The 112,662-nt window shown below is 65.8% G+C and carries 104 protein-coding genes (2 of these 104 only partly in view); 39 read left to right on the plus strand and 65 right to left on the minus strand.

Annotation, left to right across the window (positions count from 1 at the left end; translation table 11 throughout):
- The 4 genes in view from ABCN56_RS02110 to ABCN56_RS02125 are tightly spaced (at most 12 nt apart) and all read right to left on the minus strand, a layout consistent with a single transcriptional unit that may run on beyond the window.
- Positions 1–196, minus strand: the beginning of a protein-coding gene (locus ABCN56_RS02110; RefSeq protein ID WP_343079114.1) for a sarcosine oxidase subunit gamma. Its footprint begins 380 nt before the window's first position; only the first 196 of its 576 coding nucleotides appear in the window; it begins with the start codon at positions 194–196; its stop codon lies off the left edge, out of view.
- Positions 189–3,137, minus strand: coding sequence for a sarcosine oxidase subunit alpha family protein (locus tag ABCN56_RS02115; RefSeq protein ID WP_343079115.1), 2,949 nt, complete (start codon positions 3,135–3,137; stop codon positions 189–191). Before ABCN56_RS02115 ends, ABCN56_RS02110 begins: the two co-directional genes overlap by 8 nt.
- Positions 3,134–3,421: a sarcosine oxidase subunit delta gene (locus ABCN56_RS02120; RefSeq protein WP_343079116.1), complete on the minus strand. Its 288-nt coding sequence runs from the start codon at positions 3,419–3,421 to the stop codon at positions 3,134–3,136. Before ABCN56_RS02120 ends, ABCN56_RS02115 begins: the two co-directional genes overlap by 4 nt.
- Positions 3,422–3,433: 12 nt before the next feature.
- The gene (locus ABCN56_RS02125; protein ID WP_343079117.1) at positions 3,434–4,684 is read right to left on the minus strand and encodes a sarcosine oxidase subunit beta family protein; all 1,251 of its coding nucleotides are present in this window, start codon (positions 4,682–4,684) and stop codon (positions 3,434–3,436) included.
- Positions 4,685–4,767: 83 nt separating this feature from the next.
- Between ABCN56_RS02125 and ABCN56_RS02130 the strand changes: the two genes are divergently transcribed.
- Entirely contained in the window at positions 4,768–5,730 is a 963-nt protein-coding gene (locus ABCN56_RS02130) for a GlxA family transcriptional regulator (RefSeq protein ID WP_343079118.1), read from the plus strand.
- Here the strand turns inward: ABCN56_RS02130 and ABCN56_RS02135 are convergent.
- Entirely contained in the window at positions 5,717–6,706 is a 990-nt protein-coding gene (locus tag ABCN56_RS02135; protein WP_343079119.1) for a LysR family transcriptional regulator, read from the minus strand. The genes ABCN56_RS02130 and ABCN56_RS02135 overlap by 14 nt on opposite strands.
- Positions 6,707–6,808: 102 nt before the next feature.
- On the opposite strand from ABCN56_RS02135, the gene ABCN56_RS02140 reads away from it, so the two are divergent.
- From ABCN56_RS02140 to ABCN56_RS02165, 6 genes are all read left to right on the plus strand, one after another.
- Positions 6,809–9,229 carry a GcvT family protein gene (locus ABCN56_RS02140; protein ID WP_343079120.1) on the plus strand — a complete coding sequence of 807 codons (2,421 nt, stop codon included), beginning with the start codon at positions 6,809–6,811 and terminating at the stop codon, positions 9,227–9,229.
- Positions 9,230–9,540: 311 nt separating this feature from the next.
- Positions 9,541–10,350 carry a transporter substrate-binding domain-containing protein gene (locus ABCN56_RS02145; protein ID WP_343079121.1) on the plus strand — a complete coding sequence of 270 codons (810 nt, stop codon included), beginning with the start codon at positions 9,541–9,543 and terminating at the stop codon, positions 10,348–10,350.
- A gap of 70 nt (positions 10,351–10,420) precedes the next feature.
- Positions 10,421–11,155: an amino acid ABC transporter permease gene (locus ABCN56_RS02150; protein ID WP_343079122.1), complete on the plus strand. Its 735-nt coding sequence runs from the start codon at positions 10,421–10,423 to the stop codon at positions 11,153–11,155.
- A 1-nt stretch (position 11,156) separates the two neighbouring features.
- On the plus strand, positions 11,157–12,029 hold the full coding sequence (locus ABCN56_RS02155) for an amino acid ABC transporter permease (RefSeq protein ID WP_343079123.1): 873 nt from the start codon (positions 11,157–11,159) through the stop codon (positions 12,027–12,029).
- Positions 12,030–12,043: 14 nt separating this feature from the next.
- The gene (locus ABCN56_RS02160) at positions 12,044–12,790 is read left to right on the plus strand and encodes an amino acid ABC transporter ATP-binding protein (RefSeq protein WP_343079124.1); all 747 of its coding nucleotides are present in this window, start codon (positions 12,044–12,046) and stop codon (positions 12,788–12,790) included.
- A gap of 7 nt (positions 12,791–12,797) precedes the next feature.
- Positions 12,798–14,180, plus strand: a complete 1,383-nt coding sequence (locus ABCN56_RS02165) for a lyase family protein (RefSeq protein ID WP_343079125.1) — start codon at positions 12,798–12,800, stop codon at positions 14,178–14,180.
- Positions 14,181–14,220: 40 nt separating this feature from the next.
- On the opposite strand, the gene ABCN56_RS02170 is transcribed toward ABCN56_RS02165, so the two are convergent.
- Positions 14,221–15,015 (minus strand): NAD-dependent epimerase/dehydratase family protein, encoded by a 795-nt coding sequence (locus tag ABCN56_RS02170; RefSeq protein ID WP_343079126.1) that lies wholly within the window; start codon positions 15,013–15,015, stop codon positions 14,221–14,223.
- Between the two features lie 59 nt (positions 15,016–15,074).
- A complete protein-coding gene (locus ABCN56_RS02175; RefSeq protein WP_343079127.1) occupies positions 15,075–15,950 on the minus strand; it encodes a MurR/RpiR family transcriptional regulator in 876 nt (291 codons plus the stop codon).
- Between the two features lie 136 nt (positions 15,951–16,086).
- Here ABCN56_RS02175 and ABCN56_RS02180 point away from each other — a divergent pair, with 136 nt between their 5' ends.
- From ABCN56_RS02180 to ABCN56_RS02200, 5 genes are all read left to right on the plus strand, one after another.
- Positions 16,087–17,049, plus strand: coding sequence for a TAXI family TRAP transporter solute-binding subunit (locus tag ABCN56_RS02180; protein ID WP_425466062.1), 963 nt, complete (start codon positions 16,087–16,089; stop codon positions 17,047–17,049).
- Positions 17,050–17,153: 104 nt separating this feature from the next.
- On the plus strand, positions 17,154–19,790 hold the full coding sequence (locus ABCN56_RS02185; RefSeq protein ID WP_343079128.1) for a TRAP transporter permease: 2,637 nt from the start codon (positions 17,154–17,156) through the stop codon (positions 19,788–19,790).
- A gap of 12 nt (positions 19,791–19,802) precedes the next feature.
- On the plus strand, positions 19,803–20,228 hold the full coding sequence (locus ABCN56_RS02190; RefSeq protein WP_343079129.1) for a universal stress protein: 426 nt from the start codon (positions 19,803–19,805) through the stop codon (positions 20,226–20,228).
- Positions 20,229–20,232: 4 nt separating this feature from the next.
- On the plus strand, positions 20,233–21,561 hold the full coding sequence (locus ABCN56_RS02195) for an aspartate aminotransferase family protein (RefSeq protein ID WP_343079130.1): 1,329 nt from the start codon (positions 20,233–20,235) through the stop codon (positions 21,559–21,561).
- Complete coding sequence (locus ABCN56_RS02200; RefSeq protein ID WP_343079131.1) at positions 21,558–22,334, plus strand: beta-keto acid cleavage family enzyme; 777 nt, start codon at positions 21,558–21,560, stop codon at positions 22,332–22,334. The genes ABCN56_RS02195 and ABCN56_RS02200 overlap by 4 nt, the downstream gene beginning before the upstream one ends.
- A gap of 27 nt (positions 22,335–22,361) precedes the next feature.
- Here ABCN56_RS02200 and cobF read toward each other — a convergent pair whose 3' ends face one another.
- Positions 22,362–23,051, minus strand: a complete 690-nt coding sequence (gene cobF, locus ABCN56_RS02205; protein ID WP_343079132.1) for a precorrin-6A synthase (deacetylating) — start codon at positions 23,049–23,051, stop codon at positions 22,362–22,364.
- Here cobF and ABCN56_RS02210 point away from each other — a divergent pair.
- On the plus strand, positions 23,026–23,781 hold the full coding sequence (locus ABCN56_RS02210; RefSeq protein WP_343079133.1) for an adenosylcobinamide-GDP ribazoletransferase: 756 nt from the start codon (positions 23,026–23,028) through the stop codon (positions 23,779–23,781). The two genes, cobF and ABCN56_RS02210, sit on opposite strands and share 26 nt — an antisense overlap.
- A 15-nt stretch (positions 23,782–23,796) precedes the next feature.
- On the opposite strand, the gene ABCN56_RS02215 is transcribed toward ABCN56_RS02210, so the two are convergent.
- Positions 23,797–24,711 carry a LysR family transcriptional regulator gene (locus ABCN56_RS02215; RefSeq protein WP_343079134.1) on the minus strand — a complete coding sequence of 305 codons (915 nt, stop codon included), beginning with the start codon at positions 24,709–24,711 and terminating at the stop codon, positions 23,797–23,799.
- 97 nt (positions 24,712–24,808) lie between these two features.
- Here ABCN56_RS02215 and ABCN56_RS02220 point away from each other — a divergent pair, with 97 nt between their 5' ends.
- Positions 24,809–26,065 (plus strand): M24 family metallopeptidase, encoded by a 1,257-nt coding sequence (locus tag ABCN56_RS02220; protein ID WP_343079135.1) that lies wholly within the window; start codon positions 24,809–24,811, stop codon positions 26,063–26,065.
- A 63-nt stretch (positions 26,066–26,128) separates the two neighbouring features.
- Here the strand turns inward: ABCN56_RS02220 and ABCN56_RS02225 are convergent, their stop codons facing one another.
- From ABCN56_RS02225 to ABCN56_RS02245, 5 genes are read right to left on the minus strand one after another with little or no spacing between them, the layout of a single operon-like run.
- Positions 26,129–26,845, minus strand: a complete 717-nt coding sequence (locus ABCN56_RS02225; RefSeq protein ID WP_343079136.1) for a DUF3726 domain-containing protein — start codon at positions 26,843–26,845, stop codon at positions 26,129–26,131.
- Positions 26,845–28,518, minus strand: a complete 1,674-nt coding sequence (locus ABCN56_RS02230) for a hypothetical protein (RefSeq protein WP_343079137.1) — start codon at positions 28,516–28,518, stop codon at positions 26,845–26,847. The genes ABCN56_RS02225 and ABCN56_RS02230 overlap by 1 nt, the downstream gene beginning before the upstream one ends.
- Positions 28,519–28,576: 58 nt before the next feature.
- The gene (locus ABCN56_RS02235; RefSeq protein WP_343079138.1) at positions 28,577–30,124 is read right to left on the minus strand and encodes a BCCT family transporter; all 1,548 of its coding nucleotides are present in this window, start codon (positions 30,122–30,124) and stop codon (positions 28,577–28,579) included.
- A gap of 45 nt (positions 30,125–30,169) precedes the next feature.
- Complete coding sequence (locus ABCN56_RS02240; RefSeq protein ID WP_343079139.1) at positions 30,170–31,183, minus strand: membrane dipeptidase; 1,014 nt, start codon at positions 31,181–31,183, stop codon at positions 30,170–30,172.
- Complete coding sequence (locus tag ABCN56_RS02245; RefSeq protein ID WP_343079140.1) at positions 31,180–32,631, minus strand: aldehyde dehydrogenase family protein; 1,452 nt, start codon at positions 32,629–32,631, stop codon at positions 31,180–31,182. Before ABCN56_RS02245 ends, ABCN56_RS02240 begins: the two co-directional genes overlap by 4 nt.
- A 90-nt stretch (positions 32,632–32,721) precedes the next feature.
- Between ABCN56_RS02245 and ABCN56_RS02250 the strand changes: the two genes are divergently transcribed.
- A complete protein-coding gene (locus tag ABCN56_RS02250) occupies positions 32,722–33,582 on the plus strand; it encodes a LysR family transcriptional regulator (RefSeq protein ID WP_343079141.1) in 861 nt (286 codons plus the stop codon).
- A 96-nt stretch (positions 33,583–33,678) separates the two neighbouring features.
- Here ABCN56_RS02250 and ABCN56_RS02255 read toward each other — a convergent pair whose 3' ends face one another.
- The 18 genes from ABCN56_RS02255 to ABCN56_RS02340 all read right to left on the minus strand — a co-directional run bounded on the left by ABCN56_RS02255 (position 33,679) and on the right by ABCN56_RS02340 (position 53,073).
- Positions 33,679–35,025, minus strand: a complete 1,347-nt coding sequence (locus tag ABCN56_RS02255) for an MmgE/PrpD family protein (RefSeq protein ID WP_343079142.1) — start codon at positions 35,023–35,025, stop codon at positions 33,679–33,681.
- 27 nt (positions 35,026–35,052) lie between these two features.
- Positions 35,053–35,853 (minus strand): crotonase/enoyl-CoA hydratase family protein, encoded by an 801-nt coding sequence (locus ABCN56_RS02260; RefSeq protein ID WP_343079143.1) that lies wholly within the window; start codon positions 35,851–35,853, stop codon positions 35,053–35,055.
- Positions 35,854–35,867: 14 nt separating this feature from the next.
- Complete coding sequence (locus ABCN56_RS02265; protein ID WP_343079144.1) at positions 35,868–37,418, minus strand: trimethylamine methyltransferase family protein; 1,551 nt, start codon at positions 37,416–37,418, stop codon at positions 35,868–35,870.
- Entirely contained in the window at positions 37,415–39,001 is a 1,587-nt protein-coding gene (locus ABCN56_RS02270; protein WP_343079145.1) for a class I adenylate-forming enzyme family protein, read from the minus strand. Before ABCN56_RS02270 ends, ABCN56_RS02265 begins: the two co-directional genes overlap by 4 nt.
- A gap of 25 nt (positions 39,002–39,026) precedes the next feature.
- A complete protein-coding gene (locus ABCN56_RS02275) occupies positions 39,027–40,217 on the minus strand; it encodes an acyl-CoA dehydrogenase family protein (protein ID WP_343079146.1) in 1,191 nt (396 codons plus the stop codon).
- Between the two features lie 24 nt (positions 40,218–40,241).
- Positions 40,242–41,099 carry a nitrilase-related carbon-nitrogen hydrolase gene (locus tag ABCN56_RS02280; RefSeq protein ID WP_343079147.1) on the minus strand — a complete coding sequence of 286 codons (858 nt, stop codon included), beginning with the start codon at positions 41,097–41,099 and terminating at the stop codon, positions 40,242–40,244.
- 66 nt (positions 41,100–41,165) lie between these two features.
- Positions 41,166–42,065: a glycine betaine ABC transporter substrate-binding protein gene (locus ABCN56_RS02285; protein ID WP_343079148.1), complete on the minus strand. Its 900-nt coding sequence runs from the start codon at positions 42,063–42,065 to the stop codon at positions 41,166–41,168.
- Positions 42,066–42,100: 35 nt separating this feature from the next.
- The gene (locus tag ABCN56_RS02290; RefSeq protein WP_343079149.1) at positions 42,101–42,823 is read right to left on the minus strand and encodes an ABC transporter permease; all 723 of its coding nucleotides are present in this window, start codon (positions 42,821–42,823) and stop codon (positions 42,101–42,103) included.
- Complete coding sequence (locus ABCN56_RS02295; protein WP_343079150.1) at positions 42,823–43,956, minus strand: ABC transporter ATP-binding protein; 1,134 nt, start codon at positions 43,954–43,956, stop codon at positions 42,823–42,825. Before ABCN56_RS02295 ends, ABCN56_RS02290 begins: the two co-directional genes overlap by 1 nt.
- A 22-nt stretch (positions 43,957–43,978) precedes the next feature.
- Positions 43,979–44,629, minus strand: coding sequence for an ABC transporter permease (locus ABCN56_RS02300; protein WP_425466063.1), 651 nt, complete (start codon positions 44,627–44,629; stop codon positions 43,979–43,981).
- A 93-nt stretch (positions 44,630–44,722) separates the two neighbouring features.
- A complete protein-coding gene (locus ABCN56_RS02305) occupies positions 44,723–45,673 on the minus strand; it encodes a GlxA family transcriptional regulator (RefSeq protein ID WP_343079151.1) in 951 nt (316 codons plus the stop codon).
- Positions 45,674–45,956: 283 nt separating this feature from the next.
- Positions 45,957–47,102 carry an iron-containing alcohol dehydrogenase gene (locus ABCN56_RS02310; protein ID WP_343079152.1) on the minus strand — a complete coding sequence of 382 codons (1,146 nt, stop codon included), beginning with the start codon at positions 47,100–47,102 and terminating at the stop codon, positions 45,957–45,959.
- A gap of 91 nt (positions 47,103–47,193) precedes the next feature.
- Positions 47,194–47,946, minus strand: a complete 753-nt coding sequence (locus ABCN56_RS02315) for an LOG family protein (protein WP_343079153.1) — start codon at positions 47,944–47,946, stop codon at positions 47,194–47,196.
- 137 nt (positions 47,947–48,083) lie between these two features.
- Positions 48,084–48,473, minus strand: a complete 390-nt coding sequence (locus tag ABCN56_RS02320; protein ID WP_343079154.1) for a carboxymuconolactone decarboxylase family protein — start codon at positions 48,471–48,473, stop codon at positions 48,084–48,086.
- A 1-nt stretch (position 48,474) separates the two neighbouring features.
- Positions 48,475–49,935: an aldehyde dehydrogenase family protein gene (locus ABCN56_RS02325; RefSeq protein ID WP_343079155.1), complete on the minus strand. Its 1,461-nt coding sequence runs from the start codon at positions 49,933–49,935 to the stop codon at positions 48,475–48,477.
- An 8-nt stretch (positions 49,936–49,943) separates the two neighbouring features.
- Positions 49,944–50,993: a zinc-dependent alcohol dehydrogenase family protein gene (locus ABCN56_RS02330; protein ID WP_343079156.1), complete on the minus strand. Its 1,050-nt coding sequence runs from the start codon at positions 50,991–50,993 to the stop codon at positions 49,944–49,946.
- Positions 50,994–51,100: 107 nt separating this feature from the next.
- Complete coding sequence (locus ABCN56_RS02335; protein ID WP_343079157.1) at positions 51,101–52,189, minus strand: aromatic ring-hydroxylating oxygenase subunit alpha; 1,089 nt, start codon at positions 52,187–52,189, stop codon at positions 51,101–51,103.
- On the minus strand, positions 52,186–53,073 hold the full coding sequence (locus ABCN56_RS02340) for a MurR/RpiR family transcriptional regulator (RefSeq protein ID WP_343079158.1): 888 nt from the start codon (positions 53,071–53,073) through the stop codon (positions 52,186–52,188). Before ABCN56_RS02340 ends, ABCN56_RS02335 begins: the two co-directional genes overlap by 4 nt.
- 70 nt (positions 53,074–53,143) lie before the next feature.
- On the opposite strand from ABCN56_RS02340, the gene ABCN56_RS02345 reads away from it, so the two are divergent.
- The 7 genes from ABCN56_RS02345 (at position 53,144) to ABCN56_RS02375 (ending at position 62,370) form a co-directional block, all read left to right on the plus strand.
- Positions 53,144–55,603, plus strand: a complete 2,460-nt coding sequence (locus ABCN56_RS02345; protein ID WP_343079159.1) for an FAD-dependent oxidoreductase — start codon at positions 53,144–53,146, stop codon at positions 55,601–55,603.
- Positions 55,600–56,697, plus strand: coding sequence for an alcohol dehydrogenase family protein (locus ABCN56_RS02350; RefSeq protein WP_343079160.1), 1,098 nt, complete (start codon positions 55,600–55,602; stop codon positions 56,695–56,697). Before ABCN56_RS02345 ends, ABCN56_RS02350 begins: the two co-directional genes overlap by 4 nt.
- Entirely contained in the window at positions 56,694–57,800 is a 1,107-nt protein-coding gene (locus tag ABCN56_RS02355) for a mandelate racemase/muconate lactonizing enzyme family protein (protein WP_343079161.1), read from the plus strand. The genes ABCN56_RS02350 and ABCN56_RS02355 overlap by 4 nt, the downstream gene beginning before the upstream one ends.
- Positions 57,797–58,906: a mandelate racemase/muconate lactonizing enzyme family protein gene (locus ABCN56_RS02360; RefSeq protein ID WP_343079162.1), complete on the plus strand. Its 1,110-nt coding sequence runs from the start codon at positions 57,797–57,799 to the stop codon at positions 58,904–58,906. Before ABCN56_RS02355 ends, ABCN56_RS02360 begins: the two co-directional genes overlap by 4 nt.
- A 1-nt stretch (position 58,907) precedes the next feature.
- A complete protein-coding gene (locus ABCN56_RS02365) occupies positions 58,908–60,011 on the plus strand; it encodes a mandelate racemase/muconate lactonizing enzyme family protein (protein WP_343079163.1) in 1,104 nt (367 codons plus the stop codon).
- A gap of 9 nt (positions 60,012–60,020) precedes the next feature.
- Positions 60,021–61,301, plus strand: a complete 1,281-nt coding sequence (locus ABCN56_RS02370; protein ID WP_343079164.1) for an aspartate aminotransferase family protein — start codon at positions 60,021–60,023, stop codon at positions 61,299–61,301.
- Between the two features lie 166 nt (positions 61,302–61,467).
- On the plus strand, positions 61,468–62,370 hold the full coding sequence (locus tag ABCN56_RS02375) for a glycosyltransferase family 92 protein (protein WP_343079165.1): 903 nt from the start codon (positions 61,468–61,470) through the stop codon (positions 62,368–62,370).
- Between the two features lie 7 nt (positions 62,371–62,377).
- On the opposite strand, the gene ABCN56_RS02380 is transcribed toward ABCN56_RS02375, so the two are convergent.
- The 3 genes from ABCN56_RS02380 to ABCN56_RS02390 all read right to left on the minus strand — a co-directional run bounded on the left by ABCN56_RS02380 (position 62,378) and on the right by ABCN56_RS02390 (position 64,743).
- Positions 62,378–63,184, minus strand: coding sequence for a glycosyl transferase (locus tag ABCN56_RS02380; RefSeq protein WP_343079166.1), 807 nt, complete (start codon positions 63,182–63,184; stop codon positions 62,378–62,380).
- 98 nt (positions 63,185–63,282) lie between these two features.
- Positions 63,283–64,047 carry a hypothetical protein gene (locus ABCN56_RS02385; protein WP_343079167.1) on the minus strand — a complete coding sequence of 255 codons (765 nt, stop codon included), beginning with the start codon at positions 64,045–64,047 and terminating at the stop codon, positions 63,283–63,285.
- Between the two features lie 9 nt (positions 64,048–64,056).
- Positions 64,057–64,743 (minus strand): sulfotransferase, encoded by a 687-nt coding sequence (locus ABCN56_RS02390; protein WP_343079168.1) that lies wholly within the window; start codon positions 64,741–64,743, stop codon positions 64,057–64,059.
- Positions 64,744–65,073: 330 nt separating this feature from the next.
- Between ABCN56_RS02390 and ABCN56_RS02395 the strand changes: the two genes are divergently transcribed.
- Positions 65,074–66,048: a LysR family transcriptional regulator gene (locus tag ABCN56_RS02395; protein WP_343079169.1), complete on the plus strand. Its 975-nt coding sequence runs from the start codon at positions 65,074–65,076 to the stop codon at positions 66,046–66,048.
- Positions 66,049–66,064: 16 nt separating this feature from the next.
- Here the strand turns inward: ABCN56_RS02395 and ABCN56_RS02400 are convergent, their stop codons facing one another.
- Positions 66,065–67,594 carry a trimethylamine methyltransferase family protein gene (locus tag ABCN56_RS02400; RefSeq protein ID WP_343079170.1) on the minus strand — a complete coding sequence of 510 codons (1,530 nt, stop codon included), beginning with the start codon at positions 67,592–67,594 and terminating at the stop codon, positions 66,065–66,067.
- A 189-nt stretch (positions 67,595–67,783) separates the two neighbouring features.
- On the opposite strand from ABCN56_RS02400, the gene ABCN56_RS02405 reads away from it, so the two are divergent.
- The 5 genes from ABCN56_RS02405 to ABCN56_RS02425 all read left to right on the plus strand — a co-directional run bounded on the left by ABCN56_RS02405 (position 67,784) and on the right by ABCN56_RS02425 (position 74,463).
- Positions 67,784–70,270, plus strand: a complete 2,487-nt coding sequence (locus ABCN56_RS02405) for a GcvT family protein (protein WP_343079171.1) — start codon at positions 67,784–67,786, stop codon at positions 70,268–70,270.
- 34 nt (positions 70,271–70,304) lie between these two features.
- Complete coding sequence (locus tag ABCN56_RS02410) at positions 70,305–71,204, plus strand: MurR/RpiR family transcriptional regulator (protein ID WP_343079172.1); 900 nt, start codon at positions 70,305–70,307, stop codon at positions 71,202–71,204.
- A 107-nt stretch (positions 71,205–71,311) separates the two neighbouring features.
- On the plus strand, positions 71,312–72,280 hold the full coding sequence (locus ABCN56_RS02415) for an ABC transporter substrate-binding protein (protein WP_425466064.1): 969 nt from the start codon (positions 71,312–71,314) through the stop codon (positions 72,278–72,280).
- A 91-nt stretch (positions 72,281–72,371) separates the two neighbouring features.
- On the plus strand, positions 72,372–73,403 hold the full coding sequence (locus ABCN56_RS02420; RefSeq protein WP_343079173.1) for an ABC transporter permease: 1,032 nt from the start codon (positions 72,372–72,374) through the stop codon (positions 73,401–73,403).
- Positions 73,404–73,413: 10 nt separating this feature from the next.
- Positions 73,414–74,463, plus strand: coding sequence for a quaternary amine ABC transporter ATP-binding protein (locus ABCN56_RS02425; RefSeq protein WP_343079174.1), 1,050 nt, complete (start codon positions 73,414–73,416; stop codon positions 74,461–74,463).
- A gap of 21 nt (positions 74,464–74,484) precedes the next feature.
- Here the strand turns inward: ABCN56_RS02425 and ABCN56_RS02430 are convergent, their stop codons facing one another.
- From ABCN56_RS02430 to ABCN56_RS02440, 3 genes are read right to left on the minus strand one after another with little or no spacing between them, the layout of a single operon-like run.
- Complete coding sequence (locus ABCN56_RS02430; protein ID WP_343079175.1) at positions 74,485–75,756, minus strand: Coenzyme F420 hydrogenase/dehydrogenase, beta subunit C-terminal domain; 1,272 nt, start codon at positions 75,754–75,756, stop codon at positions 74,485–74,487.
- Positions 75,757–75,788: 32 nt separating this feature from the next.
- A complete protein-coding gene (locus ABCN56_RS02435) occupies positions 75,789–76,544 on the minus strand; it encodes a sulfotransferase-like domain-containing protein (RefSeq protein WP_343079176.1) in 756 nt (251 codons plus the stop codon).
- Positions 76,545–76,548: 4 nt separating this feature from the next.
- Complete coding sequence (locus ABCN56_RS02440) at positions 76,549–77,385, minus strand: hypothetical protein (protein WP_343079177.1); 837 nt, start codon at positions 77,383–77,385, stop codon at positions 76,549–76,551.
- A gap of 100 nt (positions 77,386–77,485) precedes the next feature.
- Here ABCN56_RS02440 and ABCN56_RS02445 point away from each other — a divergent pair, with 100 nt between their 5' ends.
- Entirely contained in the window at positions 77,486–78,391 is a 906-nt protein-coding gene (locus ABCN56_RS02445) for a LysR family transcriptional regulator (protein WP_343079178.1), read from the plus strand.
- 224 nt (positions 78,392–78,615) lie between these two features.
- Complete coding sequence (locus ABCN56_RS02450; protein WP_343079179.1) at positions 78,616–78,942, plus strand: hypothetical protein; 327 nt, start codon at positions 78,616–78,618, stop codon at positions 78,940–78,942.
- A 29-nt stretch (positions 78,943–78,971) separates the two neighbouring features.
- On the opposite strand, the gene ABCN56_RS02455 is transcribed toward ABCN56_RS02450, so the two are convergent.
- Entirely contained in the window at positions 78,972–79,931 is a 960-nt protein-coding gene (locus tag ABCN56_RS02455; RefSeq protein ID WP_343079180.1) for a LysR family transcriptional regulator, read from the minus strand.
- A gap of 128 nt (positions 79,932–80,059) precedes the next feature.
- Here ABCN56_RS02455 and ABCN56_RS02460 point away from each other — a divergent pair, with 128 nt between their 5' ends.
- On the plus strand, positions 80,060–80,380 hold the full coding sequence (locus ABCN56_RS02460; protein ID WP_343079181.1) for a hypothetical protein: 321 nt from the start codon (positions 80,060–80,062) through the stop codon (positions 80,378–80,380).
- An 89-nt stretch (positions 80,381–80,469) separates the two neighbouring features.
- Here ABCN56_RS02460 and ABCN56_RS02465 read toward each other — a convergent pair whose 3' ends face one another.
- The 3 genes from ABCN56_RS02465 to ABCN56_RS02475 all read right to left on the minus strand — a co-directional run bounded on the left by ABCN56_RS02465 (position 80,470) and on the right by ABCN56_RS02475 (position 83,215).
- Entirely contained in the window at positions 80,470–81,693 is a 1,224-nt protein-coding gene (locus tag ABCN56_RS02465; protein WP_343079182.1) for an MFS transporter, read from the minus strand.
- A 1-nt stretch (position 81,694) separates the two neighbouring features.
- Complete coding sequence (locus ABCN56_RS02470) at positions 81,695–82,144, minus strand: MaoC family dehydratase (protein ID WP_343079183.1); 450 nt, start codon at positions 82,142–82,144, stop codon at positions 81,695–81,697.
- 171 nt (positions 82,145–82,315) lie between these two features.
- Complete coding sequence (locus ABCN56_RS02475) at positions 82,316–83,215, minus strand: LysR substrate-binding domain-containing protein (RefSeq protein WP_343079184.1); 900 nt, start codon at positions 83,213–83,215, stop codon at positions 82,316–82,318.
- A 115-nt stretch (positions 83,216–83,330) separates the two neighbouring features.
- Between ABCN56_RS02475 and ABCN56_RS02480 the strand changes: the two genes are divergently transcribed.
- Together ABCN56_RS02480 and ABCN56_RS02485 are read left to right on the plus strand one after the other, a co-directional pair.
- Positions 83,331–84,434 carry a glycine cleavage T C-terminal barrel domain-containing protein gene (locus tag ABCN56_RS02480; RefSeq protein WP_343079185.1) on the plus strand — a complete coding sequence of 368 codons (1,104 nt, stop codon included), beginning with the start codon at positions 83,331–83,333 and terminating at the stop codon, positions 84,432–84,434.
- A gap of 113 nt (positions 84,435–84,547) precedes the next feature.
- Positions 84,548–85,354: a crotonase/enoyl-CoA hydratase family protein gene (locus ABCN56_RS02485; protein WP_343079186.1), complete on the plus strand. Its 807-nt coding sequence runs from the start codon at positions 84,548–84,550 to the stop codon at positions 85,352–85,354.
- A gap of 99 nt (positions 85,355–85,453) precedes the next feature.
- On the opposite strand, the gene ABCN56_RS02490 is transcribed toward ABCN56_RS02485, so the two are convergent.
- On the minus strand, positions 85,454–85,783 hold the full coding sequence (locus tag ABCN56_RS02490) for a GYD domain-containing protein (RefSeq protein ID WP_343079187.1): 330 nt from the start codon (positions 85,781–85,783) through the stop codon (positions 85,454–85,456).
- A 682-nt stretch (positions 85,784–86,465) separates the two neighbouring features.
- On the opposite strand from ABCN56_RS02490, the gene ABCN56_RS02495 reads away from it, so the two are divergent.
- A complete protein-coding gene (locus tag ABCN56_RS02495; RefSeq protein WP_343079188.1) occupies positions 86,466–87,869 on the plus strand; it encodes a sensor histidine kinase in 1,404 nt (467 codons plus the stop codon).
- Complete coding sequence (locus ABCN56_RS02500; RefSeq protein ID WP_343079189.1) at positions 87,866–88,504, plus strand: LuxR C-terminal-related transcriptional regulator; 639 nt, start codon at positions 87,866–87,868, stop codon at positions 88,502–88,504. Before ABCN56_RS02495 ends, ABCN56_RS02500 begins: the two co-directional genes overlap by 4 nt.
- 3 nt (positions 88,505–88,507) lie before the next feature.
- Here the strand turns inward: ABCN56_RS02500 and ABCN56_RS02505 are convergent, their stop codons facing one another.
- The 5 genes from ABCN56_RS02505 to iolC all read right to left on the minus strand — a co-directional run bounded on the left by ABCN56_RS02505 (position 88,508) and on the right by iolC (position 92,589).
- Positions 88,508–89,194, minus strand: coding sequence for a hypothetical protein (locus tag ABCN56_RS02505; protein ID WP_343079190.1), 687 nt, complete (start codon positions 89,192–89,194; stop codon positions 88,508–88,510).
- 195 nt (positions 89,195–89,389) lie between these two features.
- Positions 89,390–89,746 (minus strand): hypothetical protein, encoded by a 357-nt coding sequence (locus tag ABCN56_RS02510; protein WP_343079191.1) that lies wholly within the window; start codon positions 89,744–89,746, stop codon positions 89,390–89,392.
- 187 nt (positions 89,747–89,933) lie between these two features.
- Entirely contained in the window at positions 89,934–90,761 is an 828-nt protein-coding gene (locus ABCN56_RS02515) for a class II fructose-bisphosphate aldolase (protein ID WP_343079192.1), read from the minus strand.
- On the minus strand, positions 90,758–91,600 hold the full coding sequence (locus tag ABCN56_RS02520) for a 5-deoxy-glucuronate isomerase (protein WP_343079193.1): 843 nt from the start codon (positions 91,598–91,600) through the stop codon (positions 90,758–90,760). The genes ABCN56_RS02515 and ABCN56_RS02520 overlap by 4 nt, the downstream gene beginning before the upstream one ends.
- Before the next feature lie 11 nt (positions 91,601–91,611).
- A complete protein-coding gene (gene iolC, locus ABCN56_RS02525; protein WP_343079194.1) occupies positions 91,612–92,589 on the minus strand; it encodes a 5-dehydro-2-deoxygluconokinase in 978 nt (325 codons plus the stop codon).
- A gap of 118 nt (positions 92,590–92,707) precedes the next feature.
- On the opposite strand from iolC, the gene ABCN56_RS02530 reads away from it, so the two are divergent.
- Genes ABCN56_RS02530 through ABCN56_RS02540 form a run of 3 tightly spaced genes read left to right on the plus strand, consistent with a single transcriptional unit; the run spans position 92,708 to position 95,887 of the window.
- Complete coding sequence (locus tag ABCN56_RS02530; protein ID WP_343079195.1) at positions 92,708–93,811, plus strand: Gfo/Idh/MocA family protein; 1,104 nt, start codon at positions 92,708–92,710, stop codon at positions 93,809–93,811.
- 12 nt (positions 93,812–93,823) lie between these two features.
- A complete protein-coding gene (locus ABCN56_RS02535) occupies positions 93,824–94,717 on the plus strand; it encodes a sugar phosphate isomerase/epimerase family protein (RefSeq protein ID WP_343079196.1) in 894 nt (297 codons plus the stop codon).
- A gap of 12 nt (positions 94,718–94,729) precedes the next feature.
- Entirely contained in the window at positions 94,730–95,887 is a 1,158-nt protein-coding gene (locus ABCN56_RS02540; protein ID WP_343079197.1) for a Gfo/Idh/MocA family protein, read from the plus strand.
- Here the strand turns inward: ABCN56_RS02540 and ABCN56_RS02545 are convergent, their stop codons facing one another.
- From ABCN56_RS02545 to ABCN56_RS02560, 4 genes are all read right to left on the minus strand, one after another.
- Positions 95,888–96,895 carry a LacI family DNA-binding transcriptional regulator gene (locus ABCN56_RS02545; protein WP_343079198.1) on the minus strand — a complete coding sequence of 336 codons (1,008 nt, stop codon included), beginning with the start codon at positions 96,893–96,895 and terminating at the stop codon, positions 95,888–95,890.
- Positions 96,896–97,048: 153 nt separating this feature from the next.
- Positions 97,049–98,197, minus strand: a complete 1,149-nt coding sequence (locus tag ABCN56_RS02550; RefSeq protein WP_343079199.1) for an Mrp/NBP35 family ATP-binding protein — start codon at positions 98,195–98,197, stop codon at positions 97,049–97,051.
- Between the two features lie 11 nt (positions 98,198–98,208).
- On the minus strand, positions 98,209–98,802 hold the full coding sequence (locus ABCN56_RS02555; RefSeq protein ID WP_343079200.1) for a DUF3306 domain-containing protein: 594 nt from the start codon (positions 98,800–98,802) through the stop codon (positions 98,209–98,211).
- The gene (locus tag ABCN56_RS02560) at positions 98,795–99,328 is read right to left on the minus strand and encodes a DUF3305 domain-containing protein (protein ID WP_343079201.1); all 534 of its coding nucleotides are present in this window, start codon (positions 99,326–99,328) and stop codon (positions 98,795–98,797) included. The genes ABCN56_RS02555 and ABCN56_RS02560 overlap by 8 nt, the downstream gene beginning before the upstream one ends.
- A 107-nt stretch (positions 99,329–99,435) precedes the next feature.
- Here ABCN56_RS02560 and ABCN56_RS02565 point away from each other — a divergent pair, with 107 nt between their 5' ends.
- Complete coding sequence (locus ABCN56_RS02565; protein ID WP_343079202.1) at positions 99,436–101,484, plus strand: 4Fe-4S binding protein; 2,049 nt, start codon at positions 99,436–99,438, stop codon at positions 101,482–101,484.
- 43 nt (positions 101,485–101,527) lie between these two features.
- On the opposite strand, the gene ABCN56_RS02570 is transcribed toward ABCN56_RS02565, so the two are convergent.
- The 12 genes from ABCN56_RS02570 to ABCN56_RS02625 all read right to left on the minus strand — a co-directional run.
- Positions 101,528–102,535 carry a DUF6352 family protein gene (locus ABCN56_RS02570; protein WP_343079203.1) on the minus strand — a complete coding sequence of 336 codons (1,008 nt, stop codon included), beginning with the start codon at positions 102,533–102,535 and terminating at the stop codon, positions 101,528–101,530.
- On the minus strand, positions 102,532–103,242 hold the full coding sequence (locus ABCN56_RS02575; RefSeq protein ID WP_343079204.1) for a biotin/lipoate--protein ligase family protein: 711 nt from the start codon (positions 103,240–103,242) through the stop codon (positions 102,532–102,534). The genes ABCN56_RS02570 and ABCN56_RS02575 overlap by 4 nt, the downstream gene beginning before the upstream one ends.
- A 5-nt stretch (positions 103,243–103,247) precedes the next feature.
- Complete coding sequence (locus ABCN56_RS02580) at positions 103,248–103,439, minus strand: DUF6494 family protein (RefSeq protein ID WP_343079205.1); 192 nt, start codon at positions 103,437–103,439, stop codon at positions 103,248–103,250.
- Positions 103,440–103,476: 37 nt separating this feature from the next.
- Positions 103,477–104,772, minus strand: coding sequence for a (Fe-S)-binding protein (locus ABCN56_RS02585; protein ID WP_343079206.1), 1,296 nt, complete (start codon positions 104,770–104,772; stop codon positions 103,477–103,479).
- Complete coding sequence (locus ABCN56_RS02590) at positions 104,769–105,413, minus strand: hypothetical protein (protein ID WP_343079207.1); 645 nt, start codon at positions 105,411–105,413, stop codon at positions 104,769–104,771. Before ABCN56_RS02590 ends, ABCN56_RS02585 begins: the two co-directional genes overlap by 4 nt.
- Before the next feature lie 10 nt (positions 105,414–105,423).
- Positions 105,424–106,554, minus strand: coding sequence for a formate dehydrogenase subunit gamma (locus tag ABCN56_RS02595; protein WP_343079208.1), 1,131 nt, complete (start codon positions 106,552–106,554; stop codon positions 105,424–105,426).
- Between the two features lie 105 nt (positions 106,555–106,659).
- Positions 106,660–107,262: a formate dehydrogenase FDH3 subunit beta gene (gene fdh3B, locus ABCN56_RS02600; protein ID WP_343079209.1), complete on the minus strand. Its 603-nt coding sequence runs from the start codon at positions 107,260–107,262 to the stop codon at positions 106,660–106,662.
- A gap of 15 nt (positions 107,263–107,277) precedes the next feature.
- A complete protein-coding gene (locus ABCN56_RS02605; RefSeq protein ID WP_343079210.1) occupies positions 107,278–110,199 on the minus strand; it encodes a formate dehydrogenase subunit alpha in 2,922 nt (973 codons plus the stop codon).
- Between the two features lie 53 nt (positions 110,200–110,252).
- Positions 110,253–110,450: a twin-arginine translocation signal domain-containing protein gene (locus ABCN56_RS02610; protein ID WP_343079211.1), complete on the minus strand. Its 198-nt coding sequence runs from the start codon at positions 110,448–110,450 to the stop codon at positions 110,253–110,255.
- An 81-nt stretch (positions 110,451–110,531) separates the two neighbouring features.
- On the minus strand, positions 110,532–111,104 hold the full coding sequence (locus ABCN56_RS02615) for a TorD/DmsD family molecular chaperone (RefSeq protein ID WP_343079212.1): 573 nt from the start codon (positions 111,102–111,104) through the stop codon (positions 110,532–110,534).
- 295 nt (positions 111,105–111,399) lie between these two features.
- On the minus strand, positions 111,400–112,002 hold the full coding sequence (locus ABCN56_RS02620; RefSeq protein ID WP_343079213.1) for a V-type ATP synthase subunit D: 603 nt from the start codon (positions 112,000–112,002) through the stop codon (positions 111,400–111,402).
- Positions 111,995–112,662, minus strand: partial view of a V-type ATP synthase subunit B gene (locus ABCN56_RS02625; protein ID WP_343079214.1) — the end only. It continues 742 nt past the right edge of the window; only the last 668 of its 1,410 coding nucleotides appear in the window; its start codon lies beyond the right edge, outside the window; its stop codon occupies positions 111,995–111,997. Before ABCN56_RS02625 ends, ABCN56_RS02620 begins: the two co-directional genes overlap by 8 nt.

The following is a 112,662-nucleotide window of genomic DNA, read 5'->3' on the forward strand; positions in this document are numbered from 1 at the left end:
TGACGGTCGAGGATCCGGCTTCCGGAAGTGCAAGGCCGAGGCCGTCGCGCAGCGCAGCCGCGAGAGCCCCCTCCCCGCCCAAGGGAACGGCGAGGGAGACCAGCGAAAAACCGGTCACCTCAGACACGGACACACCGGCCGCGTCGTGACGGAAGCCGCCCAGTGCCGGGCGCGCGGAAAGCGTGAAGTCAGACACGGAGCCGTTCTCCTTCGGGGTCGATGAAATGGGGGGACACGATTTCGACGGCGATCTCGCCCCCGCGGACGGCGTTGAAGGCGCGCACGACTTCGCCCATGCGCTCGCCACCGCGCCGGATGAAGCCGAGGCCGATGGAGTGTCCGAGCGATGGCGAATAGGCGACGGAGGTCATCCAGCCCTCGTCGTTCTCCATCGTGGCGGCCGCACCGACGGGCAGGAAATGCGCCCCCGCCGTCAGCGTGTCGTTGCGGTTCACGGGCCGGAAACCGACGAGCGTCAGCCCGTCCTCGCGCTGCATCCCCTCACGCCCGGCGAGCGTCTTGCCGACGAAGTCCTTCTTCTTCGACATCATCTTCGCCATGCCGAGATCGCGCGCCGTGGTCTGGCCGTTGAGCTCGTTGCCGGCGGCGTGCCCCTTCTCGATCCGCATGACGCCGAGCGCCTCGGTCCCGTAGGCGACGACGCCCAGATCGCGCCCCGCTTCCATCAGGACACGGATCATCGCATCGCCGCAGCGCGCGGGGACCGCGACCTCATAGGCAAGCTCGCCCGAGAACGAGATCCGGAAGAGCCGCGCCGGAACGCCGTTGCAGACCGTGAGCTCGGCACAGGCCATGTAGGGGAAGGCCTCGTTCGAGATGTCGAAATCCTTGTCGACGATCCGCGCCAGAAGATCCCGCGCCCGCGGGCCCGCGACCGAGAATTGCGCAAACTGGTCGGTGGAGGAGATCAGGTGCACGTCCATCCCGGGCCACAGGCATTGGCGGCAGAATTCGAGATGCCGGAAGATGCTGACCGCGTTCGCGGTGGTCGTCGTCATCACGAAGTGGGTGTCCGACATCCGCGCCGTCGTGCCGTCATCCTTGGCGATCCCGTCCTCGCGCAGCATGAGCCCGTAGCGGACCTTGCCGACGGCGAGGTTGGAGAAACCGTTGATGTAGACCTTGTCGAGGAAGGCCGCGGCATCGCGGCCCTGGATGTCGATCTTTCCAAGCGTAGAGACGTCGCAGATACCCACTGCCGCACGGGTCTGGAGAACCTCGCGGTCCACAGACTGCCGCCACTCGGTCTCGCCTGCGCGCGGGAACCATTGCGCCCTCAGCCACGGCCCGACCTCGACGAAGACGGCGCCCTGCTCGGCGGCCCAGTCATGGCTCGGCGTGAGCCGCGTCGGGCGGAAGTCCTTGCCCCTTGCGCGGCCGGCCAGGGCACCGATCGGAACCGGCGTATAGGGCGGGCGGAAGATCGTCGTGCCGGTTTCCGCGATCGTGCGGCCCGTGCATTCGGCCATCACGGCGAGCGCGGGGACGTTCGCCGTCTTGCCCTGATCGGTCGCCATGCCGAGCGTCGTGTAGCGCTTCAGCAATTCGACGGAACGGAAGCCCTCCTGGTGGGCGAGCTTCACGTCCTTCACCGTGACGTCGTTCTGGAAATCGAGCCAGGCGCGGCCACGGGATTCCTTGACGTGCCAGAAGGCCGACACGCCCGCCGCCTCGTCCGAGGCCGTGGGCGCCGCTCCCTTCGAAGACTTCAGTCCCAGGTCCGAAAGCGCCGCCTGCGCCGCTTCGACGCCCGAGCGTAGAGCCGCGCCGAGCGTCAGCGCGCCATTCGCCGCACCGGCCACGCGCATCCCCTGCGGCATGGCTCCACCCGGAACGAAGGCCGCGATGTCGTCGCGCCAGACGGGACGGCCGCGCTGGTGGCAGGTCAGGTGAACGTTCGGGCTCCAGCCGCCGCTGACCGCGAGGCAGTCCGTCGCGATCCGGCGGCCATCCTGGAGGATGATCTCCCGCAGGCCATGGCGCCCCTTCGTGTCCACGATGCGCCCGCCCGCGATGACCTCGGTGCCCTTGGGCGCCGTGCCGTAGGCGTCCTTGCGGCTGTCGATGATCGCGGTCACGCGGAGGCCGAGCGCCGACAGGTCCGCGGCCGTACGCCAGCCGTCGTCGTTGTTGGTGAAGACCGTGACCTCGCGGCCCGGAGCGACACCCCAGCGGTTCGCGTAGGCGCGCACGGCCCCGGCCAGCATCACGCCCGGCCGGTCGTTGGCGCCGAAGGCGATCGGACGTTCCGTCGAACCGGCGCAGAGAACCGAGCGGCCCGAATAGATGCGCCAGAGGATCTGGCGCGGCTTGCCGCCGCTTTCGGCGAGGTGGTCGGTCCGCCTTTCCAGCGCGCCGAAGATGCCGTGGTCGAAGGCGCCGATGACCGTGGTGCGCGTCATCACCCGCACGTTGGGCATGGCGGCAAGCTCGGCCACCGTCCTCGCAGCCCAGTCGCGGCCCGGCATGCCGTCGACCTCATGCGTCTCGGCGTTGAGCCGGCCACCGGGAAGGAAATCCTCGTCCGCGAGGATCACCCGCGCGCCGCTGCGCCCCGCGGCCAGTGCCGCCGCGAGGCCGGTGGGCCCCGCGCCGATCACCAGAAGGTCGCAGTGCAGGAAGCCCTTGTCGTAGACGTCGGGATCGGGCTCCATCGACAGCCGACCGAGGCCGGCCGCCGCGCGGATCACGGGCTCGTAGAACCTTTCCCACAACGCCGCCGGCCACATGAAGGTCTTGTAGTAGAACCCGGCCGTCAGGAAATTCGAGAAGAGGTCGTTCACCGCCAGAAGATCGTGGCGGAGCGAGCCGCGATGGTTCTGGCTGCGCGCCTCGAGCCCGTCGAAGAGCTCCGCGACGGTGGCCCGGGTGTTGGGTTCCTGCGCCGCGCCGTGCCGGAGTTCCACGAGCGCGCTCGGCTCCTCGGAACCCGCCGTCAGGATGCCGCGCGGGCGGTGATACTTGAACGACCGCGCCACGAGCCGTTGCCCGTTCGCCAGCAGCGCCGAGGCGAGCGTGTCGCCCTCGAAGCCCTGAAACTGCACGCCGTTGAACCGGAAGCCGAGCGGCTTGTCGCGATTGACGAGACCGCCGGAAAGACGATGAGACTGGGTCATTTGCCGCGCCCCCGTGCAAGCGCGACGTCGCGCGCGAGTTCCACCTTGACGACCTCGTGGGTCGTCGTGTCGCGCGTCACCACCAGCCAGGAACGGTCGCCCTGCTCGTGATACCAGAGCTCGCGGTGCTGCCCGGCGGGGTTGTCGCGGAGGTAGAGGTAGTCGTGGAACCGGTCCATCGCGTCGGGCAGGTCGGGATCCGGGCGGTCGATCAGAGAGGCGTCGCCCAGGTAGACGAACTCAGCGGCGTCGCGGGGGCCGAGAAGAGGGTGTGGGATGATCATCGGATCTTGCCTTCAGTGCAGGTTGGGCTGCGCGCCCATGCCCTTTTCGTCGATCACGTGACCGGTGCGGAACCGGTCCAGACGATAGGCCGTCGCGGTGGGATGCGGGTTGCCGGTGGCGAGGAGGTGGGCGTAGCACCAGCCCGACGCGGGCGTCGCCTTGAAGCCGCCATAGCACCAGCCGCCGTTGAAATAGAGGCCGTCGACGTGCGTCCTGTCGATGAACGGCGATCCGTCCATCGACATGTCCATGACGCCGCCCCACATCCTGAGAAGCCGCGCCCGGCCGATTGCCGGCATCAGCGCCATGCCGCCCTCGCAGACATCCTCGACCACGGGCAGGTTGCCGCGCTGCGCATAGGAGTTGTAGCCGTCGATGTCGCCGCCGAAGACGAGGCCGCCCTTGTCCGACTGGCTGATGTAGAAGTGGCCCGCGCCGAAGGTGATGACGCCGGGGATGACCGGCTTCAGCCCTTCCGACACGAAGGCCTGGAGCACGTGGCTCTCGATCGGCAGGCGCATGCCGGCCATCGACATGACCCGGCCCGACGAGCCGGCGACGCAGACCGCGACTTTGGCGGCGCGGATCGTTCCCCGGTTGGTCCGCACGCCGCGGACCCTGCCGTTCTCGATGTCGAAGCCCGTGACCTCGCAGTTCTGGATGATATCGACGCCGCGCTGGTCGGCGCCGCGGGCATAGCCCCACGCGACCGCATCGTGGCGCACAGTGCCGCCGCGCGGCTGGAGAAGCCCGCCCTGGATCGGGAAGCGCGCATTGTCGAAGTCGAGGAACGGGTAGAGCTTCCGCACGCCCTCGGTATCCAGCATGACCGGGTCGGCCCCCGCCAGCTTCATCGACGTACCGCGCCGCGCGTAGGCATCCCGCTGCGCGTCGCTGTGGAAGAGGTTCAGAACCCCGCGCTGCGACACCATCGCGTTGTAGTTGAAGTCCTGCTCAAGCCCTTCCCAGAGCTTCATGGAGAACTCGTAGAAGGGTTCATTGCCCGGCAGAAGGTAGTTCGAGCGGACGATCGTCGTGTTGCGGCCGACGTTTCCCGACCCGATCCAGCCCTTCTCGAGCACGGCGACGTTGGTGATGCCGAACTCGCGGGCCAGGTAGTAGGCCGTCGCAAGTCCGTGACCACCGCCACCGACGATCACGACGTCGTAGGCCGGCTTCGGTTCCGGATCACGCCAGACCGGAGTCCAGCCCTTGTGGCCCTTCAGGGCCTCGGCGAAGATTTTCAGGGCAGAATAGCGCATGGGCTCCATCCACGGGTAACCCGCGCAAAATGGACGCGCCGCCCGGCATTGAATTGCGCGAAACAGTCGTCTAGTTGCAGGATATGGACACAATCTCTTCAGACGCCCGGCCTTTCCGCATCGGCTTCCTGCTGATCGACGGCTTCGCGCTGATGTCCTACGCCTCGGCGATCGAACCGCTGCGCGCTGCGAATCTTCTTGCCGAGCACATGCTCTACGACATCCGGCACATCCATGCGGAAGGCCGCGCGGCCCGGAGTTCCAGCGGGGCGGAAGTGCCGGCCATCGAGGTTCAGGACGCGGGCACCGACCACGACATGGTCCTCGTGGTGGCGGGCGGCGACCCGATGCAGTTCACCAACGAACGCGTCCTCGGCTGGCTGCGGCGGCTCGACAGGCAAGGCGTCGTCCTGGGCGGAGTGTCAGGCGGGCCCGCCGTTCTGGCCAACGCCGGCCTGATGGCCGGCCGGCGCATGACGATCCACTGGGAACACATGCCCGCGCTGCTGGAGCGTCACCCGGACCTCCTGCTGGAAAAGGCGCTTTTCGTCCTCGACCGGAACCGCGTCACCTGCGCCGGCGGCTCGGCGCCGCTCGACCTGATGCATGCGCTCATCGCGCTCCACCACGGACAGGCCTTCGCCCGCGGCGTCAGCGACTGGTTCATGCATACGGAGGTGCGCCCCTCCGCCGGGCCTCAGCGCGCTGGCCTGGTGGAACGTTACGGGACGACCAACGGCGCGATCCTGTTGGCCATCGAGGTCATGGAGACACATATCTCCGACCCGCTCGACCTCGGGCAACTGGCGGGCTTCGCGGGCGTCAGCGAACGCCAGCTGAACCGCCTGTTCCGCGAGAAGATGGGCAGGAGCGCAATGGCGTTCTACCGTTCGCTCCGCCTCGGCAAGGCACGCAACCTGATCCAGACCTCCTCCGTCCCGCTGACCGAGATCGCGCTCGCCACGGGCTTTGCGAGTTCGGCGCATTTCTCGAATGCCTACAGCGCGGAGTTCGGGGCGCCACCCTCGCAGGTCAGGCGTCAGTAGTTTCGAAAATACCCGGATTGGCAGCGCGGATCATGTCGGTCGCCAAGGGAGAGACCGCCGCCCAGGGCCCGTCCACCAGCCGACGGAAGACATGGATCAGCCGCCGGGCCGCCTCCCCGGCGAGGTCATGCGTCTCGTCCCTGCGGTTCAGAAGGAAGAAGGTCCGCACCTGGTCCTCGCGGCACGGATGTATGTCGATGTCACGCAGCGCCGAGGGCAACTGGAACAGGCAGAACGTCGAGGTGATCGCCCAGCCGTAGCCAGCCTGGACGAAGCGCAGGAGGCTCTGGCTCGAATCGAAGCTGAAACGCGGCCGCTCGACCGCGCCCATTTCCTGCGCGATCGCCGCCGTGGCCGCCCCGAATTTCGAGGTCCGGCCGTAGGCGACCTGGTGATCCTCCGCGACGAACTCGGCCGGCTCCCGGCCGCTCAGGCGGCGCGGGCTGACCAGCACATAGGGATCCTTGAAAAGCGGCGTGCACTCCGCCCGTGTCGAGGGGTCGAAGGGCGGACTGTCCACGGCGAGGTCGAACTGCCGGGCGCGGAATGCCTCCTCGATCCAGGGCGAGATGCCGGAGCGCAGCTCGACCGTCTGGGCAAGCGAACCGGAAGCCGACAGGAACTCCGCCCCGATGATGCAGGAAAGGCTGTCTGGCATGGCCATCCGCAGGACTTCCCGAGAGGCGCCCTCTGTTCCACGCACCCGAGCCACGAGCGACTCGAGTTGTTCCAGCAGGCCCGGAAGCTCCTGCGCCAGCGCCTCTCCCGCCGCCGTGAGCGTCAGCGGGCGCGACTTGCGATGCACCAGCCGCTGACCGATCTGCGCCTCCAGCCTCTGCAACTGTTGCGTGATTGCCGGCTGCGACACCCCGAGCGCCGCACCTGCCGCCGACATGCTGGAAGACCGCGCGATCTCGAGGAAGCCGCGGAGCAGTCCGATCTCCGGAAGCGGCTGGGGACTCGCTCTATTCGGCATGCTTATGATCTCCATTGGTTTGGGCAATCATATAGAGGCAACTGGATTTCGGAGCCATCCCGCCCGATACGGAATCGCAAGTCTCGAAACTGGGAGCTTGCGATGAAGACGCATGCACAGGCGGTTGTGATCGGCGGCGGGCTGGTCGGCTGTTCTATTCTCTACCACCTCGCCAAACTCGGCTGGACCGACGTCGTGCTGCTGGAGCGTGACGAGCTGACTTCGGGTTCGACCTGGCACGCGGCCGCGAACATCCACGGCCTGCACGACAACAACAACATCTCGAAGATCCAGTACTACACGATGAAGCTCTACAAGGAGCTTGAGGCGGAGACTGGACAGGGCTGCGGCGTGTTCCAGCCGGGATCGCTTTACCTCGCGCAGACGGAAGCCCGCGAACATCAGCTGCGCCTTCAGGAAGCAAAGGCCCGTTACTTCAGGGCCGATTTCCACAACATCACCCGCGACGAGGCCGAAAGGCTGCATCCGCTGGTCGATTTCGACGGCATCCGCTGCATCATGTACGAACCCGACGGCGGCAACGTCGACCCTTCGGGCGTGACGCATGCCTACGCCGCCGGCGCGCGGAAACTGGGCGCGGAGATCTACCGCTTCACCCCGGTCACGGCGACCATCCAGCAGCCCGACGGTTCCTGGATCGTCGAGACGCCGAACGGCAACATCCACACCCAGTGGGTCGTGAACGCGGCAGGGCTCTGGGGCCGCGAGGTCGCGCGTCTTGCCGGGATCGAGCTGCCGCTTCAGCCGACCGAGCACCAGTATTTCGTGACCGAGACGATCGCGGAAATCGCATCGCTCGGCCGCCGCCTGCCCTCGGTCGCGGACCGCGACGGCGAATACTACCTCCGCCAGGAGGGCAACGGCCTCCTGATCGGTGCCTACGAAAAGGACATGCGCTTCTGGGCCGAGGACGGCACGCCCCAGGGCTTCGGCCACGAGCTTTTCGCCGATGACCTCGAGCGGATCGAAGAGAACATGATGCGCGCCATCGCCCGTGTGCCCGCGGTCGGCACGGCCGGGATCAAGCGGGTCATCAACGGCCCGATGATCTGGTCGCCGGACAGCGCGGCGCTCTACGGCCCGGTTCCGGAACTGAAGAACTACTTCTGCTGCACCGGCATCATCCCTGGCTTCTCGCAGTCGGGCGGTCTTGGCCTGATGAGCGCCCAGTGGATCATCCAGGGCGAGCCGCAATACGACATGTTCGCCTGGGACCTCGCGCGCTTCGGCGACTGGGCCGACAAGGCCTTCACCAAGGCCCGCGTGCAGGATCAGTACGCCAACCGCTTCAAGATCCACTTCCCGTATGAAGAGCGCGCCGCCGGCCGTCCGGTCCGCACCCGTCCCGCCTTCCAGATACAGAAGGACATGGGCGCGGTCTTCGGCCTCAACTACGGCTGGGAACATCCCTTGTGGTTCGCCCCGGAAGGCGTCGAGCCGAAGGAAACCTACGGCTTCACGCGCCAGCCCTGGTTCGACCATGTGGGGACCGAGGTGAAGGCGCTGCGCGACGGCGTCGGCGTGATCGACATCTCGAACTTCGCGAAATACGAGGTCAAGGGCGAAGGCGCCGGCGAGTGGCTCGACCGGATCATCGCCAACCGCGTCCCTTCCGAGATCGGGCGTTCCTGCCTGACGCCGCTCATCGGCAAACGCGGCGGCATCGCGGGCGACTTCACGGTCACGAAGCTCGGCGAGGATCACTTCTTCATGGTAGGCTCGGGCATGGCCGAGCGTTACCACCAGCGCTACTTCACGGAGGTTCCGCGCCCCGAGACGGTCTCGTTCACGAGCCTGACGGTCGCGCTCTGCGGCTTCAACGTCGCCGGCCCTCAGGCGCGCACGCTGCTGTCGCGGCTGACCCAGGAAGACCTGTCGAACGCGTCCTTCCCCTTCATGCGGTCGCGCCGGATCTCCATCGCGGGCGTCGATGCGATCGCCATCCGGGTTTCGTTCACGGGCGACCTCGGCTGGGAACTCTACGTGCCGGAAGCCGACCAGGTGAAGCTCTACTCCGCGCTTCTCGAAACCGGCCGCGACCTGGGCGTACGCCCGGTCGGCAGCCGCGCCCTCCTGTCGCTGCGCGTCGAGAAGGGTTACGGCTCGTGGGGTCGTGAATACAGCCCCGAATACTGGCCGCAGGAAGTGGGCCTCGACCGGCTCATCAAGATGGACAAGCCCGAATTCCTCGGGAAGGAGGCCTACGCGGCTCTGGCCGATCAGGCCCCGCGCGAGAAGCTCGTGATGATCGAGGTCGATGCGGACATCGCCGACGCTTCGGGCGGCGAGCCGATCTTCCTGCCGGACGGCTCGCCCGTCGGCCGGGTCAGCTCGGGCGCCTACGGCTTCTCGGTCGGCAAGTCGCTCGCCCTTGGCTTCATCAAGACGCCGAGCGCCGTCGCCGGCACCGAAGTCTCCGTAGCGATCCTGGGCAGGCCGCATCGCGGCATTATCCTCGCCGAACCCGCCTTCGACCCGAAGGGCGAACGGCTGCGCGGCTGACGACAGCAGAGAAAAGCGCCCCCGCGTTCGTGGCTCGGGGGTGCAATCAGGACGGAAAGGGAAACCAGGCTGGACTACGGACGGGATCATTCGGACCTGCCGAACGCCTTCAGGGCGCTTGTGCCGCCTGCCCTGCCCCGTTCATTCGCGCTTCCGAAAGGGAAGGCGGAAATCCATCCGCCTTCCCTTTCCAATGCAAAGAGAACTCCGAACCAGCGGAGCGATCAAAGACACTCCCCGCTCATCGTCCAACAAGGCGGCGTGCGGGTTTCACCCCAACAACACGGGACTAGCCCGTGGAGGAGACCGGAATGAAGAAACTGATCGGATTCGCCATTGCCGCGGGCATGGCCGCCACTCTCGCGAGCCCGGCGCTGGCCGACAAGCTCGAGGACATCAAGGCCGCCGGCAAGATCGTCGTCGGCGTCAAGCAGGACTACAAGCCCTGGGGCTACCTGACCACTGACGGCGAACTCGTCGGCCTCGAGATCGACCTCGCAAAGGACGTCGCGCAGCGTCTCGGCGTGGAAGTCGAGCTGGTGCCGGTCGTCGCGTCCAACCGGATGGAATTCCTCCAGCAGGGCCGCATCGACCTGATCATCGCCACGATGGGCGACAACCCGGAGCGCCGTGAAGTCGTCGGCATGATCGAGCCGAACTACTACGCCGGCGGCACCAACGTCATCGCTCCGAAGGCCGCTGGCCTGAAGGAATGGGAAGACATCCGCGGCAAGGACGTCTGCGCCCTGCAGGGTTCCTACTACAACAAGCGCGTGACCCAGCTCTACGGCCCGAACCTCGTCGCCTTCGCCGGCATCCCGGAAGCGACCTCGGCGCTGACCAACGGCAGCTGCGTGGCCTTCCTCTACGACAACACCTGGATCGAGTCGCAGCTGGCTTCGGACCCCCAGTGGGCCGAGTATGAAATGCCGCTCGTGACCGAGGACCCGCAGGCGTGGTCGATCGCCGTTCCGCTGGAAGACCTCGACCAGCCCTACGGCCAGCTCATGAGCGAAATCGTCACCGACTGGCACAAGTCGGGCTTCCTGATCGAGCGCAATGCCGCTAACGGCATCGCGGCCAGCCCGTTCCTGCAGGAACAGCACGACAAGCTGCAGTAAGGCTTGGCACAAACCGATACCGGGCCGGCGCCCCTGATGGCGCCGGCTCGGACCATTTGCGGGGATTGGCATGGAATCTGTGCTCGATTGGCTCCGGCCGGATTGGTTCTTGGATCTTTCGGTCGTCCAGGACGACTACAACCGCGGGCGATACCTCGCCGGGTTGTGGACGACGGCCAAGCTGTCGGTCCTTTGCATCCTGTTCTCTCTCGTCGTCGGCGTCATTGGCGCCGCCGCCCAGGGCGCACCCAGCCGAACGCTGAGGGTTCTGGTCGGGTTCTTCGTGGCGTTCTTCCGCAACACCCCGCCGCTGGTGCAGCTCTACTTCTTCTACTTCGCGATCGGGACCGTTCTTCGGATCACCGGAGAGAACGGACTGCCGCAACCGCTCGTCAGCAATTTCGGCTGGGCGCTCATCTCGCTGTCGCTTTTCGCGGGCGCCATGAACGTGGAGATCTTCCGCTCCGGGATCGAGGCCGTTCCGAAGTCGACGATCGAGGCCGCTGAGGCCCTGGGCTACACCCGGCTTCAGACCTATCGCTACATCGTATTGCCGCTCGCCATCCGCATCTCCATGTCGGCGCTCGGCACCAATCTCGTGAACCTCGTCAAGACGACGACGCTCGCTTACGCGATCGCCGTTCCGGAACTTCTATATGTCGCCGCCCAGATCTGGTCGGAGGATCTGAACGTGCGGGAGATGATGAACGTCCTTCTGTTCTCCTATGTCGGCATCGTCGCCGTCCTCGTTTGGGTCCTGCACCGTTGGGAAAAGGCGCTGCGGATCCCTGGGTATGGAGGCTGACATGAAGAACCTTTCGAGTCAGGCGCACGTCAAGGGGCATCTCCCCGTGCTTCTGCCCGTGCGTCGGGTCATGCTGTCGGACCTGCCGCTGCAGGATCGCCTGTTCAACGTTTGGACCGGCAGCGCCCTGCTCCTCGCGTTCCTCGCCGTGGCGGTCGGGCCGTCCTACGCACAGGCTGACACCGCCCAGACGCGCTCGATCGTTGCGATCCTGCTGGAGTGGACGCCGTCCCTGGCCAAGGCCTTCGGCTTCAACGTCCTGATTTCGATCTTCGCGATGGCGATCGGCACGGTCCTGGGCGTCGGGCTCGGGGTCTTGCAGGTCTCGCCGCTTCCCGCGATCCGCCGGTCGGCCTGGCTTGTGACCCAGTTCTTCCGCAACTCCCCTTGGCTCGTCCTCCTTTTCTATTGCATCCTCCTGATCCCGTTCAAGATTTCGGTCTTCGGCGTGACCGTGCCCTTCCCGGGGTGGATCAAGGCGGTCATCGGCCTGTCGCTGCCGGTCATGGCATACATGTCCGAGTTCATGCGCGGCGCCATTCTCTCGATCCCGACCGGCCAGTGGGAATCCGCGACCTCGCTCGGCTTCTCCCGTGGGCAGACGATGCGCGAAATCATCCTGCCGCAGACTGTGAAGCGGGTGCTTCCTCCGTGGATGAACCTCTATGCAGTTCTGACGATGGCCACGCCGCTGGTGTCGATCGTCGGTGTCAACGAGGTGATGAGCATGACGCGCGCGGCACTCAGCGCAGAGGGTCGGGTCGACCTGCTGATCCCGATGTATCTCTACATCCTCTGCTGGTTCTTCATCTACTGCTATCCGATCAGCGCCCTTACCAGCCGTCTTGAACGGCGGTTCGCGGTCAAACTTTGAAGGAGAACGGGCCAATGTCCTGGACACCCGATCAACCCATCGTCTCGATCAAGAACGTCCACAAATCCTTCGGCCACGTGGAGGTGCTGAAGGGCGTCAGCATGGACGTCATGAAGGGCGAGGTCGTCTGCATCATCGGCCCCTCGGGGTCGGGCAAGTCGACGCTGATCCGCTGCATCAACGCGCTGAACGACATCCAGCAGGGTTCGATCACGGTCGAAGGGCAGGAGGTCCATGACCCGAACCTCGACAAGCTCGAGCTTCGCAAGAAGGTTGGGATGGTGTTCCAGCAGTACAACCTCTTCCCGCACAAGACCGCGCTTCAGAACGTGATGATGGCGCCGGTTAAGGTCCTGAAGCAGGACAAGGCCGAGGTCGAGAAGAAGGCCCGCGCGCTGATGAAGAAGGTTCGACTGGAAGGCAAGGAAAACGCCTACCCCGGCGAACTTTCGGGCGGGCAACAGCAACGCGTCGCCATCGCGCGATCGCTTGCCATGAACCCGGACGTGATGCTCTTCGACGAGGTCACGGCCGCGCTCGACCCGGAAACGGTGAAGGAGGTGCTGGTCACGATCAAGGAACTCGCGGCCGAAGGCATGACCTGTATCCTCGTTACCCACGAAATGGGCTTCGCCCGCGAGATCGCCGACCATATCTATTTCACAGACAAGGGCGTGATCGTCGAACACGGGCCGCCGGATGTATTCTTCCAGAACGCCTCGGATCCGCGGACCAAGGAATTCCTCAGCCAGGTTCTGTGAGGCCCGGATGCGCAAGGACAAGGACAGCCTGGGCGAGGTCAGCATCCCTGACGAGGCTCTCTACAGTTCCGGCACCGTGCGCGGGGCGGAGAACTTCCGCCTGATCGGGCGGCCGCTCAGCGCCTATCCCGACTTCGTCGTCACGACCGCGCGCGTGAAGAAGGCCGCAGCGATCGCGAACAACCGGGCGGGCGGCATGACGGAAGAGGTCGCCCGTGCGATCGCCCAGGCCTGCGACGAAATCGCTTCGGGACAGCATCACGCGAACTTCATCGTGGCCATGGCGGAAGGCTCCGGCGGCACGTCCACGAACATGAACTTCAACGAGGTGATCGCCAACCGCGCAGGGCAAATTCTGGGCGACGAACTGGGCGCGTTCAGGAAGGTGCACCCCAACGATCACGTCAACATGAGCCAGTCGACGAACGACGTGCTCCCGACGGCGATCAAGCTGACCTGCGTGGTCGCTGCCGAGCCGCTGATCGCTTCGGCCTCCGATCTTGCGCGGGCCTTCCGCGACAAGGCGGAAACCTATCGGAACGCCCTGCGGCTTGGCCGCACCTGCATGCAGGCGGCGCAGCCGATGACCTACGGCCAGCTCTTCGATGGTTACGCCTCGGGGATCGAGCGCGCCATCGCCAATGTCCAGAAGGCCCGCGACGGCCTTCGCACCGTACCGATGGGCGGCACGGCCATCGGCACGGGGCTCGGCGCGGTGCCGGGCTACCGGGACCACATCGGCCCTGCCCTGTCGGAGGAATTCGGCTTCGACGTCTCGCTTCCCGCCGACTATTTCGACGCGATGCAGTCCGCCGACGCCTTCGCGCGGTTCTCGGCCGAACTGAAGATCCTCTCCGAGACGCTCGGGAAGATCGCCGCCGACCTCGTCATCCTCGGCAGCGGCGGGAATTCGGGACTGGGGGAAATCATCCTGCCCTCCGTGCAGCCGGGATCGTCGATCATGGCGGGCAAGGTGAATCCCGTCATTTGCATGATGGTGCAGCAGAACGCCTTCATCATGCACGGCTACGACGCGACGGTTTCGGTCGCGGCGCTTCATGGCCAGATGGAGATCAACCACTTCGAGCCTGTGATCGCGCACGCGCTCTTCAACGCGCTCGAGCTTCTGACGAACGGCTGCCAGATCTTCCGAGAGAAGTGCATAGAGGGCCTCGCCATCGACGAGGACCGTTCCTACGACAATCTGGTCCGGTCCCACGCGATGTCGTCCGTCTTCCTCCGGGATCTGGGCTATGAGCGGGTGACCGCGCTGGTTAAGGACGCGGCGGCCAAGGGAATCCCCTTAGCGGAAAACGCCGTTGCACATGGCCTTCTGACCGAAGCCGGGATCAGGGCGTCTCTTGAACAGGCGGCCCAGGGGGCGACCTGAACGGAGCGGTGGCAGGCTACGGGGCCATGCGGCCCTTGCGCTAGTCCTCGTGAATGCCGTCAGCGGCGAACATGCCACCCTGGTAGATCGCGTCAGGCGCGTCGCTGGATGGCGGAGCCAGTTTCGCGCCCAGTTTTTCGCGGAAGACCTCCGAGTTGTCCCTTGGCACCCAGCCGAGATAACTGACCTTGGAATTGTCCCACCAGGTCGCCTCGTTCGCCGAGGCGCCGTAGATGATCGGGCAACCGAGGTTCGGCACCTCGAACACACGCTCGATCAGGCGCACGAAGTCATCGTAGCTGAGCCAGGTCGAAAGCATGCGGTAGTTCTTCGGTTCCGGAAAACTCGATCCGATCCGCACGCAAGCGGTTTCGATGCCGAACTTGTCGAAGTAGAGGCTGGCGATCGCCTCGCCGAAAACCTTGGAGACGCCATAAAGGCCATCCGGCCGCGTCGGGGAATCGGCATCGAGCCTTTCGGTCTGCCTGTAGAACCCGATCGCGTGGTTTGAACTGGCGAAGACGATGCGCTTGCAGCCGTGTTTGCGCGCCGCTTCGTAGAGGTTGAAGACGCCGTCGATATTGGCGCTTCGGATCACCTCCCAGGTGTCCTCTACGGAACGGCCGCCGAAATGGACGATGCCGTCGCATCCTTCCACAAGCGCCTCGACAGCAGACTTGTCGGCCAGATCACAAGGAACGAGCTCTTCGTTCGGGGCGGCGGCTCCCAGGTCGGAGATGTCCGAAAGGCGCAGCACCTCGGCCATGTGGGCAAGGCGCATTCGCAAGACAGAACCGAGCCCACCCGCCGCGCCGGTGATCAGAAGTCGCTTCATCCCCGTCTCCTCGCTGTTTCACCCGCCATGCTGCGGACGCGGCCCTCGTTGGGCAAACCTCAGCTCCGAAGATAGCCGCCGAAGCTGGATATGCGTCTCTCGAATGCCGCGATATTCTCGGCGGCAGTCTCGGACCGCGCGGCCATGCCGGCAAGCAACATCTCCACCACGGTGAATGCCGAGGCCAGCGAAGGCATGAGCTGCGGCCCAGCCATCGGCAGCCGCAGAACTTTCCATGCCCCGGCCGCGATGGGCGAGGAATGGCTGTCCGTCATGGCGAGGATACGCGCGCCGCAGTCGCGCGCAACCTGGCAGGCGCGGACGACTTCGGTCGAATAATGTTCATAGGTGATGGCCACCACGATGTCCTCCGGCCCGGAGCGCGACACCTGGTCCAGAATGGACCCGGGCAACGAGGCGACCTCCACGAAATTCGGGAAGGCCATGTTGCCGACGTAGGAGAAATAGTGCGCGATCGAGTAGCAGCTGCGCACCCCCACCGCGTAGACGCGCCGGGCAGAGAGCAGCGGCGCGATGCAGGATTCCAGCTGCTCGAGCCCCTCGGCCGAAAACACCGCCTCGGCGTTTGCCCGGCTCGCCGTGATGACCTCCCCGAAGATCTCCGGTCCCGACCTGTTGAAAAGCGCCTGCGCACGTTCGCCGTAGCTGGCCGCGCGCTGCTGCAGGACGCTCTGCACTTCGGCGCGGAATGCATCGAATCCGTCGTAACCGAGTTCCCGCGAAAGCCGCATGACGGTGTTCGCGTTGACCCCCGCCCGTTCCGCCAGCCGACGAATCGAGAGAAAGGCGACGTCGGTGAAATTGTCGAGAACCCAGGCCGCGAAAGCGGAAACCGTCGGCGTGCCCTCGGCGGCGATCCTTCCAAGACGGTCGCGGAGATTGTCCTGCAATTCCGGCATGATGGCTCCCGTCATCCAATCCGAGTCCGAACCCTATCACGAGTTATACTACAGCGCACAACGCATTTGCTTTTTTTCCGGATCACCAATAATACGAATGCATTACTCCCCCGGACAACGATCCCCGGGAGATATCAGGAGAGGATACGCAATGAACATGAAGGCAATTGGGGCGGCGATCGCCCTGGCTATGACCTCCGCCCCGGCGATGGCGCAGCAGCAATTCGTCTCGATCGGGACGGGCGGCGTGACGGGTGTGTACTACCCGACCGGCGGCGCGATCTGCCGCATGATGGCCAAGACCCGCTCCGAACATGGCATCCGCTGCGCCGTCGAATCGACGGGCGGCTCGGTCTACAACGTCAACGCGGTCCGCTCGGGCGAACTCGAGTTTGGCGTCGCGCAGTCGGACGTGCAGTTCAAGGCCGTGCACGGCGAGGGCTCGCTGGCAGAACAGGGACCGAACCCCGACCTTCGCTCCGTCTTCTCGATCCACCCGGAGCCCTTCACCGTTGTCGCCCGCGCGGATGCCGGGATCACCAACTTCGAGGACCTGAAGGGCAAGCGCGTCAACGTCGGCAATCCGGGTTCGGGTCAGCGCGACACGATGGAAGTGCTGATGGGCGCGCTCGGCTGGACGATGGACGACTTCTCGCTCGTCTCCGAGCTTCAGGCTGCCGAACAAAGCCAGGCGCTCTGCGACAACAACATCGACGCGATGGTCTACACTGTCGGCCACCCCTCGGGCTCGATCCAGGAAGCCACCACGGCGTGCGACTCGGTGCTCGTCAACGTCTCCGGCCCCACCGTCGACCAGCTCGTGGCCGAGCATCCCTACTACCGCCTCGCCACGATCCCGGGCGGCATGTATCGCGGCACGGACTCTGACGTTCAAACCTTCGGCGTCGGCGCCACGCTTGTGACCTCGGCCAGCGTGCCGGATGACGTGGTCTACGCGCTGGTGAAAGCGGTGTTCTCGGATCTCGACCAGTTCCGCGGTCTGCACCCGGCCTTTGCCAACCTCGACCCCAAGGAAATGGCGAACGACGGTCTTTCCGCGCCGCTGCATCCGGGTGCTGAAAAGTACTTCCGTGAAGCCGGCCTGATCGAATGAGCCGGCATCCTGCGGCCATGCGTGCCGTCGGAACGTGACAGCGCAGGGCCGCCGCGATCCAAGCGGCGGCCCTTTTTCGCAATCAGGGTTGCAGTGAGGCGCTCATGACGGAAGACACGGAAGCCAAGACCGGCCGAGAATACACGGAGGCCGAACTCCAGGACCTCGTCGCAAGCACGGACAGCGGCGGGCGGATGCCCTCGAACCGCAACATCGCGGTCTTCATATCGTCGGTGGCGTTCCTCTGGTCCGTCTTCCAGCTCTGGATCGCGCAGCCGCAACTCTGGTTCGGCCAGTGGATCCCGGTGATGAACTCGTCGCAGACGCGGCCCGTTCACCTTGGCTTCGCGATCCTCCTGGCCTTCCTCGCCTACCCCGCGTTCAAGTCCTCCCCAAGGGACCGGATTCCGGTTTTCGACTGGGCTCTGGCCATCGTCGGCTCGGCCTGTGCCTTCTACGTGTTCCTCTTCTCGCGCGAACTCGCGCTGACGGCCCGTTCGGGCGTGCCTACGCAAACGCAGATCATCATCGGCTCGATCGGGATCGTGCTCCTTCTGGAAGCCTCGCGCAGGGCGCTCGGGCCGGCGCTTACCGTCGTCGGGTCGCTCTTTCTACTATACGCCTACATGGGCCAGGGCTGGCTCATCCCAGACATCATCGAGCATTCGGGCCTTTCGTTCGTCGCGATCGTCAACGCCCAGTGGCTCGACACGACGGGCGTCTTCGGCATCCCGCTTGGCGTCTCAACGGCGTTCGTGTTCCTGTTCGTGCTCTTCGGCGCGATCCTCGACAAGGCGGGGGCCGGCAACTACTTCATACAGCTCGCCTTCGCGGGGCTCGGCGCGCTCCGCGGCGGTCCGGCGAAGGCCGCCGTCGTGGGTTCAGCTATGACGGGGCTCATCTCCGGCTCCTCCATCGCCAACGTCGTGACGACCGGCACCTTCACGATCCCGCTCATGAAGCGCGTGGGCTTCTCCTCCGAGAAGGCCGGCGCGGTCGAGGTCGCCTCCTCGGTCAACGGACAGATCATGCCTCCGGTCATGGGCGCGGCCGCGTTCCTCATGGTGGAATTCGTCGGCATCTCTTACGTCGAGGTCATCAAGCACGCCTTCATCCCGGCGGTGATCTCCTACATCGCGCTTGTCTACATCGTGCACCTGGAAGCGCTGAAGCGCGACATGCCGGCGCTTGGTCCGGCCGCCAACCTCGCCCGGATGTTCGTCAAGATCTTCGTCGGTTTCGTCGTCACGGCGATTGCCTTCACCGCGCTCGTCTACGGCATCAAGGGGCTCCGCGCAGCGGCGCCCGCCATCGCGGACCCGCTGGTGCTGGCCGCGATCCTCGTCGTCTACGTGGCCATGGTCCGCACCTCCGCGCGGCACCCAGACCTGGCGCTCGACGATCCGAACGCCAAGAAGTTCCATCTGCCGACCGTGGCCGAAGTCTTCCCGACCGGCCTTCACTACCTTCTGCCGATCCTCGTCCTCGTCTGGTTCCTGATGGTCGAAATGCAGTCGCCCGCGAAGTCGGCCTTCTACGCCGTGGCGGTGATGCTGCTCATCATCCTGACCCAACGCCCGCTCAAGGCGCTCTTCCGTGGCGAGGATTTCGGCGCGGCCACGCGCGCGGGCGGTCGCGACCTTGTCGACGGCATGATCGCCGGGGCGCGGAACATGATTGGCATCGGCGTCGCCACGGCGGCGGCGGGCATCATCGTCGCCACGGTGACGAAGACACCCATCGGCACGGAACTCGCCGGACTGGTGGAAGTCCTGTCGGGCGGCAACCTGATGATCATGCTGCTGCTGATCGGGGTGTTCTCGCTGATCCTCGGGATGGGCCTGCCGACAACGGCGAACTACATCGTCGTGTCCTCGCTCATGGCCTCAGTCGTCGTGACGCTCGGTGCGCAGGAGGGGCTGATCGTGCCGCTAATCGCGGCGCACCTCTTCGTCTTCTACTTCGGGATCATGGCCGACGTGACGCCGCCCGTCGGGCTCGCGAGCTTCGCTGCGGCGGCGGTTTCCGGAGGTGATCCGATCCGCACGGGCTTCACCGCGTTCTTCTACTCGATGCGCACGGTCGCCCTGCCGTTCCTGTTCATCTACAACCCGACGCTGATCCTTTACGGCGTCGACCTCGGTACGTGGCCCGGCATCCTTCATGCGGTCTTCGTGTTCTTCGTCGCGACGATCGCCATGCTTCTCTTCGCCGCCGCGACACAGGGCTATTTCCTCGCCCCGTCGCGCAAGTGGGAAAGCGCGGCGCTTCTCCTCGTCGCCTTCACGCTCTTCGTGCCCGGGTTCTGGCTGAACCGGATCCAGGATCCCTTCGTTGAGCGCCCGGCGACCGAACTGGCCGCCGCCTTCGACGAGGCCCTTCCGGGCGAGCGTGTGCGTTTCGTAGTGAGGGGGCCCTCATTCACAACCGGCCAGACGACAGAGACCACGCTTGTCCACACCGTGAGCGAGGAAGAGCCCGAAACCGGCCGCGCGGACGCCGCGGGCCTCTTCCTCCTGCCCGAAGGCGACAAGCTGTTCATGGATGAACCCATGTTCGGCACGCCCTACCAGGAGAAGCTCTCGGGCTTCGACTTCTACCTCGATGAGCGCGTCGAGGTGGTGAGCCTGCTCACGCCGGCGCATCGCATGCCGAAGCAGGTATTCTATATCCCGGCGCTTCTGCTGCTCGGTCTCGTCGTCGTGCTGCAGCGCCGCCGTCAGACCAAACCGGCCTTCTGAGGAGTGACGACAATGGCAAAGAAAGTTCTCTTGGCGGTCGACATCAACAACGAGGAGACGAGCAAGGGGCCGCTCGAGGCCGCGCTCGACCTCGTCCGTGATGGCGGCGTCCTGCATGTCGTGAGCGTTGTTCCGGAATTCGGGCTGCCGCAGGTTTCGGGCTTCTTTCCCGAGGGTTACGAAAAGAGGATGCTCGCCAAGTTCAGCGAAGCTCTCAAGGCCTGGGTCACCACGCATGTGCCCGACGGGGTCGAGGCACACCCGCACGTCGCCCACGGCACGATCTATGACCAGGTCGTCCGCGCCGCCGACAAGCTCGAAGTCGATGTCATCGTCATCGGCTCCCATCGGCCCGAGCTGAGGGACTACCTCCTCGGCCCCAACGCGGCGCGTGTCGTGCGCCACGCAAAACAATCTGTCTACGTTGTCAGGACCTGAATGAATGCCTAACCACATCTTCGGACGCTCGACCAAGGGCGCGCTGCCCACTGCCGTCTCGGGTGACGGCTGCTATCTGATCGACGCTTCCGGCAAGCGTTATCTCGACGGGTCGGGCGGCGCGGCGGTCTCCTGTCTCGGCCATTCCAACGCAAGGGTGCGCGCGGCGCTGCACGACCAGCTCGACCGCCTCGCTTTCGCCCACACCGGATTCTTCACCACCGAGGCGGCCGAAACGCTCGCCGACACGCTCGTCGCGCAAGCCCCTGAGGGGATCGACCGGGTCTATCTTGTTTCCGGCGGGTCGGAAGCGGTCGAGGCGTCGCTGAAACTTGCGCGGCAGTATTTCCTGGAAATCGGCCAGCCGGCGCGGCACCGGGTGATCGCCCGGCGCCAGAGCTATCACGGCAACACGCTCGGCGCGCTGGCGGCGGGCGGAAACGAATGGCGGCGCGCGCAGTTCGCTCCGCTTCTCGTGGAGACCACGCACATCTCCCCCTGCTACGAGTACCGGGGCCGCGCCGAGGGTGAGAGCCCGGAAGACTACGGCCGCCGCGTCGCGGACGAGCTAGAGACCGAAATCCAGCGCCTTGGCCCGGAATCGGTCATGGCGTTCATCGCCGAGCCGGTGGTCGGGGCGACGGCAGGCGCCGTGCCTGCGGTGCCCGGCTACCTGAAGCGCATCCGCGAGATCTGCGACCGCCACGGCATTCTGCTGATCCTCGACGAGGTGATGTGCGGCATGGGCCGGACCGGCTATCTGTTCGCCTGCCTCGAGGACGGCGTCGCGCCCGACATGATCACCATCGCCAAGGGTCTTGGCGCAGGTTACCAGCCGATCGGCGCGCTCCTGACCTCGGGTCGCATCTACGACGCGATCGCCAAGGGAACGGGCTTCTTCCAGCACGGGCACACCTACATGGGCCACGCGATGGCTGCGGCCGGGGCGAACGCCGTCATCGGCGAGATACTCGAACGCGACCTTCTCAGCCGCGTCCGCCAGCAGGGCGAAAAACTCGACGCGGCGCTCCGCGCGGCTTTCGCCCAGCACCCGCATGTCGGTGACATCCGGGGGCGCGGCCTGTTCCGTGGCGTGGAACTGGTGGCCGACAGGGAAACCAAGGCGCCCTTCGACCCCGCGCGCAAGATCAATGCCCGGATCAAGTCCGAAGCCTTCGCGGCGGGGCTCATCTGCTACCCGATGGGCGGCACGATCGACGGGCAGACCGGCGACCACGTCCTTCTCGCACCGCCCTTCATCATCGAGGATGCGCAGATCGACGAACTGGTGGAGAAGCTTTCGGGCGCGATCGACAAAGCCCTCGCGGCATGAGGCCCCTGCCCCGGCTGATGGTCGCGCCAAACGGCGCGCGGCTCACGCAGAGCGACCATCCCGGCATCCCCGTCACGATCCCCGAGATCGTCGCCTGTGCGATTGACTGCATGGCCGCGGGGGCGGACGGGCTGCACGCCCACGTGCGCGACGCCGACCAGCGTCACGTTCTGGACGCGGGGCAGTACGCGGAACTCCTGGTGGAACTCGGCCAGAAGGCCCCGAATCTCTACGTGCAGATCACGACTGAGGCCGTCGGGCGCTATACGCCCGCCGAACAGCGGAGCCTCGTCGAGACGCTCCGCCCCTACGCCGTTTCGATCGCGCTCCGGGAGATCACCGCAGGGGAGGATGACGCGACGGTTCGCCGCTTCTTCCACTTCTGCGCGGAGGCCGGCGTTGGCGTGCAACACATCCTCTACGACACCGACGACATCGCGCATCTCGCTCGGCTCTTGGCGTCGGGTACCGTTCCCCGTGAGGACCTGAAGGCGCTGATCGTGCTTGGCCGCTACGCAGAGGGGCTGAGTTCTTCCCCCGCCAACCTCGATGCTCCCGCCGCCGCGCTGGAGGCCATCGGCCCGCCCATCGACTGGGCGGTCTGCGCCTTCGGGGCGGGGGAAAACGCCTGCCTGCATGCGGCAGAGAAACGGGGTGCCAAGGTGCGCATCGGGTTCGAGAACAACCGGACCAACGCGGACGGGACCCTGGCGGCGACGAATGCCGAAAGGATCCGCGATTACCTTTCCTGCAGTGAAAGGGCCGGATCCTGACGGCTACGAGGATTGGCCGGTGGCCAGTCAGGCCGCCCCGCGGCGGATGAGGTAGATATCCATGATCCAGCCATGGTCCTTCCGGGCAGCAGCCCGACGCTCGACGATAGTTGGGGTCATCTCTTCCAGCGGCCCGGAAAGCAGGATTTCCTGCGGCATGCCGACATAGGCGCCCCACCAGATCGAAAATCCTTCGCCGGAAAGCGTCTGGAAGGAGCAGTCGCCATCCAGCATCACGACGATCGTATCGACCCCGTCCGGCCAGCCATTGTCGCGCAGTTGCCGCCCGGTCGTGATCTGTACCGGGGCACCGATTTCGTTCAACGGGATAGCGTGGGCCGCGCAGAGGCCCTGGATGGCCGTTATGCCGGGGATGACCCGAGTCCTGAGGGGAAGACGTTTCCCGACCCTTTCCGCGATCCGCAGGGTCGAATCGTAGAGCGACGGATCGCCCCAGACCAGAAGCGCGACGCAGCCCCCCGCTTCGGGATCGAGATGCGCGCGGACATGCGTTTCCCACGCCTCGGCGATGGCGTCGTGCCAGTCGTCGACACCCTCGCGGTAGCTCGGATTCTCGGCATCGCGTCGAGGCAGCTCGAATTCGACGATCTTCACCGATGACCGGACGTGATCGCGGCAGATTTCCCGCCGCAGCCCCGCAAGGTCCGACTTGTCGGCGCCTTTCAGCGGAATGAGGATCAGATCGGCCGCGTTCATCGCCCGGATCGCCTGCGCCGTCAGATGTTCGGAATTCCCGGTTCCGATACCCGAGCCGGTCCCACGGACCGCGAACGCCGTCAGGGCATTTCCCCTCGTCGGGCTTCTTGTCGGGGGAATCGCCGGGATCGTGCTCTGCGCGACCCTGGCCCTCGGCCTCCCCGCGCCGGTCGCCGCGCTGCTCGCCCTCGCGGCACAGATCGTCACGACGGGGGCGCTACACGAGGACGGGCTCGCAGACGTTGCTGACGGTTTCTGGGGCGGACAGACGCGAGAGCGCCGCCTCGAGATCATGCGCGACAGCCGGATCGGCAGCTACGGAACCCTGGCGCTGATCCTTTCGGTCGGCCTGCGCTGGCAAGCCATCTCGCTTCTTGCGGTGTACGACGCCGCGACCGCGTTCCTCGCCCTGATCGTTGTAGCCGTGACGAGCCGCGCCGTTCCTGCCGCGCTGCTCGCCGTGCTTCCGGCCGCGCGCGCCGACGGTCTCGGCAAGGTGGCGAGTGGCGTGGAAGTCGGACCGGTGGCTGCGGCCATCGCGATCGCCTGCGGCACGGCCCTCGTCACGCCTTGGGCCCTCGTCGTGCTCGCTGTCCAGGCGATCGGGGCCGCGCTGTTCGCCGGGTTCGCCGGACTTCGGATCGGTGGGCAGACAGGTGACGTTCTGGGTGCCAGCGAGCAGATCGGGGAATGCCTGGGGCTCGTCGTCCTGGTAACGGCGATGGCCTGAGGCACGACGAGCCGACTAGCCGCGGCCCGGATGCCCCGGCTGCAACAACGCCCGCTTCACACGTTCGGCGTCCTTCGAAAGGGCAACGCCGCTCCGGTGCAGGACGTAGTAGCCCTTGCTGGTCACGAGTTCGTCCGGCGACAGCGCCACCAACCGCCCCGACGCGATTTCATCCTCGAGCAGCGGCCGGCTTCCCAGCGCTACGCCCTCGCCCTCAAGCGCAAGGCCGACCGTCTGCAGATAGCTCGCGCACCTGCGCTTCGGCCAGTCGTGAACCAAGGGGTTTCCGGTCAACTCGGCCCATCTGCCCCAGTTGATCCAGTCGGGCCCGCGGCGGGAATAGTCCAGCAATGGCAACTCGCGCGATCTCGCGAAAAGATCGGCAAAGCCCTCGCGCGCCTTCACGATCGACGGCGCGGCAACCGGAACGAGGCGTTCGCCGATCAGCATGCCGCCTTCCCATCCGGGCACGACGCCATCGCTGTAGATGACGGCGAGGTCCGTCTCGGCGGAAAGGATGTCGCTGGGGCGATCCGTCGAAACGAGGTTGAAGGCGCAGGCGTCACTCCCCAATGCGAAGACACGCAACCTCGGCTGCAACCAGAACATCGCCACCGAGCTCATCGAGGCGATCGTGACAACCTTTTCCGCCGGAACACGAATGGCCGCGATGGACTGGTCGAGGAAATCGAGCGACATGGCGACCCGCTCCGCCAACCTCTCACCCGCCGGTGTCTTCCTGATCCTCCGGCCCCGACGCTCGAAAACCGGCACGCCCAGCCAGGATTCGAGCTGCTGGATCCGCTTGCTGACCGCGGCCTGCGACACGAACAGCTCGGCCGCCGCGCCGGTGAAGCTCATGTGACGCGCGGCGGATTCGAAAAACACCAGCGTGTCCAGCGGCGGCAGGTTCTTGCGATAGCTTTTCATAACCTAGGGTTATCACGATGAAGGAGAATTTCCACCGTTATCCTTACACTTCGCCAGTCATAGTATGCCCCTTGCTCTATCAAACCAGAGGATGGATATGGCCGAACTGGACTGGCACGCGGAACGCAGCGACCTTTCGGGGCTCGCGCAATTGGACCGGTCTCCGGACACGGACGGCATCGATCTTGTCGCCGTGCGGACCTATCGGCAGGGCCGTGTCCGGGCCGAAATGGCCAGGCGCGGCATAGCGGCCGTGATCCTGTCCGACCCGGTGAACATCCGTTACGCGACCGGAACGCGGAACATGCAGGTCTTTTCGATGCGGAACGCGCCCTCGCGGTACCTGCTGATGACGCAGGACCGCTCGATCCTGTTCGAATTCACGGGCTGCCTCCACCTCGGCCAGGGGTTCGAAACGGTCGACGAGGTTCGCGCCTCGAAGACGGCGAGCTTCGTCGCCGCTGGGCCGCACATCGCGGAACGCGAACGCGCCTGGGCCGCGGAGATGGCCGACCTGATCAATACGCTTGTCGGCAAGGGCGCGACCATCGGCCTCGAACGCCTGAACGCCGGCGTGGCGCTGGCGCTTGCCGAACAGGGGCTGCGCATCGTCGACGCCCAGGAGCCCGTCGAGATGGCCCGCGCGATCAAATCGGCCGAAGAGATGAAATGCGTCATCGCCTCGCTTCGCGCCACCGAGATCGGCGTCGGCAAGTTGCGCGACGCGATCCGGCCGGGCCTCACGGAGGTCGAACTCTGGTCCGTCCTTCACCAGTCGATCATCGCGCAGAACGGCGACTATGTCGAAACGCGGCTCCTGAGCGCCGGTGCCCGGACCAACCCCTGGTTCCAGGAAACGACCGACAGCGTGATCGGCGAAAACGAACTGATCGCGCTCGACACGGACGTGGTCGGCTGCCACGGCTACTACGCCGACTTCTCGCGCACTTTCCACTCCGGCCCCGGAAAGCCCTCGGACAAGCAGCGCGAGCTTTACAGGGTCGCCCACGAGCAGGTTCACTACAACATGGGCATCCTTCGCCCCGGCATGACCTTCCGCGATTACGCGGACGAGGCCTGGAACATACCCGACAGGTATTACGCGAACCGCTACTACCTTTCGGCCCACGGCTGCGGGATGACGGGCGAATACCCCTATCTCTACCACCACGGCGATTTTCCGGATGCCGGCTACGACGGGGTGATCGAACCCGGCATGACCATCTGCGTGGAAAGCTACATAGGCGAGGATGGCGGCAAGGAGGGCGTGAAGCTGGAGCAGCAGGTGCTCGTCACCGATACCGGCATCGAGCTCCTGTCGCAATTCCCGTTCGAAGAGGAATTGCTGCGCTGACTCGACTCGCAGGGCCGCCGTTTTGGCACGGCGGCTCTGCAAGTTCCGGAAGTTTCCTTCCGCTCAGTCGTTGTCGCTCTCGGCCGCACCCGCATCGGCGCGCGAGGCGTCGGACGCGGGCACCGTGGTACGCATCGCATATGCACTAAGAGCGGAGATCGTGGCCTTCGCAATCACGGGCGCGGGTGCCTTGTCAAAGGGTACGGCCGTCGCATCCTCGGCGCAGGAGATTGTCAGCTCGGCCTCTGCGACCGATGCCAGCTTTACCACGTCGCCGCCGACATCTCCATCGGCGGAAAGAACGACCGCCCCGCCCTGCCATTCCGCGCGAACCGAACGGCGAGCGGCCTTGGCGATGCCGCTGAGGAACGGCAGGATCAGCAGCGGACGGCTTACCGGGGCGCAGGAGATGCCCGGATCGCCCTGACCGGACTCGGCGATCTGCGTGAAGTCCGACAGCGCGGCTCCGAGCCAGATCGGGCAGATCGGGGCCACCCCGTTCGCCCGCCACGCGCCGTCGACCAAGACCGGGCGCATCGCGGACCGGTCGAGACCGTCGACACGGTCGAGTTGGGCCAGAATCGCGGACGCACCGTCAATGCCCCGCGCACTCAGCCAACCGGCCGCGAAGCCGGCCTCTTCCGCGAGGCCCCAGCTCATGCCTGCTCCGCGCGCAGCCTTGAGGCACAGCGACTCCGTCTCGTTGCGCGAAAGCTGCACGGCACCGGCTGCGGGAGGGACTACTGTTCCCGATACGGTCGGATCGTTCGGTTCCACCATCATGCTGTACCGCCGTTGTTCATGTCTGAAGGATAGGGTTCCCCCTGGAACAGGCTGATCCGCACCCATTTGTCGGAACGCGGATCGAACCGGCTCGCGCCGAAGAAGGCGAGCTTGCAGCGCATCAGGTCGATGGGCAGCATGTCGTCCGCGATCAGGTTGTCCTGGACCTCGGCGTAGGGATGATCCTTGGCGATCTGGGCGCGGCGGACCATGTAGCGATGATCCGGATGTTCCAGCAGGAAGGCCGCAACGGGCTCGTTGGCGGGCCGCGACGCAAGCGCCGCGTCCAGTTCAACCGCGAGGCGCGCGATGCAGAGCGGCATTTCGAGTTCCGCGCCACTTTCGTCGAAGCGGTTCCCCAGCCGAGGTTCCAGCTTCTCTTCGGAGACATACCAGAAGCGCGCCGCGTTCTCGGGGGCCGTGAAATCGATCGAAAGCGCCCAGCCGAAGTGGTCGGAGAGAACGGCGCGAAGCGCGCCAACCTTCATCGCGCCATCGAGCCGGAAGGCCGATGCCTCATCCGCGCTCATGCAGTCCGCGAGATCGTCCACGAGATCGCCATGCGGTTCGAGAAGGAGCGCGAAAAGCGCCTCCTGCCCCTCCAGCGACAGATCCTCACCCCAGCGCCAGAGCGCGTCCCAGGGCAGGGCCTCGCCTGCCGGCCAGTCGGCGGTCCGCTCAGCGACCAGCCTCAGATCACGGCGCAGGTCGGCGAGCTTCGCGATCTGGATCGGGTGCTCGGACCGCCACAGCGACGCGTTTTCGTCGGCCGCCGCAAGGGCGTCGCGGAAGCACGCGACGGCCTCGGGCGTCGCCTCGGGCAAGGCCCGCACCCGCGCAAGCGCCACTTCGCGCGCCTGCGCCCAGTTGTTCAGGAGAACCGGATGGCGGACCAGGAACGGCGCCATGCCGAGGCCCGTGGAGTTGCCGACACCGAGGTCGCGCTTGATCTCCGGGTCGAGAGTGACAGCCGCGGATCCGCCCTTGGCAGCCGCGAGGTGTTCCGCGAGGTCCACCGTGAAGGCGCGGGTCAGCCAGACGGAAAGCATCTCCGCCTGGAACGGGCCGGAAAGCTCTGCCCGGCCGGCGATCGCGTCGCGATCGGCCGCCCCGAACTTGCCGGAGCCATAGACAGCAGTCGTGCGCATCAGGTATCCGACGGCGTCGACCTCCTCCCTGTTCGGCTGGCGGCCGGCGGCGAGGCTGTCGACGACGTGGTTGAACAGACGGACAGAACGGTTCGCGCGGCTCAGTGACAGTTCGGTCGGGCCGATGCGGCCCGCTTCCTGCAGGGGCACATTGGCCTGCAGGCGATCGAGGTCGGCCACGGTGGGCTCGCCGTCGAACAGCGCGAAGGTCGCATCCCAGGCGGTCGCGATCACCCGGTCCGAACGCATTTCGTCCGGAAGGTCGTGCGCGAAGGCGACGAGGCAATAGGTCCGGTCCGGTCCGGTGGCGCGGTAGACGGCGCGCCCGACACCGTTTGCATCGACCTCCCACACGGGACGGTCGAACCGCCATCCTTCGTTCCGCACGCGCCGAAGCAGCACTCGGAGGAACGAAAGCCGCGTCGGATGGGCGCTACCCATTCGGGCAAGCCGCATCACTTCGGACGGCGGCCGGAGCGGCAGCGCGGCCTTTCGGTCGGGATGAGGGAGCGGTCTATCCATGACGTCCTCGCTGTTTGGAAACGGGACGGGCGGAAAATCCGCCCGTCCCCGGATTTCATTACTTGCGCCCCAGCGCCAGCGTGATGCGCAGCGCATCCCAGAGCGAGGGCAGCAGCACCAGCGACACCGGAACGGCGGTGACCACGATGAAGCTTTGCAGCTTGCCGACGCCACCGGAGCCGGTGGAGATCAGGATGAGCGCCATGACGCCCATGGCAATCCCCCAGAAGGCGCGCAGCGCGGCCGACGGGTTGTCGTCGCTCATCGAGGTCGCGATGACGTAGCTCATCGAGTCGCTCGTGGTGGCAACGAAGATCATCGTCAGCACGAGGAACAGGCTCGACAGGATGAAGCCCATCGGCATGGCCTGCGTGATCGCCAGAAGCCCGGCCGGCAGGTTGAACCCTTCGAACGGACCCGAGATGACGCCCGGCGTCACCTGTTCCAGCGCGATGCCGGTGCCGCCGATGATCGTGAACCAGAAGTTGGTGATGATCGGGGCGGCGATGGACAGCATCAGAATGATGGAGCGGATCGAACGGCCGCGGCTGACGCGCGCGATGAAGATCGCCATCAGCGGACCATAGCCGAGGAACCAGCCCCAGAAGAACACGGTCCACCAGCCAAGCCAGCCCGGCGCGCCGAACATGCCCGCGTCACCCCGATACATCGACATGTCGAAGAAGTTCGAAAGGTAGACGCCAAGGCCGCCCGCGAAGCCATCGAAGATGAAGAACGTCGGCCCGGCGACGAGCATGAAGGCGAGAAGCACGAAGGCCAGGATCACGTTCAGCTTCGACAGAAGCTGGATCCCCCGCGACAGGCCGGAGATCGCCGAAACGGTGTAGAGGCTGACCAGGGCCAGGATCACGATGGTCTGCGTGGCGAAGCTGTCCGGGATGCCGAACAGCGCGTTCAGCCCGTAGGACATCTGGAGACCGAGGAATCCGATCGGGCCGACGGTTCCGGCGACCACGGCAATGATGCAGGAGGCGTCCGCGATGAGGCCGATCGGCCCGTCGATCGCCTTGTCGCCGAAGACCGGGTAGAGCAGCGTCCGCGGAGCGAGCGGCAGACCCTTGTCATAGTGGTAGTGCATCAGCATCACGGTCGTGAGCGAGCCGAGGATCGCCCAGGCGAGGAAACCCCAGTGCAGATAGCTCTGCGCCAGCGCGGCGTGGGCGCGCGCCTCCGGGTCCGCGCTCAGATCGCCGAAGAGCGGCGGCGTCGAAAGGTAATGCGCGATCGGTTCGCCCGCCGCCCAGAACACGCCGCCGCCGGCAAGCAGCGTGCACATGATCATCGAACCCCACTGGAACGTCGTGAACTCCGGCCGCTCGAGCTGACCGAGGCGGGTGCGGCTGCCCGGCAGGACGCACAACACGATGCCGATCACGAAGGTGGCCAGCAGCAGGACCTGCCAGTAAAGGCCGAAATAGGTGGCCGAAACGTTGAAGCCCCAGTCGACGATCGACGACAGCGCATCGATGTCGATCAGTGCCAACGCGCAGAACAGCAGGATGAACCCGCCTGTGATCGCGAACAGCGGCTTGTCCACCCGGCCGAGACCGCCGGCAGTTCCGCGCCCTTGTGTCGTATCGCTCATCTCATTTCCCCTCTGAACGATCGAAGTCCATGTGCCCGAACTTTTCTATTTCATGGCACGCCGAAGCTCTTGCCCCGCAGCCGTCGCGGGACCGAAGCTATTCTCGAAAAAGCGCAGCCAGTTGCCGCCCATGAGGCCATCGACCTCGGACGCGCTCATCCCCGTCGCGCGCAGGCCCTCGGCGATCCGGCCGAAATCGCGGTTGTCGTGGAACCAGGTCGGCATGGGCGGGAAGCCCGGCGCGTCCGCGCTGCCCTCGCCGTAGTCGATCGACTTGGTCCAGCGCCCCACGCGCATCCATTCCACGATGCTGTCGGGCTGGTCCTGGCACAGGTCGGTGCCGATGCCGAGCCGGTCGACGCCCATCAGGTCGGCCGTTCGGGCGATCATCTCGCAGAAGTCCTCGAGCGTGCAGGCGCTGCCGCCGCGCAGGTGGTGCGGGTAGATCGAAAAGCCAAGCATGCCGCCGCTTTCGGCCAGCGCGCGCAGCACCGTTTCGGACTTGTTGCGCAGCGCGGGGTGCCAGCTTGCCGGGTTGGCATGGGTGATCGCGATCGGCCGGGTCGAATGCTCGATCGCCTGAAGGGTCGAGCGTTCGCCGGAATGGCTCATGTCCACGACGAGGCCGACGCGGTTCATCTCGGCAACGACCTGCCGTCCCATGCGAGTGAGCCCCGTGTCCTCGGACTCGTAGCAGCCCGTCGCGAGGAGAGACTGGTTGTTGTAGGTCAGCTGCATGAACCGCAGACCCAGCGTGTGCAGCACCTCGACGAGGCCGATGTCGTCTTCCATGCAGGACGGGTTCTGCGAGCCGAAGAAGATCGCCGTCCGCCCGGTCTGGCGCGCCAGCGTCACGTCGGCGGCCGTCCGGCCCTGAAAGATCAGGTCCGGAAAGCGCTCGAACCAACGGTTCCAGCGCTCGATGTTCAGCACCGTCTCACGGAAGCTCTCGTGGTAAGTGATGGTCACATGGACCGCATCGACACTGCCCTCGCGCATCTGGCGGAAGATCTTTTCCGACCAGTTGGCATATTGCAGACCGTCGATCGTGACGCTCATTCCGGGGCTCCAGCCGCAACATAGGCGGTCTTCACGGTGGTGTAGAACTCGGCGGCATAACGCCCCTGCTCGCGCGGCCCGAAGGACGAGGCGCCGCGGCCTCCGAACGGCACGTGGTAGTCGGTGCCGGCGGTGGGCAGGTTCACCATCACGCAGCCAGCGCGCATGTTGGCGCGGAAGTGCGACGCCCTCGACAGCGAGCGCGTCATGATGCCTGCTGTCAGGCCAAACTCGCTGTCGTTTGCGATTGAAAGGGCTTCGGCGTAGCTCCCGGCCTTGATGACGCAGGTGATCGGCGCGAACATTTCCTCGCGGTTGATCCGCATGTCGTTGCGGGTTCCGACGAAGACCGCGGGCGACATGAAGTAGCCCTCGGTCGACCGGTTCAGCCGCTCACCGCCACAGAGAAGCTCGGCACCCTCGGCCTTGCCAGCCTGGACATAGTCGAGGTTCTGCGAAAGCTGGGTGTCGCTGACGACCGGGCCGATCTGCGTCCCGTCCTCGAGAGCGTGGCCGACCTTCAGCGCCTTCGCGGCCGCGACGAGCTTCTCCACGAACGCGTCGTGGATCTTTTCGTGCACGATGAGCCGGCTCGCAGCGGTGCATTTCTGCCCCGTGCCGCCAAAGGCCGCGTTTGTTGCATGGGCGACCGCGAGCTCGAGATCGGCGTCGTCCATGACGAGCATCGGGTTCTTCGACCCCATTTCCATCTGGACCTTGGTCATGTTGGCGACCGCAGCCGCCGCGATCCCGCGCCCGACCGGGACGGAGCCGGTGAAGCTGATCGCGTCGACGCCCGCGCTTTCAACCAGGCGCTGGCCGACCGCACGACCGGGGCCGGTGACGAGGTTGAAGACACCTGCCGGAATATCCTGCTTGGCGATGATCTCGGTCAGGGCGACGGCCGAGGCCGGCGTCAGGTTCGCGGGTTTCCAGACCACGGCGTTGCCGAAGGCAAGCGCCGGCGCGATCTTCCATGCGGGCGTCGCCACAGGGAAGTTCCAGGGGCTGACGATGGCGACGACGCCGACCGGTTCGCGGCGGACGTCGATCTCGATCCCCGGGCGCACGCTTTCGGCAAGGTCGCCGTGCAGGCGCAGCGCCTCGGCGGCGAAGTAGGTGAAGAACTGACCGGCGCGGTAGACCTCGCCCTTGCCCTCCGCGAGCGGCTTGCCCTCTTCGCGCGAAACAATGCGGCCGATTTCTTCGGCGCGGGCCATCAGTTCGTTGCCGATCGCCATGAGCACGTCGTGCCGCTTCTGCACGCCGGCCGCCCACCAAAGCGGCTGGGCCTTGCGGGCGGCGGCGAGGGCCTCGTCCAGCTGATCCCCGGTGGCCTGGCCGTAACGGCCGATCACGTCGGATATGTCCGAAGGATTGATGTTGTCGATCTCGGAGCCGCCGGCAAGCCAGCGCCCGTCAATGTAGATCCCTGTAGGGTTCGTCATAACCACCTCGCTTCGCATTCTACTGTGCTAGACGAAGGCCAGAATTTAAGGCAATCTTGAAATTCTCAACTTGAATTCAGGATTTCTGAAATGGCCATCAAGCTGGAAATGCTCCGTGTCTTTCGCGCCGTGGCCGAGAAGGGAAGCCTCTCTGGCGCTTCGGATATCCTGGGGCGGACACCTTCGGCGGTGTCGATGATGCTTTCCCAGCTTGAGGAACATCTTGGCGCCCCCCTCTTCGAGACAGAGAGGAAGAACCGCCTGACCCCCCTCGGACAACTCGTTCTGGAAGAGAGCAGCCGCGCCACGGACGCCTACGAACGCAGTGTCGACGCGATCCGGCGGCACGCGCAATCGATCGCCGGGACGGTGAGGATCGCGGCCGTCCCTTCGGCGACGATCGCCATTCTGCCAAACGTGGTGTCCGCGTTCCGAGTGAAGCGTCCGGAGGTCCGGCTGGAAATCAGCGACGTCGACAGCGAGTTCGTCCGCCGCCGCGTCATGTTGGACGAGGCCGACATCGGCATCGTATCCGCGGCGCCGGACGACACGTCCGGCGGCACGGTCATACTGGAGGACGATCTCGGCATCGTCTGCCGGTCCGATGGCAAGATCGCCGCCAAAGTCACTGATGGTGCGGCGGTTTCCTGGAATCTGATGGAGCTTGAGCCGCTGATCGCGAACCCGCTCTGCAACCTCGTCACGCACCCGAGGGTCTCGGCACTGCTGATGGAGTGCAATCTGGAGGCGCGGAACACGATGGCGCTGCTGTCTTTGGTGAGGGCCGGACTGGGCGCGACGATCCTGCCGAGGAGCGCCCTGCAGGATCGGCTGGGTGACCTGTCCTTCATCGTGCCCCGTGATCCGGGGACACGGCGGGAATTGCGCAAGATCTCCCGCGCCGACAGTCTCCTGAGTCCGGCGGCGCAGGCGTTCTGGGCGGCACTCTAGCCCGCCGGGGACGACAAGGGACAACGTGCGCCGTCATCACCGAGGCGCTTGCCGGGCGCGAAGGACTGCTCCTCCGTCGCGGCCGGGGACACCCAGTCAGTCGCCTTCGAGAAGAGGCTCGAACACGTCGGAAAGAAGGGAGGCCACCCCCCGATCCGCTCCGGACGAAATGCCAAGGCCAAGGACCGCAGCCTCCAGGCGGCCACTGCGTTCGGCGCCAAGAACGGGTTCCGCCAGCCCGCGGTATTTCTCCACCATCTCCTCGGCCGGAAGCGGAGCCTCGGGGTCGCCCCGCGCTTCGGTCACGCCCGAGGCAAGACGGCGGCCGTCCTTGAGCACCAGCGTGACCTCGGCCAGCCGACGCGCCGGGAACGCGGCGTTGAAGTCGTCCCGCTCGGTGAAGACCATTCCTTCCGACAGGCGCAGGATCTCGGGATCGGAGAATGCCGCTTCCGAAACCTCCTCGGTTCCGACGCGCCCGCGTACCATGCCCGCGGCCGTCGGGAAGGAGGTGGAATACTGCGCCTCCTCCGTCGTCTTCGGACTGCGGCAGGCGAGACGGACGGACTGGTGGAACGTCTCGACCTCGATGCGCTCGACCTGATCGGAACTCAGCCCGTGCGCGGCGCGCAGGTTGAGGACTGCCTGCAAGGGCGGCTGGGCCCAACGGCAGACGGGGAAGCACTTGATGTACTGCTCCATCACCCGCCAGGTGCTGCCGAGATCGCCCCACAGGTCGGCGACGTCGGGCGCCTCCACCGTGATCGCGGGCGCGCCGGTGAACCCCGAGGCGGCGAGATAGGCGGCCGAGACCCCGGCCATCGCCCCCCAACCAGAGCCGTCCTTGACCATGGTCGGATAGTCGATGCAGCGCATCATCTGGCTACGCGGCCCGTGATACTCCGCGATGCCGATCGCCTCCCGCGTGGCCGCTTCGCCGAGACCAAGGGTGCGAGCGCCAAGCGCGGCGGCGGCAATCGCCACCCAGGCGCCGGAGGTGTGATAATCGCAGGCCGTCCGGTGGAGCGCGATGCCGGCGCGCGTGGCGACCTCGTATCCGATCGCCATCTGGGTCAGGAACTCGCGCTCGTCACTCAGCCCCTCGGCGTCGAAATAGGCAAGCACCGAGGGCAGGACGCCGCAGCCTGCATGGCCCTTGGTGAGCTTGTGACCGTCATGCCCATCCATCGAGTCGATGGAAATGCCGCCTGCCAGCGCCGCCCCCGCCGGACTGACAGCGCGCCCGTCGAACATGAGGCGCGTCCGGCGGCTCCCCGGTCCGAACATCCCCGCCGCGTGATCACGGATGATGCGCGACATGTCGGTGGTGGTCCCGGCGGCCGCCACACCGATCAGGTCCAGCAGCAGATACCGCGTGCGTTCGATAACCGGTTCGGGGATGTCCCCGAAACGGAGGCCGTGCAGAAAGTCATTGAATTTCATGGCAGACCTCAAGCTGCGTTGCGCAAACTAGCGACCGGTGAACACCGCGTCGCGCTTTTCCAGAAGCGAGGCCACCGCCTCGCGATGATCCTCGGTCTGGTGGCAGGCGCCCTGGTAGGCGGCAGAGATTTCCAGAAGCGAGTCGAGGCTCTGCTGCATCCCCTCGCGCAGAAGCCGCTTGGCGAGACGGAGTTGCCGCGGCGGGTTCCTGGCGATGCGCCCCGCAAGCTCGCGCGCGGCGTCCATGAGCGCGTCGGGCTCGACCACGCGCGAAACGAGACCCCAGGCCAGCGCGGTTTCCGCATTGATCGGCTCGGCGGTGAAGGTCATCTCGGCCGCGCGGCTGAGGCCGACCTGCCGCGGCAGAAGCCATGCGCCGCCATCGCCCGGAATGATGCCAACGCGCACGAAATTCTCGGCGAAGGTCGCGGTCGTCGAGGCGATGCGGATATCCGCCATCAGCGTCAGGTCGCAGCCCGCGCCATAGGCCGGGCCGTTGACCGCCGCGATGACCGGAACCTCGAGGTTCCAGAGCGCCTTCGGCACACGCTGGATGCCTGCCTTGTAGCCGTCACGCACTTCGAGGGCGTCCCCTGCGAAAAGGCCCGAGCGTTCGGCCATGTGCTTGAGGTTGCCGCCAGAGGAGAACGCCTTCCCTACCCCGGTGATGATGACGCAGCGCACCGACATGTCGGCCGAGATGCGGGCGCAGGCGTCAACGATGCCGTCCACCACGTCGGCATCCGTCACCGGGTTGCGCAGTTCCGGCATGTTGAGGGTCAGCGTGACGACGTGACCCTCCTGTTCATAAAGCAGCTTGTCAGTCATCATGCCTCTCCTCTTCAGGCCGCCTGAATCCAGCCTCCCGGCCGCATCGCTTCGAGCGGCAGGAGAATATCGAACTGGCGGCGGATCTCGCGGTCGATTTCCTCGGGGATGACCACCGGGAAATGCTCGGACAGCACCTGGCGCGCGCGCTCCTTGGCGACCATGCGGATGTCCAGCGCCCCGGCCGCTTCCCAGTCGGCGCGCGTGCGACGGTCGAAGAGCTCCGGATAGAGGTATTCCGTGTTCATCAGCGCGAGCGTCTGGGCATGGCCGAGGTAGTGCTTCGGGCCGCCGACGCAGACGTCGTGGATCACGTCCAGCGCGAGCGTGTCGTCGGTCACCTCGATCCCGCGCGTCATGCGCATCACCGCGCCATTCACGTCGTTGTCGATCACGTACTGCTCGTAGGCCACCGTCAGCAGGCTTTCCAGGAACCCGGCGGAATGGTGGATGTAGTTCGACCCCGCAAGTGCCGCCGTGGCCGTGGTCAGCCCCTTCTCGAATCCTGCCTGCGCGTCGCCCACCTTGGAATCCGCGATGCCGGAGGAGTTGTAGATCGGGAGGTTCAGGTATTGCGCGATCTGCGCGCAAGCGGCGTTCATCAACGCGAATTCCGCCGAACCGCCCGTGAAGGCGCCCGTGCGGAGGTCCGCCTGCGCCGGCACGCAGCCGAGGATCGTCGGGTGGCCGGGCTTCTTGAGGTTCACGTAGACGATGCCGGAGAGCTGCTCTGCGATGATCTGCACGAGCGTGCCGGCAAGCGAGGCCGGCGAACTGGCCCCGGCCTGCGGCGCCGAGCTCAGCACCACCGGCACGCCCTGTTCGATGATCCGGTCGAGGATCTCGACCGTCTCCATCGCGTAGCGCAGCGGCGAGACCACCCAGGATGCGACGAAGGAGATCGGCGGACGCGCGTCGAATTCCGCCGAGCCGCCCACCAGCATCTCGCCCATGCGCCTCAGGCGCGACACGTTGGACGGCAGGTAGGAGTTGCTCATCACGTGCTTCTTCGTCGACGCGACGCAGGCGTAAAGCTGGTTGACGTCGATGTCGTCGTTGCCCAGGTCGCGGCAGACGACGGGGCGCATGTAGAAATGGATGTGGTCGAGAGTGTCAACGAGCCGCCCGATGTCATAGTTGTCGCGCAGCCGTGTCTCGCGGACACGGTCGTCGAGGTCCATGATCTTCACGGCCTGGCCGCCGGTGCCTAGATAGACGCGCCTTCCGCCAAGGTGCAGGTCGTGGCGCGGATCGCGGCCGGCGAGCAGTACCTCGGGACGCGCGGTCGCGCGGGCCTCGTCGATCACGCGCGCCGGGATGTGGACGCGCCCTGCGTCGGTGTCCACGCGGCAGCCCGCGCGCTCGAACAGATCGCGGCACTCGCCGGGGCCGACCTCGACGCCCGTGCGTTCCAGCACGGCATAGGCCGCACCGACGATCCGTTCCAGCGCGTCTGCGGTCAGCGGTCGGTAGCTGCCGCCTTCAAGTCCGGCGGGCGCCGGGTTGACCGGCGCTTCCTGTGCCGCCACGCGGCCACGGCGGTTGACGCGCTTTTCCCGGCTCATGCCACTTCCCTTCTACTTGGAGCGATGCCGTTCGCCGGATCGTAGTCCGCCACCAGCTCTCGCTTGATTACCTTTCCCGACGGGTTGATCGGCAACGCGTCGACGAAGTGATACCGCTTGGGCCGCTTGTAGGCGGCGAGATCGTCGCTCTTGCGGCAGAAGGCGTCGAGCGTGTCCGCGTCCGGACCGTCGGCCGTGCGGACCACGAAGGCGGTGACCACCGCGCCCCATTTCTCGTCAGGAATGCCCACCACGGCCGCCTCTTTGACGCCGGGGCAGCGATAGAGGATTTCCTCCACTTCACGCGGATAGATGTTCTCGCCACCCGAGACGATCATGTCGTCGGCCCGGCCGTGGAAGAAGTAGAAGCCGTTCGCGTCCTTCGAGAAAAGATCGCCCGTGTAGACCCAGCCGGCCTTCAGCTTCTTCTGCGTCTCGAAGGGCTTGTTCCAGTAGCCCTCCATCGCCTGGGGCCCGCGCACGATGAGTTGCCCGATCTCGCCCTGCGCCACCGTTTCCAGGGGGGAAACCTCGCGGCCCGGATCGTTGGCGATGACCCGCGCCTCGGTGATCAGCGTCGGCTTGCCGCAGGACCCGAGCCGCGCGAGCGCGTCCTCGGGGTGGAGAAGCAGCGTCAGGCTCGCTTCCGTCATGCCGTAGCCGTTGTAGATCCGCGGGCAGAACTCGCGGATGACGCGCTCCAGCGTGGCCGAGGCGATGGCCGCGCCACCCGTCGTAATCAGCCGGAGGCTGGAGACGTCGTAGGTCTTGAAGTCCGGCAGGAACAGCATTTCCTGGATCTGCGTCGGCACCGCGAAAAGCGTCGTGATCCGTTCCTCCTGGATGTGTTCCAGCGTCTTGCGCGCCTCGTAGCTGCCGAGGACAACGTTCGTTCCGCCGACCATCAGGTGCGGGATGAAATAGGCCTGCATCCCCCCGACATGGTAGAGCGGCGCGATGTGAAGCGCCGTGTCGCGGTGGCTCAGCCCGTATTCCATCACGCAGTTCATCGCGATGGCAAGATCGTTCGCGTGAGTGTGGATCACCCCCTTGGGGCGGCCTGTCGTGCCGGACGTATAGACGAGCGCGGAAATGTCGCTCTGGTTGGACACGTAGGTGGGTTCGTCGGCGGGAACGGTCTGTTCCGCCAGCGTCTCGAAGTGGTGGTGGCCCTCCGGGATGTTCGCCGGATCGTAGGCGCAGCCGATGAAGTCGTGGACGGAGCGGACCTGCTCCTGCACCTTCAGCGCGTTTTCCGTGAGGTTGCGCCCGTAGATCAGCACCCGCGCACCGCTGTCGCGGATGATGTAGGCGGCCTCGCCCGGCGCCAGCCGGAAGTTCAGAGGCACAGCGATGACGCCCAGCATCTGGCAGGCGAAATAGGTCGTCACCGAGTTCTCGGAGGTCGAGACGTAAAAGGCCACCCGGTCGCCGGCGCGCACGCCAAGATCGGTCAGGGCCTGCGCGAAGCGGCGGATGCGGGCGAACCACTGGGAATAGGTCCAGCGGCGGCCGTCGAAGACGAGCGCCGTGTGATCCGGGTAGCGGTCAACCGAACCTTCGAGAATGCGAGCGATGTTCATCGCGTCAGTCCTGTTCTGGAATTCATCAGAGATTTGGCCTGATCTCGGGCATCTCGCGCGCCGCGATCAGGTATTTGCACATTTCCGACGTGCCGCCGACGATCGGCAGCGCGCGGGCGTCGCGGTAGATCTGTTCGCAGCGGCCGAACTGGCGGGTATAGCCATCGCCGCCGAGGATCTGGACCGCGCGGTCGGCGCAAAACACGGCCGTTTCCGTGGCCACGAGCTTGGCCTGCGCCGCCTCGCGCATCAGTTCCTTCCCGTCGATCCCGGAGTCATACATCTTCGCCGCGCGATGGGTCAGCAGCTCGGCCGCATCGATGCGCCAGCTCATTTCCGCGATCATGTCCCAGATCAGCTGCTTCTGGCCAAGCTTCTGGCCGAAGGCTTCGCGCTTCTGGGCGTGGGCACGTGCGATCTCGAAGGCCGAGCGGGCGACGCCGAGGCCGGAGCCGCCGAGGATCACCCGTTCGAAGTTGAAGGCGCCCAGCATCACCTTGAAGCCCTGGTTCTCTTCGCCAAGAAGATGGTCGCGCGGCACACGCACCTCGTCGAAGGCGACCTCGCCCACCACGCAACCGCGCCGGCCGGCAAAATCATAGGTGCGCGGGAAGCAGAGGCCGGCCGCGTCGGACGGCACGGCAAGCGCGGTCATCCCCTTCTGCGGGGCGACATCGGGATCGGAGATGCCCCAGACGATGTAGACATCGGCCTTGGACGCGTTGGAGATGTAGCGTTTGAAACCCGAGATCACCCATTCGTCGCGCGCGGCGTCGAAGCGGATGCGGGTCTTCATCCCGGCGCTGTCGGATCCGACGTCGGGCTCCGTCATGCAGATCGAGCCGACCGCCCGACCCTCGAGGATCGGCGACAGGTAGCGGTCGCGGATTTCGGGGCGCGCGTGGCGGTGAAGCGGGAAGGCGCACGACAGAGCGGTGGCGATCGTCGTTTCGAAGGCGTAGTTCCTTAACGCGGCCTCCTCCGACAGGATCGTGGCGTGCGTCAGGCCGGGGTTCGACAGCGAACCGGAGTACAGGTCGGCGAACATGAGCTTCATGTAGCCGGCCTCGCCGAGTGCACGGACGACGGCGCTGACCGCTTCCCAGTCCGCGTCACGCTCGATCGCCTCTGCGCGCGGGACGAGTTCACGGTCGAGAAACTCCACGATTTCCGCGCGGAACGCCCGGTCCTCTTCGTTCAGCATGAAATCACGCATCGGCGCCTCCTGTTCCTTGTCGGGTCAGCCGCGGACGAAATCCGGCACGCCCAGATTCTCGACCAGGCGCGTCGTCTCGCGCAGGACGAGGGCGAGGTTGCTGTCGCGCACCGTCGGCAGGAGGACACGCGCCTGGCGCACGGCGTCATACGAAATCTCGGCGGTGATGAGTTCTTCGCCGCTGCCAGCCAGCGCGAGTTCACGCCCGTGCGGGTCGATGATCCGCGAGCCGCCCCAGAAGGTCAGGTCCTTCTCGACGCCGCAGCGGTTCACCATGATCGCCGGTGCGCCATACATCATCGAATAGAAGCGCATGGTCAGCGCCCACCCGCCCGGGTTGTCGAAATCGGCGCCCACGGCCTCGACGCCCGAGCTGATCGGCGCGATCATCAGTGTCGCGCCGTGCAGGAACGAAAGATGCGTCAGCGCCGGGTTCCACAGATCGGCGCAGATCAGCAGGCCCGCGCGCCAGTCGGGGCTGAGCGCGTGCGTGTCGACGTAGCGGCCGGTGGCGTAGTACTTGCCCTCTTCCAGCTTGCCGTAGGTCGGCAGGTTCACCTTGCGATGAAGGAAGACGACCTTCCCGCGATGCAGGATCGCCGCTGCGTTGTAGAACTGCGCCGCCGGGCCTTCCTCGATGAAGCCGACGACGGTGTGCATGTCGCCCGCCGCTTCGGCCAGCCGGAGAAGGCGCGGATCATCCCGCTTCATCGCCGCGTCGAGGAGGTGGTGGCCGCCGTAGTGGCCGACGAGCGAAACCTCGGGAAATACCAGCAGGTCCAGTCCGGCTTCGTGCCCCCTGGCGATGAACTCCAGGTGCTTGCCCATGTTCGCATCCGGATCGCCGATCACGCTTTCAATCTGAGCTGCGCCGAGTTTCACTTTGCCGTTCCGCCTTGCTGTTTTCGGGGGGAAGACGGGGCGCGCGGGCGCCCCGTCCTGTTCAGGTCAGTTCACGAGACCGTTTTCGGTCAGGAACGACGTGGCGACGGCCTCGATCGTTTCCTTGTCGACGTCGACGCGGGCGTTGAGCGACGACATCACCTGATCGTCGAGCTTGGCCGAAACCGCGTTCAGCAGCTCGCCGATTTCCGGGTGAGCTTCGAGGATGGGCGCGCGCACGACCGGGGCCAGCGCGTAGGCCGGGAAATAGCCCTTGTCGTCGGCAAGCGTCACGAAGTCGAACGCCGGGATGCGTCCGTCGGTGGCGAACACGAGGCCGACGTCAACCTGACCGTCCTTCAGCGCCTGGTAGACGAGGCCCGAGTCCATGCGCACGACGTTGTCGCGGCCGAATTCGAAGCCGTAGGCTTCTTCCAGCGGCTTCAGGCCGTCGGGACGCGCGTAGAACTCGGCGTTCGATCCGAGCTTCAGGTCGCCCGCTTCGGTCACGCGCGCGGCGAGGTCCGAAAGCGTCGCGATGCCCTTTTCCTCGGCATCGGCGCGGCGCATGGCGAGCGCGTAGGTGTTGTTCGCCTTCGAAGCGTCGAGCCAGACGATCTCTTTCTCGGCGTCGAGTTCCTTGACCTTGGCATAGGTCGCGTCAGCGTCGAGCTTCTCTTCGATCTTGTTGTAGGTGATCAGCGAGGTGCCGGTGTATTCCCAGTAGACGTCGACCTGGCCGCTTTCCATCGCGGTGCGCAGCGCGGCGGAGCCCATGCCCGAACGGTTGTCGACTTCCAGGCCGTTCGCGGCCAGAAGCTGAACGGTGATTTCCGACAGAAGCTGCTGCTCGGTGAAGTTCTTGCCGCCGACTACGATGGCCTCGGCCATGGCGCCGGTACCGATCGTGGCCGTGGCGAGCATGGCGGCGCCCGCGAGCAGCGACTTGAAGGTGGGGTAGGTCATAGAGGGTGGACTCCTTGCTGGAATTACCCTCCGCGTCAGCGGAGGGGGTTTACGCCTTTTGGAACGGCCAGGAACTGGACCTGCCCCAAGAGGAAATCGACAAGCACCGCGAGCCCCGCGGTCGGTAGCGCGCCGGCCAGAAGCATCGTCGTCTCCATCAGGTCGATGCCCGTGAAGATCAACTCGCCCAGCCCGCCGCCGCCGATGAGGAAGGCCAGCGGCGCGGTGCCGACATTGATGGCGAGAGCGGTGCGGATACCCGAGAAGATGACGTAGAGCGCATTCGGCAACTCCACCCGCCACAGGATCTGGAGGGGCGTCATGCCCATGCCGTGAGCGGCTTCCTTCAGATGCGCGGGGACGGCGAGGAGACCGGCGTAGGTGTTGCGGATGATGGGCAGGAGCGACGCCACGAAAAGCCCGAAGACCGCCGGGACGAAGCCGATGCCCAGAAGCGACATCGACAGCGCGATCACCGCGAGCGTCGGGATCGTCGTGCCGATGTTGAACACCTGCATGATGGTTTCGGCCGTGGAACGCATCGCCGGACGGGAGAGCACGAGTCCCATCGTCACGCCAATGAGGATCGCGAGTCCGCCCGAAACGGAAACGAGCACCACGTGCTGGACCGTGAGGTAGGAGATGTCCTCCCAGTAGATCATGATCTCGTCAGCAAGCCCGGCCATCGCCGCCCAGACCCCAAGGGCGAAGACGGCGGCAATGCCGACAAGGCGCGCGGTGTTGGCGTTCGCGCCCATCAATGCGCTCCCGCGCCCTGACGCTGGCGGTAGGTTTCGCCCAGGAGATGGGTGATCTGCGCCTGCGTGACGACACCCTGGAACCGCCCGTCCGTGCCGACGACCGGAAGCCAGGTCGTGTCGTTCGCGAACATCACCGACACGACCTCGCGAAGATCGGCGGAAGCCTTGACCACGGCGTGCACGGGCTCCGACTTCTGCGCGGCAACGCCCTCGGCAGAAGCGGCCTCCCCCGTGATCTGGCCCGCGACCTTGCCGGCCTCGTCCAGTAGAACGGCGGCGTCCGCGTGACGTTCCGTCATCATGGCGCGCAGGTCCCGAAGGCTCGTGTCGCGGTTCACGGCCAGCGCCGACGGGTCGATCGCGGCCTCCGCCTTCAGAAGCCGAAGCCGTTTCAGCGTGCGGTCTGCCCCGACGAAATCGGCGATGAAATCGTTCGCCGGATGGGCGAGAAGCTGGTCCGGGCTGTCGAACTGCTCGAGCTTGCCGCCCCGGAAGATCGCGATCTTGTCGCCCATCTTCACCGCCTCGTCGATGTCGTGCGAGACGAACATGATGGTCTTCTTCAGCTTGTCCTGCATCTTCAGGAACTCGTCCTGGATCACCTCGCGGTTGATCGGGTCGATCGCGCCGAAGGGTTCGTCCATCAGCATGACCGGCGGATCGGCGGCGAGCGCCCGGATCACGCCGACGCGCTGCTGCTGGCCGCCCGAAAGCTCCTTCGGATACCGGTTGAGGAACATCGCGGGCTCGAGCGCCACGAGGTCGAGAAGTTCGGCGGCACGCTGGCGCGCCCGCTTCATGTCCCAGCCGAGCATCTTCGGCACGACGCAGATGTTTTCCTCGATCGTCATGTTCGGAAACAGGCCGATCTGCTGGATCACGTAGCCGATGGAACGGCGAAGTTCCGTCACGCGGTAAGCGTCCGTATCCTTGCCGTTGATGTAGATCTTGCCCGAGGTCGGCGCGATCAGGCGGTTGATCATCTTCAGCGCCGTGGTCTTGCCGCAGCCCGAGGGCCCGAGCAGCACGCAGATCTCGCCCTCAGGCACTTCCATGTTGATGTGGTCGGCCGCAACGATCTCGCGCCCCGGGACCTTGAAGACCTTGGTGAGGTTTTCGAGCTTGATCATGTTCTTTCCCCGGAACTTCGGATCACTGGACGAGGCCGGGCGGCGTCAGGCGACGCTGCAGCCAGAGAAGCGCGTAATCGGCCAGAATGGCGAGCAGGCTGACCGCCACGGCGCCCGTCACCAGCTGGCGCGGATCGGTCTGGCTGATCCCGCGCGAAATAAGGACGCCGAGCCCGCCCGCGCCGATGTAGGCGGCGATCGCGGCGACGCCGATGTTCATCACGACCGCGGTGCGGACGCCGGCCATGATCACCGGCACGGCGATCGGGATTTCGACCCGGATCAGCCGCTGGAGCGACGACATGCCCATGCCGCGCGCCGCCTCGCGATAGGCGGGGTCGATGTTCGTGATCGCGGTGTAGGTGTTCCGGATGATCGGCAGCTGCGAATAGAGCAGGATCGCGATGACGGCCGGAACGTAGCCGATGCCGTGACCGAAGCGCGACATGATCGGGATCATCAGGCCGAAGAGCGCAATGGAAGGAATCGTGACGACGATGGAGGCGATGTAGAGGATGGCATTGGCCGCGACGCGGTTCTGCGTGATGGCAATGCCGATCGGTACGCCCGTGAGGATGGCAGCGCCAACAGCGACCGCCACGATTGCGAGATGCTCACCCCCAAGACTGAGGATGAGGCGCCAGTTACTTGCCATGAACTGGAGAATTTCCACCCCGCGTTCCCCCTTTGCGAGCCAGACTTGCCCGACGTCGCCTCTATAGAAGAAGGCCCGGCGGATCGGCTTACGGGGAGTCGCCAGAAATTATCAGGATTCCGCCATAGCGCGCCGGCCTCCCCTCCGGAGGACGGAAGGGGAAACGCCGTATTCCGCTTTGAAAGCCTGGCTGAAATGGGCAAGGCTGGAAAACCCGCACAAATCGCTGATCTCGAGCAGCCTGTGCGTGGAATTGAGCACCATTGCATGGGCTGCCTTGAGGCGGATCTTCTTGTAGAACTCCGACGGGCCAAGCCCGAACTTCGCCTCGAAGAGGCGCTCCAGCTGGCGTTCCGAGATTCCCGCGAAATCGGCGATCTTGCTGACCTTCAACGGGTGGTCGACATGCTCCTCCATGAGCTGGATCGCCATGAGGATGCGTCTGTCGGTCACCTGGAAGCGCCACCGAAGGTCCGGCCGCTGAGTGACGCCGGGCGCTCTGATCGCGCCATGCAGGAACTGGTCGGCGACGTCCGCGGCGGCCTCCGTGCCGTGGTGTTCCGCGATCATCGACAGCATGAGATCCATGGACGCGGTGCCGCCCGCCGCGGTGAGGATGCCCCGGTCCTGGCAGTAGAGGTCGGGCACAACCTCGATCTCAGGGAAGTCCTCGGCCAGTTGCCGCTGCATTTCCCAGTGGATCGTGGCACGGTGGCCGTCGAGCAGCCCGGTCCGGGCCAGAAGCAGCGCGCCGTTACTGATCGCACCGATCCCGCCTTCTGCGCGGCGGCGCTGCCGCAGCCATTCCAGCACCTGGGCATCGCGGTAGCCCTCGATACCGAGAGACGCGACGACGATCGTCCGTTCGGCGCGCGGCGCCTCTGCTATTCCGAAACTTGCGGTCAGGTCGAAACCGTTGCTGGCGGTGACGACGCCTGCGGTCCGCGCCACGAGCCACCAGTCGTAGACCTTCCGCCCCTCCCTCCGGTTCAGCGCCCGAAGCGGTTCCACGGCCGCGCTGAGCGCCATCATCGAAAAACCCGGAACAAGGAAGAACTGCACCCGGAAAGGCGCTTTCTCCGCTGCGCGCTCGGGCGCGACTGCTCCGGCAGGTGACTTCCGTGGGGATGTGGTTCTTGCAGGCATCGCGGGGAGCGCAGTCAGACGAGGACGAACCGTTTTCTGCCAGAGCAGCGAGCCTGTCTCGATTTCACTTTGGCCATCGTCAAACCGTAGTTTACCGCACTGCCCCTCTCAAGCGGCTCCCTTCCTAATCTTCCCCGATGAGCGCTTCTGTCGCCCCTGCGACACCCCCGGTCACGGCAGCGCCGCCCGGAAAGCGCGGCTACATCGCCTTCTTCATGATGGCGAGCAGGGTATCCGAGTCCAGCTCGAACGGGTTTCCCTTCATCGAACTCGACTCCTTCGCCTCCTCCGCAATCGCGGAAAGGTCGGGAGCCCTGCTCAGCCACTCGCCCAAGCGTGGCAGTCGCAAATCATCAAGCCTCGATGACAGAAGCTCGAACGGATCTCCGCCCCGAAGGCCGAAATGGTCGCGGAACGCCGCCTTGATTTCCTCGTAGCGCGTCAGGTCGACGCCCGCATCCCCGGCGCGCTGACGGTTTGCCGACAGCACGGGACCAAGCAGGCGTCCGCAGATCAGGCCATGCGGCGCCCCGGTCCGGCCGCCGATCACGCCCGCGAGTCCATGCACCGCCCCGAGCCCCGCATTCGCCAGCGCGATGCCGCCCGTAAGGCTCACGTAGGCCATGCGGTCCCGCGCCCCTCTGTCCTCGCATTCGGTCAACCTCGCCAGGGCCGCGACGCCCATGGGGATGGCCGCGCGGCACAGGGCGTCGGTCAACGGGTTGGCGCGGCTCGACAAATAGGGTTCGACAACCTGGGTGACCGCGTCGAGCCCCGAGGCGAGCGTCACCGAAAGCGGCGCGCCATCCGTCAGTGCGGGATCGACGATGGCCAGGTCCGGCAGCATCCGGGGATCGCGCAAGCTGACCTTTCGGCCCGCCTCCGGCACCGATATGACCGCGTTTTTCGTGACCTCGGCCCCGGTGCCGGCCGTGGTCGGAATGGCGACGAAGGGAAGCGGGTCCGACGGCAGCGGCAGGCCCTTCCCGACCACTTCCAGGTGGTCCATCGCGTCGCTCCTGGCCGGAATGAGGGCAGCCGCGGCCTTTCCCAGATCGATCACGGCGCCGCCCCCGACCGCAACGACGACATCGGCCGCATGCTCGCGGCGGAGCGACACGACCCTCTCGACATCGGCAAGCGCCGGTTCTCCGTGGCAGGCCGCCACCCCGACCTCGGCCCCGGCCGCGGTCAGCCTTTCGGCAAATCCGTCCACCCAGGATACCGAACGCCCGCGCACGAGCAGCACGCGCCTCCCGTAATCCCTCACGAGGACATGCGCCTGATCGGCCTGGCCCCGGCCAAACAGGATCTTGCCTGCGGTCTGGAAGGCGAAGGGCGTCATGTCAGGCCATGATCCCTGAACGCCGTGCAGGCGTTCAACTTGTGACCGGCGATGCCGAACCGTTCCGGAAATTCAAGGACTGCCCGCGCCATCAGTCCGGCCTCCGCCGATCGGCCCCGAGACGCTCCGCGTCGCTTTCCCTCATGCCTTGGCGGATCCAGTCGACGGCCTCGTCCACGTCGTCCGTCAGCTTCACGACTTCCAGATCGTCGACGTTGATCAGACGGGAATCGGCCATCGTGCCCACGAGCATCTTGCGGATCGGTTCCCAGAAGGCCGTGCCCATCGCCACGACCGGGAAGCGCGTCAGCTTGCTGGTCTGGATCAGGGTGGCGATCTCGAAGGCTTCGTCGAGCGTTCCGAACCCGCCGGGAAGGATCACGAAGGCCGAAGAGTATTTTATGAGCATCAGTTTCCGCACGAAGAAGTGCTCGAACTCGACGAACTGGTCGAGGTAGGCATTCGGCTCCTCCTCGGTCGGCAGAATGATGTTGCAGCCGAGGCTGTAGCCGCCCGCATCACGCGCGCCGCGGTTCGCGGCTTCCATCAGCCCGGGGCCGCCGCCGGTCATGACGGTGAATCCCTCTTCGGCGAGGCGGCGTCCGAGGGCCCGTGTCATCTCGTATTCCGGGTGCCCCTCGCCGATGCGGGCCGATCCGAAGACGGACACGCACGGGTCGGGAACGTCGAAAAGCTCGAAGCCGCGGAGGATCTCAAGGAAGATGCCGACGGCGCTCTCCACGTCCTCCTGCTTCTTCCGGCGGCCCGACAGGAGCGCTTCTTCGGCTCCGCGTATGAGGTCGATCATCGCCCCTTCGCCCTGCCCCGGCCATTTTCGCGCCATTGCCGCCCCCCGTTTTCTTGTTGTCCGTCCGACAGTCATCCTACGAACGACTCCCGGGGACAATTCGATTCTGGAGAACGCGCGGGGGGGTCACGCCGGGATCCGTCCGGAAGGCTCCCGGCCTTCGGGCACCTGCGTCAGGCTTTCTGCTCTTCCAGCACTTTCCGCGCCACGCGGAAGCATTCCAGCGCCTGGGGCACGCCGCAGTAGATGCCGACAACGTGGATGATTGCCCGGATTTCCTCCTTCGACACCCCGTTGTTGATCGCGCCGCGGCAATGGATTTCCCATTCGTGCATCTTCCCGAGCGCGCCGATCATGGACAGGTTCATCATGGAGCGGGTCTTCGGGTCGATCACCTCGTCGCCCCAGCCGAACCCCCAGCACCAGGCCGTCATCGCTTCCTGGAACGGCCGGGTGAAGTCGTCCGCTGCGGCGAGGTTCTTTTCGACATACTCGGCGCCAAGCGTCGCCTTGCGCTGCTCGAGCCCCTTCAGGAACAGGTCTTCATCGAATGTCATTGCCATCTTACCCTCTCAGCCTGATCGCGACGTTCTTCGTCTGCACGTAGTTCCAGAGCGCCTCGCGCCCTTTCTCGCGGCCGTAGCCGGACTTGCCGTAGCCGCCGAAGGGGGTTTCCACGCCGCCCGCATACCATTCGTTGACGAAGACCTGCCCTGCCCGCATCCGGCGCGCGGCGCGGGTGGCGCGGTCGAGGTCACGGGTGAAGACACCGCCCACGAGCCCGTAGTCGGTCGAATTGGCGATCTGGATGGCCTCTTCGTCGGTGCGGAACTTCAGGACGGACAGCACCGGGCCGAAGACCTCGTCCCTCGCGATGGCCATGTTCGGCGTGACCGACGTCAGCACCGTCGGTTCCATGAATGCGCCCGCGCGGTTGAGTTTCCGGCCGCCGGTCGCGACCGTCGCGCCTTCGGCTTCCGCCGAGCGGACCATGCCTTCGGCGCGGTCGCGCTGCGCCTCGCTCACCATCGCGCCCATCGTGGGGCCGATTTCGGCCTGATCGATGCCGGGGCCGACGGAGAGTGATTTCGCAATGCCCGCGATGCGGTCCACGAGTTCATCGTGAATGCGTTCGGAAGCGATCACCCGGCTCATCGCGGAACAGACCTGGCCCGCGTTGAAATAGATCCCCCAGCGCACATCGCTCATGAACGCGTCAAGATCGGCGTCGTCATGGACGATGGCGGCGGACTTGCCGCCAAGCTCCAGCACGCAGGGAACCACGTTCCTCGCCGCCGCCGTGGCGATAGCGATGCCGGTCGGGACCGACCCGGTGAAGACGATCTGGTTGACGCCGGGATGCGCCGAAAGCGCCGCGCCCGCGTCGCGCCCGAGGCCGCAGATCACGTTGACCGCGCCGGTGGGCACGCCCGCCGCCTCGGCAGCGCGGGCGATGTATGCGTTCGTCAGCGGCGTCAGTTCCGGCGTCTTGATCACGCAGGCGTTGCCGGTGGCAAGCGCGGCCGACAGCGACCGGGCCGTCATCTCCAGCGGATAGTTCCAAGGGATGATATGCGCCGAGACGCCATAGGGTTCGTGCGTCGTGAAGTCGAAGTAGCCCGCACCGAGCGGGATCGAGCGGCCCTCGACGGTCTCGGCCTGGTTGCCGTAGTATTCGAAGTAGCGCGCCGCTCCCTCGATCTCGATCCGGGATTCCCACAGGGGCTTGCCCTGTTCGAGCGTCAGCAGCCGCGCGATCTCGTCGATGTTGGCGAGCAGATAGCGCCCCATGGCCTGCACCATCCGGCCACGCTCAACCGGACGCAGGTCGAAAAGGACACCGCTTTCATGCACCCGCCGGGCCACGCTGACAGCGCGGTCCACGTCGGCGGCGTCGGCGAGCGCCTGTTCGGCGAGCTTTTCGCCCGTCGCCGGGTCAACGACGCCGATGCGGCCCGCGCCACCGTCCACCCACTCGCCGTCGACGTAGTTCTGCCAGTAGTCCTGCACTGCGGTGTCCCTCATCTTCCGCGCTACTGGTCGAGGCGGTCGATGACCGTCACGCCAGCGCCCCTGTAGCTGTCCATCGCCTCGAGCGCCGAGCCGAGTTCGGACAGCGCGATCGTCTTCGTCACCAGCCGGCCGGGATCGAGCCGCCCGCCCGCCGCCATGCCGAACAGTGCGCCGAACCGGTTCGCGCCCATCCCGCGCGAGCCGTGGAGCGTGATCTGGCGGGAGTAGACCAGTTCCAGAAGCGGCAGCGACGGCACCTCGTGCCGGCCAAGCGGCATCCCGATCTGCACGTGCCGCCCAAGCTTCCTGAGGCTGCGGAGCGAGTTGTCGAAGGTCTCCGTGATGCCGAGCGCCTCGATCGACACATGCGCGCCTCCCCCGGTCACCTCGCGGACAGCGGCCCCGACGTCACCCGCGCCCTTGGCGTTCACCACGGCATTGGCCCCAAGTTCCCGCGCGAGGTCGAGCGCCGCCTCGTTCACGTCGACGGCCACGATCTGCGCGCCGAGCGCCGCACCGATCATGATCGCCGAAAGGCCGACACCGCCGCAGCCATGAACCGCCAGCCACTCGCCGGCCCGCAACTGCCCGCGGTCGACTGCGCCCCGGAATGCCGTTGTCACGCGGCAGCCCATCCCGGCGGCGGCGACGTAGCTGACCGCCTCGGGCAGGCGCACGAGGTTGAAATCGGCGCGTGGTATGGCGATGCGCTCCGCAAAGGCGCCCCAGCCGGTGAATCCGATGACTTCCTGATGGTTGCAGATCGTCGCCTCGCCCGCACGGCAGTCGGGGCATGTGCCGCAGCCCAGGATGAAGGGCGCCGTCACCCGATCGCCCACGGAAAAGCCGTGACACTCGGGGCCGACGGCGATGACGTCACCCGCGAATTCGTGACCCATCACGTGAGGAAGCGCGACGTCGGGATCGGCGCCGTTCCACGCGTGATGATCGGACCGGCACACTCCGCAGGCTCGCACCGCGACGACCACGCCATCGCGCGGGCAGTCCGGGTCCGGCACGTCGGTTACCGAGACCGGACCACGAAATTTCTCCATCAGAGCAGCCTTCATGCCGCACCTCCCTGAAAGTCCACTTCACCTGATCGGTAAGTAACCCCTCACGGCACCCGCAGCGGGGCCATTCGCGACATCCGTCGGTCGGTGAAGGCCGTCCCCGCTCAGCCGTCGACGGCTTCGCGCATCCAGTCCTGAAGCTGGCGGATGGAATGTTCCGAGTTCAGACCGCAGGCCGGGTCGAGCACCAGCGGACCAGGACGGTAGCCCCGGCTCTTCAGCCCCTTGTGCACGCTTTCGACGAGCCGGATATCCTCCTCCACCGTCGTCGCGCGGTCCTGGATCGCGAGCCGCCGGATCACCTCGCTGTCGACGCCGCCAGGCGTGTACCAGCCGCGCCAGACGGTACAGTTGTCCACGCCATGCGCCCGCCAATGGTAGGTGTTCAGCACGTTGCCCGGATAGACCTGGAACGAGAACATGGGCCAGAGGAAGAACGACCGGTATTCCCCGCCATGCGGGACCGAAAGGTCGATCGGATAGGTCATCTTGCTCAGGTCCTGGCACTCGGTCGTGTGCCTGAGGACGTAGCCGCTGTTCATCGGCTGGATGTCATAGGTCTCCGGCCGGATCACCCCGGTCGCGAAGGTCGGATGGTTCATCGAACAGTGGTAGCATTCGGAATAGTTCTCGACCGAGACCTTCCAGTTGCACTTCTCGGGGATTTCGACCCATTCGAGCGGTTCGAGCGTGTCGATGTGCGGCACGTATTCGGCCAGCTCCTCCCGAACGCCCGGATACCATTCGTCCATCGGCGCCGCGTTGTCGTCGAGGTTGACGAAGATGAAGCCGTGGAAGACCTCGGTGCGGACCGGGGTCAGGCAGATCTTCGACCGGTCGAACCCCGGAACGGACTTGATGTTCGGCCCGGCGCGCAGCTCTCCCGAAAGCTCGTAGGTCCAGGCGTGATAGGGGCAGACGACGACACGCGTCGTGCCGGAGCCTTCGACCATCTGGTGCGCGCGGTGCTGACAGACATTGTAGAACGTGCGCAGTTCGCCATCGCGGCCGCGGATGCAGAAAAGGTTTTCCCCGGCGATCTCGAAGGCGAAGTAGTCACCGGTGTTCTTCACCTGGGATTCGTGACCAGCGAATTGCCATGTCCGGGACAGAAGCCCCTTCATCTCCTTCTCGAATATCGCGGGGTCGGTGTAGTAGCGCGCGTCCAACGAATGAATGAGCGGGGCGTTCATTCGCCATCCTCCAGGTAGAGGCCGAGCATGTGCCGGCGTTTGTGAAACTTCTCGACCCTCTCGACGATCTCGGGGCTTGCGACCGCGATCACGAAGCTCAGGAGCGTCTCCAGGAGCGCGATGATCGAGACCGACGAGGGGAAGAACTGCGGCGTGTCGACGGACACGACGAAGCGGTGCTGGGCAGCCATCACGATCGGGCTGGCCGGGCTGTCGGAGATCGAGATTACCGTCATGCCCTGTTCGCGGGCTATCCGGACGGTCTCGACGACCTCGGTGCGGTAGGGGCGGCTCGTCATCGCGATCAGAACGTCGCGCTCGTCCGCCCAGGCGATGTCGTCGGCGGGACTGGACCCGGCCTGCGGGATCGCGTGGAACTCCACCATTCCGGTCGAGGCGAGATAGGTGAAATTGCGCGCGTTCGCGTTGTTCACGCCGACGCCAAGCGTATACACGCTGCGCGAAGCCCAGATCGCCTCCGCCGCTGACTTGAGAGCCGCCTGGTCGATTCGCGCGAAGGTCTCCTCGATGTTGCGGATCGCCGCGCCGACCATCTCGGCATAGAGACCGCCGAGCTCTCCCTTCTTGGACACGTCCTGCAGCCAGCGCGCGCGGTCGGTGAAGCCCGCCGAACCGCGCCGGATGGCCTCGCGGAACGGCTGGCGGAAATCCTCGTACCCCTCGAAGCCGACCTGTCGCGCCATGCGCACGATCGTGTTGGGCTTGACGTTAGCCGCCTCCGCGATCTCGCGCACCGTGGAAACACCCACATCCTGCGGGTTCTCCAGCACGTAGCGCGCCGCCTTCTGCGCCTCCGGCGTCAGCGCGTCCCACTCTTCGGTGAGGCGCGTCAGGACTGTTGATGATACATCTGTGGCATTCATGATTGACGATGGTATATTTGTGCGCTTAGCCTGTCGAGAGAAAACGCGACTCTCACTCGGGAAATTTTCAATGTCGGAAAACGCTCTGCCCTCTCAGGCCCGCGTCGTGATCATCGGCGGCGGCATCATGGGCTGCGGCCTCGCCTACCACCTTGCGCATGAAGGCTGGACGGATGTGGTCCTCCTGGAAAAGGCGGAACTGACATCCGGCTCGACCTGGCACGCGGCGGGCCAGATCACGCATTCGACCTCGAGCTTCGCTCTGGGCAAATGCGTGGGCTACAACATCGACCTTTACTCGAAGGTGCTGGAGGAAGAGACCGGCCAATCCGTCACCTGGCACGGCTGCGGCTCGCTGCGCCTCGCCTACACTGATGACGAGCTCGACTGGCTTCACCAGACGATCTCGGTGGGCAAGGGCCTCGGCTTCCCGATGGAGATCGTGGGCCCCGAGCGCATCCGCGAGCTTCACCCCTTCTACAACCTCGAGGGCGTCAAGGCGGCGCTGCATACGCCCGACGACGGCCACGTCGACCCCGCCGGCGCGGCCTTCGCGCTTGCCAAGGGCGCGCGGCAACTGGGCGTGAAAGTCGTCCGCCGTTGCCGGGCGACGAACGTGACGCAGCAGCCGAACGGCGAATGGCTCGTCGAGACGGAACAGGGGCCGATCACCTGCGAGCATGTCGTGAACGCGGGCGGCACCTATGCGCGCCAGGTCGCGCTCTGGTCGGGCTACGACCTGCCGACGACCTCGATGACGCACCACTACCTGATCACCGACACGGTTCCGGAGTTCCAGGCGCTCGACAAGGAACTGCCCGTCGTGCGCGATGACCGGCTGGTGTCGGGCTATATCCGGATGGAGCAGAAGAAGGGCCTGATCGGCATCTACGAAAAGGCCAACCCGAACACCGTCTGGGAGGATCACTGCCCCTGGGAGGCGGAGAACGAACTGTTCGAGCCGGACTATGACCGCATCATGCCCTGGCTCGAGAACGCGATGGGCCGCATGCCGATCCTCGCCGAGCTTGGCATCACCCGCGAGGTTCACGGCGCGATCTCGCATCCGCCGGATGGCAACCCGCTGATCGGCCCCGCGCCGGGGCTCAGGAACTACTGGTGCTGCTGTGGCACGCAGATCGGCATCGGCTGGGGTCCGGGCCTGACGCGGGAACTCGCGCGCTGGATGGTTCATGGTGCGGCCGACATCAACATGCGCGAATTCGACCCGCGCCGGTTTGGCCCCTATGCCGACCAGAAATACCAGATCACCAAGGCGAAGGAGGACTACCTCCTGCGCCACGAGATCCCCTTCCCGCATTTCAACCGCCTCGACGGCCGTCCGGTGAAACCCTCGGCGCTCTACGAGGACCTGAAGGCCGAGGGCGCGGTCTTCGAGGAAGTCTTCGGCCACGAGCGCCCGCGCTGGTTCGCGCCGGAGGGGACGGAGGCGAAGGACATCTACGGTTTCCGCCGCACGAAGCTCCACGACATCGTCGGCGCCGAGGTGCGGGCGGTGCGGGAACGCGCGGGCATAATGGACATTTCCGCCTTCACCAAGGTCGAAGTTTCCGGTCCCGACGCGGCGACCTTCCTCGACCGGCTGGTGCCGAACAAGCTGCCCGCCGTCGGACGGATCGGTCTGACGCATCTTCTGAATGACAACGGCCGGATCGAGCTGGAAACCACGATCGTCCGGCTTGCGGAGGATCGATTCTACTTCGTCTGCGCTGCGTTCTTCGAGCAGCGCCTGGTCGATTACCTCACCTTTGCCCGCAAGGGTGAGGATGTAGCGATCACCAACCGCTCCACCGACTGGGGCGCGCTCACCCTGAACGGGCCGCTTTCGCGCGACATCCTCGGCGCCTGCACCGGCGCGGACCTGTCGAATGCCGGCTTCAGATGGATGACCGCGCGGGAAATCGACATCGGCGGGCACACGGTCTGGGCCTTCCGCATGTCCTATGCGGGTGAACTCGGCTGGGAGATCCATGGGAGCCGCGACGCGATCCTCGGGGCGTTCCGCGCGCTGAAGGCCGCCGGCAAGGCGCATGGGATGGTGAACTACGGCTCCTTCGCGATGAACGCGATGCGGATGGAGAAGGCGTTCAAGGGCGCGGGCGAGCTTACCAACGAAGTCACCCTGCCAGAGGCCGACGTGATGCGCTTCGTGCGGATGGAAAAGGATTTCCGCGGCAAGGCGGCGACCGCCGCCTCGGCGGCGAAGCCCCTGCCCTGGGTCTGTGCCTATCTCGAAGTGGCAGATGACGGACGGTCGGACGGCAACGGCGGCGAAGCGGTTCTGGCGAACGGCAAGCAGGTCGGCACCGTCAGCTCCATCGCCTTCGGCCATGCGGTCGGCAAGCTTCTTGCCTTCGCCTACGTCAAGGCCGGCCACGCAACCCCCGGCACCGAGCTCGAGGTCGTGATCATGGGCGAACCGCGCAAGGCGCGGGTCCTTTCCGAGCCCGCTTACGACCCCCAGAGCCTCCTGCCCCGCACTGACGCGCGGGAGGTCGCCGCCGAATGAGCGGAACGATGAAAGCCATGGTCCTCACGGGCCATGGCGACTTCGACAAGCTCGCATGGCGCGAGGACTGGCCGAAGCCCAGCCCCGGTGCGGGCGAGGTGCTGATCAGGGTCGGAGCCTGCGGGCTCAACAACACCGACATCAACACCCGCACGGCCTGGTATTCGAAGGCCGTGTCGGAAGGGATCACCGAGGCGGCCGGCAGCGGCGGCTTCGAAAAGGCAGATGCTGCGGACGCGACCTGGTCCGGCAGCCCTCTGAGCTTCCCTCGCATCCAGGGAGCCGACACGGTCGGCCGGATCGAAGCCGTGGGCGACGGCGTGGACCCGGGCCGCATGGGCGAGCGGGTGATCGTCGATCCCTGGCTTCTCGGAACCGGCGACTGGCTCGACCCGAAGAACGCACCCTATTACGGCTCGGAATGCGATGGCGGCTTCGCCGAATACACGGTCATCCGGGCAAGCAACGCACACCGGATCGAAAGCGATCTTTCGGACGCCGAGCTCGCCACCTTCCCCTGCGCGCTGACCACGGCCGAGAACCTGGTGATGAAGGCCGATCCCCAGCCGGGCGAGACGGTGGTGATCGCCGGAGCCTCGGGCGGGGTCGGAACGACGGCGGTCCAGCTGTGCAGGATCCGAGGCGCGCGGGTCATCGGCATCGCCTCGGCCGCGAAAACCGAGCTTCTGAGGAAGCTGGGCTGCGACGCGGTGATCGACCGCGCCACGCCCTGCCTGGAGGCCGCGATCCGCGATGTGGCCGGCGGCTCGGTCGAGGCCGCGCTCGACGTGGTAGGCGGCTCGATGTTCATGCCTCTGGTCAACGCCCTCAGGCAGGGCGGTCGCTACGCCTCCTGCGGAGCGATCTCCGGGCCGACGGTCGAATTCGACCTGCGCCAACTCATCTACAAGGATCTGCGCCTTTCCGGAGCGACGATCACTCCGCCCGGCACGATGGCGCGGCTCGTCAAGCTGATCGAGCGTGGACTGGTCCGGCCGCAGCTGGCCGCGACCTTCCGGCTCCGCGACCTGCACGACGCACAACGCGCCTTCCTGGCGAAGAAGCATGTCGGCAACATCGTGGTGGAACCATGAAGATCACCCGCATCCGGGTCTACAAGACCGACCTGCCCTATGTCGGCGGCGCCTATGTCTGGGGCGCGGGGAACGCGATCACCGTGGCGAAGGCCTCGGTCGTCGTGATCGACACGGACGCCGGCCTTTCCGGTTGCGGCGAATTCTCTCCTTGCGGGGAGAACTACATGATCGCCCATTCCGAGGGCGTCGAGGCCGCCGCCCGCCTGATGGCGCCGGCGTTACTGGGCGAGGACCCGCGTCAGGTGGCGCGGATCGAGCGGATCATGGATCACGTCATCCAGGGCCACGGCTATGCCAAGGCGCCCTTCGACGCGGCCTGCTGGGACATACTCGGACAGGCTACCGGCCAACCGGTCTGGATGCTGATGGGCGGCAAGCTGACCGAGGCCGCGCCGATGTATCGCGTTGCCCCCCAGAAGGCGACTGACGAGACGATCGCCGAGATGGAGCGCTACCGCGCCCAGGGCTACCGGCAGTTCCAGATCAAGGTCGGCGGCGACTGGGTGAAGGACATAGACCGTATCCGCGCAACCGTTCCACTGCTGAAACCCGGCGAAAAGGCGATGGCGGATGCCAACCAGGGCTGGCGCGTGGACAACGCGATCCGCGTCGCCCGCGCCACCCGCGACCTCGACTTCATCCTCGAACAGCCCTGCCAGACCTACGAGGAATGCCAGCAGGTCCGCCGCATGGTCGACATACCGATGAAGCTCGACGAATGCGTGACGGGCATTCGCGCCGCGCACAGGATCGTCGAGGATCGCGGCGCCGATCTCGTGTGCCTCAAGATCTCCAACCTCGGGGGTCTGTCGAAGGCGCGGCGCGTGCGCGACTACTTTGTCGACAACCGCATTCCGGTCGTGGCGGAGGACACCTGGGGCGGCGAAATCGCCACTGCCGCGCTCGCGCATTTCGCGGCGTCGACCCCGGCCGAATACCTTCAGAACACGACCGACCTGCACAACTACAACACGCGCAGCACCGGGAAGCCGGGCCCGGCAACGGCCAATGGCTGCCTGATCGCGCCCGATACCCCCGGCCTAGGCGTGACGCCGGATTTCGAAAGCCTCGGAGCCCCAGTCGCGGAGTATGCGGCATGAAGATCACACGTATCAGCGTCTGGGCGATAGACCTGCCGCTCACGAAACCCTACTGGCTCTCGGGCGGCAGGCTCAAGTTCGAGCGGCTCGACTCGACCTTCGTCCGCCTCGACACGGACGAGGGCATCAGCGGATGGGGCGAAGGCTGCCCCTGGGGAACGACCTACCTGCCGGCCCACGGCCCCGGCATCCGCGCGGGCATCCAGACCCTCGCGCCCGCGATCCTCGGCCGCGATCCGCGGAGCCTGCGCGCCCTGAACGACGCGATGGACGTGCAACTTCCGGGGCATCTCTACGTCAAGTCCGCCATCGACATGGCGGCCTGGGACATCCTCGGCCAATCCGCCGGAATGCCGCTCTGGCAGCTTTTCGGCGGAACCGTCGCGGAACCCGTCGCGGTCAACTCGTCGATCTCGACCGGCACGCCGGAAGAGATGATCGCGCTCATCCGCGAAGCCTCGGCAAAGGGCTATCGCACCCATTCCGCGAAGCTCGGCGGGCATGACATCGCCGCCGACGTCGCGCGGATCGAAGCGATTTCGGCCGCCCTGCCCTCGGACGAAAAGGTGACCTACGACATCAACCGCGCCTGGACACCCGGCGTGGCCGTGCAGGTCCTGAACTCGGTCGCGGCGCGCGACTGGGTGGAACAGCCCTGCGAAACGCTCGACCAGTGCGCGCATGTGGCCGGCAGGGTCGCCAATCCGATCATGCTCGACGAATGCCTGCACACGTTCCAGGACCATCTGGAAGCGTGGCGGCTTGGCGCCTGCGAAGGCGTGAAGGTCAAGCCCAACCGGGTCGGCGGGCTCACGAAGGCGCTGCAGATCCGCGACTTCGGCGTTTCGGTCGGCTGGCAGATGCACATCGAGGATCTTGGCGGCTCTGCCCTTGCCGACACGGCCGCGATCCACCTGGCCAGCGCGACGCCCGAAGCGAACCGCTTGGCGAGCTGGCTATGCCACTATCACCTGTCCGTCGATCCGGTCCCGGATCAGGGCGCCCGCAACGCCCACGGTTTCGCCACTCCACCCACGTCCCCCGGCCTCGGCGTCGCGCCAGAGGTCGATCGGCTCGGCGAGCCCATCGCCGTCTACGAGGTTTGAAATGAAGATCACCCGACTGACACTCTGGGAAGTGCCGCTCACGAGCCACCTAGCCTATCACATGGCGGGGGGAAAGACCTGCGACACCGTCACCTCCGTCATCCTGCGCGTCGACACGGACGCAGGAATATCCGGCTGGGGCGAGGTCTGCCCGATCCCGCATTACCTGCCCGCCTATCCCGAGGGCGTCCGGCCCGCGCTCGAATACCTCGCGCCGGTCGTCATCGGAGCCGATCCGGTGGGCCCGGAGGCCGTGATGAGCCGCGCGGACGCCTGGCTTCAGGGTCACGTCTACGCGAAGTCCGCACTGGATCTCGCGCTTTGGGACATCACGGCGAAGGTCGCCGGGCTCCCGGCCTACGCGCTTCTGGGTGGCAGGCAGATGACGGACATGCCGCTCTACCATTCGATCACCTGCATCGCTCCGGAAGAGATGGCCCGCATCGCGAAGGAGGCCCAGGCCGAAGGCATCACCCAGTTCCAGGTCAAGCTTGGCGCGGATGGCGACTGGCAGGTCGATGTCGCGCGCCTGCGGATGGTGCGCGAAGCGGTCGGCGACGGTCCGCTGGTTTACGGCGACTGGAACTGCGGCGCGACGCGGCTTGACGCGACGCGCGTGGGCAGGGCCGTCGCCGGGCTCGACATCATGCTGGAACAGCCCTGCGCGACGCTCGAGGAATGCGCGGCCGTCCGGGCGGCGACCGGCTTGCCGATGAAGATCGACGAGAACGGCCATGACACGGCGTCGCTTCTGAAGGCCTACGAGCTTGGCTGCATGGACGCCGTCGCGCTGAAGCTGTCGAAGTTCGGCGGCCTGAGCCAGATGCGGCGGGCGCGCGACCTCTGCCTGCACCTCGGCGCGAAGATGTGCATCGAGGACACCTGGGGCTCGGACGTCACGACCTCCGCGCTTCTGCACCTCGCCGCTGCGACGCCGGAGCGGTTTGTCCTGAACACCTGCGACCTGTCGGGTTACGTCGCTCCGCGGCTCGACCCTGGGGCGCCCGCCCGCAAGAATGGCAGGATCGCCCCGCCCGAAGGTCCGGGTCTGGGCGTCGCGCCCGATCCCGACACACTCGGCCAGTCTGTGGCCATTATCGACTAGGAGACCGACATGCTCGACAAGACCCCCATGACCAGCTGGGCCGACCGCGCCCGGGCCGTGTTGCCGGCCGGGGGCTTCGGCAACTTCGACCCCTCGGTCTTCATCCGCGAAGGCAAGGGCTCCCGCGTCTGGGACGAGGACGGCAAGGAATACGTCGACTACCTGATCGGCTCCGGCCCGATGCTTCTTGGCCACGGCCACCCGGAAGTGCTGGAGGTCGTCGCCGAACAGCTGCCGAAGGGCATGACCTTCTTCGCCAACAACACGGCCGGCGTCGAGCTGGCGGAGGAGATCTGCCGCGCGGTGGCCTGCGCCGAACAGGTGCGGTTCCTGTCGTCGGGCGGCGAGGCGGACATGTACGCCATGCGGCTCGCCCGGGCCTACACCGGCCGCGACAAGATCCTGAAGTTCGAGGGCGGCTATCACGGCATGTCGGCGGAGGCGCAGATGAGCCTCGCACCCACGCGGCTCGTGAACTTCCCGCAGGCCGTGCCGGACAGCGCCGGCATCCCGGAGGCCGTCCGGAACGAGATGCTGATCGCGCCGTTCAATGATCCCGACTATCTCGAAAGCCTGCTCGCCGAGTGGGGAGATCAGATCGCGGGCATCATCGTGGAACCCCTCCAGCGCATCATCCCGCCCGCGCCGGGGTTCCTTCAGGCCGTGCGGGAGTTTTGCAGCAAGTACGGCATCGTCCTGATCTTCGACGAGGTCGTGACCGGCTTCCGCTTCGCCTACGGCGGAGCGCAGGAAGCCTATGGTGTCGTCCCTGACGTCTGCACCCTGGGCAAGATCATCGGCGGCGGTTTCCCGCTTGCAGCCGTCGTGGGGCGCAAGGAGATCATGGACCACTTCGACAAGGCCATCGTCGGCGCAGACCGCTGGCTGATGATGCTTGGAACGCTATCGGGCAACCCGGTCGCTGCCGTCGCGGGGCTCAAGACAATGGAAATCCTGCGGCGCGAGGGCGCCTATGACACGCTCATGGCCCACGGCGAACGGATCATGGGCATGTTCCGCACGCATCTCGACGCGGCGGGCGTGGCGCATCGCATCGTCGGACACCCGACGCTTTTCGACGTCGTGTTCACCGACCGGGACGTGCGGACCTATCGCGACGTGCAGGCAGCCGACAGCCAGAAGAGCGCGCGCTTCAACGCGGTCCTGCGCAAGAACGGCATCTTCAAGTCGCCCGGCAAGGTCTACCCGAGCCTCGCGCTGACCGAAGCGGATTTCGAACTGACCGAGGCGGCCATCGCGGAGGCCACGCAGGCCATCGCGGGAAGCTGAGGCCACGCCGGACTGCAGTTCCGGACGAGCGGCGGCGGCCACACCGGCCCGCCGCCGCGCATCGGCCGCCTCTCGCCCCGCGTGCAGGCGGTCGGGAGGGAAGCCGCTTTCACAGGGACCGCCCCCGTTATAGTGTGCCGCGCGAGCAGCCATTCGGGGTAAGACCGTGCTTAAGAAACTCCTGAGCCGAGCGAAGATCTCCAAGCTCGGCATCCGCTCGCCACGGCCACTTCCCGATCGCTCCGGCATGGCGATAGCCGTGATCGTCAAGAACGAGGCCGATTACATCGGCGAATGGGCCCGGTTTCACCTCGCCGGCGGCGCGCGCCATTTCGCGGTCTATGACGACGCCAGCACCGACGACACCATCGCCGTCCTCCGCGCCACCCTGCCACCCGAAAGGCTGACGGTGATCCCCTGGCAGCAAAGGCTGACGGACTCCCGGCTCGGGCGCGAGATTCACAACCAAGTCCTTGCCTATGCCCATGCCGCGTCGAATTTCGGCAGCGCCTTCCGGTGGATGGCCTTCATCGACGTGGACGAATTCCTCGTGCCCGCCAGGGCGGGTTCATATGACGAGGCACTCGCCCCGCTCGGCGACGTTCCCAACGTTTCGTTGCCGTGGCACATGTTCGGGACATCCGGACACGCGACCCCGCCCGAAGGCGGAGTGGTTCCGAACTTCCTGCAAAGGGCCCGCGATCCGATGAGCGACGCCCCGGGCCTGCGCGCGTTCAAGTGCCTCGTGGACCCCTGCCGTTTGACCGCGCTGCGCGTCCATTCGGTCGAGACGGACGGCTCTTCCGACACCTGGAACGACCGGGGAGAGAAGTCATCCCTCAAGGATCGCGACAAGCCGGGCTTCTATTCCGCCGACGCGATCCAGTTGAACCACTACTACACACGGTCGCGCCAGGACCTCGAGGCCAAGATCAGCCGCGGGCCGAACCTGATGGGCAAGGCGGGCGAATACCGCCGCAAGGTCATGCGCACGGTGAACAGCATCGAGAGCGACACCGTAGAGGACCGCCGCGCGCTGGACTTCATCGAGCGCGCGGGCCAGTCCTGAGGCCGGTCTATTCGCGCCAGTTCCGGCTGACCCACTCTGCCGGATGGAGGAAGTGGCGCAGATGTTCCGATACGCTGCCGTTGCGCGACTTGGTGAAGGTCGCAAGGAAATGCCTGAAGGGCGGAAGCACCGGCGACCGGACATTCCAGCGGCCCGCAATCGCGTCGGGCGGGTTGAGACCGCCGGGGAAGATCACGACCTTGGATTTCGCCGGCAGCTTCGGCGGCAGGAAGTAGTTCAGCGGGAACTGCCGCATGCAATGCCACTTGAACAGGCTCACCCACCCGCTCGGCCAGAACTTGATCCCTCCGGGTGCGCGCCGCGTCACGAAGCGCTGCTCGAACACGAAGGTCTCGGCGACCTTCTGAGGATCCGAGAGGAACTCCTGCCGCATCGGCTCCAGCTTGCCGATCGGGAAGCGATACAACGACGTCTGGCCCAGACGCTCGAACGGCGTGTTCGGATTCCGCGCGAGGATCACGTCATCCTCGGAACCGTATTCGAAGAAGCCATCGATGTTTCCCACGATGACCACGTCGAGGTCCATGAACAGCACCGGCCCCGACAGCCCGCCCAGGTCCTTGCGCCATAACCGCGACTTTCCCCAGACGCCCTTCCGCGTCTTCGGCAGATCGCAGTCCAGGTCCGGCAGGGGCAGGCATGAGACCTCCGGGCGGACGCCTTCGGGATCATCGGTGAAGCAATAGAAATCGAACGGCGGCGTGATGTTGCGCGACACCATACCATAGAGCCGGTTCACATACTCCGGCCCGTATTTCGTGCCCCAGCGGATGCAAATGATCTGCTTCTTCATTCTTTTCCAGCTTCCTTGGCCGCGTCACAGCCCTGACGAGGGCGATCCTTCGCGCTCTCTGTAGAACGGGCCTCGCCGATGGTCGAGGCACATATGTGTCAGAATGTGTAGCCGAAGGTTTCGGCCTCGCGCGCGTAGAGGGTGCCGACGATGGCCGCCGTCTCCGCGTCGTACATGTCCCGATAGCCGCCGGAGCGCTTTGACGTCTTGCGCGTTCCGCCCTTGGCGCGCGGCAGCCATCCGTCCCAGTCCAGGCCCAGGCTTTGCAGAACGGTCTGCAACTCCTCCGCCAGGTTCTCGAACCGGACCACGTGATCGGCGATGACCGTGTCGTTGATCGTGTAGAGCTCCCAGTTCGAATGGAACTCGATCGGCACGATGCCGTTCAGGCTGTCGCCTGCTGCCAGCGCGCGCACGTATGCGTCGAAGGTCGGCGGGTTCCTGATCCCCTTTATACGCCAGAAGTAGTCCGAGACGGTCTTGTCCCAGGGATTGCGCACGACGCAGAACTTCCGGCACGCGGCCCAGTCCTCGGGAAAGGCCGCCGCCACCGTCGCGGCCGGGGCGTGCGGCGGCTTGCGACCCAGGAGAGGACGGTAGGCGTGGTCGATCGAGCGCGCCACGGCACGCGCATAGGCCCGTTTCCCGAGCAGCCTGAACAGCGGCAGAAGACCGTGGGCCTGCTTGTTCGCCTCGCGCAGGACACGCTCCGTCAGCGGCAGCCCGGCGCTCAATGTCTCGGGGATCGCGCTGATCTGAAGGTCGTCCGGGCCGAGATAGCGCGAGAGCGAAACCGATATGGAACTGCCAGCCGTCTTGCGGTTGTGCAGGAAGATGAAGGAGTGTTCGCGGCTGATGATCACGGCGGCCTCTCAGCGCAGGAACCGCGGACGGTTGTGCGCGATGAACTTCTTCGCCTTCCGCTTCAGCCAGCCCATCTGGCGGCCGCGTGTCCGGCCGATGTCGTGGAAGTCCTCCGCGTTCAGACGATAATCGGGCAGACGCGCCACGAGATCCTCCGCTTTGTCGCTGTCCAGATCGAACTCGATGTACTGCGCCGGGTGGTCCGCCATGAACCCTCGCACGTCGGCGAGATGCGCGTCCCATTCGGTCCGCCACTGGTCCGTGAGTTCATCCATGCTGCTCAGCCCGCGGGCCGCCATTTCCCGCTTCGCGAACTCGCCGTGACCATGCCTGAGTCGGGAGGTAATCCACTGCTCCCGGTCACGCAGGTTGAGGATGAAGATCGTGTCGGGATAATCGCGCAGGATCTCGCGATAGGCCGAGGCGCCGTCGAACGTGGAGGACTTCGTGGCGTAGATCAGATCGCAATAGAAGGTGTAGTCCTCAACGCTGTCGAAGACCTTGCGCCCCGCGGCAAGGTTCTCCTGCATGATCTTGCCGATGCGCCGCGGAACCGGCCAGCGGTCGCGCACCTTGTGGTGAATGACGCTGTGCCCGGCTTTTCTGAACAGCTCGGCAAAGGAGCGCGTTCCGCATTTGTTGAACCCGATGGCCACAACGCGGGGAAGTCTTCCGTCCGGTCCGGATTTCGTCATGTCTCGCCTCCTGCGGCCAGTCCCACCGGACCGGAGCGCGCCTGAAGTTCCTGTTCCTGCACCGCCGGCCTGCGGCGGCCCGAGAGGCGGTCGTGTTCCGGTCACCCCGTCCTTCGACCGCGCCTGCCCGGCGGTCAAGGCCGTTACTTACCGCATGACCGGGCGTTGATCCATCCGAAGGACGCATCTCGGGACGGATCCGAACCCTCCCGGTGCCATTTGGCCGAACGCCCCGGCCGTGGCAATGTGAAATCCCCGGGCGGGGTGCCCACGTGAACCCCGCCCGATTGGACTTTACAGCGTGCCCGCGTTTGGAAATATCGCGTAATGATGAGCCAGCTTCAGAACAGGTCGGTCACGCTTCGGGGGCTCGAGGTCTTCGACGCCCTGGTGAGCACCGGCTCGCTGCACGAGGCCGCGCGGCGACTGGGACTGAGTCCTTCCGCGGCTTCCCAGCAGCTGAAGAACCTCGAGGACGTCCTCGGAGAGGAACTCGTGGACCGAAGCCGGCGTCCGCTGGCACCGACCCCGGCGGGGCGGGCCTACCTCGTTCACGCGCGTCAGGCCCTGATGCATCTCAGGCAGGGGGCGATCGAGCTTTCGCTGAAGGATCTCGGCCGTTTGCGGAGCCTCGAAATCGGCTACATCGACGATTTCGACGGCGAGGTCATGCCACGCCTTGCCGTCTCGCTGGCCGAGATGCTGCCCAACTGCGACATGACGATCGTCACGGGGCCAAGCCATCTCCTCCTCGAAGACCTCGCTCAACGCCGGTCGGAACTCGCCATAGCGGCGAGGGCGCCCGAACTTCCCGAGGGCCTGGTGGAACTGCCTCTTCTGCGCGATCCGTTCGTGCTGGCCGTGCCAAGAGGTTTTCTGCCCGCAGCGCCCGAGTCGATCGGGGCCCTCGATCGGCTTCCGCTCCTGCGTTACGAGAAGAGCCAGCTGATCGGCCGCCAGGTCGCCGCGCATCTGAAGCGCCTTCGACTCGAACCGCAGAGCCGGATCGAGATCGACAGCAACCAGGCGATGTTCGGCCTTGTCGCCAGTGGTGCCGGCTGGGCGATTTCCACGCCGCTCGGCTATCTCCGGGCGCGGAGGTTTCACGGCCAGGTCGACGTGCATCCCCTGCCCTTCGCGAAGTTCTCGCGCACGATTTCCCTGTTCCACCATTCTGACTGGAACGAGGAGATTTCCGGGATCATCGGTGAAAAGCTTCGCGCAATCCTCAAGACGGTGGTCGTGGAACCAGGACAGGCCGCCATGCCGTGGCTCGGCGACGCGCTCTCGGTCCTGTCCGACTGACCGCAGTGCGTGCCGGTCACGCCTCGAGCAGGATGTTGAACTCGTCGCGGATCCGCGCCTCTGCCGTAGGGTCAAGGTAGGACGGGTGATGCGCCTCGAGGACGGCCTTCGCGGCCTGGCGAGCCCGCGCCCAAGCGTCGCGCTGGCCCTTCTCGGTCCAGGTGATCGGGGCGTCGCGATCGGCGAATTTCGGGTAGAAATAGTCGCGCTGCATCGCCGCGAGCGTCTGGGCGCCGCCGAGGAAATGCCCTTCCCCGAGCACCGCTTCGCAGATCGCGTCGAAGCCGAGCGTTTCCTCGTTCACCTCGATCCCGCGAAGCGCGCGGTAGATCATCGAATGCATCTCGTCATCGAGAATGAAGGCCTCGAACGACGCCCCGAGGAGCGAAGCCATCATGCCAGAGCTTTCGTAGATCAGGTTCCCGCCCGCCAGCCCCGCGGCGAGCGAAGACAGCGCCTTTTCCACGCCATACTGCGCATCGACCGCCTTCGCGTCCGTCATGGAAGACGCTACGCCGGATGGAAGGCCAAGCCAGTTGGATATCTGCGCTGATGCCGCGTTCATCACGGAAATCTCGCCGCCGCCGCCGCAGAAGGCCCCGGTGCGCAGATCGATGACGAGCGGCCAGTTCGAGAAGACCATCGGATAGCCCGGCCGGAAGACATTGACCATCATGAGGCTGCCGAGCGTCTCTGCCAGCGACTGCGCGAGGAACCCCGCGAGCATCGCGGGCGCCGTAGCGCCGGATTGGGCGGCCGTGATGCAGGACAGGGGCAGTCCGTGTTCCATGCAGGCAAGGGTGACAAGCACCGCGTCCTCCCCGAAACGCATGGGCGAGATCACGGGGCTGATATGCGCCTTCAGGAACGGCGTCCGGCGGAACGCGCCATCCGACCCGAGCGCGATATCGACCATGCGAATGATCGGCTCCACGTGTTCCGCCAGAGTGAATGACGTGGCGACGGGCTTCGTCGTTCCCTTGAGAAGCGCGAAGGCGGTGTTGACGTCCAGGTCGAAATTGTCCGGCACGTCGGTCGCCACGCAGCAGCGTGTGAACCAGCTGACGTTCGTCAGCGTGTCCTGGAGCCGGGTGAAATCGTAAAGATCCCGGAGCGTCGAAGGCCGGTAGCGGCCCGTGTCGAGGTCGAGGGTCTGGACCGCCGCGCCGCCGGTCCCGAAATGGACCCGGTCCCCGCCAACATCGATCGAACGCCTCGGATCGCGACCATGGAACGTGAAGCGTTTCGCGGCCACGTCGATGCAGCGCTCGACCATTTCTCTAGGGAAAAGGATGCGGGAACCCGATTTCTTCGCGCCGCATTCGAGGAACCTGCGCTCCAGCACCTCGGGCACCTCGCCCATGCCGAGTTCCGCCAGAAGCCGCAGCGCGGTTTCGTAGATCGCTACGATCTCGGGCTCTGAAAGCGGCTTGTAGAAGCCGCCGGGTTGTCCCGGCGGGCAGGGATTCAGCTCCGGCGGCGCGGTCCGCTTGGCAACGCGCTCAGCCCGCCCGCCGGCCCTGCGGCTTACGACATCTTGCGCCATTCGACCCTCCGCCCGTGACGCCGCTATTTCGCTTCTCTTGACGTTCCCCCGCAAGCGCGTCCAGCGCCGTTCGGAAACGCGAATGTCCGGAAACGGTTTTTCCGAATTCGCCTGTGTCCCGTTGACCCGCGCGCCGGCCTTCGCGCTTCATCGCCGTCACCCGGAAAGACGCGAAAACAGGAGGCGGACTTGAAGAGCCAGACGCGCGTGGTGGTCATTGGCGGCGGCATCGCCGGCTGCTCGACGCTTTATCACCTGACCCAAGAGGGCTGGGGCGATGTCGTCCTCGTCGAGCGCAACGAACTGACCTCCGGCACGACCTGGCATTCCGCCGCGCAGGTCACGAACTTCGGCATGAACCAGACAATGGTCGGGCTCAAGAGTCACTCCATCAGGCTCTACAAGGAACTCGCCGCAGATTCCGAATACCCGATCAACTATCACCACGGCGACGGCGGCATCCGTCTGGCCAACACCGAGCGCGTGATGGAGGGCTACCGCCACTTCGCAAGCCAGGCCAAGGGCATGGGTGTCGACTTCGAGATCATCGACGCCGCCGAATGCGCCCGCCGCCATCCGCTGATCACGACCGACAACCTCCTCGGCGGGCTCTGGGACCCGCTCGATGGCGACATCGACCCAGCGCAACTCTGCCAGGCGCTCGTTCGCCGCGCGCGTAAGGCCGGCGCCGAGGTCTACAGGAACACCCCCGTCACCGGGCTCACGCAGCACAAGGACGACAGCTGGACCGTGCACACCGCTCACGGTGACATCCGGTGCCAGATCGTCGTCAATGCCTGCGGCTACCGCGTCAACGAGGTGGGCGCGATGATGGGGGTGCACCATCCCGTGGCCTCGATGGAGCATCAGTATTTCCTTACCGAACCCATCGCGGAGCTGGAGGCGCGCGAGACGCGCGTGCCGCTCCTGCGCTGCCCGATCGACGACTTCTATTCCCGGCAGGAGAAGAAGGGGCTTCTCGTCGGCTTCTACGAACAGGGGTGCAAGACCTGGGGCATGGACGGAATCGACCCCGACTTCGTCAACGCACTCTGCCCGAACGACGTGGACCGGGTGATGCCGGTGCTGGAGAACGTCTTCAAGCGCATGCCCGCGCTGGAGAAGGTCGGGATCCACACCATCGTCAACGGCCCGATCACCTATTCCATCGACGGGGCGCCGCTCGTCGGTCCGATCCCGGGCAAGCGCAACGCCTTCTGCATCATCGGCTTGCGCGCCGGGCTGGGCGAAGGCGGCGGACATGGCTGGCTTCTGGCGCAGCAGATCGTCCATGGCGAAGCCTGCTATGACACCTGGGTCATCGATCCCCGCCGCTTCACCGGCCACGCCAACGTCGAACTGACCGCGCTGAAGGCGATCGAGGACTACCAGAACGAGTTCCGCTTTCACTTCCCGCACGAACACCGCCCGGCGGGACGGCCGATCAAGACCACGCCCCTGACCCCGATCCTCGCCGCCGAGGGCGCGGAGTTCGGCGTCGTGAACGGCTGGGAGCGCCTGGCCTACATCAAGCCTTCGCCCGAGTTCCACGAGACCCACAGCTTCCGCTTCACCGAGGCGTTCGACGTGGTCGCGAGCGAGGTGAAGGCGGTGCAAGCGGGCGTCGGCCTGACCGAAGTGAACGGCTTCAACCGGATCGAGGTCACCGGCGACGGCGCGCGCGACTGGCTCGACACGATGTTCTGCGGACGCATTCCGCGCAAGGCGGGCAAGGTCGGCCTCGGCTATCTCCTGAACCACCACGGCAACGTGAAGGGTGAGGCGACGCTCGCGAACCTTGACGAGGGCACGATCTGGTACGGCTCCGCCGCCGCTTCGGAATTCCACGACATGGACTGGCTTTCGGCCCATCTGCCCCGGGACGGCAGCGTGAAGCTGAGGTCCCTGACCAACGACTGGACGATCCTCGTCCTAGCCGGCCCGAAATCGCGCGATGTGCTCTCAGTGGCCGCGCGCGGCGACTGGTCGGCGGAGGCTTTCCCCTGGCTATCTGTCCGCCGCGCCTTCGTGGGCATCGCGCCGGCCGTCGTCATGTCGGTCAGCTATTCGGGTGAGTTGGCCTATGAAATCCACGTGCCGAACGCACAGCTCTACGCGGCCTACCTTGCGCTCAGGAAGGCGGGAGAGGCGCACGGGCTGCGGCTCTTCGGCTCCTACGCGGTGGAATCGATGCGCCTCGAAAAGGGCTATCGCCACTGGAAGGCGGATCTCGTGACCGAGTTCACGCCCTTCGAAAGCGGCCTTGCCCGGTTCGTGGACCTGTCGAAACCGGCTTTCGTCGGCAAGGCCGCGCTGGAGCGCATGCAGGCGGCCGGAGCGCGGCGGGCCTTCGCCACGATGGTCCTCGAGTGCACCCATGCGCCGGCCCATCCCGGCGACAGCATCACCCACGAAGGCCGCGTGATCGGCACCGTGACCTCGGCGGGCTGGGGCCACCGGGTCGGGAAGAACATCGCCATGGGCTTCGTCGAACCCGACTTCGCCGCCGTCGGATCGCGGGTCCAGGTCGAAGTGATCGGCGAACCGGTCGCCGCGCAGGTTGTGCCAGGTTGCCTGTACGACGCGGAGAATTCGCAACTGCGCGGAGCAAATAACGCGGGTTCAGTTCCCATCGCCGGGCCGACAGACGGCCGAACACTCGAAACGACTCGCTAGACAGGTGGAGCGAACGTTTGTACGCTCTTTAGTCATGAACAAAACAAATGTTCTCAGCCCCGAGACGAGCGCCGATATCCTGGGTCGGCTGCAAGCCCTGCGGCCCGGACTGACCCCGGAACTGGCAAAGCTGGCGGGCTATCTCCTCGACCATCCGAACGAGATCGGGATCAGCTCCATCCGCCAGCTTGCCGCGAAGGCCGACGTGAAGCCCAACACGCTCGTGCGCCTGACCCGCGCCATCGGACTGGAAAGCTACGAAGCCTTCCGCGAGGTCTTCCGGGCCCAAATCAGGCAAGGCCGCGAAACCTATCCCGACCGCGCGCGCTGGCTGCAGTCGATTTCCCAGCGCGGGCAGTTGGGCGGGCTCTATGCGGACTCCGCGGAAGCGTCGATCGACAACCTCGAAGGTTTCTACGCCGCGACGGATCACGAAGCGATCGCGGCGGCGGCGCAAGCCATCGTGTCCGCGCGGAGGACCTACGCGCTCGGCGTCGGCGTCACTAACCCGATCGCCCAGAACTTCGCCTATCTTGCGGGCATGGCCATCGACAACGTCCGGGCCCTTCCGAACGGGGGAACCCTGCCCGTCGACGGGCTCGCGCGCGCAGGGGCCAAGGACGTGCTGATCGCCATGACGTTCCGCCCCTATCGGCGCGAGGTCGTAGATGCGGTCGCGGTGGCGCGCGCTCAGGGTGTGCAGGTGATCGCGGTCTCCGACGGCCTGGCCTGCCCGATCATGGCCGACGCGCAGCACCGCTTCATCGTTCCGACCGAAACCCCGCAGTTCTTCACCTCGACCGTCGCGCTGACGGCGTTCTTCGAGGTCCTGATCGCCTTCGTGATCGCCGCAGCCGGAGAGGAGGTCGTGACCTCGATCGAGGCATTCCACAACCGCCGCCACGAACTGGGCATCTATGTCGAGGAGGCGTGACCGGCCGCGCGAACACAGGGTCCCGGCAAGGGAGCCACGTTGAGAAAATTCAAACGAGAACCGGGTGATAGCCGGCAAAATTCCTAACCACGCAAGGGAGAAAAGACTTGACGACGAAAATCCTCAAAGCAGCGATCGCGGGTGGCGCATTCGCACTGTCCACCAACGCGGCCATGGCCTGCGGCAGCGTGTCGATCACCGAGATGAACTGGGCCTCCGCAGCCCTTGTGACCTCGGTCTCGAAGTTCCTGATGGAACAGGGCTACGGCTGCACCGTTACCGTGGTGCCCTCCTCCACCCTTCCCGCAGTCACCTCGATCGCGGAAACCGGAGAGCCCGACATCGCGACCGAACTCTGGGTCAACACCGCGCCCGCCTATCCGGATCTGGAGGCGGCCGGCAAGGTCCGGACGCTGACCGACGTCCTCTCGGACGGCGGCGTGGAGGCCTTCTGGATCCCGCAATACCTCGCGGACGAACATCCCGAGCTCACCACGATGGAAGGCATCCTCGCCAATCCCGAACTGGTCGGCGGCAAGTTCCACAACTGCCCCGACGGTTGGGGCTGCCGGGTGACCAACGACAACATCGTGAAGGCATGGGACTTCGAAGGGAACGGCCTTGAGGTCTTCAACCACGGCTCCGGGGAAACGCTGGCCGCCGCGATCGCCGCGGCCTACGAGAACAAGGAGCCCTGGTTCGGCTACTACTGGGCGCCGACGTCCGTGCTTGGCAAGTATCCGATGGCGATGGTGAACATCGGTGAATTCAGCGCCGACGTTCACGCCTGCAACGCGTCGGCCGATTGCGCGACGCCCGGCAAATCCCCGTATCCGAAAGCCCAGGTCGTCACGGCCATCACCACCGCCTTCGCGGATCGCGAACCCGAGATTGCGGAGCTGATGTCCAAGGTGACCTTTACCAACGATCAGATGAACGCCGTGCTCGCCTGGCAGGAGGAAAACAACGCGTCGTCCGATGAGGCCACCGTTCACTTCCTGACCACCTACAAGGATGTGTGGGGCAGCTGGCTCAACGATGCCGCCCGCGAGAAGCTCGCTGCCATCCTGCAGTAAGCGAAACCGGCGCGGGGGCGGCTTCCGTCCCCGCGCGCACCGGACCTGAGAGCGTGGTCTGGCAAGAAGAAGAAGATCGGGAGGCGCGCAAATGGCTGCATATTCGGGGTTGTTCGAGACTTTGGGCCTGAAGGGCTGGTGCGAGGCCGGCTCCTCCGGAGGGCCGGTTTCGATGGCGGAGCTTCTGGCGAAGACGACCGGAAAGACCGAAGAAACAAGCGTTTGGCAGACGCCCTTCCCCTCCCTCGACACCCTGCATGAGGCCTGCGGCGCGATCCCCCGGACCCGGGAACTGACTGCGGGTCTGGAACAGTTGTTCCTCAGCGTCAAGGATCCGCTGAAGGTGGTCCTGGACCCGCTGACGCAACCCCTGAGCTGGGCGATCGACGGGGCGCTCTGGGCCATTCTCGCCCTTCCGTGGTGGATCGTGATCCCGCTCTTCCTGGTCATCGTCCAGTTCGCGGCCCGGTCCGCGCGCGTCACAACGCTGGTGGCCGGTGTTCTCGTGGCGCTCGCCTTCGTGGACCACTACACCTACGCCATGCAGACGCTGGCGATCATCCTGGTCTGCACGGTGATTTGCGTGGCCCTCGGCGTTCCGATCGGCATCGCGATGTCGCGCAGCGACCGCCTGCAGCGTTCGGTCATTCCCGTTCTCGACATGCTCCAGACCCTGCCGACCTTCGTCTATCTCATCCCGCTGATCTTCCTCTTCAGCGTGACGGAATCGAAGCTCTACGGTATCGCCATCATCCTCTACGCCATCGTTCCGGCGATCCGCCTGACCGACCTCGGCATCCGCCTCGTCGACAAGGACGTGCTCGAGGCGGCCGAGGCCTTCGGCATGTCGCAGCGTCAGAAGCTCTTCGGCGTGCAGATCCCGCTCGCGCTGCCGAACATCATGGCCGGCGTCAACCAGACGATCATGATGTCGCTCGCCATGGTGGTGATCGCGTCACTGGTGTCCGCGCCCGGCCTGGGGGCGCTCGTTCTGAGGGGCATCAACAAGCTCGAACTCGGCGTCGGCATCGTCGCGGGGCTCGCGATCGTGATGCTCGCCATCGTGCTCGACCGCGTGACCAAGGCCGCACTCGCCCAAGTCAACCGCGCCACCAAGCACTGAGGGCCCCCGAATGAACACGCACTCGATCCCGCCCAAACTCTCTATCCGCAATCTTTACAAGATCTTCGGGTCGCAACCTGATGCGATGCTTGAACATGTGCGGTCAGGCACGGGCAAGCAGGAACTCCTGTTGAAGCACCGCCATGTCCTCGGCCTCGAAGACATCAACGTCGACATGCACGCCGGCCAGATCACGGTCATCATGGGCCTGTCGGGGTCCGGGAAATCGACGCTGATCCGGCATCTCAATCGCCTGATCGAGCCGACGGCGGGCGAGATCCTTCTGGACGGCGCCGACGTCACGCTGCTGACGCCCGATGAGTTGCGGACCCTGCGCCAGACCCGGATGTCGATGGTCTTCCAGAAGTTCGCGCTCCTGCCGCACCGCACCGTGCTCGACAACACCGCGCTCGCGCCGACGATCCGGCGCGAGCCGAGCGCCGGGGCCCGCGACAATGCCCGCCGCTGGCTGGAGCGGGTCGGACTGAAGGGCTACGAGCAGCACTATCCGCACCAGCTGTCGGGCGGCATGCAGCAGCGCGTCGGTATCGCGCGCGCGCTCTGTTCCGAGGCGGAGATCATGCTGATGGACGAGGCGTTCTCCGCCCTCGATCCGATCATCAGGACCGACATGCAGGCGCTCCTCCTGGAACTCCAGCGGGAGCTGCACAAGACGATCGTCTTCATCACTCACGACCTCGACGAGGCGCTCAGGCTCGCCGATCATCTCGTCGTCCTGAAGGACGGGCGGATCGTCCAGCAGGGTGAGCCGCAGGAAATCATCCTGAAGCCGGCAGACGAATACATCGAGAACTTCGTGCGCGACATCAACAGGGCGCGCGTGCTGCGCGTGCGGTCGGTGATGGCTCCGCACGATGGCGCGCACGACCGGGACGCCATAGGCGCGAACGCCACGCTCGAAGAAGCGCTTGAGCGCGCGCAGGGCGCGATGGATCACGTGTTCAACGTCACGGACGAGGAAGGGGTCGTCGGGTCGCTGGCCATGACGGAGCTTCTGAAGGCACTGGTCCCGCGGCACGCAAGGCAGGCGAAACCCTGAAGCGAAGCTGGGGCAAAGGCGTCACCCTTCGCCCCGCGTCGCCTTGTCACGGGCGCGCCGCATCGTCCCTTCCCTCTGGGCGCGATTCTCGTCGGCGCTGTTGGCGTTCGCGAGTTCCTCCGACCGCAAGCCGACGCAGTCGGGCGCCAGCGAGCCGGCATCGCGCAAACCAGCATGGCGCGCATGGGCGAAACGCTTCTTCGTGACCTGATGGGGCTGCGTCGCATCGAGGAAATCGATGCCGACATCGCGCCCGAGCGTCAGGGCGCCGTCGCGAACTGCCGCCTCCAAAAGTTCCATGCCCGCACGCGTGCGTATGAGGAGCGAGTTCACGCCCGGATCCGTCTCGGACGTCATGCGGTCGGGACTTGCGCCGGGCCAGGTGTCGGCGGCAGCGATGTCGGCGCCGTCGCCGATCCCGTCCGGGCAGATCTTGCAGCGGAACGGCAACGACCAGGCGCTTTCGTCCTCGCCCCAGAAGTCGAGGTAGTGCATGGCCACTTCGCTGCCGTCGGAAAGCCCGATCACCGTCGGCCCCGGACACCCGCGTCCCCGATACCGCAGGCTGGTCATCCGGCGACGGTCTATGCCCCGGTCGGCAAGAACCTCCGACAGCGATTGGTCGGGCATATAACCGCCACAGACCGGTGTGAGCCAATAACGGATCAGCCGGTTCACCCGTTCGTCGAGATGCGCGAGATTTCGGACGGCGTTCAGGTCGCAGGGCTTCGCGATGAGCGCGAAGGGCCTGCCACGCGACAGCGCCCCCTCCAGGTCGATCAGGGGCGCCGCGGGCCCATAGCGCGAACCGGCGCCGGCAAGCGCCTCTTCGACGGTGAAGCTCAGCACCGCTTCCCCGAAACTCGGCTCTTCCTTGGACGGCCGGACGTGCAGGACGAAGTCGACCCGGCCCGACCGCAGGAGATACTGCCCCAGCGCCGTCAGCACGCCCGCGGTCGAGCCTTCGTGTCGGACCACGGGATCGGCCGCCCATCCCAGCACGACCCGGTGGAGAGGCCCCCAGACCGGATCGGTCAGCGGCGCCTCGGCGGCGATTGAGGCCGGAAGACCTTCGGCCCGCACGCCGGGGCATGTGGCGTATATGCGATCGACCGTTCCGTGATCGAGCGCCCGGACAACCCCGGGCCGGAGTTCGCCGTCCTCACCCTTCAGGACGCGGACCCGTTCGGGCCCCGCGACCGACTGGCACAGCCCACATCCGATGCACAGGCCATCGTCGACGATCCGCCGCAGTCGCGCTTCCGGAGTCGCAGGTTCCGGCGCTTCCGTCACGGGCTCTCCTTTCTCGGTGGTCAGGCTTCAAGTCATGCTACCGGAACCGCCGCCCTGATACGGTGGCGGTGGAGCCGTTCATAATGCGGCCGCATCCGGCGGTGCACCTGCTGCACGCGGGCGGGCGTGTTTTCCAGCGTCACATACTTCCGCTTCTGCGGTTTCAGACCGGTGGAATTGCGGAGGTTTGCATGGAACGAGCCGCCATCCCACCAGCTGTACTGGGCCGTATCGGCCCCCGGTTCCCAGGTAAGCGCCTCGGGGATGAAGGGAATGCCCACCGCTTCGCAGAAGGCGCGCGTCATTTCGTGCGGGTTCTCGAGCAGATCGTCGCTGTCGACCACCGGCGGCGGCGCGCCGCTCAACGCGGTCAATAGGTCGAACAGCGCACGCTGTTCGGGGAAGCCGACTTCGCCTTCGTCGAAATCCGGCCACTTGTCGTAGAGCGACGTGATGGTCAGGGCGGGATCGCGGATCAGGAAGGCATGGGTGAATTGGGACAGGAATTCTTCGTCCCACATGTGGTTGATATAATGCGGGAAATCCTTGATGAAGACGGGCCCCGTCTCCGCTGCGGACCTGACGGTTTCCCAGACGCTTTCCAGTGTCAGACCGGGCGTCGTCTTGTCGCCTTCCTTCCAGCGCTGCCACAGAGGCGCCTCTCCCTGATACCAGGCTTCGCCAAAGGGTTCGTGGAAGCAGGTCATGTCACCACGCTGCCGCATCATCCATTCAAAGGCGGTCGAAGTGGACCTCGGGACGGCCCAGAGAGCAACGATCTTGTGCATCCGGTCAACCTTTCAGAGAGGAGAGAAGTTTGCCCTGGCTCGTCGTCGGAGCCAGACCGAGGGACTTGAAGATCCGCCAGTAAAGTGCCGTATCGTGGCCAATAACCGGCTTTCCGAGCATCTCTTCCAGTTCCAGCTCCAGATGGACGGGCCGCTCGGCCACCCCGTCGCTGGCGCGCCTGAAATTGCACATCCCGTTGATCAGGTAGGCATCGGCATTCGGTGCCTTGTCGGCAACGTATTCGAAGCTCTTGCGCGCCAGATCGCCGTCGAAGCACCAGATGCAGGCGTTCACCTCTTCCTGCGTCCGGAACCAGCCCTGATCGACGAAATTGCCGGCCCAGATCACGTCGAAACCGGCTTCCTTCCAGAAGGCGACGGTTCCCTGCCACCAGCTTGGCCAATGGTAGGCCGCGTTCAGCGCGACCTTCTCGACATTCATCGCGCGGAGCGCCTCGACCATCGCGTAGCCAGCCATGTGGAACGGCGTCTGGTACTTCTCGCTGAGCATCTCGCAATGCTGACGGATGCCTTCCACCCCAAGCCCCGATGCATGAACCCAGTTCGAACCGACCTGCCCGCAGACATCGGCGCCGTTGTTGGCCATGCAATGGACGAAGTCCTCCAGCATGTCGAACTTCTGCTTCCTCTGGTCCAACTGGTGCCGGTAGTCCGGGACATGGAGCATCCAGCCGTGGACGCCCACCTCCCTCGGCGCCATCCGGAGGAAATCCGAGGGCGCAGCATCCCAATCCTGCGGCGGGCATGTGAACCCGACCTGATATGGAAAGAGCTTGTTCTTCGGATCCGCCCAGTGTTTGGGTTTCACATAGTCCGACATGATTTCCCCGTCCTGATCGCGCGTTTACCTGAACTCAGGATCGGATCGCAGACGTCCGAAATCCATTGCCTTTTTCCGGTGCATCCATATCAAATGCGATATGAGTCAAAGGCGTCACCGCATCCCATCCTCCAGCGCGCTCGTCGCTTTCGAATGCGTTGCGCGCCTTGGTGGCGTCGGCCGCGCGGCGGAGGAACTCAACACCTCGCAGTCCGCGATCAGCCGTCACCTCAAGCACCTCGAGGACGACCTTGGCGTCAGGCTCTTCGAGCGATCCGGACGCGGCATCACGCTGACGCCGGCTGGAAATTCCTACTTTCTGGCGGCGCGATCGGCGCTTGAAACGCTGACCTCGGCGGGCCATTCGCTCCGCCTGGCCTCGCGGGATGTGACGATCGCCTGCACGCACGAGGTGTCGCATCTTCTGCTGATGCCCGTGTTTGGCGACCTGCGACGGGCCATCGGCAAAGGGGTCCACGTCCGGATAACGACCTGCGAATACGATGCCATTCCGGCGATGATTCATGCCGGGGCGGATATCGTATTCCAGTATTCGGAGAGCGCCCCGCATCGCCGTAGCGTCACCGTGGTCGACGAAAGCATCACCCCCGTCGCCGCGCCTTCCTTCATCGAGGCGCATGCCGGGGCGTTGCGGGGCGCACCTTCCGGATGGGATGGCGTTCCGCTTCTCGCGCTCACCAAGAACAACTTCGGCTGGGCCACGTGGGAAGACTGGTTCAGTGCGACGGGCGCCTCTGCCCGATCCAGCCACGTCGAGACTTACGACAACTACGTCTACCTGCTTGAGGCTGCGGCCGCGGGAACGGGACTGGCGTTGGGCTGGAAGGGGTTCGTTGACCGCTACGTCGCCTCCGGCACTCTCGAACAGGTCTGCGACTATTGGGTCGAGCGGAGATCGCGGCTTCATGCCTGCCTCACGAAGAAAGGCGAATCCAACGAGAACGCGGCTAAATGCCTGGCCTTCCTCGCGACCATCTGCGCGTGAATTCTCGCCACGAGGCATCCGGCCCCACGGACATCATCACGTCTGAGCCCTGGCGCCTGCAGGCCCTTCATTCGGATTGACCGATCTGCGGGCTTGCGCTAACTGCGACCTATCGAAGACGCGCCGATTTGACGTTCAGATTGCGGGCGCGAAAGAAATGCAGCTAAAGCGAAGGTGCATCCGCTCCTTCGGCAGACACGCGGGCAACCGCAAGGGAGGACGAGATGGCAGATGGTTGCCTCGACAATGACGCTTTCGGTTCGTTGATCCCGGTCGATCAGATCGTGGCGACGCGCGCCGCTTTCCCGAAATCCTATCTGACCTTCGAGATCGATTTGCACGCAACCGATCCCTGGTCCGGGCTCGCATGCATAGCCGAAGCGTTTGGCCGGTCCGGCCTTGCCCCGATATCGCTGCGCTGTACCGCCGAGGGTGCCGTTGCCTGCCGGGTCATCGATAGCCATGAATGTAATTTCAATGCGTTGCACCAGATACTTCACAATCCGGGCAAAGTCAGGATCGTCAAGTGGACGACGGTGATCGGGTTCTGAACGCCCCATTCGGGCGGTGCCGCCGAAGCCTAGCTGAGAATCGTCCCATCAGTCGGAGACCACGTCTTCGTCGCCCCGCTGAAGAGGTCGGCGAGGACGGCAAGCTCCTCGTAGAGATGGGCCATGAAGGCCCGCACGCGGGCCGTATGGCGCAGATCCGGGTGGGTCAGCACCCAGAACTCCATGTCGAGATGCGGAAAGGTATCGGACACACGGACAAGCCGGTCGTCCGCATCACCCACATAGCAGGGCAGAAAGCAGACACCCATCCCCGCCGCGGCGGCATTCTGAACGGCGCGCGATGCGCGGCACTGGAACACGGTCTGCTGCTCGCCGATCTCGGCCGTTTTCCACACCTGAGGAACGAGCCACGGGATCGTTCCGTCGATGATGCAAAAGCTGTGATGTGACAACGGAAGATCCGACCTGTCCTCAAGGTAGGCCGGGCTCGCGAAGAGAGCGAAGCGGAAATCGCAGATCTTCCTGCCGTAGCAGTTGTCCGGGGGCGATTTCGTCGCCCGGATGGCCACCTCCGCCTCGCGCCGGTTCAGGTCGACCGCCCCGTGCCCCGGCGCGAGGTCTATCTTGATTTCGGGGTGTTCACCGCAGAACCGCGAGATGATTCCGGGGGCGTGTTCTTCGGCGAAGGCTTCGGGACAGGTAACGCGGATGCGCCCGCGCAGCTTCTCGTCCCGGCCAAGGACTTCGAGCCCGAGCGCGTGAAACTCGCTCTCGATGCGCTCGCCGTATTCCATCGCGGTGCGTCCGGCATCGGTCATGACATAGCCGTGACGGAAGCGGTCGAAGAAGCGCACGCCGGTCTTCTCTTCGATCGCATTGATGCGCCGAAACACGGTGCTGTGCGTCTGCCCCAGGAATCGCGCGGCGCCCGATAGGCTTTCGGCGCGACAGATGGCGAGGATGAGCGCGAGGTCGTTCCATTCCAGCGCGCGCGCTGTCGAAGTCGGATCCTGGGGTCGGGATGTCACGCGATCAGCTGTCCGTTTCTGCAAAGATGCTTTGAGAAAGTAGCGAATTCTTGCGCAAAAGAGAACATGCCATCGTCACGACAGATCGAGGCAATCGATCGCCGATGGAGAAAGAAGGAGACAAGGCAATGATCGTTCAGTTCGTTCAGTTCGAGACTACCCTGACCGAAGAAGAGGTTCGCGCAGTAGCCGAGGAACGTCTTCCGCAGTTCCGCGCGATCCCGTCGCTCGTCCAGAAATACTACCTGAAGCTCAACAAACCCAACCACTATGGCGGCTTCTACATCTGGGATTCGGCCGAGGCCCTGGCCCATTTCCGCTCCAGCGAGCTCGCGAAGACAATTCCTGGTGCCTACAAGGTCGTCGGCGCCCCCGACGTGGACGTGCACGAGTTGCTGTTTCCGCTCAGGAACGAAGGCGTTCCTCACGCTGCGGAGTGGACCGCCTGAGCTGGCGGATCACCCCCTTCCCGCAGGGGACTGCCCTGATGACGGGCATGGCTATCACGCACAGACAGCGCACCGAATGCCGAAGCCCGTCATCTGAGCCCCCCTGCCATGCCTCGCGCTTCGGGGTGGGCGCGCAAGCGCAGCATGGAAAGGACTCCGACCACGGGTCCGGGAACGAGCAGCAGGAAAGCCCACTGCCACCCGCCGATGGCGGCGACGAAGAACGGGATCGCCCAGATCGCGATGACGGTCAGGCCGAAACCGATGCCCAGCTGAAGCGCGAGCGCCGTTCCCACGAAGCTCTGATCGGCAAGTTCAGTGACCGCGGCCGAAAACTGCGCGCTGTCGCCGACCACGCTGATGCCCCAGACGATTGCGATCAGGGCAAGCAGCCACCCCGGCCCACCGAAGGCGAAACCGATGAGGAGCGCAGAGCTCCCCGATACGGCCATCATGCCGGCCGTCGTCAGGCATCGCCCGATCCTGTCCGAAAGCCAGCCGCCCAGCAGGCAGCCGACCGCGCCGGACGCCACGACGATGAACGAAAGCATCGATGCGGACCCGAACGGAAAGGAGGCAAGGCCCGCCTCCGCTGCCCGCGCGAAAGCGAGCAGCCAGACCCACATCGCGTAAAGCTCCCACATATGCCCGAAGTAACCGAGGTTCGCGAGTAGCAATGGCCGCGAAGAGAATACTGACAGTGCCTGCCGAGGGTTGAACACCGCCCTGCCGAAGGGAAAAGGACCCTCCCGCACCGCGAAGGCGAAGATGGCGGCGCCCAAAAGCGTTGCAAGCGTCGACGAGAGCACGACGGACTTCCACTCTATTCCGGCGGTCAGGGCGCGGAACAGGTGCGGCATGGCCGAACCAAGCGTCAGCGCCCCGATGAGGAAGCCCAACGCAAGCCCCCTGCCCTTGACGAACCATGTGGCCATGAGCTTCAGCGCGGGGGGATAGACACCGGCCAGCGCGACACCCGTCGCGAACCGCGCGCCGATCGCGGCGGCGGTTCCGGGCTCCGCGAGCAGAACCAGATTGGCGGCGGCGGCGGCAAGGCTCGCAACCGCCATGAGGCGGTTCATCCGAACGATGTCCGGCAGGTTCACGAAGGATGACGAAATCGCTCCGACCACGAAGCCCAGCTGGACCGAGTTCGTCAGCCACGCCGCCGCACCGGGAGAAAGCGACCATGACTCTGTCAGTTCGGGAACGATCGCCGTCGCGGAGAACCAGGTCGTCAGCACGCCCACGACGCCGAGGCAGATCAGTGCCAGAGCGGTCCAGCGTCCTTCCGCGTGGGCCGCAGTCGCCATGTCAGAGGCCCTCGAGGGGCATCGTGTAGGTCGTGGCAGTGCCCTCCACGCATATGTCGCCCGCGCTGTCGCGAACCGAAACCTTCAACTGGCAGATCGGCTTGTCGTCGCGAACGCTCGCGACTTCGACACGGCCGGTTATCGTTTCCCCGACGCCGACGGCTTTGCGGAAGTCGAGGCTGGTGTTCAGGAACACGGTGCCCGGTCCCGGCAGATCCTCGGCGACGCAGGCATTCAGGATACCCGTCGTAACGCCGCCCTGCACGATGAGCTTGCCAAAGGCCGTCTTCTTCGCGAGCGCCTCGTCGTAATGGACCGGATTGCGGTCCCCCGTCATCGCGGTGAAGGCCTGAATATCCTCCATCCGCGTCGTGCGGCTCCGTTCGGCGAAGGCACCGACTTCGGGCTTGCCGTTCAGGACTCCTCTCCACCCGTCCTTGACATTCGCCATGCGTGAACCTCCCGCTGCATGGGATCGAAGGCGGGCCGGATCCCGCCGCTTCCCTTGTGAGCCTGTCGCTCCGGCGATTGGGGTCGGATCGCGCGCCATCAGAAGACCGCCTTTCGGCCGCCGCCGCAACGACAGATGCGTCAGTCTAGCCGAAACGCAGCCGCGCGACGATCAGCAGTCGCGTCGCCCCGGGTCGGCGGCGGAGGTGAGCCAGTCGATGAACAGCGCCGCATCCGGATGGGTGCCGCCCCGCGTGGGCTCCAAGAGGTGAAACGCTTCGCTGATCGGAACCTCGAGGTCGAAGGGGGCGATCAGCCGTCCGGCAGCGCGATCGCGCGCCGACAGGGAGCTGCGTCCGAGGGCGACGCCTCCCCCTCGCGCCGCGATTTCGAAGGCCGTCAGGGAGGTGTCGAGCTGAAGCCCCTGCCCCGGGTCGACCTTCCGCGCCCCGGCGGCGTTGAGCCAGATCCCCCACCCCTCCTGGTAACCGAGGACATGCAGCAGTCGCTGGTTCCTCAAGTCGTCAGGGACCCTGAGCCCGCTGCGGTCGGCCAAGCCGGGCGCGCAAAGCGGTGTGACCGTCTCCCAGGTCAAGCGATGGCTCTGGAAACCGGGCCAGTTGCCCGTGCCGTACTGGATGTCGAGGTCGAAGGCGTCCTTGTCGAAGGCGTCGTTCCAGACGCTTGACAGGATGCGCACGGACTTGCCCGGATACCTGTCAAGAAACTCGGGCAGCCGCGGCGCGAGCCATGCGACGCAAAAGGATACTGCGCAACGCAGCGTCAGCGCTTCGTTCCGTCGGCGGCCGAAGACCTCGCGCGTGCCGATCGCCAGACGCTCCAGCGCGTCCTGTACCTTGGGCAGATAGGCCTCGCCGGACTTGGTCAGTTCGAGACTGCGGGGCCGGCGGATGAACAGCTGATGCCGAAGATGCAGTTCGAGCGACTTCACGTGCTTCGAGACAGCCGCCTGGGTCACGTGCAGTTCGGCCGCGGCGGCCGTGAAACTCAGCGTCCGGGCCGAAGCCTCGAAGGCGCGCAGCCAGGTCAGAGGCGGAAGGTCGGAATGCATGTCACGCTCACTCCCAACCGAAGCATAACCGTTTGTATGGGCATTGGCATCAAATACGTTGTTTGACGGAAGGGCACCAGAGCCTTCATCTGCACTCGTTCCCATGGAGGTCCCGATGTTTTCCGTCTTCCCCACGGCACGGCTACGCCCGTCGCCCTTCTACGAATCCGCCGTCGCCGAAGGCATGGTCGCGGCCAGCATCTACAACCGCATGATCATGCCCACGTCCTACGGCGACCCCGAGGGCGAATACTGGCGGCTGATCAACGGCGTCTCGCAATGGGACGTCGGCGTCGAACGCCAGGTCCAGCTGAAGGGCCCCGATGCCGGGCGCCTCGCGCAGCTCCTTTCGCCGCGCGACCTGTCCAAATGCCAGGTCGGCCAGGGCAAGTACGTGCCCCTCTGCAATCATCGCGGCACGATCATCAACGACCCGATCCTCCTGAAACTGGCGGATGACCTCTACTGGCTCTCGATCGCCGACAGCGACATCTGGTTCTGGGCCAGTGCCATCGCGGCAGAGCGCGGGCTGAACGTCGAGGTCAGCGAACCCGACGTCTCGCCGATGGCGCTGCAGGGCCCGAAGGCGGAGGACGTGGTGGCCCAGGTGATGGGCGACTGGGTGCGCGGCCTGAAATACTTCTGGTTCCGGGAGACCGAGATCGAAGGCATCCCGGTCGCCGTTCAGCGGTCCGGCTGGTCCAAGCAGGGCGGGTTCGAGATCTACCTGAAGGACGGCACGAAGGGCACGAAGCTCTGGAACATCTTCAAGGAGGCGGGGAAGCCCTGGGGCATCGGCCCCGGCGCCCCGGCAACTGCGGAACGCACCGAAAGCGGGCTCGTGTCGGTCGGCGGCGACACCGACGACATGACGAACCCCTTCGAGGTTCGTCTGGGCAAGTATGTCGACCTGGACGTGGCTGACGACGTGGTGGGCATCAAGGCACTGCGGCGGATCAAGGCCGAAGGCGTGAAGCGCCACCAGCTGGGGCTCATCCTCGAGGGCGATAAGCCCTCGCCCCTCGGCTTCAAACGCGAGGACATCCGCCAGGGCGGCGCCACTGTGGGCATGATGACGAACTGCGTCTGGTCGCCCCGGATGAAGGCCAACATCGGCTACGCGCTGATCTCGGCCTCCGTCCTGCCGGGCGAGACGGTGGAGGTGATGCGCGCCGGCGGGCCGGTGCCGGCGCGGCTCGTCGAGTTGCCGTTCCTTTAGGGGACGTGGCATATCCCGGTCCCGCTTGCCGACCTTCCGGTTCGCGGGGCCCACATCCTGCGGGCATCGGGGCTGGCTCCGGACATGACCGCGTGATCCGAAGGAAAGATCGAATGACCATCGACATCACCCAACTGAACCTCACGAACATCACGCTCGACCTGCATGAGGACGGTGTCCTTGTCGCCACGCTGAACCGTCCCGCCAAACGCAACGCGCTGGATGCGGTCACGGTCGAGGAACTTGTCACGCTCTTCTCCGCCGTGCCCCGGGCCGGGGTCCGGGCCGTGGTCCTGGCCGCCGAGGGCGACCACTTCTGCGCGGGCCTCGACCTGGTCGAACACCACAAGGAAGACCGCCGCCCCGAGGATTTCATGCACCTCTGCCTGCGCTGGCACGAGGCGTTCAACAAGATGGAATACGGCGGTGTCCCGATCATCGCCGCGCTGAAGGGCGCGGTCGTCGGCGGCGGGCTGGAACTCGCCTCCTCCGCACATGTTCGCGTGGCGGATGCATCCACCTATTTCGCGTTGCCGGAGGGCCAGCGCGGGCTCTTCACGGGCGGCGGCGCGACGATCCGGGTGGCGGACCTCGTCGGCAAGGCGCGGATGATCGACATGATGCTGACCGGCCGCGTCTACAAGGGCCGCGAGGCCATCGACATCGGGCTGGCGCAATACCTCGTCGAAGGGTCAAGCTTCGACGTGGCGCTCGACCTCGCCCGCAAGGCCGCTCAGAACCTGCCGCTGACGAACTTCGCCATCTGTTCGGCGATCAGCCACATCGGCAACATGTCCGCGCTGGATGCGTCCTACGCAGAGGCCGTGGTCGCGGGTGTCGTGAACACTCAGCACGCTGCGCGAGAACGGCTCGAGGCTTTCGCGAACAAGACCGCCGCGCGCGTCAGGCCGGGCGATTGAGCCGCTTCGGGCCGTTGCCGCCTGCTTTGGAAGCGCGGCAATTCGGCACATGCTCCGTGGCCGGGGAACCTGCAGGCGTCTCCCGGCCACGGAATTTCGCTAGGCGGGTGCGCTGTATTGGGCCGCCAGACTTGCGGCCTTCTTCTGAATCGCAGTGAATTCGTCCGACGTGAAGGCGCGGATTGTCTGCACGTTGGAGATCGCTCCGGTGCTGGCTGCGACCATCAGCCCGGCGAGAAGCGAACTGACGTCATCGATCACGATCTTCATCGTGAAGTCGGATGGACCCGTCGTCATGTAGAAGCTTTCAAGCTTGCCACCCGCGGCCTCGACCAGCTTCCTAGCGGCCGCCTCCCGGTCGCTCGGGTTTTCCATCAGACCTTTCATCGCCGAAGCAGTGTAACAACCGGTGACTATGAACCGTGGCATGGTTCGTCCTCCCTAGAGGCTCTGGTGCAACCCGTCCGCCTGCCCCGTGCAGTGCCGATCCGGCCTGCCCATCCCCCATTGCAGGATAGCACGAATCCTTCTTGCCGGACGCCGCGATCAGAACGGGTGGACAAACGCGCTCACCCGAGCCGGCAAACAGCAGGTCGACGCCCGTCTGGATCGAACGCCTCCACTCACCATCCAAAGCGTGTCGGATGACGCAGATCCCGATCCGCGTGGCGGCGAAGAAAGGCGGAATCGGCGCGGCTGATCCCTGTTTTCGCCGCGGCCCCGCGCGCGCCACGTGCTGGTTCACGCACATTCCCACGGTTCGCGACGAGCGCTTCGAGCCATTTGGGCCAGTGCCAGCCCAAACGGACAAGGTGCCGGCCAGTTGTGTAGGCGTTCACATCCGAAGTCTGCATGATCTGTCTCCTGTGACTGATGGGTCCGGAGTCTTGCCGCGACTTCGTTTCAGCTGTTTGTCGCTCGGCGGCATGCTCGTGTTTCAATGTTTGCGGTAGAGCGGCGGAAGCCGGGAGATATCGCAAAAGAGCCGAAGGCCTCCTCGCGACGACCTCAGGATTGGCGCCATGCGCACGGCGACAACTCTGGCGAAGCTCAACCGGCTCCTCCGACCAAAGTCCGTAGTAGCCACCGTGGGTTGTGCTAGTTTGCCGCCATGCAGACGCAGAAGCAGCGCCTTGCCCTCTGGGACCGATGGACCTTGCCCGTTCAGTTCGTGCTGGCCGGGGGCGTCGTCATGGCGCTGGCCGCCCTGATCGTCGGTTTCTGGGTTTCGGCGCGCATCGAGCAGGGCGTGGTGATGAGTTCGGCAGCGGCGGCGGCCGACTACGTCGAAACCTTCATTGCGCCGCTCGGCGACGAGTTTGCGGGCGACAGCGCGCTTTCCAGCCCGGTGAGCCGCGCGTTGACCGAGGTGTTCACCTCGCCTGCCGTGGCCGAGCGCGTCGTCTCCTACAAGATATGGCGGCCCGGAGGGCTCGTGCTGATGGCGTCGGATGCAGAGATCGTCGGGCGGAGATTCGAGGAGTCCGAAGACCTCCGGCACGCCTGGCAGGGGCAGGTCGCCGCCTCCTACGAAGATTTCGACGACGCCGAGGACGACCGCGAGGCCGCTCTCGGCATCCCTCTCCTTGAGGTCTACAGCCCGGTGCACGAGTACTTCACCGGGGACGTCATCGCGGTGGTGGAGTTCTATCACAACGCCACCGAACTGGAGGCCGAGCTTGCCGACGCGCAGCGCACCAGCTGGCTCGTGGTGGGTTCGACGTTCCTTGCCAGCGGGCTTCTGCTCTTCGGCATCGTGCAGGCCGGCGGGCGGACGATCGACCGGCAGAGGATTCTTCTGAACGAACAGCTGGCCGAAACGCGGGCGATCTCGGCGCAGAATGACGAATTGCGGAGGCGCGTCGTGTCGGCCTCGTCCCGAGCGACGGCCCAGACCGAAAAGACGATCCGGCAGGTGGGCGCCGATTTGCACGACGGCCCGGCCCAGCACCTCGCACTGGCCGCGTTGCGGCTGGACTCCGCCGTCCCCGAGACGGAGCGCGACAGCACCGAAGTGGCCTCGGTGCGGGCCTCGCTGGACCAGGCGCTCGCCGAGATCCGGACCATTTCACGCGGCCTTGCGCTGCCCGACCTCGACGTGATCGACATGGCTGCGGTGATAGAAAGGGCAGTCCAGGAACATGGGCAGAAGACGGGAATGACGGTGGCACTCGCGGGAAGCCCTCCCGCCGGCGCCGCGTTCGACTACGCTCAGAAGCTATGCGTCTACCGGTTCCTGCAGGAGACCCTGTCGAACGTCGCGCGCCATGCCGGGGTCTCCGCGGCCGAAGTGAGGACCTTCGCGGAGGCGCGCGTGTTCAAGGTCGCCGTCCGCGATGACGGCGAAGGGTTCGACAGGACAATGGCCGTATCTCTGCGCCAGGACGGAGGACAGGGGCTTCTTGGCCTCATCGACCGCGCCGAGAGCATCGGGGGAACGCTCGCGATCGACAGCACGCCCGGCGCTGGCACGACGATCACTCTCGCACTGCCGAGGGAGGAGGTGACGACATGAGCATTCGCGTCATACTTGCCGACGACCATCCGATCTTCCGCCAGGGGCTCGTGCACAGCATCGAGGAGACCGGAGAGTTCGAGGTGGTCGGCGTCGGCGGAAGCGCAGATGATGCGATCCGGCTCGCGGCCGAGCATCGTCCCGACATCGCGCTACTCGATCTGTCGATGCCAGGGGGCGGGATCTTCGCCGCCGGACGCATCGCGGCGGACGGCACCGCACGGCATGTCGCCATGCTCACCGTCTCCGAAAACGACTCGGACGTCACCGCCGCCCTCAACGCGGGGGCCATCGGCTACATCCTGAAGGGCGTCTCGGCCGGGGAGCTTCGCCGCATTCTCGCGCGCATCGCGCAGGGGGAAGCGCATATCACCCCGGCACTCGCCGCCCAGGTGCTTAAGCTCATCCAGGCGCCGAAGAAGGCCGCGCGCAGTCCGATCGATGACCTGACCAAGCGTGAAGAGGACATCCTGCGCCGCGTCGCGAAGGGGATGTCCAACCGGGAGATCGCCGAAGAACTGGAGTTGCAGGAAAAGACGGTGAAGCACTACATGACCGAGATCCTGAGCAAGCTCCATGCCCGAAACCGGGTCGAAGCCGCGATCATCGCGCACGAAGCCTGGCGGGAGCCCTGAACCCTACCTTCCGGCGAGCGCCATCAGGCGGTCGCGGTCCGCGGCCGTGGCGGCGCGGTCGGAGACTGTCCTGCCGTGCCTGTCCGTCAGGCGATACCGCGATCCGCGGACTTCCTCGCTCCAGCCATTCGAATAACGGACGATCACGCTGCGGCCGCTGATCCGGATGCGAACCGGCTGCGCGGAGGGATCAAGGGGCTTCGTCGCCGTGGTCAGATCCCGGCGGCCAGCTGCAATGGCGCGAAGGCGCACACTGTCGGCCCCCGTCGCGCGCCGGCGCTCGACGACGTGGCCCCGCCGATCCTCGCGAACATAGATCCCGTTCGCGATCATCTCCCGCGTACCACTCGCGTAGATCACGACGATTCCCGAGGCGCTGATCTCGATGCGCAGTATGTCCGCGCCGGAGGTCATTCCGCCTGACCCGCTTTCCGGCGAAGAACTCAGCGAGCGATCGTCATCCTTCCTGCCGTCGCCCTCATCATCATCGGCATCCCGGTCGTCGTCTTGATCGTCGTCGTCGTGATCGTCACGGTCGTCATCCCTGTCACCGCCCGACACGCCGTCTCCGTACTTGCCCGGCCCGCTTTCGGCGCGGGCCGTCGCGGCGGTGATGGATATCCCCCGGTTCCGGTCGAAGCCGACGGCAAAGGGCGCGGCCAGGAAGAGGACCGCGAGGGTCAGGAACAAGACGGGTCGCAACCGGGTTTGCATGGTTGGATGATCGTGGTCTGACGGCACCATCTGCGCATTCCTGCCACGTCTTCCCTCGCGCCGCATCGGACCTTGGTCCGGCCAAATCGGCCCGAAAAAAGGGGAAGCGCGGGACGAACCCGCGCTTCCCGGGGCCGCAGGGAGCTTTGGGGAAAGAGCGGCCCCTGGGTGTCACACCTGACATTCAGGATGTTCGGCCACGTCGTGCGGATCGTCGCAGCCGGAGCCGCCCGGAATCCGCGGCCGGTCGCGGCCGGAACCGCGGTCGTCATCGTCGTCATCGTCGCTGCCGCGCCCCCGATGATCGTCGTCATCGTCGTCGTCATCGTCGTCCCGGTCGCGATCACGGCCGCGCTCACCTGTTCCGCTGCGCCCCTGGCGCACGTCGATCACGAGGTCGTCTCCGCTGTCCAGGGCGATGCCCGGGAGGCCGAGACCAACGGCGGGGCTTGCCGCCTGGAGCGGCGAGAAGACGAAAGAAAGACCCAGAGCGATTGCTGCGGTGCCGATAAGATGCCTGCGTATCATGTTCATTCTCCTTGAAGGCTCGGATGTCCGTGAAAGGAGCATCGCTCAAGCCGGGAACGAACATCACCGCACAAGGGCCGGTCATCTTCCGTCAAAGGGCCGCCCAGTTTCGGACCTTGGTCGGACCGAGCGTCCGCAGTCGCGCAATGCCGCCGCCTTGCCCTCCGTAAGGAGGCGTGCTCCGGCCTCACCCCCGCAGATTGCGGATCACCTGGCGGGTGGCCGCCTCCATCGGGGCGATCGTCCGTTTCAGAAGTTCGATCCGATCGAACGTGTTCGGCTGGGCAGCGATCGCCTCGCGCAATGCCTGCCCGAAGACCATCCGCAATTCGGTCCCGATGTTGAACTTGCAGATATTCGAGGTCTTCGCCAGCCGCGCGCGGTCCGCGGGAGGAATGCCCGAACCGCCGTGAATGACGAGAGGAACGTCCGTCGCCGTCGCGATTGCCTCGAGGCGGGTCTCGTCGATCCGTCCGTCGTGGCTTTCCTGCAGGTGGACGTTGCCGACCGAGATCGCCATCGCATCGACGCCGGTCTCGCGGGCGAAGCGCGCGGCCTCCACCGGATCGGTGCCCTGCGACGGCGCTCCGCTCCGGTAGCCGACAAAGCCGATTTCGCCTTCGCAGGACACGCCTGCGGCGTGGGCCATTTCCGCGATGGCGCCGGTTTCGGCGATGTTCTGGTCCAGAGGCATCCGCGAACCGTCGAACATGACCGACGTGAACCCCTCCCGGATCGCCGCCCGGCATTCCTCGGCGCTCGCCCCGTGGTCGAGATGGATGACTACCGGGACCGAGGCGCCCTCCCCCAGGTGCCGCATCATCGCGGCCAGGACTGGTAGCGGCGTGTGCGCCCGGCAGGACGGCCCCGCCTGCAGGATCACCGGCGCGCCTTCGGCCTCCGCCGCCGCCACGTAGGCGCGCATGTCCTCCCAACCGAGGCAGACGAGGCCCGCCACCGCGTAGCCCTCCCGCAGCGCGGGTTGCAGCACCTCGGCGAGTGTCGCCAGCGTCATTTGAACTTGGCCACCATGTCCATGATGCCGGGGATCGTGTGCAGCTGCTCGGCGTGTGTGGGCTGGAAATACTGCTTCAGGCTGCGCTGCGAGAGACCGCCGAGGATCGTGAAGTAGTACATCTCGTAGCCCGGCAGCACGCAGCAGGGGTGGTAGCCCTTGTCGATCAGCACGGTCGATCCGTCCATCACGTGGTAGGCGTCACCCGGTTCGTTGTCGACGCGCTGAAGCATCTGCAGCCCCGAGCCGTAGTTCGGGCGGAAACGGAAGTTGTAGGTTTCATCATGCCGCGTTTCTTCCGGCAGGCGGTCGGTGTCATGCTTGTGCGAGGGGAACCCCGACCAGCCGCCCGCGCCCACGGTGAAGAGCTCCGACACGAGAAGCCTTCCCACCCGGTCGTGATAGGCCGCGCCGAGGATGTGCTTGATCTTGCGGTGGGTCTTGGTGTCATCAGATCCGTATTGGACGACGTCCAGCTCGTGCGCACGGACGGCGAAGGGTTTCTTGACCTCATCGAATTTCGCGCCGCCGATGAACACCTCCGCAGCGTCGGATCGGCAGGTGATCCGCGCAGGCGTTCCGGTCGGGACGTAGACGCCCTCGGGCTCGCCGTCCCAGACGTCCTTCATGCGGTTGCCGATGTCCCTGTAGGTCTCGCCCGCCACATCCACCGTCACCGTTCCGGTGGCCGGCACCACGCAACTCTCGTAGCCCGGCACAGCGTAATCGAAGCTCTCGCCCGCTTTCAGCTTCACGATGTTGAAGTAGTTCAGCGGCACCAGCGGGTGGTCGGTGCCGACGATGGGTTCGTTGCGGTTGTCATGCGGTGGGATGTGCATTGGATCTCCTGTCAGGCGGCGGTTGGCCCGGCGTGGCTGGAAAGGAAGTCTTCAAGCTCGGCGTTGGTGGGCATGGCCGGGGCGCAGCCCACGCGAGAGACGACGATGGCGGCGGCGGCAGATCCCCTCAGCACGGCCTCTTCGACGCTGCGGTCCTGGGCGAGCGCGGCGAGGAACCCGCCGAGGAAGCTGTCGCCCGCGCCCGTCGGCTTCAGTGCTTCGGTCGCGTAGATGCCGGTCGTCACCTCGGCATTCGGCGTGATCGTGACCGCTCCCGCTTCGCCGCGCTTGTAGACGGCGATGGCGGCGCCCTGCCGCACGAGTTCCCGCGCCTTTTCGAGGCCCAGGCCGTAGTCGCCGGCCATGAAGCCGAACTCCACGTCGTTGCCGACGATCACGTCGGAAAGCGCGCCCGCGCGGGAGTAGACCTGGGTGGCGACCTCGGGCGAAGGCCAGGAATAGGGCCGGTAGTCGACGTCGAAGACGATCGGAAGGCCAGCCCTACGGGCCAGGTCGAAGGCCCGGAACGCGGCAGACCGCGACGGTTCCGCGGCGAGCACCGTGCCGGTGCAGACGAGCGCCGAATAGGCGGCGTAGTCCACCGCTTCCACGTCCGATTCGGTCATTTCGAAATCGGCAGCGCCGTTGCGGTAGATCACCGATGCGGGCTCGGTCCGCGTCTCGACCACGGCCAGCGAATTCCTCGCCTCGCCGCCGACGGGTGTCACGTGCCGACGGTCGATCCCGTAGCGGTCGAGTTCGGCAAGGCAGAACAGCCCCACCGCGTCGTCCGATACGCGCGTGACCAGCGCGGCCTGTCCGCCGAGCCGCACGATCGCCGCCGCGATGTTGGCGGACGAACCGCCGAGGCAAGCTGTGAAGCTCCGCGCGTCCTCCGTCCGGGTGCCGGGCGGGTCGGCGTAAAGATCCATTCCGGCGCGGCCGAGTATGAGGAAGGAATTGCCTTTCAGGCGTGCAAGGTCGGCCATCTGTCCTCTCGCCGTTGCGGGGCGCGCCCGGTCGGAAGGAGAGCCGTTGCGCCAAGGCATGTGCTACGATACAGAAGTTGCAACCGGTTGCAAATCCAATCCGGGACGGGAGGGCGCCATGTCGGACATCGGCATCGGGATCGTGGGCGGCGGCTATATGGGCAAGGCCCATGCGGTAGCCATGTCGGCGGTTGGCGCGGTGTTCGAAACCCGGCTCCGCCCGCGTCTGGAGATGGTCGCCGCCTCTTCGCGCGAAAGCGCCGGGCGCTACCGCGACGCCTTCGGCTTCGCCCGCGCGGCGGCGGACTGGGCGGAACTCGTGAACGATCCGCGTGTCGAGGCCGTCATCATCGCCTCGCCGCAGGATACCCACCGCGCCGTCGCCGAAGCCGCCCTTTCGCAGGGCAAGCCGGTATTCTGTGAAAAGCCCCTGGCCGACAATATCGAAGACGCCCGCGCGATGGTGGCGATGGCCGAGACGGCAGGTGTGCCGAACATGGTCGGCTTCAACTACATCCGCACACCGGCGAGCCAGTTCGCGCGCCGTCTCCTCGCGGAGGGCGCGATCGGCGATGTCACCTGGTTCCGCGGCGAGCACACCGAGGACTTCCTGGCCGATCCGGAGACGCCGTTCAGCTGGCGCTGCGAGGGGGTGGCGAACGGCAACATGGGCGATCTCGCGCCCCATCCGATCAACGCGGCGCTCGCGCTGATGGGACCCATCGCGCGAGTCCTCGCGGATGTCGAATGCGTCCACGATTCGCGGCCCGGCGGGCGCGTCACGAACGATGACCACGCCCAGATCATGGTCCGCTTCGCGTCGGGCGTGATGGGTCACATCTATTCCAGCCGCGTCGCCACGGGGCGCAAGATGGGCTACGCCTACGAAATCCACGGCACGAAGGGCGCCATCCGCTTCGACCAGGAGGACCAGAACACTCTCTGGCTCTACCGGGCCGAGGGACCCGAGGCCGAGCGGGGATTCCGGAAGATCCTCACGGGACCCGCGCATCCTGACTACGCGGCCTTCTGCCAGGGCCCCGGCCACGGCACCGGCTACCAGGACCAGATCATCATCGAGGCGCGCGACTTCCTCCGCGCAATCGAAACGGGCGAGCCGGTCTGGCCGACATTCCGCGACGGGCTCGCCGTGGCAGAGGTTGTGGAGGCCGTCCTGGCCTCCGCCAGAGCCGGAACCTGGACACAGGTCGATCAACCCTGAGGGCATCCAATCATGACCATTCGCATCGGCAACGCTCCCTGTTCCTGGGGCGTCGAATTTCCGGACGACCCGCGCAATCCGCCTTGGCGGCAGGTGCTGAAGGAATGCGCCGAGGCCGGCTACCGGGGGATCGAACTGGGCCCCGTCGGGTTCATGCCCGAAGATCCCGCCATCCTGTCCGAGGCGCTGGACGAGAACGGCCTGACGCTGATCGGCGGCGTGGTGTTCCGGCCGTTCCACGACCCCGAGAAATGGGACGAGGTGATGGACGGCGCGACCCGCACCTGCAAGGCGCTCGTTGCGCATGGCGCCAAGCACCTGGTGCTGATCGACTCGATCTCGCCGCGTCGCGCGCCCACGGCCGGACGTCCCGCCGAGGCCGAGCAGATGGACAAGACCGAGTGGACCGCCTTCCGCGACCGGATCGCCCACGTCGCGAAGATGGGAGCCGAGGACTACGGCCTCACCGTCGGAATCCATGCCCACGCGGCGGGCTTCATCGACTTCGAACCCGAACTCGAGCGGCTTCTCGACGAGGTGGACGACAACATCCTGAAGATCTGCTTCGACACCGGCCACCACTCCTACGCCGGCTATGACCCCGTCGCCTTCATGAAGCGTCACATGCCACGCATCAGCTACATGCACTTCAAGGACATCGACCCCAAGGTGAAGGCCCGCGCGGTCGCCCATCGCACCGATTTCTACGAGGCTTGCGGACAGGGCATCTTCTGCAACCTCGGCAAGGGCGACGTCGATTTCCCGGTCGTTCGCCAGGTTCTCCTCGACGCGGGGTTCGGGGGCTGGTGCACGGTCGAGCAGGACTGCGACCCGACGCTCGACGTCCGCCCGCTCGACGACGCGCGTGCCAACCGCGAGTATCTCGAATCCATCGGCTTCAACTGAGGAGAGTCCGAAATGGCGAAACTGAACTGGGGCCTCGTTGGCGGCGGTGAGGGCAGCCAGATCGGCCCGGCCCACCGTCTGGGCGCGGCGGTCGACGGCGAATTCGCCTTCGTCGCGGGCGCTCTCGACCACCGGCCGGAGGCGGGGCGCGAATTCGGGCAGCGGCTCGGCCTTGCCGCCGACCGTTCCTATGGCGACTGGCGGGAGATGCTGGAAGGCGAGCGGAACCGTCCGGACCGGGTGGACCTCGTGACCGTCGCGACGCCGAACGCCACGCATTTCGACATCACCAAAGCCTTCCTGGAGGCGGGCTTCCACGTGCTCTGCGAGAAGCCGATGACGATGACCGTAGAGGAAGGCGAGGAGATCGTCCGTATCTCCGAGGCGACGGGCAAGATCTGCGCGGTCAACTACGGCTACACCGGCTATGCTCTCGTCCGGCACATGCGGGCCATGGTGGCGCGGGGCGACCTCGGGAAGGTCCGCCTCGTCGTGGCAGAATTCGCCCACGGCCACCACGCCGACGCCGCCGACGCTGACAACCCGCGCGTCCGCTGGCGGTATGACCCGAAGCAGGCCGGTGTCTCGGCTCAGTTCGCCGATTGCGGCATCCACGCGCTGCACATGGCGTCTTTCGTGGCCGGACAGCAGGTCGAGAGGCTTTCGGCAGACACCGTCTCCTGCATCGCCTCCCGTGTCCTTGAAGACGACGCGATGGTGAACTTCCGGATGTCCGGCGGTGCCGTCGGACGGCTTTGGACCTCCTCCGTCGCCATCGGCCGGCAGCATGGCCTCACGATCCAGATCTTCGGCGAAAAGGGCGGGCTCCGCTGGGCGCAGGAGCAGCCGAACCAACTTTTCTGGATGCCGCTCGGGGGCCGGCTTCAGGTGATCGAACGCGGCGAGGCCAATCTCTCGCCCGAGGCGGACCGCGCCAGTCGCGTCACCATCGGGCATGCCGAGGGCATGCCCCTCGCCTTCGCCAACATCTACCGCGACCTCGCCGAGGCGATTCGCGCCCGCAAGGAGGGCCGCGCGATGGACCCCGCGGCCGACCTCTACCCGCGCGCGGAGGATGGCCTGCGTTCCATGGCGGCCGTTTTCGCCGTCGCCGAATCCGGCAAGGCGGAAGGCACCTGGGTCGACGCCCGGCCGCCGATGTTCCGCTAGCTAGGGGCTGGGCAGGGGCCGGAGCGTCCCGCGCTCCACCACCTCGCAGGTGAGAATGCGGGCCTCCGGCGGGCCGTCAGGCGTCTCCGCGACCGCCACGGCGAGTTCGATGGAGGCCGCGACGATCTCCGGGATCGGCTGACGGATCGTGCTGAGGTTTATGATCTCCCAGCCGGCCATCTCCATGTCGTTGAGCCCGAGAAGACCGACGTCTCCCGGCACGTCGAGTCCGGCGTCCCTCAGGGCCGAGAGCGCGCCGATCGACAGCACGTCGTCGCCGCAGAAATAGGCTTCGGCCGGCGGCCCCTCGGACAGGAGCCGCCGCATTTCCGCCCTTCCCGCCTCGAAGGAATAGGCGGTGGCGAAGCTCGCGGTCGCCGCGGCCCCGGGATGGCGCGCCAATTCCTCGCGGAAACCGGTGAGGCGATCCTGCGTCGAGGTCGCCGCCTCCGGCCCGCCCAGGAACGCGAGCCGACGATATCCCCGCGCCACCAGCGTCCGTGCGGCAAGGCGCCCCGCCTCGACGTTGTCGATCCCCACCACATGCACCTCCGCCTGCCCCGTCGGCCGGCCGAAGGAATGCACCACCGGCACCCGCGCCTCGCGGAAGGCCCGCGAGAAGCTCGGCGGAAGAGTCGAGGAAGCGACGATCACGGCGTCGACCGAATACTGCCGCAGGAGCCGGACCGAGGCCGCGGGATCAGTTTCGTCCGAGAGGTTGACGAGAAGCGGCCTGAGCCCGCGCTCCTGCAGGCCCTTCGTGAAGCGGTCGAAGACTTCGAGGAATACCGGGTTGTGGAAGTTGTTCGAAACGAGCCCGATCAGCTTCGTCCGCCCCGTCGTCAGGCTGGAGGCCAGAACGCTCGGGCTGTAGCCAAGTTCGGCGGCGGCCTGCTCCACCTTGCGCCGGGTCTTTTCGGACACGGAGGCGCCTTCGGTGAAGGTCCGCGAAACCGCCGAACGGGAGACCCCGGCCCGCTTCGCAACGTCCTTCAATGTGACTGTCATCGATCCTTGCGCCACTCTCCGAGCCATACGCAGAGCCGACGGCCACGCGCTTCATGCGGCACATGAGACAAGGCTGCCAGCGGTTCTGCAACCGCTTTCATGCAGGAGGGGGGCCCTGCAGGACCGAAGGCGCCCGGCACTGCCGCCGACAGCTCAGTTCCCCGCCATCCGCCGTTCTTCCCCCAGCCGCTGCCAGACCTTCTGCGCGATCTCGCGATAGATCGCAGCCTGCGGCCCGTCGGGATCGGCGATCACGATCGGCGTGCCGCTGTCGGAATGGCTGCGGATCGTCATCTCCAATGGCACCTCGCCGAGGAACGGCGCGCCGATGCGGGCGGCCTCGGCCCGCGCGCCGCCGTGGCCGAAGATGTCGTGACGGCCGCCGCAGTCGGGGCAGATGAAGGTGGACATGTTCTCCACCAGCCCGAGGATCGGCACGTTGACCTTGCGGAACATGTTCAGCCCCTTGCGGGCGTCGATCAGCGCGAGGTCCTGCGGCGTCGAGACGATGATAGCGCCGGCCAGGGGCACGCTCTGCGCCATCGTCAGCTGGGCGTCGCCCGTACCCGGAGGCATGTCGACAATGAGTACGTCAAGCTCTCCCCAGTTCACTTCGCGCAGCATCTGAGTCAGTGCCTGCATCACCATCGGGCCGCGCCAGATCATCGGGTCTTCCTCGTCGACGAGGAAACCCATCGACATGACCTTGAGCCCGTAGGCCTCGAGCGGCTCGATCACCCCGCCCTCCCCCGCCTCGGGCCGGCCCGAAACATGCAGGAGCCGAGGCATCGAGGGGCCGTAGATGTCCGCGTCGAGAATGCCGACCTTCAGCCCGTTTGCCTGAAGAGCCAGCGCAATGTTGACCGAAGTGGTGGATTTCCCGACGCCGCCCTTGCCCGAGGCGACAGCGATGATGGCGCCGATCCCCGGCACCGGGGCCTTGGTGCCCGGCGGCGGAGTCTGGGGGCGCGCCTGCCGCAGCATCGGCGGCGGCACGTCCCCGGCCTGCGCGGCCTTGGGTGCCGGCCGGACTGGCTCTTGCCGGTCGGGCGCAGCACTCGCCGCCGTCAGGGTGACGATGGCCCTGCCCACACCCTCCGCGGACAGCGCCGCCTTCTCTGCGGCCGCACGCAAGGGCTCAAGCTGCTTGGCGAGCTGGGCCGGGACGGTCACCGAAAACGTGACCTTGTCGCCCTCGACCAACAGATCCGAAACCAGTCCGAGATCGACGATATTGCCGGTCAGTTCGGGACCCTTCACGCGGCGCAACTGCGCCAGCACCTTTTCCGCTTCGATAGCCAAGAAACCTCCCCTTAACCTTCGAGCCTGCGGCGAAGGGACACGCGGCGCGGCGCCTCCGGCTGCACCGTCGTATCTGGCTCTTCCCCCGCGTCTGATCCTTCCTCGTCCCAGGCCGGAGCTTCCGCCGGCTCCTCCTCGGTTGCGCGCGGCTCCTCCTCCGAAGCGGCAGGCGCCTTTATCGCGTCTTCCTGCGGCGCGCTCACGCTCCGCACGGTCTCATCGGCCTCGGTCATGTATCCGCGAACGACGTCCCAGCTCGATTTGTACACCTTGCGGGCGGGGTCCGTGTAATCTTCGTCGTAGTCGTTCAACCCGTCGAGATTGGCCAGAATCGGGTCCGAGGCGAAGAACTTCCGCAAGGCCCTGCGTCGAAGCAGATCCGGCACGCCACGCTTGAGAAAGATCGAGAAATCGTCGCCATATTTCAGCGCATCCAGATCGATGGCCTCGGCTGCCAGCCTGTTGGCCTCTTCCTCTGCCAGCCGCGCCGATTCCTCGGCCTCCAGGACCTCGGGATCGGGCGCGCTGACATCCTCCTCCGCCTCGACCTGCCGCTTCCGCCGCGACCAGCGGGCGACGAAGCCGTCTTCGTCCCTTTCAGCCATCCAATCCTCCGCCGCTCCGGCGATTGCGTTGCAGGAAGATCGGCTGCTTGCCGAATTTCTGTTCCTCGACATCGATCTTGTCGCGCCGGCGTTTCACGAATTTCCGCTCGACGTGGTAGGCGTCGAGGAAATCCAGCATCGCCTGTTCGATCTCGGGCGGCATCTGTATCCGCTCGATGAGATCGTCGCTTCCCACCTCGCAGTCCTGAGCCTCGTGCGGTGACGCGGTGACCATGTGCACGAACCAGTCCAGCGGGTGCGTGCCCTCCGTGTCGCGGCGCAGAACGACATAGAGAGCGGGCGCGCCGCTGTCGAAATTCTCGATATAGGCCTCGGTGTCGGCGGCGTAGCAGGTGAGGTCGAACCGCCCCATGTAGTAGCGCGTGACCCGGTCGTCCGAAAACAGCACGTCTCCCGGCTCCAGATCGGCGGGCGCCAGCATCACGCCAACCGGGATCCAGTAGTCCTTGGCCCAACGCGAAACGGACTTGCGCCGCTCCGCCATCACGCCAAGCATTATGGTCATCTCACGAGCCACGTGGCCGAAGCTCCTTTTGCCGGTGTCGGGTAAACAAGGTTGCCTCCTCCGTGGCAAAGAATAAGGTCATGTCACAAGACAACAAGGGAGAAGATATGGCCCGGGAGGAGACACGGCTTTTTCTGTGCAGTTGCGAAGGCTCGATGGAGGTCGCGCCGGACGGGCTCGGGAAGGCCCTGGGCAAGGTCGGGGGGCGCGAAGCCTCGTTTCACCGGCATCTGTGCCGCGCCGAACTGGCGAAGTTCGAGGCCGCGCTTCAGGACGACGCCCCGATCTGCGTGGCCTGCACGCAGGAGAGCCCGCTTTTCGCGGAAGTCGCCGGGGAGGCCGGGCGCGAAGGCCCTCGCTTCGTGAACATCCGCGAAACGGCCGGGTGGAGCGGCGACCGCGCGTCGCCGGTGCCGAAGATGGTCGCGCTCATCGAGGCTGCGCTTGCCCCGGTCACACCCGCGCGGCTGCGCACGATCGAGAGCGACGGGCTGTGCCTCGTGATGGGGCAAGGCCAGGCCGCCTACGAAGCGGCCGCGAAGCTGAACCGGACGCTTTCCGTCACGCTGCTCCTGACCGATCCGGCCGACCTGATGCTGCCGCCCGTGCTCGATTTCCCGATCTTCGCCGGCCGGGTGAGCAAGGCCCAGGGTTCGCTCGGCGGGTTCGAACTGACTGTTGACGGCTACGCCGCGCTTCTACCCTCTTCGCGGGGCACAGCGGAATTCACGATGGCCCGGAACGGCGCGAAGACACAGTGCAGCGTGATCTTCGACATGACGGGTGACGCCTCGCTCTTCCCGAGGCCCGAAGGACGCGACGGCTATTTCCGCGCCGATCCGGGCAGCCCTGCAGCCGTCCTGGAGGCAATCCTCGACGCGTCTGATTTCGTGGGCACTTTCGAGAAGCCGATCTACGTCACCTACGATGCCGGAATCTGCGCCCATGAACGGTCACGCATCACCGGCTGCACCAACTGCCTCGACCATTGCCCCGCCGGGGCGATCACCCCGGACGGCGATGGCGTTCACGTCGACCCCGGCATCTGCGGCGGCTGCGGCAACTGCGCGGCCCATTGCCCGACGGGAGCAATCTCCTACGCCTATCCGAACCGCTCCGACCAGATCGGACGGATCCAGACGCTGGCGCGCAGCTACCTCGCCGCGGGCGGCGCTGCCCCGGTTCTGCTACTGCATGACGCGAGCCACGGCACTCCGCTTATCGGCGCGATGGCGCGTCATGGCCGCGGACTCCCCGCCCGCGTCATTCCCTGGGAACTGCACTCGGCCAGCGGAATGGGCCACGATCTTGTCGCGGCCGCGCTCGCTGCCGGGTTCCGGCAGGTGGTCGTGCTGGCCGACCCGGCCAAGGCCGGGGAATTCGCCGCGCTGGAAGCGGAGGTCGACCTGATGGAGGCGCTGCTTGCGGGCTTCGGGCTTCAAGGCGGGCGCGTCGTGACGGTGATGGAGAGTGATCCCGACGCGGTCGAGGCCCGCATTCACTCCCTGACCAACCTGCCCGAGATCACCCATGGCGCTCCGGCCCCTCTCGGCGGCAAGCGCGAAGTCGCCCGCGGTGCATTGGCTGCGCTGGCCGAGGCGGGAAAGCCGGCTTCGGATCAGTTCGATCTTCCGGCAACGGCACCCTACGGCGCTGTCGTGGTCGACACCGATGCCTGCACTCTGTGCCTCGCCTGCGTCACCGCCTGCCCCGTCGACGCGCTGCGCGACGCGCCCGACAAGCCGCAGCTGCGGTTCGTCGAGGCTGCCTGCGTGCAGTGCGGGCTTTGCGCCAACACATGCCCGGAAGACGCGATCTCGCTTCAGCCGAGATACAACCTCGCGCCCTCCGTCATGCAGCCCGTGACGCTGAACGAGGACGAACCCGCGCTCTGCATCTCCTGCGGCAAGCCGTTCGCGGCGGGCGGGATGCTCCGGGCGGTGGAACGCACGCTGGCGGGAAAGCACCGGATGTTCGCCACCGAGGACAGTGCCAGGCTGCTGCGCATGTGCGACGCCTGCCGGCTGGCGGAGCTGTCGAGAGGCGGAACCGACCCCTTCGCCATCGCCCATCCGCGCCGGACGCGGACGACCGACGACTACCTCAACGCCGAGAAGAAGGGGCTGTCGATCGACGATTTCCTCGGCGACGAATAGGTTGCCTGTCCAAGCGACGGGGGTTCCTTGCCGCCTCCGTCGCTCACTGCCTGACAGGCAGAAGCGGCAGGTTCACCAGAAGGTTCTGCGGCTTCATCCTCAGCCGGTTGCCGGCATCGAGGGCGAGGCCGAGAAAAACCGGCTTGCCGCGCATCCGTTCGATCAGCCGATCGGGTTCGGCGACCTCCATCCGGAATAGCGCCGCGATGCGTCCCTGCCCCTCCGCCGGCAGTTCCTCGCCTCGGTAGAGCGCGTTGAGAATACGCGTCGCCTCCGCGTCGAGCCCCACGTGCCACGGCCAGCTCTGGTTCTGGACCGATTGCAGCGGCTGGACGCGCACGGTGAGGTCGAGGAAATGCAGAAGCCAACGCTCGATCAGCCGGGCGAAGGCATCCTGGCCGGGCTCGGCGAAACGGAAATCCAGCGCGAAGTCGAACCGGTCGGCGCGGTCCCAGTAGCCCGACGCCGTGCGCGGCGTAAGGATGTCGAGTTCCACCTCGCGCGGCGGCTCCGCACCGGCGGGCACCAGCGCCCCCGACTGCGCCCTTGTATCGACCACCTCCGCGTCGGCGAGCAGCAACTGCTCGTCCGACGTGGTCGCGACCTGGTCGCGGAAGAACAGCTCCGCGGCACGTGCCAGGAAAGCGTCCGTCTCTCCACGCAGTAGATTGGACATGATCAGGTGAACGAGCTGATCGATAAACATCGGAGGCACGGCCGGCGCGCCCGGCTCGAACAGCGCGCGATAACCCGCCTCGACCGAGCCGTGAGCGATCAGGTGGTCTCGGAAGCGCAGCACGACCGCGTAGTTCGCCGCCGTATCGCGGTCGGCGATGGCGGAAAGGTCCGCTTCGGTCACGGGCGCGGCGGGCTCGGCCATCAGCCGTTCGAACAGAGCGATCTCCGCCGCGCAGCTCTCGGCCACGGGATGGATCTCGGGCCGGGTATAGTAGGCCCGCAACAGCTCCGGGCTGACTTCAAGCCATCCGTTCTGCAGCCGCCGGGTCAGGTGCAGCCCCGCCGATTTCCAGATGACCGCCGCGTCTGTCATGTCCGGATTCCCAATGCCTTGGTGAGAGGGATGCCGCGCTCGCCCTGCCCCTCTACGGCGATCGCGCTGCCTGTGTCGTCGATCCGCACAAGGCGGGCGCCCTCGACCGAGGCTTCGGGCTCCAGTCGCGACGTCAGAACCCTTGCGACGGGCGTGAAGCCCTCATGGTGCCAGGCGTCGAGCCAGGAGAGGAAATGCCGCGCGACGGCACCGATCAAGGCGCTGCGGTCGATATCGCCGCAGCCTTCCTCGTGCAGGGCCGTCAGATGCGCCACTTCGCCCGGCTCGCCAGGCAGATCGTCGGGCAGAGTGAGCGCGATACGGAAACCCACGACGATGTGGGCGGGCACCTCTTCCGCCCGCGCGCCCTCGGGACGGGCAAGCGTCACCTCCCCCGCGACGCCGCCGTTGGCAAGGACCGTCAAGGGCCAGCGCACCCCGTAGGAAAAATTGGGCGGTCCGATCGCACCAAGCGCGTCCCCGATCGCGACAAGCATCAGGGGCGCCATCTGCGCCGCCACCCTGAGAGGAACCTCGGGTTCCAGCACCAGCGCGGCAGCGGCCACCGCCGTCTCGTCCGACCAGCAGAGAATCCCCGCGCCGAAATGACCCGCCCTCCCCCCTTCCAACGCCACGCGCGAAGGATCATACCCATCGGTCACGGGATGGCCGGTGAGTAGCGGCGGAAGCTCCGGCGGAGGCAGCACGTCAGTCAGGGCAGTTCGATCTCTCCCTCGACGACATGATCCAGCGGCGCGCCCTCGGCCGTGAGCACCATCTTCACCTTGAGCTTGCCGCCGCCAGCCTTGCCGCCCCGCACCAGTTCCTCGATCTGCTGCTGCGAGGTCACGCCGACCTGCTTGAGAAACTTGCGCATCGACATGTTGAAGGCTTCTTCGCTCATCAATCCTGCTCCTTTTTTTGTCCGGCGCCGCTGCGCCCTATTCGTCAATCTGGTCGGCCAGCACTTCGACGAGGCTCTGGACCTCGTGCTCCCAACCGAGCGCCTGGCGGCTTTCGTCCATCGTCAACCGACAGTTGGCACAGGCCGAGACGAGACCATCGGCCCCTGTCGCCGCCACCTGGTCCATCTTGATCCGAAACACTTCATGGCGCAATTCCGAGGCGCTGGCCATAGCCTGCACGCCACCGCCCCCGCCGCAGCACCAGTTATGGTTACCTGTCGGTGACATCTCGCGGAAGTCGGTCGCGAAAGCGCCGATTATGTCGCGCGCGGCCTGCGTCGCGCCGCCCCGGCGAGACACCTGGCAGGGGTCGTGATACGTCATCGCGACATCGGATTTCTTGAGCTTGAGCTTGCCGGCCCGGATGAGGTCCGCGAGGAACTCGGTGATATGCGTCACCTCGAAGGGCAAGGGCCGGCCGAGGATATTCGCCCCGCTCCAGCGCATCGCACCGTAGGCGTGGCCGCATTCGGGGATGACGAGCGTCTTGGCCCCGACCGCCTCGGCAGCTTCGGCAAGCCGCTCGACCATCACCTTCGCCACGTCGCTCTTGCCCGAGAGCACGCCGAAATTCGTCGCCTCGTAACCCTTTGACGAGATCGTCCAGTCGACGCCGGCGTGGTTCAGGAGCCGCGCCATGGCGACAATCGAATCCGGGTATTTCATCATCTCGATGGACGAGACGGTGATGAGAACCTCGGCCTTGTCGCGGTCGAGCGGGATATCGATCTCGTTATCGTCGGCAAGCCACTCGATCCGGTCGGCAAGAACCTCCGAAGTCATGCCAAGGGGGCTCCCCTTGTCGCGCGCGTTGTCGGCCGCCTGCATCAGGTCGGCCGGCCCGAGGCCCGCGGCCACCATGGCCTGGCGCGAAAGCGCCACGATCGAGGCGATGTCGATGCCCATCGGACAGACCTCGGTGCAGCGGCCGCACATGGTGCAGCTGTCGAACAGGATCTCCTGCTGTTCGATGAGGTAGTCCGCGGTCAGTTCGGGCGGCACGAGCCCGAGCATCCGCTTGATCCCGGACAAGGGTGCCTTGTGGCGCTTGTAGACCCGGGTGATGGGCTGAAGCTTCAGCGCGGGCGTGTATTTCGGGTCCCGCGTGACTTCGTGGAAATGGCAGGCCTGGCTGCACTGGCCGCAATGGATGCAGGCGTCGAGGTAGGACGCGACATGGCTGCCGGTCAGGGCGAGGAACTTGTCGATCGCCCCCTGCGTATTGACCTGTCGCTTCTCTGCGTTTGCGGTGTCGGTCACGGCGTCGCTCATGGCGTCACCCCCCTGCGTCCGTAGGTTGCGCCGGTGTAAGAGCGGCTGAAGGCGAAGGTGAAGGCGTGCATCAGGCGGCTGAACGGGAAGTAGATCAAGAGCGCCTCGACGGCGAGCATGTGGAGCGCGCGCAGTCCGTCATGCGCCTCCTGCAGCGCGAGGCAGCCGGTCAACATGACGACGAAGGTGAGCCAGGTGGCCACGTGGTCGTCGGCATCCGACAGCCGGCGCATCACCGGGTCGGTCATCCGGCGGACCCACATCAGGATGAGCCCGGCAAATGCCGCCTCCGCCGCGAGGATGAAGCCCCAGCGCGGCAGCGGCGTCCAGCCGACGCCAAGGATGCGCTCCTCGATGAAGGCGATATGCGGCGCCGCGAAGAAGAGAAGCACGAAGAGGCCCACGTGAAAGGCGTAGCCCGTCAGGAAGTGGTAGACTGTGCGCTTGAGGTTGCCGCCATGCGGCACCGAATGGAGCGCGATCGCCTTCAGCGCCCCGCCCACGCCCGAACCGCGCGCCACGCTGCGGTCGACGGGACGACCCAGCCGCAGGATGCCGATCAGGCGCCAGGCCACGCCGGCAACGAAGACGGTTGCGGCGATGTACCACAGAGGCCCTTCGGTCAGTTCCAGAAACGTCATGCCCATCCTCCTAGACGTCGCCGGCCGCGGCCTTGACCTCGGCGCGGACGCTGTCGGTGCTCGCCGCAGCGAGGTGGTCTTCATACCAAAGGTCGTGGTGTTCCTTGGCCCAGTTCTCGTCGACCGTGCCGCGCGTCATGCCTTCAAGCGCGCCCTCCATCCCGATCGTGCCGAGGTAGATGTGGCCCATGCCGAAGGCAATGAAGGCCAGCGCCGCGACCGCATGGACCACGGTGGCTATCTGCAAGAGCGCGCGTTCGGGCGGTACGGAGGGATCCACCTGTTCGGCGAAGACCGGCAGGTGGTTGGGAAAGAGCATCAGTATCCCGGAAACCGAAAGTGCGATCCCGCAGAGCGTAGCCCACCAAAACCACGATTTCTCGCCGAAATTGTAGCGCCCGGAGCTCGCGTGTCCGCCCAGCAGCCCGCCGCCCTTGAACGCCCATTTCAGATCGACCCAGCGATAGCCGTTGCCCCGCACGAAGGTGACGAAGAGCGCGACGATAGACAGGATGAAGAGCGGCCCGAAAAGGTTGTGGCCCTGCATCGAGGCGCTGGCCAGAAGGGCGAAGGCATCGGCACCGATGACCGGAATCAGAAGCGGCCGACCGAAGAGGATGATCAGGCCGCTCACGCCAAGCAGGACGAAGAGGATCGCGGTGAACCAGTGCACCACCCTCTCAACCAGGGAAAATCGGGGTATGACCCGGCCGGAGCGGCCTCCCTTGATCTTGATCCTCCCCCGCACGACGAAGAAGACGGCGAGAATGCCCAGCACTGCCAGAAGCACCTGACCGCCGTAGGGTATGACCCATTGCAGGCGCAGAAGCCGCCAGTCCTCGCCCTGGGACTGGATCAGCGTCGCCGCGTTGGGATCGGGGATCGTGGCCGTACCCTCCGCACCGAGGCGGATGTCATGCCAGATCTCCCCATCGGACCGGTTCCCCAGGACGCCACCCCGGAAATCAGGGCCAAGCGGCACCTCGGATGTCGTCGCGGATTCGGGCGGACGCACGGAGCTTTGGGCCTGCGCTGCCCCCGGCAGGGACAAGGCCAGAAGGCCAAGGACCGCAAGAAGGACCGGGATCCGCCGGGCAGCGGCCCAAAGCGACCGCACGGACAGAATTCTCGGACTGGGCATCAATTCACTCCCCAAACAGGTAAGGCGTGGGTTCCGGACACTGTGCCCGGAGTAGCCGGGGCGCAGATTGCGCCCCGGCCTTCCCGTCGAGGTTCCGCCGGCGGCTCAGCCGCCGCTCGGGTCCTTCGCCTGGTAGGCAGTGCCCCAGCCCCAGGCTCCGGCCCCGAAGCCGCGCGCCACGATGCGTTCGCGGTAGATCGTCGAGACCGTGTCGCCGTCGCCCGCGAGGAGCGCCTTGGTCGAGCACATTTCCGCGCAGATCGGCAGCTTGCCTTCGGACAGACGGTTGCGCCCGTACTTCTGGAACTCTTCGAGCGAACCATCGGCCTCCGGGCCGCCAGCACAGAAGGTGCACTTGTCCATCTTGCCGCGCGAACCGAAGCTCGACGCCTGAGGATACTGCGGCGCGCCGAATGGGCAGGCGTAGAAGCAGTAGCCGCAACCGATGCACAGGTCCTTGCTGTGCAGCACGACGCCTTCCCCGGTCTGGTAGAAGCAGTCGACCGGGCAGACCGCCATGCAGGGCGCGTCCGAGCAGTGCATGCAGGCGACCGAGATCGACCGTTCCCCGGGCTTGCCGTCGTTGATGGTGACCACCCGACGACGGTTGATCCCCCAGGGAACCTCGTTCTCGTTCTTGCAGGCGGTGACGCAGGCGTTGCATTCGATGCAGCGTTCGGCGTCACAGAGGAATTTCATACGTGCCATGATGTCGTTCCTCCCTTATGCCCGCTCGATCCGGCAGAGCGTACTCTTCGTTTCCTGCATCTGCGTGACCATGTCGTAGCCATAGGTCTGTGCAGTGTTGCAGGCCTCGCCCAGCACGATCGGGTCCGCACCCTCGGGATACCTGTCCCTCAGGTCCTCGCCCTGGAACTGGCCGCCGAAGTGGAACGGCGTGAAGACCACGCCGCGACCCACGCGCTCGGTCACCATCGCCGCGACCTTGATCTTGGCGCCCGACGGGCTGTGAAGCCAGACCATGTCGTGATCCTTGATGCCGAGGTTGTTGGCGTCGAAGGCATTGATTTCGACGAACATCTCCTGCTGAAGCTCGGCAAGCCACGGGTTCGACCGTGTCTCGTCGCCGCCGCCCTCGTATTCCACGAGACGCCCCGAGGTCATGACCAGCGGGAAGTCCTTGGAATAATCGGTCTTCTGGATCGACTCGAAGGCCGTTGGAAGGCGCCAGAACGTCATGTCGGCGATCGTCGGGTAATCGGCGACGAGCTGGCGGTCGGGCGCGTAGAGCGGCTCGCGGTGGAGCGGAACCGGGTCCGGGAAGGTCCAGACGACGGCGCGGGCCTTCGCGTTGCCGTAGGGCGCGCAGCCGTGCATGATCGCGACGCGCTGGATACCGCCCGAGAGGTCGATCTTCCAGTTCACGCCATCAAGCGCCTCCTGATCGTCGGAGCCGGCCACCATCCTGATCGCGGCCATTTCGTCTTCGGTCAGGTCCTTGTCCCAGCCGAGGCCTCGCAGCATCCCGTAGGTGAACTCGGGATAACCGTCCTCGATCTCGGACCCAACGGGCCAACTGTCCTCTGCAAGGAGGTTGTCGCCGTCGCGTTCGACCCCGAAGCGCGCGCGGAAGCCCATGCCACCCTTCGCCACCGGGATCGACGTGTCGTAGAGCACGGCGGACCCCGTATGCTTCATCTCCGGCGTGCCCCAGCACGGCCAGGGGAGACCGTAGAACTCGCCGTCATGCGGACCGCCGAGGGCCCTGAGGGTCGTCCTGTCGAAGGTGTGCTGATACTTCATGTGCGACTTCAGCCGCTCGGGCGACTGCCCGGTCATGCCGATCGTCCACATGCCGCGGTTCCACTCGCGGGTGATGTCCTCGACGTCGGGCTCGGCACCGTTGACCTTGATGTTGCGGAACATCCGGTCCGCGAAGCCGAACTTCTGCGCGAACAGATAGATGATCTCGTGGTCCACCTTCGATTCGAAGAGCGGATCGATCACCTTCTCGCGCCACTGGATCGAACGGTTCGAGGCGGTCACGGAGCCGTAGGTCTCGAACTGCGTGGAGGCCGGCAGCAGGAAGACGCCGTCCTGACGGTCCTGCAGCACCGCGGTCATCGTCGGATAGGGGTCGATGACGACCAGAAGGTCGAGCATTCCCATGGCCTTGCGCATCTCAGGCAGGCGGGTCTGCGAGTTCGGCGCATGGCCCCACATCACCATCACCTTGGTGTTGTCGGGCTGCTCGAGGTTCTCTTTCGCCTCGAGGACGCCATCGATCCAGCGCGACACCGGGATGCCGGTCTCGTTCATCATGGCCTTCGGCTTGCCGTCCTTGCCAGTCATCGTGGCGAAACGGCCCTTGAGCCAGTCGAGATCCTCTTCCCAGACCCGCGCCCAATGCGCGTAGGCGCCCGCTGTCAGGCCGAAGTAGCCCGGCAGCGTGTCGGCGAGAACGCCGAGGTCGGTCGCGCCCTGCACGTTGTCGTGACCGCGGAAGATGTTTGCGCCACCGCCAGACGTGCCGATGTTGCCAAGGGCGAGCTGAAGGATCGAATAGGCGCGGGTGTTGGACGAGCCGTTCGTGTGCTGTGTGCCGCCCATGCACCAGATCAGCGTGCCGGGGCGGTTGTTGGCCAGCGTCTGCGCGACGCGTTCAAGCTGCGACCCCGGAACACCGGTCACGCGCTCGACCTCGTCGGGCGTCCACTTGGCGACCTCGAGACGGATCTGGTCCATCCCCCAGACGCGGCGGCGGATGTATTCCTTGTCCTCCCAGCCGTTCTCGAAGATATGCCAGAGGATGCCCCAGACGAGCGCCACGTCCGTTCCCGGGCGGAAGCGGACGAATTCGTCCGCATGGGCCGCTGTCCGCGTGAAGCGCGGATCGCACACGATGAGGGGTGCGTTGTTCTCCTCCTTCGCCTTCAGGAGATGCAGCAACGACACCGGATGCGCCTCGGCCGGGTTCGATCCGAAGAGGATGATCGACCGGGAATTGTGGATGTCGTTGTAGGAGTTCGTCATCGCGCCGTAGCCCCAGGTGTTCGCAACACCTGCGACCGTGGTCGAATGGCAGATGCGCGCCTGGTGGTCGATGTTGTTCGTGCCCCAGTAGGCGGCGAACTTGCGAAGCAGGTAGGCCTGCTCGTTCGAATGCTTGGCCGATCCGAGCCAGTAGACGGAATCCGGGCCCGAAGTCTCACGCACTTCGAGCATCTTGTCGCCGATCTCGTTGATCGCCTCTTCCCAGGAAACCTGCTGCCACTTGCCGCCGACAAGCTTCATCGGATGCTTCAGGCGGCGATCGCCGTGGGCATGTTCTCGGACGGACGCGCCTTTCGCGCAGTGCCCGCCCAGGCTGAACGGAGAATCGAACCCCACGCCCTGCCGCGTCCACACGCCGTGGTCCAGTTCGGCAATCACCGAACATCCCACCGAACAATGCGTGCAGACCGTCATCCTGGTTTCCACAGAACCGGCAGTGGCTTCAGCGGTCTGAGCTTCGGCGCGCTGGACCATGCCGCCCGGCAGGGCAGTCATGGCAGTGGCACCGCCAAAGGCGAGCCCCGAGCGCTTCAAGAATGTGCGGCGGTCGACCGCCACGGTACCGAGCTCTGCACCGGCCGAGGACAGCCGGGGGCCTCTCGCAACCCCATTTGTCTTCTTCCTGAGCATCTTACTCTCCGTTGTGAATGTGTTGCCCGAAGGCGGCGTTCAGGAGTGTCCGCTCAGAAGCGGGCACTCTCGTAGTAGGCCCTCACGTGGGCGGTTTCCCGGTAGCTCTCTCCCGGCTGGGATATGGCCGCCTCGGCGGCCTCGGGCACCGCGCCGGTGGCCAACGCGGCCCCTCCGGCGATGGTGCTGACACCGGCGAACTTCAGGAAACCGCGCCGGTCCGTGCGGACCCCTTCGGTCTTGTCCTCCATCGAAGTCTCCTCCCTATGACGCCCCGTTGGACACCCGCGGCAGGCCGGGCGTCTTCGCCTGGCCACGGGGTATGCGCTTCGTCACATCTCGAAGGCGGCAGCCTCGATCGCCATGAACAGCCGCCCGATGCGTCCTGCGGGCGCATACAGTCGGGCCTGAGGCAACTCCTCGAGATCGGCAAAGAAATGCGGCGCCCAGCTTCCGACGTGCTGGGCAAAGAATTCTGACTGGACGGACAGCGGCTGTGGCGCACCGAAGCTGCCGTCGATCAGACCGGCCATCATTTCCATCAGAGCCGCGATGTGATCTTCGGGTTCCTTCACCTCGGGGTTGCGGGCGATCCCGAGAGGTTCCATGTCGGTCCGGAGCCGGGCCAACGGCTTTTCATGAAGGAAACCCGTCAGGTAGTAGGAACCATAGGGCAGCAGAAGCCCCCGGCTGATCCCGACGAACAGAAGCTGGTATTCATCGCTCGCGGCCTCCGGCGTCGTCTCGCGCGCAGCCGCGGCCAGGGCGGAAATCGCCTGCCCCATCTCGGTCTCGTCCCCGGCAAGAGCGGCAAGCGAACTGAGGAACGCACTGTCGGGTGCTCTCGCGAACAACCGGGCCAGCAAACGATACATGCCTGCGCGAAGCTGGTCTGCCTCGTCCATGGCTGTGTGCACCGTTCGGGCTTGCTGCATTGCTGGCATTCCCCCTCATGCGAATGTCACCACCTCTTGCCCTCAAGAGCAAACAAAAAATTAGCACACTTGCGACTTTTGGGGGGCCGCACGGGGATCAAGGCGAGGAAATCCAAGGGATTCCTGCGCATCCTGACCTTGAAACGCGCAAAAGATCCGACGCTTTCACGGGAAACCTTCTCTGCGAAGGGGACGCGAAGGCGCGACCCCATTTACAGGGTTGGATGGGAACAGTCCTTGCGCCGATCGCCCCCGGCAATTGACGCTAGCGCCGCGCGTTCCGGATGCGCAGCGCCTCCTCCTGATCGCTTTCGTCGAGGGCCTCGGTGACCGCTGCGAGGTTCTGTTCCGTTTCCGGCAGGATCACGTTTTCCAGAGCGCGGGCCCGCCTTTCGGTGGCCCGGTATTCGCGAATGAGACGGCGTATGTTCTGGGCGTGAACCGCGATCCGCACAGCGAGCGGCACCAGCTCGCCAAAGGCGCGCCGGCAGTCCTCGGCCACCTCGGAAGCATCCAGCGCCTCGAACGGTCCCGGTGTCTTCCAGCCGGCATCGGGGACTTCGAGAAGGCCGAGTCCAAGGAAATTCCGGGTCCGGAACTGAAGGCCCGTCGCCTGCCCGGCGGAGGAAGGATAGAGGCTCAGGCTTTCCAGACCGTGCCGCCCGATCGCGCCCTTCAGCCTTGCCACCGCCTCGGTCATCGCCTCGTCATAGGATCGGCGCGACGCCCGCCAGTTTTCGAGTTCCTTCAGCAGCGTCGCCGCAAGCAGCATCCGCTTCTCGTCGAGGAACTCGTAACCGTTCTCGAGAAAGCGCTTGTCCTCGGCCAACGCGAGCGCCGCGCCGCGGGTGGGGATTATCTCAGCCATCGCCCGGCTCTGCCTGCTTCTCGGACACGGGCTTGATGTGGCGGGCGATCTGCGCATCCGAAAGCCTCGACAATTCGACGGTCGGCAGCATGGCGAGGATCTTCCATCCCAGGGCGAAGCTTTCCTCGAACGGGCGCATTTCCTTCTGGTGGACGAATTCCGCCTCGAACCGGTCGCCGAAGTCGAGATACAGCCGATCGACATCTGTCAGACCGTCGCGGCCGACGACGCTTGAAAGGATGCGCACCCGTGTCGCGCGGGCGTAGGTCGAAAAAAGCTGCTGCGCCAAAGCGGGGTGGTCCTTGTGCGTGTAGCCCTCGCCTATCCCCTGGTCGATGAGCCGCGACAGCGACGGAAGCACATTCACCGGCGGGTAGATGCCCTTGTGCTCCAGCGTGCGGTCAAGGACGACCTGGCCCTCCGTGATGTAGCCGGTGAGATCGGGGATCGGGTGGCTGATGTCATCGGCGGGCATGGTCAGGATCGGCAGCTGCGTCAGCGTGCCCGGGACGCCCTTGATCCACCCCGCGCGCTCGTAGATCGTGGCGAGGTCGGAATACATGTAGCCCGGATAGCCCTTGCGCGAGGGGATTTCGCCGTGGCTCGCCGACACCTCCCGCAGAGCCTCGCAATAGTTCGTCATGTCGGTGAGCACGACGA

The sequence above is a fragment of the Ostreiculturibacter nitratireducens genome (assembly GCF_032670585.1).
Taxonomy (GTDB): domain Bacteria; phylum Pseudomonadota; class Alphaproteobacteria; order Rhodobacterales; family Rhodobacteraceae; genus Ostreiculturibacter; species Ostreiculturibacter nitratireducens.

Excerpts from the sequence above, each read along its gene's own strand:
- ABCN56_RS02115 (WP_343079115.1), bottom strand. The coding sequence starts at position 3,137 with ATGACCCAGTCTCATCGTCTTTCCGGCGGTCTCGTCAATCGCGACAAG.
- ABCN56_RS02120 (WP_343079116.1), bottom strand. The coding sequence starts at position 3,421 with ATGATCATCCCACACCCTCTTCTCGGCCCCCGCGACGCCGCTGAGTTC.
- ABCN56_RS02125 (WP_343079117.1), bottom strand. The coding sequence starts at position 4,684 with ATGCGCTATTCTGCCCTGAAAATCTTCGCCGAGGCCCTGAAGGGCCAC.
- ABCN56_RS02130 (WP_343079118.1), top strand. The coding sequence starts at position 4,768 with ATGGACACAATCTCTTCAGACGCCCGGCCTTTCCGCATCGGCTTCCTG.
- ABCN56_RS02135 (WP_343079119.1), bottom strand. The coding sequence starts at position 6,706 with ATGCCGAATAGAGCGAGTCCCCAGCCGCTTCCGGAGATCGGACTGCTC.
- ABCN56_RS02140 (WP_343079120.1), top strand. The coding sequence starts at position 6,809 with ATGAAGACGCATGCACAGGCGGTTGTGATCGGCGGCGGGCTGGTCGGC.
- ABCN56_RS02145 (WP_343079121.1), top strand. The coding sequence starts at position 9,541 with ATGAAGAAACTGATCGGATTCGCCATTGCCGCGGGCATGGCCGCCACT.
- ABCN56_RS02150 (WP_343079122.1), top strand. The coding sequence starts at position 10,421 with ATGGAATCTGTGCTCGATTGGCTCCGGCCGGATTGGTTCTTGGATCTT.
- ABCN56_RS02155 (WP_343079123.1), top strand. The coding sequence starts at position 11,157 with ATGAAGAACCTTTCGAGTCAGGCGCACGTCAAGGGGCATCTCCCCGTG.
- ABCN56_RS02160 (WP_343079124.1), top strand. The coding sequence starts at position 12,044 with ATGTCCTGGACACCCGATCAACCCATCGTCTCGATCAAGAACGTCCAC.
- ABCN56_RS02165 (WP_343079125.1), top strand. The coding sequence starts at position 12,798 with ATGCGCAAGGACAAGGACAGCCTGGGCGAGGTCAGCATCCCTGACGAG.
- ABCN56_RS02170 (WP_343079126.1), bottom strand. The coding sequence starts at position 15,015 with ATGAAGCGACTTCTGATCACCGGCGCGGCGGGTGGGCTCGGTTCTGTC.
- ABCN56_RS02175 (WP_343079127.1), bottom strand. The coding sequence starts at position 15,950 with ATGACGGGAGCCATCATGCCGGAATTGCAGGACAATCTCCGCGACCGT.
- ABCN56_RS02180 (WP_425466062.1), top strand. The coding sequence starts at position 16,087 with ATGAACATGAAGGCAATTGGGGCGGCGATCGCCCTGGCTATGACCTCC.
- ABCN56_RS02185 (WP_343079128.1), top strand. The coding sequence starts at position 17,154 with ATGACGGAAGACACGGAAGCCAAGACCGGCCGAGAATACACGGAGGCC.
- ABCN56_RS02190 (WP_343079129.1), top strand. The coding sequence starts at position 19,803 with ATGGCAAAGAAAGTTCTCTTGGCGGTCGACATCAACAACGAGGAGACG.
- ABCN56_RS02195 (WP_343079130.1), top strand. The coding sequence starts at position 20,233 with ATGCCTAACCACATCTTCGGACGCTCGACCAAGGGCGCGCTGCCCACT.
- ABCN56_RS02200 (WP_343079131.1), top strand. The coding sequence starts at position 21,558 with ATGAGGCCCCTGCCCCGGCTGATGGTCGCGCCAAACGGCGCGCGGCTC.
- ABCN56_RS02210 (WP_343079133.1), top strand. The coding sequence starts at position 23,026 with ATGAGGATCAGATCGGCCGCGTTCATCGCCCGGATCGCCTGCGCCGTC.
- cobF (WP_343079132.1), bottom strand. The coding sequence starts at position 23,051 with ATGAACGCGGCCGATCTGATCCTCATTCCGCTGAAAGGCGCCGACAAG.
- ABCN56_RS02215 (WP_343079134.1), bottom strand. The coding sequence starts at position 24,711 with ATGAAAAGCTATCGCAAGAACCTGCCGCCGCTGGACACGCTGGTGTTT.
- ABCN56_RS02220 (WP_343079135.1), top strand. The coding sequence starts at position 24,809 with ATGGCCGAACTGGACTGGCACGCGGAACGCAGCGACCTTTCGGGGCTC.
- ABCN56_RS02225 (WP_343079136.1), bottom strand. The coding sequence starts at position 26,845 with ATGGTGGAACCGAACGATCCGACCGTATCGGGAACAGTAGTCCCTCCC.
- ABCN56_RS02230 (WP_343079137.1), bottom strand. The coding sequence starts at position 28,518 with ATGGATAGACCGCTCCCTCATCCCGACCGAAAGGCCGCGCTGCCGCTC.
- ABCN56_RS02235 (WP_343079138.1), bottom strand. The coding sequence starts at position 30,124 with ATGAGCGATACGACACAAGGGCGCGGAACTGCCGGCGGTCTCGGCCGG.
- ABCN56_RS02240 (WP_343079139.1), bottom strand. The coding sequence starts at position 31,183 with ATGAGCGTCACGATCGACGGTCTGCAATATGCCAACTGGTCGGAAAAG.
- ABCN56_RS02245 (WP_343079140.1), bottom strand. The coding sequence starts at position 32,631 with ATGACGAACCCTACAGGGATCTACATTGACGGGCGCTGGCTTGCCGGC.
- ABCN56_RS02250 (WP_343079141.1), top strand. The coding sequence starts at position 32,722 with ATGGCCATCAAGCTGGAAATGCTCCGTGTCTTTCGCGCCGTGGCCGAG.
- ABCN56_RS02255 (WP_343079142.1), bottom strand. The coding sequence starts at position 35,025 with ATGAAATTCAATGACTTTCTGCACGGCCTCCGTTTCGGGGACATCCCC.
- ABCN56_RS02260 (WP_343079143.1), bottom strand. The coding sequence starts at position 35,853 with ATGACTGACAAGCTGCTTTATGAACAGGAGGGTCACGTCGTCACGCTG.
- ABCN56_RS02265 (WP_343079144.1), bottom strand. The coding sequence starts at position 37,418 with ATGAGCCGGGAAAAGCGCGTCAACCGCCGTGGCCGCGTGGCGGCACAG.
- ABCN56_RS02270 (WP_343079145.1), bottom strand. The coding sequence starts at position 39,001 with ATGAACATCGCTCGCATTCTCGAAGGTTCGGTTGACCGCTACCCGGAT.
- ABCN56_RS02275 (WP_343079146.1), bottom strand. The coding sequence starts at position 40,217 with ATGCGTGATTTCATGCTGAACGAAGAGGACCGGGCGTTCCGCGCGGAA.
- ABCN56_RS02285 (WP_343079148.1), bottom strand. The coding sequence starts at position 42,065 with ATGACCTACCCCACCTTCAAGTCGCTGCTCGCGGGCGCCGCCATGCTC.
- ABCN56_RS02290 (WP_343079149.1), bottom strand. The coding sequence starts at position 42,823 with ATGGGCGCGAACGCCAACACCGCGCGCCTTGTCGGCATTGCCGCCGTC.
- ABCN56_RS02295 (WP_343079150.1), bottom strand. The coding sequence starts at position 43,956 with ATGATCAAGCTCGAAAACCTCACCAAGGTCTTCAAGGTCCCGGGGCGC.
- ABCN56_RS02310 (WP_343079152.1), bottom strand. The coding sequence starts at position 47,102 with ATGACGCCCTTCGCCTTCCAGACCGCAGGCAAGATCCTGTTTGGCCGG.
- ABCN56_RS02315 (WP_343079153.1), bottom strand. The coding sequence starts at position 47,946 with ATGGCGCGAAAATGGCCGGGGCAGGGCGAAGGGGCGATGATCGACCTC.
- ABCN56_RS02320 (WP_343079154.1), bottom strand. The coding sequence starts at position 48,473 with ATGGCAATGACATTCGATGAAGACCTGTTCCTGAAGGGGCTCGAGCAG.
- ABCN56_RS02325 (WP_343079155.1), bottom strand. The coding sequence starts at position 49,935 with ATGAGGGACACCGCAGTGCAGGACTACTGGCAGAACTACGTCGACGGC.
- ABCN56_RS02330 (WP_343079156.1), bottom strand. The coding sequence starts at position 50,993 with ATGAAGGCTGCTCTGATGGAGAAATTTCGTGGTCCGGTCTCGGTAACC.
- ABCN56_RS02335 (WP_343079157.1), bottom strand. The coding sequence starts at position 52,189 with ATGAACGCCCCGCTCATTCATTCGTTGGACGCGCGCTACTACACCGAC.
- ABCN56_RS02340 (WP_343079158.1), bottom strand. The coding sequence starts at position 53,073 with ATGAATGCCACAGATGTATCATCAACAGTCCTGACGCGCCTCACCGAA.
- ABCN56_RS02345 (WP_343079159.1), top strand. The coding sequence starts at position 53,144 with ATGTCGGAAAACGCTCTGCCCTCTCAGGCCCGCGTCGTGATCATCGGC.
- ABCN56_RS02350 (WP_343079160.1), top strand. The coding sequence starts at position 55,600 with ATGAGCGGAACGATGAAAGCCATGGTCCTCACGGGCCATGGCGACTTC.
- ABCN56_RS02355 (WP_343079161.1), top strand. The coding sequence starts at position 56,694 with ATGAAGATCACCCGCATCCGGGTCTACAAGACCGACCTGCCCTATGTC.
- ABCN56_RS02360 (WP_343079162.1), top strand. The coding sequence starts at position 57,797 with ATGAAGATCACACGTATCAGCGTCTGGGCGATAGACCTGCCGCTCACG.
- ABCN56_RS02365 (WP_343079163.1), top strand. The coding sequence starts at position 58,908 with ATGAAGATCACCCGACTGACACTCTGGGAAGTGCCGCTCACGAGCCAC.
- ABCN56_RS02370 (WP_343079164.1), top strand. The coding sequence starts at position 60,021 with ATGCTCGACAAGACCCCCATGACCAGCTGGGCCGACCGCGCCCGGGCC.
- ABCN56_RS02380 (WP_343079166.1), bottom strand. The coding sequence starts at position 63,184 with ATGAAGAAGCAGATCATTTGCATCCGCTGGGGCACGAAATACGGGCCG.
- ABCN56_RS02390 (WP_343079168.1), bottom strand. The coding sequence starts at position 64,743 with ATGACGAAATCCGGACCGGACGGAAGACTTCCCCGCGTTGTGGCCATC.
- ABCN56_RS02395 (WP_343079169.1), top strand. The coding sequence starts at position 65,074 with ATGAGCCAGCTTCAGAACAGGTCGGTCACGCTTCGGGGGCTCGAGGTC.
- ABCN56_RS02400 (WP_343079170.1), bottom strand. The coding sequence starts at position 67,594 with ATGGCGCAAGATGTCGTAAGCCGCAGGGCCGGCGGGCGGGCTGAGCGC.
- ABCN56_RS02410 (WP_343079172.1), top strand. The coding sequence starts at position 70,305 with ATGAACAAAACAAATGTTCTCAGCCCCGAGACGAGCGCCGATATCCTG.
- ABCN56_RS02420 (WP_343079173.1), top strand. The coding sequence starts at position 72,372 with ATGGCTGCATATTCGGGGTTGTTCGAGACTTTGGGCCTGAAGGGCTGG.
- ABCN56_RS02425 (WP_343079174.1), top strand. The coding sequence starts at position 73,414 with ATGAACACGCACTCGATCCCGCCCAAACTCTCTATCCGCAATCTTTAC.
- ABCN56_RS02435 (WP_343079176.1), bottom strand. The coding sequence starts at position 76,544 with ATGCACAAGATCGTTGCTCTCTGGGCCGTCCCGAGGTCCACTTCGACC.
- ABCN56_RS02440 (WP_343079177.1), bottom strand. The coding sequence starts at position 77,385 with ATGTCGGACTATGTGAAACCCAAACACTGGGCGGATCCGAAGAACAAG.
- ABCN56_RS02445 (WP_343079178.1), top strand. The coding sequence starts at position 77,486 with ATGAGTCAAAGGCGTCACCGCATCCCATCCTCCAGCGCGCTCGTCGCT.
- ABCN56_RS02450 (WP_343079179.1), top strand. The coding sequence starts at position 78,616 with ATGGCAGATGGTTGCCTCGACAATGACGCTTTCGGTTCGTTGATCCCG.
- ABCN56_RS02460 (WP_343079181.1), top strand. The coding sequence starts at position 80,060 with ATGATCGTTCAGTTCGTTCAGTTCGAGACTACCCTGACCGAAGAAGAG.
- ABCN56_RS02465 (WP_343079182.1), bottom strand. The coding sequence starts at position 81,693 with ATGGCGACTGCGGCCCACGCGGAAGGACGCTGGACCGCTCTGGCACTG.
- ABCN56_RS02470 (WP_343079183.1), bottom strand. The coding sequence starts at position 82,144 with ATGGCGAATGTCAAGGACGGGTGGAGAGGAGTCCTGAACGGCAAGCCC.
- ABCN56_RS02475 (WP_343079184.1), bottom strand. The coding sequence starts at position 83,215 with ATGCATTCCGACCTTCCGCCTCTGACCTGGCTGCGCGCCTTCGAGGCT.
- ABCN56_RS02480 (WP_343079185.1), top strand. The coding sequence starts at position 83,331 with ATGTTTTCCGTCTTCCCCACGGCACGGCTACGCCCGTCGCCCTTCTAC.
- ABCN56_RS02485 (WP_343079186.1), top strand. The coding sequence starts at position 84,548 with ATGACCATCGACATCACCCAACTGAACCTCACGAACATCACGCTCGAC.
- ABCN56_RS02490 (WP_343079187.1), bottom strand. The coding sequence starts at position 85,783 with ATGCCACGGTTCATAGTCACCGGTTGTTACACTGCTTCGGCGATGAAA.
- ABCN56_RS02495 (WP_343079188.1), top strand. The coding sequence starts at position 86,466 with ATGCAGACGCAGAAGCAGCGCCTTGCCCTCTGGGACCGATGGACCTTG.
- ABCN56_RS02500 (WP_343079189.1), top strand. The coding sequence starts at position 87,866 with ATGAGCATTCGCGTCATACTTGCCGACGACCATCCGATCTTCCGCCAG.
- ABCN56_RS02510 (WP_343079191.1), bottom strand. The coding sequence starts at position 89,746 with ATGATACGCAGGCATCTTATCGGCACCGCAGCAATCGCTCTGGGTCTT.
- ABCN56_RS02515 (WP_343079192.1), bottom strand. The coding sequence starts at position 90,761 with ATGACGCTGGCGACACTCGCCGAGGTGCTGCAACCCGCGCTGCGGGAG.
- ABCN56_RS02520 (WP_343079193.1), bottom strand. The coding sequence starts at position 91,600 with ATGCACATCCCACCGCATGACAACCGCAACGAACCCATCGTCGGCACC.
- iolC (WP_343079194.1), bottom strand. The coding sequence starts at position 92,589 with ATGGCCGACCTTGCACGCCTGAAAGGCAATTCCTTCCTCATACTCGGC.
- ABCN56_RS02530 (WP_343079195.1), top strand. The coding sequence starts at position 92,708 with ATGTCGGACATCGGCATCGGGATCGTGGGCGGCGGCTATATGGGCAAG.
- ABCN56_RS02535 (WP_343079196.1), top strand. The coding sequence starts at position 93,824 with ATGACCATTCGCATCGGCAACGCTCCCTGTTCCTGGGGCGTCGAATTT.
- ABCN56_RS02540 (WP_343079197.1), top strand. The coding sequence starts at position 94,730 with ATGGCGAAACTGAACTGGGGCCTCGTTGGCGGCGGTGAGGGCAGCCAG.
- ABCN56_RS02545 (WP_343079198.1), bottom strand. The coding sequence starts at position 96,895 with ATGACAGTCACATTGAAGGACGTTGCGAAGCGGGCCGGGGTCTCCCGT.
- ABCN56_RS02555 (WP_343079200.1), bottom strand. The coding sequence starts at position 98,802 with ATGGCTGAAAGGGACGAAGACGGCTTCGTCGCCCGCTGGTCGCGGCGG.
- ABCN56_RS02560 (WP_343079201.1), bottom strand. The coding sequence starts at position 99,328 with ATGACCATAATGCTTGGCGTGATGGCGGAGCGGCGCAAGTCCGTTTCG.
- ABCN56_RS02565 (WP_343079202.1), top strand. The coding sequence starts at position 99,436 with ATGGCCCGGGAGGAGACACGGCTTTTTCTGTGCAGTTGCGAAGGCTCG.
- ABCN56_RS02570 (WP_343079203.1), bottom strand. The coding sequence starts at position 102,535 with ATGACAGACGCGGCGGTCATCTGGAAATCGGCGGGGCTGCACCTGACC.
- ABCN56_RS02580 (WP_343079205.1), bottom strand. The coding sequence starts at position 103,439 with ATGAGCGAAGAAGCCTTCAACATGTCGATGCGCAAGTTTCTCAAGCAG.
- ABCN56_RS02585 (WP_343079206.1), bottom strand. The coding sequence starts at position 104,772 with ATGAGCGACGCCGTGACCGACACCGCAAACGCAGAGAAGCGACAGGTC.
- ABCN56_RS02590 (WP_343079207.1), bottom strand. The coding sequence starts at position 105,413 with ATGACGTTTCTGGAACTGACCGAAGGGCCTCTGTGGTACATCGCCGCA.
- ABCN56_RS02595 (WP_343079208.1), bottom strand. The coding sequence starts at position 106,554 with ATGCCCAGTCCGAGAATTCTGTCCGTGCGGTCGCTTTGGGCCGCTGCC.
- fdh3B (WP_343079209.1), bottom strand. The coding sequence starts at position 107,262 with ATGGCACGTATGAAATTCCTCTGTGACGCCGAACGCTGCATCGAATGC.
- ABCN56_RS02605 (WP_343079210.1), bottom strand. The coding sequence starts at position 110,199 with ATGCTCAGGAAGAAGACAAATGGGGTTGCGAGAGGCCCCCGGCTGTCC.
- ABCN56_RS02610 (WP_343079211.1), bottom strand. The coding sequence starts at position 110,450 with ATGGAGGACAAGACCGAAGGGGTCCGCACGGACCGGCGCGGTTTCCTG.
- ABCN56_RS02615 (WP_343079212.1), bottom strand. The coding sequence starts at position 111,104 with ATGGACGAGGCAGACCAGCTTCGCGCAGGCATGTATCGTTTGCTGGCC.
- ABCN56_RS02620 (WP_343079213.1), bottom strand. The coding sequence starts at position 112,002 with ATGGCTGAGATAATCCCCACCCGCGGCGCGGCGCTCGCGTTGGCCGAG.